The following is a 113,956-nucleotide window of genomic DNA, read 5'->3' as shown; positions in this document are numbered from 1 at the left end:
CGGCGGGCGAGGTCCACTCCACGTCCCGCGACAGCGTGCCCGCCCGCAGGTCCAGCACCCGCTCGTGCCGGCTCAGCTGCCCGTAGCGCAGGTCGAACGGCTCGTCCTCCACCAGCAGCCGGATCAGCTTGCCGTTGGTGACGTTGATGATCGTCTGCCCCGACTCCGGATACCCGTAGCCGCCCTCGGCGTACGGCAGCGGCCGCCGCTCGTAGAACGAGTTGAGGTACGTGCCGGGCATCGCGTGCGGCTCCCCCTCGTCCAGGTTGGCCCGCAGCCCGATGTGCCCGTTGGACAGCGCGAAGACCGACTCGACCTGCCCCATCCGGTCCAGGTCGAGCCGAGGCTCCCGTACCACCCACGGCTCCACGGCGAAGACGCGATCGCTCGACATCAGGGGAACCTCCAAGCTTCGGGGAGCGAGCTCAGATCATGGTGCAGCAGACGCCTCGCGTTCATCTCGTCGACCCCGCGAGTACGCCCTGCACGAATGCGCGCTGGAATGCGAAGAACACAGCGAGTGGCACGATCATGGAGAGGAACGCGCCGCTCGCGAGCACGTCGACGTTACTGCCGAACTGGCGCAGCTGGCTACGCAGGGCCACCGTGATGGGCGCCGAGCTCTCGTCGGCGAACACCAGCGCCACCAGCAGGTCGTTCCACACCCACAGGAACTGGAAGGTCGCGAGCGCGGCGACGGCCGGCCGGGAGATCGGCAGCACCAGCCGCCAGAAGATCCGCAACTCGCGGCCGCCGTCGAGCCGGGCGGCCTCGAGGAGGTCCCGCGGGATTCCCACGAACGAGTTGCGCAGCAGGAACACGGCGAACGGCAGCCCGAAGGCCACGTGGAAGGCCACCACGCCCGGGATCGAGCCGTACAGCCCGACGGCGCCGAGCAGCTTCGCCACGGGGACGAGCGCCACCTGGACGGGCACCACCAGGAGCGCGACGACGGCGAGCACCATGACGTCGCGGCCGGGGAACTCGATCCACGCGAGCGCGTACGCCGCGAACGCGCCGATCACCACCACGAGCACGGTGGACGGCACCGCGATCAGCACGGTGTTCCACAGGGAGCCGAGGACGGCGCGGTCGGCCATCAGGGCGGCGTAGTTGTCGAGCGTCAGCTGCGCGGGCGCGGTGACCACGGTCCACCAGCCGCTGCGCGCGTTGCCCGCCTCGGGCCGCAGCGACGCGACGAGCAGGCCCACCACCGGGAACATCCAGACGATCGCGACAACCACCAGGACGGCGCGGACGACCGGGCCACCCGCCCGGGCGGCCATGCGGCGGATCACCGGCGGTCCTCGCGGAAGCGCCGGACGTTGAACACCATCGCGGGCAGCACGAGCAGGAACAGCAGCACCGCGAGGGCGCTCCCCAGCCCCTGGTCGCCGCCGCCCGCCCCGAACGCGACCTGCCAGACCTGCAGGGCGAGCACGTTCGCCTCCTCCTGCACCGATCCCGGCGCGATGACGAAGACCAGGTCGAACACCTTGAGCACGTTGATCACCAGGGTGACGAACACGACCAGCAGCACCGGGGAGAGCAGCGGCACCGTGACCCGCCGGAAGACCTGCCACTCGGTGGCGCCGTCCACCCGCGCGGCCTCGAGCGCGTCACGCGGGATGCTGGCCAGGCCGGCCACGATCAGCGTCATCGCGAACCCTGTCATGATCCACAACCATGCGGAGATCACGACCGGGGTCACCAGGACGGGGCCCAGCCACGTCAGGCCGCGGAAGGGCTCCGCGAACGCCGCCGCGGGCAACCGGATGGCGTAGGGGCCGCCCGCGAGGTCGGGCACGGTGAACCGCCCGTCGTCGCCGGTGGTCACGGTGGCCACCACCCGGCCCGCCTCCAGCACCTCCACGGGGATGCCCGGCAGCCCGCGCTCCCCCGCGTCCAGCTCGCCGGTGCGGTCGGCGGTGCCGCCGACGTCGAGCCACACGAGACCACGCAGGCCAGCCCCCGGCTCGGGCAGCACCGCGGCGGCGGCCCGCCCGGGCAGCGCGGCGGGGTCGTAGCCGGTGATCGCCAGCCCGACGGCGTCCTGCGCCCCCACCGGATCGGCCGTGACGAGCGCCCCGTCCGGCGCCGCCACGAGCCCACCGCCCTCGCGCGGACGCGCACCGGCGTACGGCGCGGACGGGGCGAACACGTCGTGCACCGAGACCACCACCGCGTTGACGAGCCCGCGGTCCGGATCCTCCTCGTAGACCAGCCGGAAGATGATCCCCGAGGCCACCAGCGAGATCGCCAGCGGCATGAACATCACCACGCGGAACGCCGTGGCCCACCGGATCCGCTCGGTGAGCACGGCGAGCACCAGCCCGATCGTGGTCACCAGCGTGGGCGCGACGACGACCCAGATCACGCTGTTGCGCAACGCGACGAGCGTGCGGTCGTCGGTGAACGCGGTGGCGTAGTTCTCGAGACCGACGAACTCGGTGCCGCGCGCGTCGAACAGGCTGCGCACCACCGAGTACGTCGTGGGGTACACGAGGAACACCAGCACGAGCAGCAGCGCGGGCGTGAGGAAGAGCGCCGCGAGCCGGGGGCTGCCGCCCGACAGCGGGCCGGTTCCGCGGGCGGTCACGAGTCGCCGTCCGCGTACGCGGCGGTGGCCTCGGCCTCGAGTTCGGCGAGGATCCGGTCGATCTGCGCGGGGTCGGCGAGGTGGTCCTGCATCGCGCGCCAGAACCCGTCGCCGCGCGTGGCGCCGAGCGCGCTGGGCATGAGGTCGGACATGTCGAAGCGCAGGTTGTCCGCGCCCACCAGCTCCTCGGCGATCTGGCGCGTGCTGTCGTCGGGGTACTGCTCGAGCCGCACCTCGCGGTTCGGCGAGACGAACCCGCCCTGGGCGGCCCAGATCGACGCCGCCTCCGAGCTCGCGAGGAACTGCACGAGCGCCTGCGTGCCGGGCTCGTCGGTGAGCGCCACCAGGGTGTCGCCGCCGCTCACCACCGACGAGGCCGGCCCGATCCGGGGGAACGGGAACACGCGCGCGTCCACGCCGACGGTGGCCGAGGTGCTCTCCGCGATCACCCCCGCCACGAAGTCCGCCTCGAACACGATCGAGGCCCTCGGGTCCTCACCGAAGACGTCCACGACCGACTCGGCGAACTCCGTCTGCAACGCGCTGTCGATCCCGCCCGGCAGGTGCTCTGGCCTGAACACCCGGGCCAGGGTCTGCAGCGCCGTGCGCACCGACGGGTCGGTCCAGGGGATCTCGTGGCGGGCGAGTCGGTCGTACATCGGGCCGCCCGCGGTCTGCAGGTAGACGTTCTCGAACCAGTCGGTGAGGGTCCAGCCGTCGGCGCCGCCCACCGAGAGCGGCGTGCGCCCGGTGTCGGACAGCTTGCGCAGCGTCTCCTCGAACTCGTCCCAGGTGCGCGGCGGCACGAAGCCGGGGCCGAGCTGCCGCACGTCGTACCAGATCGTGGACTTGTTGGCCGCCTTGAACACGAACCCGTACAGGGTGCCGTCGACGGTGCCCAGCTCCTTCCAGACCGGCGCGAAGCCCGCGTCGATCGCGGCCTCGGTGGCCGGGTCCAGCGGCACCAGCGACCCGGCGCGGGCCAGCGTGCGCACCAGCGCGGGCTGCGCGACCCCCGCGACGTCCGGGGGCGAGCCGCCCGCCAGGCGGGTGGCCAGCACGGTGGGCACCTCGTCACCGCCGGAGACGTAGGTGACGGTGGCCCCGGTGCGCTCCTCGAAGACGTCGAGCACCCGCTCGAACGCCGCCTGCTCCTCGTCGGACCACACGGCGAGGACCTCGATCGTCTGCCCGGTGAGCGGCCCCGACCGGGCGGCCGCGAGGTCCGGGCCGCCGCACGCCGCGGCGACGAGCACCGCCGTCGCCACCGCACCGAGGAGCCGCGTCGCCCGCACGCGTCACCGCCGGATCGAGCGGCCGGTGTCGCGGTCGAAGAAGTGCAGGGCCTCGGTGTCGACGCGCACCGTCACCGGCTTGCCCTCGAAGATGCGGGACCGCGGGCTGAACCGGCCGATGAACAGGGTGTCGCCGGTGGCCGAGCGCACCTGCCCGGAGTCCCGGTCGAGCGTCTCGCGGTCCTCGGTGCGGACCGCCTCGGCGGCCACCGGGAAGTGCACCTGCACGTCCGCGCCCATCGCCTCCACCAGGTCGGCCACCGAGTCGATCGTGCTCCCCTCCGGCCCGTCGGCGATCGCGGCGTCCTCCATGCTCTCCGGGCGGATGCCGAGCACCAGGTCGTGGCCCCTGTAGTCGCGCAGCGCGGGCCTGCGGCGCAGCACGTACTCCGGCACGGCGAGCCGGTGCGAGCCGAACGACACCGCCGCCTCACCGGCGTCGTCGATGTCGAACCGGGCGGCCACCATGTTCATCGGGGGTGACCCGATGAACCCGGCCACGGACATGTCCACCGGCTCGTCGTAGAGCACCTGCGGCGACGCGATCTGCTGGAGCACCCCGGCGCGCAGCACCGCCACGCGGTCGCCGAGCGTCATCGCCTCGGTCTGGTCGTGCGTGACGTAGACCGTGGTGACGCCCAGGTCGCGCTGGATGCGGGCGATCTGCGCGCGCATCTGCCCCCGCAGCTTGGCGTCGAGGTTCGACAGCGGCTCGTCCATGAGGAACGCGCGCGGTTCGCGCACGATCGCCCGGCCCATCGCCACCCGCTGCCGCTGGCCACCGGACAGGTGGCGGGGTTTGCGGCGCAGGTGCTCGCCGAGCTCCAGCACGTCCGCGACCTCGCGCACCCGGCGGTCGACGACGTCACGCGGCGTGCCGCGCAGGGTGAGCCCGAACGCGATGTTGTCGAACACGCTGAGGTGCGGGTAGAGCGCGTAGGACTGGAAGACCATCGCGACGTCGCGGTCGCGGGCGGGCACGCCGTTGACCTCCTCCCCGCCGATGCGGATCGTGCCGTCGGTGATCTGCTCCAGCCCCGCGATCATCCGCAGCGCGGTGGTCTTCCCGCAGCCGGACGGGCCGACCACCACCAGGAACTCGCCCTTCTCCACGTCGATCGAGAGCTCGGTGACCGCGCGCGTGCCGTCGGGGTAGACCTTGCTGACGCGGTCCAACTCGATGCGCGCCACGATTCTCCTGTCGACCTCCGCCGCGTCCTGGCTCGCATCGTAAGCGGGTGATCGGTAGCAGGTGGTCTACGGTGCGTGCATGGCGCTGGTGTTGGTGGTCGAGGACGATCACAACGTCCGGGCGGCTATGACGGAGGCCCTGCGCGCCGCCGGCCACGTCGTGCAGCCGGTCGGCAGCGCGACCGACGCGCTCACGCCCGTGGCGGACAACGAGGTCGACCTCGTCGTGCTCGACCTGAAGCTGCCCGGGATCGACGGCTACACCGCGCTGCGGATGCTGCGCGGGATCAGCGACGTCCCGGTGATCATCGCGACGGCACACGACGACGAGGCCACGCTCGTGAAGCTGCTCGACGAGGGCGCCGACGACTTCCTCGGCAAACCGTTCTCCGGCGCGGTGCTCACCGCGCGGGTGGGCGCCGTGCTGCGCCGGGGCCGGAGCGCGGCGCCCCACGACGAGCCGCTGCGCATCTGCGACCTGGTGATCGACGAGGCCCGCCGCGAGATCACCCTCGACGGGGAGCCCCTCAAGCTCACCCGCCGCGAGTTCGACCTGCTCGCCTACCTCGCAGCCCGCTGCGGCAAGGTCGTGTCGCGCACGGAACTGGCCCGGGAGGTGTGGCACCAGCCCCGGCTCAACCTGGACCAGACCATCGACGTGCACATGACGTGGCTGCGCCGCAAGCTCGGGGAGACCGCGGCGAACCCGAGGTACCTGCACACGGTCCGCGGGGTGGGCATCAAACTGATCGACCCGTGCAGCGCCTCGTCCTCCGTCTGATCCTGGTGACGGCCGCGGCGGCCGTCACCGCAGTCGCCGCCACCGCGCTCGTCGTGCACGTGCTGGGCGCACACGAGCGCCTGCGCGCCGGCACGGAGGCCGACCTCGCGGCGGTCGTCAGCCTCGCCGAGACCACCTCGGACCGGGAGGACCTGCTGCGCGGGATCGCACGCACGCCCGCAGGCCGCGAGGGCAGGCTCGGCGTGCACGTCGACGGCGCGACGGTCGGCTCCACGCGGCTCACCGCGGACGCGGCGCCCGCGCCGGCCGACGTCCCGGTCGTGGGTGGCGTGGTGCTGGTCCGCGGCGCGGGCACCGCCACCGTCGAAGCCTTCGTGCCCACCGCGGCGGTCGGCCCGGCCGAGCTGGGGCTCCTCGCCCTGCTGCTCGGGGTCGGCGGCCTCACGGCGGTGGCGGGCACGGCCGTGGCGCTGCGTCGGATCCGCCCGGTGCGCGCCGACCTCGCCGAGCTCACGGCCGGCGCGGCCGCGCTCGGGCACGAGGACCCGCGGCCCGGGCGCCCGATGCACGTCCCCGAGACCGCCGCGCTCGCCGCCGCCCTCGCCGAGGCCGGCACGGCCGTCGCCGAGATGCGCCGCCGCGACCGCGAGCTGGCCGCCGACCTCTCCCACCGGCTGCGCACCCCGCTCACCGCGCTCAGCATCAATGCCGGTGCCCTGGACACCGACCCGACCGCGGCGGACCGGGTGCGCGAGACCGTCGCCGCCCTCGAGAAGGACGTGAACGCCCTCATCCACCCCGCACCCGCCGCGGACGCACCGGGCCGGTGCGACCTGGCGGACGTCGTGCGGCAGCGGATGGCCTTCTGGACCACCTCGGCCCACAAGACCGGCCGCGAGTGCCGGTTCACCGTGCAGGCGCCCGCCGTGGTGGCCCTCCCCGAGGAGGACGTCGCCCCCGCCGTCGACGACCTGCTCACCAACATCTTCCGGCACACCCCGGACGGCACCGCGTTCGCCGTCACGGTGGTGCGCTACGCCGGCTGGGTCACCCTCGTCGTGGACGACGCGGGCCCCGGTGTCGTCGATCCGGCCACCGCGCTGCAGCGCGGCGTGAGCGAGTTGGCGGACGGCACCGGCCTCGGCCTCGCCATCGCCCGCCGGACGGTGGAGGCCGCGGGCGGCACGATCCACCTCGAGCGCGCCGAGCTCGGCGGCTCCCGGATCCGGCTGCGGTTCCCCGAGGCGGCCTAGGAGGGATCGACCCCCACCATCTCCGCGCCCACACCCACCGGCGTGGCGTCGAACCGGTCGGCCAGGTGGGCGGCGATCGCGCGGAACGCATCGTGCGTGGCGGGCCGGATCCGGTTCATGTCGATCTGCGCCCCGGTGGCCAGGTGCGGGTCGAACGGCACCTCGACCACCGCGCGGCAGCGCGCCTCGAAATGGCGCCGCACCCGCTCGGTGTCGACGTGCTTGCTGGCGCGATCGCAGGTGAGCACGAGCACAGCGTCGGCCACACGCTCGGCGGGCCCCCGCTGGAGCAGCCAGTCGAGCGTCTTGCTCACCCGGCCCGCGCCGTCGGCCGTGGGCGACCCGACGATCACGAGGCTGTGCGCCAGCGCGAGCGTGCCCTCCACCGCCGCGTGGACGAGACCGCTGCCCGAGTCCGTGATCACCACGTTGTAGAAGCGGCGGAGCACCTCGCAGACGCTCTCGTACTCCTCGCGGGTGATCCCCTCCGTCATCGCGGGGTCCTGCTCCGAGGCGAGCACCTGCAGCCTGCCGGCCAGGCTCGTGAAGCGGGAGACGTCGGCGAGCGAGTTCAGCGACCCGATCTCGCCCAGCATGTCGCGCACCGTGCGGGACGTGTCGCCGGTGAGCCGGTCGGCGAGCGTGCCCGCGTTCTGGCCCGCGTCCAGCGCCACCACCCGGTCGCCCCGGTGCTCGGCGAGCACCAGACCCACGCACGCCGCCACGGTGGTCTTCCCGACCCCGCCGTTGATCGACGTGATGCCGATCTGGTGGGCGCTGCCCAACGGGCGGCGAATCCGCCGCACCTGGTCGCGCTGCGCGTGCTCCTCGGGCCCCACACCGGGGTTCAGCAGCCCCCGGCTCGCGCTGAACACCGCCCCGCGCCAGCCGCCCTGCGGCCGGTCGACCCGGCGGCGGACGATCGTCTCGTCGGTGAGGTCCCCGGCGTCGGCCCGCTCCACCCCGTCGACGAACGGCCCGAAATCGGCCTCCACGTCCTCCGAGCTCACCCGTGCACCCCCCGGCCCCGGCCGATCGCCGATGATCTCGGCTCGGGACGCAGGCTACCGCGCGGGGCCGGGCAGGCCGTCGCGGTCCGCCGCACCAGCACGACTCAGGCGGGCTGGACCTGGAACTCGGCGCCCGAACGGTCCGCGCGGCTCACCTCGATCCGGTACACCCCGACCGTGCCCTCCGTGCCCGGCGCCACCGTCACCGGGTCCCCGCCGTCGGCGGAGAAGGTCACCCCGGAGGAGTCCATCGACTCGATCGCGATCAGCGGGCCCCGCCCGCACGAGAACGAGGTGCGGCCGTTCGTCGTGATCGTCCGGCCACCCGCGCCGGAGCTGACGATCGACCCGTTCGACGAGACCCGCATCTGGCAGGTCCCCCCACCGGAACGGCCCTGCGAGCGCGAGGGCGACGGCGAGGCGGTGGCGCTCGGGCGTTCGTCGGATGCGGGGGACGCCTCACCCTGCACGCTCGAAGAGCACGCCCCCGTCACCAACGCGACCGAGGCCACGCCGACGAGCAGCCGCGCCGCTGCGGTCCTGGACTGCGTTCGCATGATCTTCACAGCGGGCATGGTGCCGTTGCCCGCACATCGCTGCCACGCGGGTCCGCCGCCGGGCGGCAGGCGGTTACTGGCGCCGGACGGGCGGCGACCCCCCGAAGTCGTCGGCGACGAGCGCCGCGAGTTCGAGGAAGGCGTCCGAGGTGGCCTGGCTGACCTTGTCGAGCTCGATCCGGCCCCCGGTGGCCAGGTGGGGGTCGCGGGGCACGACCACCACCGCCCGGCAGCGCTCCCGGAAGTGCGCCACCACCCGCTCGCCGTCGATCTCGGGGCTCGTCCGGTCGGCGGACAGCACCACGACCGCGCGCTCGACCAGCTCCTGCTGGCCGTGCGCCACCAACCAGTCGAGCGTCTTGCCCGCCCGGCTCGCGCCGTCGACCGTGTGCGAGCCGACCACCACGAGCCCGCTCGCGAGCGCGAGCGTGCCGTCCATCGCCGAGTGGACCATCCCGGTGCCGGAGTCGGTGACGACGATGTTGTAGAAGCGCGACAACACCGCGCAGACACGCTCGTAGTCGGCCCGGTCGAAGGTCTCGCTGCGGGCCGGATCCTGCTCGGAGGCGAGCACCTGCAGGCGGCCCGACAACGTGGTGAACCGGGCGATGTCGCTCAGCGCGCCGACCCCGCCGAGCGAGTCGAGCAGATCCCGCACCGTGGAATCGGTGCGGCCGGTGAGACGCTCGGCGAGCGTGCCCGCGTCGGGGTTGGCGTCGAGCGCCACGACCCGGTCGCCGCGGTGCTCGGCGAGCATCAGGCCCAGCATCGCCGTGACGGTGGTCTTGCCGACCCCGCCCTTCATCGACGCCACCGCGATCTGCCGCGGACCGGGCAGGGGGCGGCGCACGCGCAGCGCCAGCTCCTGCCTGCGCTGCTCGGCCGGCCCGATCCCCGGGTTGACCAGCCCGCCGCTCGCGACGTGCACGGCCCGGCGCCACCCGGCACCGGGCTTGTCCGACCGCCTGCGGACGATCGTGTACTCGGTGAGCTGCGAGGCGGTGACGGCGGGTACCTCGACGACGGGCCGGGGCGACGGCGTGACGGGCGCGGCCGGCGGCTCCGGCGTGGGGAGCTCGGCCGTGGGGGGCTCGGGCGCAGAGGGCTCGGGCGCAGAGGGCTCGGGCGCAGAGGGCTCGGGCGCAGAGGGCTCGGGCGCAGAGGGCTCGGGCGCAGAGGGCTCGGGCGCAGAGGGCTCCGGCGCGGGCGGCTCGGGCGCCGAGGACTCCGGCGTGGGCGGCTCCGCACGGGCCGATTCCGTGTCCGCCCGTGCAAAAGATCGCTTCGGCATTGGCGCTACCCGTTCCCCCCGGTCCGACCGCGAACGCGCCCCATCTTGCCTCCCCGCCTACTCCCCCCGGTCGGCGAGTCGATCTGCGAAGGCCTGGACGAGCTGGTTCTCGGCGTCGCGGAGGTAGACGTCCAGCGTCTCGGCCGCGCCCGGGCCGTCGCCACGCTGCAGCTGCTCCAGGATCTCGCGGTTGCGGGCGAGGTAGGGCTCGTGGAAGCGCCGCGGGTCGGCCATCACGTGGAAGACCAGGCGCAGCTCGGCCAGGATGCCGCTCATCAGCTCGTCGGCGCGCGGGCTGCCGGCCAGCGCCACGAGCGCCTGGTGGAAGTCCATGTTGGCGGTGCCCAGCGCTCTCCATTCGCGGGCGGCCAGCGCGGACTCCCCGGCGGCGATGGACTCGGCCACCGCCTCGAGCCCGGGATGCGGACCGGTGACGGTGCGGATCACGCCGCACTCGACGAAGCGGCGCACCTGGTAGAGATCGACCACGTCCTCGGCGGTGAGCGACCGCACGAACATCCCGCGGTTCAGCTCGTGGGTGAGCAGGCGCTCGTGCGACAGGAGGCGGAACGCCTCGCGCAGCGTGTTGCGGGAGACGCCGAGTGCGCTGCCGATGGCGTCCTCGGCGAGCCGGGTGCCGGGCGGGAAGTAGCCCTCGATGATCCGGGTGCGCAGGATGCCGGCGACTCGCTCAGCCGTGCTGGTCCGCGACAGCAGGGCCCGGTCGGCGGCCAGGGCATCAGTGCTCAACATGCCTCCTGCGATTCGAGCACAAGGGGTTGTGCGTCTTGAAGGATCGTACAACAATCGAACGAGCGAGGTTGCTCGCTGTGACTGATCGGAATCGTTCGGTCACCGCGGGTGACTTTGCCGGTACAAGGTCCACTCGACATCGTGCTGACACCCGAATGGCAGTACGCTGCTGCACGATCGGGTGAAGGTTCGCCGTGATGAGGGAACGCACGGCAGCGCTGAGCTGTCCTTGGGGGGACGACATGAGCGACGGGCCACAGGAGTGTGCCCTGCCCGGATGCGCCGAGCTCGTCGAGCAGCCGGACGACGGCGGTCCGCGGCGGTTGTACTGCTCACCCGCCCACCGGGCCGCGGCGCGCAAGATGCGCCATGCCGCCCGGATGGAGGCGGCCACGGAGCAGCCCGCCGAGCAGGGTTCCGAGGAGCAGACCACCCAGCTGGAGCAGCCGTCGGAGGAGCAGACCACCGAGCTGCCCGCGGCGCTCGGCACCCCGCGCCCACCGGAACCGGAGCCGGAACCGGTGCCCGAGCGCGAGTGGAGCCCCGCCGCGGCCTGGTCGGTCACCCCTCCCACCCTGCCGCCGGCGTCGTCGGTTCGCACCGTCCGCACCATCACCTCGAAGCGCGTCAAGAAGCAGAAGCCTGCGCTCACGGCGGCCGACCGCAAGAACGCCGCCACCCACATGCGACGGCGCGCCATCGCGAGCGTGGCCATCGCGAGCCTCGTGGCCGGTGGCGCCAGCTACTTCGTCACCGAGAACGTCGTTCCCTCCACCCCCACCACGCTACCGCCCCAGGCCGCCCCCCAGCCCTCCATGGACGCGGATGTGTGGGCCGAACAGGCGCAGGTCGTGCTCGCGTCGCTCGGCAGCCAGCTCGACGCCGTCGCGCAGGCTGAGGCCAGCTGGCTCTCCCTCCCCCCGCAGCGCCGCGCGCAGGAACCGGCGGCCGTGCAGGCCCTCAAGGAGCGCAAGGCGCTGCTCGAGCAGCAGCGCACCACGCTGACATCCCAGCTCGAGGCGCTCCGGAAGCTGCCGGAGCGCACCTCGGAGCTCACCTCCGCGCAGGCCCAGCTCGACGCCGTCGAGCGCACGCTCAAGGAGTCCACCACCACCGCCGCCTCCCCGGACTACCAGGAGGCGCTGCGGCAGCTGGAGTCCCAGCGCGACATGCACCGCCAGCAGCGCGACTACGCCGCGCAGGCCCTCACCGACCTGCGCAACGGCGTGGAGCAGGCGCTCGCCTCCCCGCTGCCGGCCCAGAAGGACGAGACCGCCCCCATCGTCGAGCGCGTCAAGGCGGTCGTCGAAGGCCGGCCCGACCCCGGCGAGAAGAACTCCGACAAGGAGCACACGAGCAACGACGACCAGGACCCGGTCGCCACTCAGCGACGTGAGGACGGCGACGAGGAGCGCGGCGACGTCGGCACCACCGCGCCGCCCGACCCCGAGCGCCCGAACACCCCGGACATCCTCGCCGACGGCGGCCGCGACGCGCAGGAATCCGCCGACGGTGCCCGCAGCGTCCGCGCCGACAACGCTGACGACAACGGCGCCGCCAACAACGGCGCCGACAGCGACGGTGGCGACCGCGGGCCCGTGCAGTCCATCGCAGGCGCGCTGGGGAGCGCGCTCGGCCAGAGCGACACCTCCAACCGCGACGAGCGCGCCAACCGCCGGGCGCTGCGCGCCGCGGACGGCTCCGACGAGAGCTCCGCAGGCGAGAGCGCCGGCACGGAGAACGGCGACGAGCGCAGCGAGGACCGCAGCGAGCGCTCCGAGCGCCGGGGCGGTGGGCTCGGCAACGTCCTGGGCGGCGTCACGGGCGGGCTGCTCGGCGGCGGCAAGGACCGTGGCGAGGACCGCAGCGAGGACCGCAAGGAGCGCCGGGACGACGACAAGGACGACCGGGACCGCGATCGGGACAAGGCGCGCGACGACGACCGCGACCACGACCGGGACGACGACAAGGACGACCGGGACGACCACAAGAGCTGGTGGTCCGATCGCGACGACCGCGACGACGACGAGGACCGCGACGAGCGCAGCAGCCGCCACGATCGCGACGACGACGATGATGACGACGAGGACGACGACGACCGCGGCGTGATCCGCGGCATCAGCGACGGACTGCTCGGCGACGACGACGACGACCGCAAGCGGCCCCACGGCAAGGCCGAACGCCAGCGCGACAAGGAGCGCAACGCCTCCGAGGAGCGCGGCGGCGAGCACGCCGACAAGGACGACGACGACAAGGACGAGCACGCCGACGAGGACCGCGACGAGAAGCGGCCCCAGGGCAAGGCCGAGCGCGAGCGCCACAAGGACCGCGGCGGCGACAAGGATTCCGGCAAGAAGGACGGCGGCAAGAAGGGGTCCGGCAAGAAGAAGGACTCCGACAACCACGACGACGACGACAAGGACGACGACGGCAAGAAGGGGTCCGGCAAGAAGAAGGACTCCGACAAGCACGACGACGACGACAAGGACGACGACGGCAAGAAGGGGTCCGGCAAGAAGAAGGACTCCGACAAGCACGACGACGACGACAAGGACGACGACGGCAAGAAGTCGTCCAGCAAGAAGAAGGACTCCGACAAGGACGACGGCGACGGGGGCGACTCCGACGGCGGCGACGACGATGGCGGCGACGACGACTGACCTTCCCGGCGACGCGCGAGCCCCGCTGCACCTGCAGCGGGGCTCGTGTCGTACCGGGGCGGTTCCGCCGCGTCAGCGGGGCGTGGGACGGCCGCCGAACCCGTCGGCGAGCAGCGCGGCGAGGGCGAGGAACGCGTCGTGGGTGGCCGGTCGCAGCCGCTCGAGCTCGATCCGGCCGCCGGAGGCGAGGTGCGGGTCGTGCGGCACCTCCACGACGCCGCGGCAGCGGGACTCGAAGTGCCCGCGCACGCGCTTGGGGTCCACCTCGGCGCTCGTGCGGTCGCACGACAGCACGACCACGGCGTTGGCGACCTGCGCCTCGTGGCCGTGCGCCACGAGCCAGTCGAGCGTCTTGCTCGCCCGGCTGGCCCCGTCCACGGTGGGGGCGCCGACCACCACGAGGCTGTCGGCGAGCGCCAGCGTGCCCTCCATCGCGGAGTGCACGAGCCCGGTGCCCGAGTCGGTGATCAGGACGTTGTAGAAGCGGGTGAGCACGGAGCAGACGCGCTCGTACCCCGCGCGGTCGAAGGCGTCGCTCATCGCGGGGTCCTGCTCCGACGCGAGCACCTGCAGCCGCCCGGCGAGGCTCGTGAAGCGGGCCACCTCGGAGAGCGAATGGGCGGCCCCCAGGTTCTCCAGCATGTGCCGCACGGTCACCGAGGTGTCGCCGGTGAGCCGGTCGGCGAGCGTGCCCGCGTCCGGGTTGGCGTCGAGGGCGATCACCCGGTCGCCGCGGTGCTCCGCGAGCACCAGCCCGAGGCAGGCCGACACCGTGGTCTTGCCGACCCCGCCCTTGATCGAGCTCACCGCGATCTGGTGCGTGCCCGGCACCGGGCGGCGGATCCGCCGCAACCGGTCGCGGCGCACCCGCTCGGCCGCGCCGAGGCCAGGGTTCAGCAGGCCACCGGTGGCGCGGTACAGCAGGCCGCGCCAGCCCCGTTCGGGGCGCTCACCGCGGAACCGGACGATCGAGTCCTCGGTGAGCTCGGCCGATCCGACCTCCAGGGACCCCCCGGCCTCGCTCACGTCGTGAAACGGTCGGCCATGAGCGCGGCCAGCTCGTAGGCCGCCTCCCGGGTGGCCGGGCGCAGGTGGGCGAGCTCGACGCGGCCGCCCGTGGCCAGGTGCGGATCGTGTGGGATCTCGACGACGGCCCGGCTGCGGGCGGCGAAGTGCTTGCGGATCCGCTCCTGGTCGACCTCGGCGCTCGTGCGGTCGCACGACAGCACGACCACCGCCTCCGTGGCGAGCGCGGAGTGGCCGTGGGCCAGCAGCCAGTCGAGCGTCTTGCTGGCCCGCCCGGCGCCGTCGACCGTGGGTGCGCCGACGACGATGAGGCTGTCGGCGAGCTTGAGGGTGCCCTCCATCGCCGAGTGCACGAGCCCGGTGCCCGAGTCGGTGATGATGATGTTGAAGAAGCGGTCCAGCAGCGCGCAGATCTGCTGGTACTCCTCACGGCTGAACGCCTCGCTCGACGCGGGGTCCTGCTCGGACGCGAGCACCTGCAACCGGCCGGCCAGGCTGGTGTAGCGGGAGACCTCGGTCCAGGAGTGGATCCGGTCGAGGTCGCGCAGCAGCTCCCGCACCGTGACCGAGGACTCCCCGGTGAGCCGGTCGGCGAGCGTGCCGGCGTCCGGGTTGGCGTCGAGCACGATCACGCGGTCGCCGCGGTTCTCGGCCATCACGAGCCCGAGCAGGGTGGACACCGTGGTCTTGCCGACGCCACCCTTGATCGAGCTGACGGCGATGCGATGCGACTGGATCAGCGGACGCCGGATGCGGTGCAGCACGTCGCGCCACCGCACCTCGGCCGCGCTCGGCCCCGGGTTGATCATGCCGCCGGTGGCTTTCAGCAACGCGCGGCGCCAACCCGTGGACGGCTCGTCGGGCCGCGCCCGCAGGATCGCGTCGGCGTCGAGCGCCGTTGCGCTGCTGCCGGACTCCTCCTGCGGAGGACCGAGCGGAGACGCGGACCCCATGGAACTCACTGCACCCCCTGGCTGATCGGGCCCCCACCCGGTGTACGGCACCGGTTCCAGCCGATGGCCGTACCTCTCCCACCAGATCGAGGGATCTGGTTCGACAGGACGACGCACCACGCGGTGGAGCCTAACGCGCCGCGTCCCCCACGTCCCCCGATGGTGATCGATCAGAGACGTGCGGACAACTCAGTCGATGAGATCCATGCCCGTTCCGGAGCGACCGTTCAGCCCAGCACCGGCTGCACCGTTCTGCGGAGCACCACGCCACAGGTTGCTGCGGCCCCGGCTGATCGTGCGCAGCGCCTTCCCGAGCGCCTCCTGGAACTCGGCGAGCTTGGCGTCGACGTAGCCGTCGCACTCCTGCCGCAGCCGCTCGGCCTCGGCGTCGGCGCTGTCCACGATGCGCGCCGCCTCGGCGTGCGCGGCACGCACGACCTCGGCCTGCGACACCAGACGCGCCTGCTCGGCCTGACCGTCGGCGATGTACCGGTCGTGCGCGGTGCGCCCGGCGTGGGCGATCCGGTCGGCCTCCGCCTGCGCCCGGTCGGTGAGCTCCGTGTACTGGCGGCGCCCCTCGGCCACGGTGCGCTCGGCCTCGTGCCGGGCGCGGGCCACGGTCTGCTCCGCCTCGGCCCGCGCCTCGGCGACCAGCCGCTCCGCCTCCGCACGGGCGTCGGCCAGCAGCTGCTCGGCCTCCTCCTGCGCGCCGCTGCGGGTCTGCTCGGCCTCCTGCGTGGCGTCGTCGACGATCTCGTCCCGCCGATCCAGCACGTCCTGGGCGTCGTCGAGCTCACCGGGGAGCGCTTCTCGCACGTCGTCGAGCAGGTCGAGCACGTCACCGCGCGGCACGACGCAGTTGGAGGTCATCGGGACACCCCGAGCCTCCTCGACCACCGTCACCAGCGCGTCGAGCGATTCGAAGACCCGGTACACGCCCGCATCTTCTCACCGGGGCTGGGCCGGACCGCGTATTCGGCGCGGCCCGCGCGTGTCAAGTTCCGATCGAGTGATGCCCTGGCCAGGAGGTTTGATCAGCGATTTGGCGCATTCCCGGGTCGATTTCGCCCGGGAACGCGCCAACTCCGTGATCATGGAGGCGGGTTCTCCGAAACGGCCACGGCGCGCACCCGTCTCGGGCGATCCTGCCGGTCATGACCATGCAGCCCGACCTCCTCGCCCTGATCACCCGTCAGGACGGGCTGATCACCACCGCCCAGGCCGTCCGGCACGGTCTCGACGAGAGCCTGCTGCGGCGCCGGGCCCGCGCCCAAGGCTGGGAACGCGTCGCCCCACGCGTCTACCTCGCTGCCGGCCACCGGCTCACCGCCAGAGCCCGGATCAGAGCCGCGGCGCTCTGGGGCGGCGAGCTCTCGACGATCTCGGGGCCGGCCGCGGCCTGGTGGCACGGGATGCCGGCGAGCGCACCGGACGAGATCGCGGTCACCGTGCCGCGCAGGCTCGGGCTGCGCGGCTTTCCCGGCGTGCGGGTCCGGCGTCGCGATCTCGCCGCCCCGGACCGGGTCGTCCTCGACGGCGTCTGGTGCACCGCGGTGCCGCTCACCGCCCTCGAGACCGCGGCCGCCCTGCCCGACGGGTCGGCGTTCCTCGACCGGGTCCTGCAGAAGCACATCCGGTTCGAGCAGCTCTACGAGGCGTACTGCCGGAACATGGGCGCCTACGGAGCCATCCGCATCGGCGCGCTCCTGACCGCGGCGGCCGACCGCGCCGATTCGGCAGCCGAACGGCGGCTGACCGCGATCCTCCGCCGCGCCGGGTTCCCGGGCTGGCGGCGCGGGGTGCCCTTCCAGGGCTGGGAGATCGACATCGCGTTCCCCGAGGCGATGGTGGCCATCGAGGTCGACGGGTGGGCCTACCACTCCGACGTCGAGCGATTCCGCACCGACCGGCGCAAGGGAAATGCGCTGGTTCGCGCCGGCTGGAGGCTCCTGCGATTCACCTGGCACGACCTCACGGATCGGCCGGACTACGTCGCCGCCGAGGTCCGGGCTGCGCTGGATGCGGCCCGGGCGAGCGCATGATCAGGAGTTTGGCGCGTTCCCGGGTCGATTTCGCCCGGGAACGCGCCAAACCTGTGATCTTCAGCCGCGCTCGGCGATCCGCTCCAGCAGCTGCCGGTGGACCGTCTCGGGCAGGAGGTGCCCGATGTCGCCGCCGTAGGTGGCGACCTCCTTCACCAGCGAGCTCGACACGAACCCGTACTCCGGGCTCGTCGACAGGAAGAGCGTGTCGACGCCGGAGAGCCGTTGGTTCATCTGGGCCATCTGCAGCTCGTAGTCGAAGTCGGTGACCACGCGCAGGCCCTTGACGATCGCCTTGATGTCGTGGGTGCGGCAGTAGTCGACCAGCAGGCCGTGGAACGAGTCCACGCGGACGTTCGGGTACTCCGCGGTGATCTCGGTGAGCATCGCCATGCGCTCGTCCACCGTGAACATGCCCTTCTTGGACTTGTTCACGAGCACGGCGACGACGACCTCGTCGAACAACGACGCCGTGCGGCTGATGACGTCGAGGTGCCCGTTGGTGGGCGGGTCGAAGGATCCGGGACAGACGGCGCGCCTCACGACCCGGGACGCTACCCGTCCACCGGGGCCACGGCCGTGTGCAGGGTCGTGTCGCCGTAGCGGCGCTGCTTGCCCGGGCGCAGCGCGGGCGGCCACGGGAACGGCCCGTCGCGGCCCGCCCGCTCCACCACCACGACGGCGCCCGCGGCGAGCCAGCCGTTCTCCGCGGCGGCCGCCAGCCACCCGGCCACCTCGACCGCGGGCACGTCGTAGGGCGGGTCGACGAGCACCACGTCGTACGCGCGCTCGGCGGGCGCCGCGAGCACCGCCGCGGCTCCCGCCACCCGCACCTGCGCGCCGGGCAGCCCGAGCCCGGCGGTGTTGCGGCGCAGCACGCCGGCCGCACGCCGGTCGGACTCGACGAACAGTGCGTGCGCCGCACCGCGCGAGAGCGCCTCCAGGCCCAGGGCGCCGGAGCCCGCGCACAGGTCGAGCACCGCGGCGCCGTCGAGCCCCGGGTCGGCGTCCAGTGCGGAGAACAGCGCCTCCCGCACCCGGTCGGACGTCGGCCGGGTGCCCTTCGGCGGCACCGCGATGCGCCGACCACCCGCGGTGCCGGCGATGATGCGTGTCATTCGAGGACGAGCAGCAGATCCCCGCCCTCGACCTGCTGCACCTTGCCGATCGCGAGGCGCCCGACCGTGCCGGCCTGGTGCGCCGTGATCGATGCCTCCATCTTCATCGCCTCGATCGTGGCCACGGTCTGGCCCGTCTCGACCTGGTCGCCCTCGGCCACCTGCAGCGTGACGACGCCGGCGAACGGCGCCGCCACGTGCTTCGGGTTCGAGCGGTCGGCCTTCTCCGCCGCCTTGACGTCGGTGGCGACGGACCGGTCGCGCACGGCCACCGGCCGCAGCTGGCCGTTGAGCGTGGTGACGACGTTGCGGAAGCCGCGCTCGTCGGGCTCGGAGATCGCCTCCAGCTCGATGATCAGCGTGACGCCCTGCTCCAGCCGCGCGGTGTGCTCGAACTCGGGCTCGAGCCCGTAGAGGAAGTCGCGCGTGGAGAGCACCGACGTGTCGCCGTAGGCCTCGCGGTGGGCGAGGAACTCCTCGGTGGGCCCAGGGAAGAGCAGGCGGTTGAGGGTGGCTCGGCGGTCGTCCTCCAGCGCGGCGCGGTCCTCGTCGGACAGCTGCGCGGCCTCGCGTTCCGCGGAACGCCCCTCCAGGGCCCGGGTGCGGAACGGCTCCGGCCAGCCGCCGGGCGGGTCGCCCAGCTCACCGCGCAGGAACCCGATCACCGAGTCCGGTACGTCGAACTGGCTGGGGTCGGCCTCGAAGTCCTTGGGCTCCACCCCGGCGCCGACGAGGTGCAGCGCGAGGTCGCCCACCACCTTCGACGACGGGGTGACCTTCACCAGCCGCCCGAGCATCCGGTCGGCGGCGGCGTAGCAGTCCTCGATCAGCTCGAACCGGTCGCCCAGCCCGAGCGCGATGGCCTGCTGGCGCAGGTTGGACAGCTGACCGCCCGGGATCTCGTGGTGGTAGACCCGCCCGGTGGGCGACGGGAGCGCCGCCTCGAACGGCGCGTACACCTTCCGCACGGCCTCCCAGTACGGCTCCAGGTCGCCCACCGCCTCCAGGGAGAGCCCGGTGGTGCGCTCGGTGTGCTCGGTGGCGGCCACCAGCGCCGAGAGCGACGGCTGGCTCGTGGTGCCCGCCAAAGAGGCGACGGCGGCGTCCACGGCGTCCACGCCCGCGTCGATCGCGGTGACCAGCGTGGCCAGCTGGCCGCCCGCGGTGTCGTGCGTGTGCAGGTGGACGGGCAGGTCGAACCGCTCGCGCAGCGCCGTGACCAGGGTGCGGGCCGCGGGCGGGCGCAGCAGGCCCGCCATGTCCTTGATGGCGAGCACGTGCGCGCCCGCCTCGACGATCTGCTCGGCCAGCCGCAGGTAGTAGTCCAGCGTGTAGAGCTTCTCGCCCGGGTCCGACAGGTCGGCCGTGTAGCAGAGCGCCACCTCCGCGAGGGCCGTGCCGGTGGCGCGCACGGCGTCGATGGCCGGGCGCATCTGCTCGACGTCGTTGAGGGCGTCGAAGATCCGGAAGATGTCCATCCCGGTGCGCGCCGCCTCCTCGACGAAGGCGTCGGTGACCTCCGTGGGGTACGGCGTGTAGCCCACGGTGTTGCGGCCGCGCAGCAACATCTGCGTACAGATGTTGGGTACCGCCTCGCGCAGCGCGGCCAGCCGCTCCCACGGGTCCTCGGCGAGGAACCGCAGCGCCACGTCGTAGGTGGCGCCACCCCAGCACTCGATCGAGAGCAACTGCGGCGCCATCCGGGACACGTGCGGCGCGACGGCCAGCAGGTCGCGCGTGCGCACCCGGGTGGCGAGCAGCGACTGGTGGGCGTCGCGGAAGGTCGTGTCGGTGACCGGCACGCCCTTCTGCTCGCGCAGCCACCGCGCGAAGCCCTCGGGACCGAGATCGCGCAGGAGCTGCCGCGTGCCGTCCGGGGCGGGCGCCTCGATGTCGCAGCGCGGCAGCTTCTCCGCGGGGTCGACGACCTGCGGGCGCGGCCCGTTCGGCTTGTTGACCGTGACGTCGGCCAGGTAGTTCAGCACGCGGGTGCCGCGGTCGGCGGGCTTGCGGGCGGAGAGCAGCTGCGGGCGTTCGTCGATGAAGCTCGTGGTGACCCGCCCCTCGGCGAAGTCCGGGTCGTCGAGCACGGCCGCGAGGAACGGCAGGTTCGTGGACACGCCGCGGATCCGGAACTCGGCGATCGCCCGCCGGGCCCGGCGCACAGCGTTCGGGAAGTCGTGCCCGTAGCAGGTGAGCTTCACCAGCATCGAGTCGAAGTGGGCGCTCACCTCGGCACCCGTGTGCGTGGTGCCGCCGTCCAGCCGCACCCCGGGCCCGCCGGGCGAACGGTAGGCGCTGATCGTGCCGGTGTCGGGCCGGAAGCCGTTCTGCGGGTCCTCGGTGGTGACGCGGCACTGCAGCGCGGCACCCGTGAGCGTCACCTCCTCCTGCGTGAGGCGCAGCTCGGGCAGCGTCATCCCGGCCGCGATGCGCAGCTGGGCGATCACCAGGTCGCGGTCGGTGACCTGCTCGGTGACGGTGTGTTCCACCTGGATGCGCGGGTTCATCTCGATGAACACGTGGTTGCCGCGCTCGTCGAGCAGGAACTCGACCGTGCCCGCGTTGACGTAGCCGATGTGCCGGGCGAACGCCACGGCGTCGTTGCAGATCCGCTCCCGCAGCTCCGGGTCGAGGTTCGGGGCCGGCGCGATCTCGATGACCTTCTGGTGGCGCCGCTGCACCGAGCAGTCGCGCTCGTAGAGGTGCACCACGTTGCCTTCGGCATCAGCGAGGATCTGCACTTCGATGTGCCGCGGGTTCACCACGGCCTGCTCCAGGAACACCGTGGCGTCGCCGAACGCCGACTCGGCCTCGCGCATGGCCGCCTCGACCGCCTCGCGCAGCCCCGACGGGTCCTCGACCCGGCGCATCCCGCGCCCGCCGCCGCCGGCCACCGCCTTGACGAAGATGGGGAAACCGACCTCGTCGGCGGCGGCCAGCAGCGTGTCCACGTCGTCCGACGGCGGCGTCGAGGCCAGCACCGCGACGCCCGCCTCCCGGGCGGCGGCCACCGCGCGCGCCTTGTTGCCCGTGAGGTGCAGCACCTCGGTGGGCGGCCCGACGAACGTGATGCCCGCGCGCTCGCACGCCTCGGCGAGGTCCGGGTTCTCCGACAGGAAGCCGTACCCGGGGTAGATCGCGTCGGCGCCCGCGCGCTGCGCGGCCTTGACGACCTCCTCGACCGACAGGTACGCCCGAACGGGGTGGCCGGGCTCGCCGATCTGGTACGACTCGTCGGCCTTGGCGCGGTGCAGCGAGTTGCGGTCCTCGTACGGGAACACCGCCACCGTCGACACGCCCAGTTCGTAGGCGGCGCGGAAGGCGCGGATGGCGATCTCGCCGCGGTTGGCGACCAGCACCTTGCGGAACATCCGGTTCGTCACCAGCAGACCGTACCTGTGGGCACTCGATCGGACCCGTGCGAAAAGCGCCACTCCTGCGGTACCAAGGAGGGGTAGCCGACCGACCCGAGGGGTGTCGCCATGCGTCCTGACCCGGCGGCCCTCCACGGCGCCGCGTTCGCCGACGGGCGGCGGCTGCGCGACCGCGCCCAGCGCCGCCGCGCACACCACGAGATGCGCATGGCCCGGCGCCGGGCACACCGTTTCCCGAAGGCGCTGGCGTTCGCGCTGCTGGTGGTCGCGGCCACGGTGGCGGGCGACACCGTGCTCAAGGTGGGCGCGGTCGTGCTCCTGGTCCTCGCCATCGTCCTCGTCACCACCCCGGCCCTGGTGGTCGGCGGCACCGCCATCGTGCTCACCCGCCACGTCCGGCGTCGCCGCGCGGCGGTGGCCCCGCGCACGGCCCCCGACCCGGCCCGTCCGGAGGTGGTGTGGGCAAAGGCACGCGAGCGGTTCACCGCCCTGCGGGCCGAGTACGGCGCGTTCGAGTGCGACCCCATGGCGGTCCTGCGCCTGCCCGCGCTCGCCGACGTCTCCGTGCCCAGCACCGCCCGCTTCGTCGACGCGTTCGCCGAGGCGCAGGCCCTCGAGACCGACGCGTTCCCGCCCGCCGAGCACGCCCGATCGTTCGTCGCGGCCGTCGACCGCGCGGAGCGGGCCTGGCGCGCCGCCACGGAGGCGGCCGAGCGGATCCGCCACTCCGGCCTGTCCCCCGCGGAGCGGGCCACGGTCGAGCGCGTGATCAAGCTGCTCACCACGGCCCGCGACTCCGACAGCGACCCCGAGCGCCTCGCCGCCTACGCGCGCGCCCGCAGCGAGCTCGCCAAGCTCGACAGCGCGGGCGTGGTGCACCTGCCCCGCACCGCCCGGGCCGCCCTCGACGAGGCCGCCCGCGGGGCGCTGCCCGCCTAGACAGCCCTCAACCGCACGGCCTTGGTTCTAGATCCCGACGGCACCGTCGATCTGCTCTCGGATGAGGTCCGCGTGGCCGTTGTGGCGCGCATACTCCTCGAGTAGGTGGGCGAGAACCCAGCGCAGGGACACCGGCCCCTCCCCTGGCTCGTTGCCAGTGATGTCGAGCGTTGGCGCCGCCTCGACGAGACGATCACTGAACTGGACTTCGCCGCGCCACGCGTCGAACGCTCGAACGATCGCGCCCTCGTCCGAGCCGGCGACATCGAACGTCTGGTCGTCCCCACCGCTGGCCGAGTACAGCGGCGGCGCCTCGTCTCCGGCCATCACGACACGGAACCAGAACCGCTCCGACTCCGTCGCGTGTCGCACGAGCCCGATCAAGGACAACGCAGATGTGCTCACCGGCCTGCATGTGAGCTGCTGCACATCGAGACCCGAGCACTTGAGCAGCAACGTCGCGCGGTGCCAGCGCAGGAACGACAGCGCCGTCGTGCGCTCGTCGGCCATCGGCGGCCGCCGGTCACGGGTGATGCTCGTGCTCACGACGAGGGGACCTGTTGCCATACCGGCAGCTTCCCCCGCATCTAGATCTTCACGTACACCCGGATCGTGGTGCCCTGCTCCGACCGGTGGATCCGCACCAGGTCGGTGAGGTGGTTCACCAGCAGGAGCCCGCGCCCGCGGGGCTGTTCGGGCGGGGCGGGCCGCCGACCCGACATGGGGTCGAACGTCCGCCCGCCGTCGACCACCTCGCCCACGAGGTGCCCCTGCTCCACCCACACCCGCACCGCGCACCGCGTGCCGGCGTGCTCGATGCTGTTGGTGATCAGCTCGTTGACCACGAGCTCGAAGTCGTCGGCCCGGTCCGGATCGAGACCCGCGTCCCTCGCGGTGGCCATGGCGAACGCCCTGGCCTGCGAGAGCGTGCCGGCGTGGACGAACACGGTGTCGGCCATCGGCGGCGCGGGCAGGGGCTCGTTGTAGTCGGCGAGCGCCTCGTCGGGCGCGTACCGCGTGCTGGCGCGGTACGCCGTGGACTCGATCAGCGTGGGGTGGGTGCGCTCGGCGTCCTCGAGGACATCGGGCGGCAGACCGGCGGCGTCGTAGGGGCAGAGGATCTCGACGTCGCGCCCCGCGAACGCTCGGTTGATCAGGGCCTCGTGCTGCACGCAGGCCGCGTACTCCGCCGCTGTGCGCCCCGGCCATATCGGTTCGCCGATGATCCGCACCCGCTCGGCGTGCCGGTGGCGGTCGGCGAACTCGAGGAGCACCCCGGGCAGGATCCGGCCCGGGTTGCGCCCCTCCCTGCACATGTCGACCAGCTGCACGCGATCGGCTGACCCGGCCAACGCATCGCGCAGCGCCTCGTGTCTTGCACCCGGCACGGCCACCGCGACGGGCTCGCCCGCGGCGAGCCCCGCCGCGATGAACGGCACCGTCCCCTCGATGTACTCGTCATCACCGCGGTAGAACAGCGCGGGGTGCCGGAACGGATCGTTCACGGCGGACTTCCTCTCCACGACACGATGCGGGTACCCCACCAGGGTGCGCCTGACCCATCAGACCTTGTCCAGGTAAGCCGCCCGTTCCTCGTCGCCCACCGTGTCGCCCACCAGGGCCGCGAGGCCGGGGTGGCGCCGCAGGCCCGGGTCGTCGGCGACGATGCGGGTGGCATACGCCTGCGCCTTGGCGATGATCTCCTCGTGGCGCAGCAGCGACAGCAGCCGCAGGCCCGAACGGCGGCCCGACTGCAGCGCGCCGAGCACGTCGCCCTCGCGGCGCAGCTCGAGGTCGAGGCGGGCGAGCTCGAACCCGTCGGTGGTGCCGGCCACGGCGTCGAGGCGCTCGCGGGCGGTGGTGCCGGCCGGCATCTCGGTGACGAGCAGGCAGACGCCCGGGGCCGAGCCACGGCCGACGCGCCCGCGCAGCTGGTGGAGCTGCGAGAGGCCGAACCGGTCGGCGTCGAGGATGACCATCGCCGTGGAGTTCGGCACGTCGACGCCGACCTCGATGACGGTGGTGGCCACGAGCACGTCGAGCTCGGCGCGTTCGAAGGCCCGCATGACGGCGTCCTTCTCATCGGGCGGGAGCTTGCCGTGCAGCACGCCGATCCGCAGCCCGTGCAGCGCGCCGTCGGTCAGCTTCGGCGCCACCTCCAGCACGGCCAGGGGCGGACGCTTCGCCTGCCCGTCGTCGGAGTCGGCGCCGATGTCGGGGTCGTCGGTGTCGACGAGGTCGGCGTCGGACTCGGTGCCCCCCACCCGCGGGCACACGACGTAGGCCTGGTGGCCCGCGGCGACCTCCTCGTGCACGCGCCGCCACACCCGGTCGAACCAGCTCGGCTTCTCCGCGAGCGGCACCACCGTGGTGGAGATCGGCGAGCGGCCCTTGGGCAGCTCCCGCAACGCCGAGACCTCCAGGTCGCCGTACACGGTCATCGCCACCGTGCGCGGGATCGGTGTGGCCGTCATGACCAGCATGTGCGGGGCGAGCTCCCCCCGGTTGCGCAGGGCGTCGCGCTGCTCCACCCCGAACCGGTGCTGCTCGTCGACGACCACCAGGCCGAGGTCGGCGAACCCCACGTGCTCCTGGATGAGCGCGTGGGTGCCCACGACGATGCCCGCCGCGCCGGACTGCGCGTCGAGCAGGGCCTGGCGGCGCGCCTTCGCGCCCAGCGAGCCGGTGAGCAGCGTGACGCGGGTGGCCTGCTCTGCCGCGTCGAGCTCGCCCGCCCGGCCCAGCGGGCCCAGCAGCGCGCGCAGCGAGCGGGCGTGCTGCGCGGCCAGCACCTCGGTGGGGGCGAGCATCGCCGCCTGCCGGCCACCGTCGACGACCTGCAGCATCGCGCGCAACGCCACCACGGTCTTGCCCGCGCCGACGTCGCCCTGCACGAGCCGGTTCATCGGGTGCTCGCGGGCCAGGTCGGCGGAGATCTCGGTGCCCACCGCGTGCTGGCCGGCGGTGAGGGCGAACGGCAGCTGCGCGTCGAAGGCGTCGAGCAGCCCGCCCGGGACCGGCGGGCACGCGGCGGCGGGCCGCTGGGCGGTGTTCTGGCGGCGCAGCGCGAGCGCGAGCTGCACACCCATCGCCTCGTCCCACACGAGCCGGTGGCGGGCGGCGTGGATGTCGGCCTCGGACTCCGGCACGTGGATGCGCCGCAGCGCCCGGCCCAGCTCCGTGAGCTTCTCCCGGCCCGTGACCAGCTCGGGCAGCGGGTCGGTGGGGTCGTCGAGCAGGTCGAGGACCTGCCGCACGCACCGCGCCACCTGCTGCGAGGTGATCTTGCCGGTGGCCGGGTAGACCGACAGGAACGGCCGGATCTCGTCGGCCTCGTCGAGCGGCTCGAACTGCGGGTGGGTGAGCTGCAGCTTGCCGTTGAAGACGCCCACCTTGCCGGAGAACACCGCGCGCACCCCGGGCTTGATGATGTGCTGCACCTTGTGGCCGTTGAAGAAGGTGCAGTCGATCGTGGCGCCCTTCTCGTCGCGGATGACGACGTTCAGCAGCTTGCCCCGCCGCGACCGCATGTCGCGCAGCACCGACTTCTCCACCTGCGCCACGAGCGTGGCCTGCTCGCCGATCTCCAGCCCGGCGATGTCGGTGAGCTTGCCGCGGTCGACGTAGCGGCGCGGGTAGTGCCGCACCAGCGCGCCGACGGTGTCGATGTCCAACGACTTGAGCGCCTCGGCCGTGCGCTTGCCGACGAGCGGCTCGAGCGCGCTCGACATGTCGATCCCGGTCATTCCACCCCCAGCACGAGCGGGTAGTCGCCTCGCCCGCCGCGGTGCACGACGACGTCGACCTCGGGGTGGGTGCGGCGCAGGTCGGCCGCGAGCCCCTCGGCCAGCGAGGGGTCGGCACCCTCGCCCAGCAACACGGTGACGATCTCACCACCCGCGGTGAGCATGCGGTGAGCCAACCACAGCGCCCCGACAGCCAGGTCGGGGGCGATCAACACGACCTCGCCGTCGGTGATCCCCAGCACCTCACCCGGCTCGCAGCGCCCCACCCACGTGAGGGCCTCGGACTCGGCCACGACCAGGCCACCCGTGCGGGTGCCCGCCGCGGCCTCGGCCATGGCGACGACGTCGTCGCCCGCCCGCCGCTCCGGGTCGTGCACGGCCAGCGCCGCCAGGCCCTGCAGCACCGACGCCGTGGGCAGCACCAGCACCTCCTGCCCGTCGCGGCGCGCCACCGCCGCTGCCCGCTCGGCCACCGGGGCGAGCTCCGCCTCGTCGGGCAGCAGCACCACGTGCCGGGCCCGCGTGCCGGCCAGCGCGGCCACGATCTCGCCCTCGTCGACGTCGCCGCGGGCGGCGCGCTCCAGCACCACGGCCCCCGCCGACCGGGCCAGCTCCGCCAGCTCGGGTCCGGCGACGACCATCAGCACCGCGCGCTCACGGGCGAAGCGCGCCTGCGGCGCGGCAGGCGCCTCCTGGTCGGCGAAACGGACCACGGTGATCCGGTGCGGCCGCCCGGCGACGATGCCCGCCTCGATCGCGGCCCCGATGTCGGTGCAGTGCACGTGCACGTTCCACAAGCCGTCGACGTCGCCCGCCACCGCGACGCAGTCGCCGATGGCCGCGAGCTGCCCCCGAAGCTCCTCGACGCGCGCGACGTCGGTGCCGTCCAGCAGGTACATGACCTCGTAGTCGTGCTCGTCGGACCCGGCTTCCCGCTCCACCACCAGCACCTCCCGACCACGGGCCGCAGGCACGGCCGACCGGGGCAGCTCGGTGCCGCCGCGCCCGGTGACCAGCGCCGCGAGCGCGTCCAGCACCAGGTAGAGGCCGAGCCCACCGGCGTCCACCACCCCCGCCCGCGCGAGCTCGGGCAGCTGCCCGGTGGTGGCCTGCACGGCCGAGCGGGCCGCGTCGGCCGCCGCGACCGCCACGTCGTCGAGCCGGTCCGAACCCACCTCGGCGGCCGCCTGCGCCGCCGCGGCAAGCACCGACAGCACGGTGCCCTCCTTGGGGCTGCTCACCGCGGCCCTGGCGAGCCGGTGGGCGCGCTGCAGCGCGTCGGCGAGCACCGCGCCCGCGGGCCGCGGCACCGGCGTGACCGCCTCCGCCACGCCGCGCAGCACCTGGGAGAGGATCACCCCCGAGTTGCCGCGGGCACCGACCAGCGCGCCACGGGCGAGCGCCGCCGCCACCGCGGCCACCCCGCGCCCGGCGCCGTTCTCCCGCACCACCCGTCGCACCGCGTCGGCCGCGGCGCGCATGGTGAGGAGCAGGTTCGTGCCCGTGTCGCCGTCCGGCACCGGGAAGACGTTGATGCGGTCGATCTCGGCGCAGTGCCGCTCGAGCGCCGAGGTGGCCGCCCGCGTCCAGCCCGTGAGCAGCGCGGTGTCGAGGGTCGGGGGCACCTCACACAGCCTAGGCCGTACTGGCCGGGGCCCGTGCACGATGCGCCGACGGCGCAGGTACCCTGGTTCTTCGCGACCGGGAGATCCCGGTTCTCCTGACCGTCTACTCGAGGAGTGTCCGACGTGGCTGCCGTCTGTGACGTCTGTGGAAAGGGTCCGGGCTTCGGCATGTCCGTCTCGCACTCGCACCGCCGCACCCACCGTCGCTGGAACCCGAACATCCAGACCGTGCGTGCGCGCGACAACGGCGGCAACCGCCGCCGCCTCAACGTCTGCACCTCCTGCCTCAAGGCCGGCAAGGTCGCGCGCGTCTGAGCGCTCCTCGCCTCGCTGAGCGAGCAGAGCTCTCTTTCGACGACCCCAGATCGGCGATCGCCTGTTGGCGATCGCCGATCTGGCGCGTTTTCCGACGTGTCGTGTCGGGTTTTGCGCCGGAGCAATGATCATGCCCTCATCGCGGGGCCTCCTGGTGGCGCCGCGCATCGTGCGGGCAGGCCAGAGGCCTGCCTGACCTGGCGCGCGGCGCCACCATGAGGTTGTCTCGGTTGGAGGGGCGGAGCCGGAGGTTTCACCGCGATCAAGGGCAGATGGTCGCTCCCAGAGATCATCTAGCGAGCATTCCCCTTGATCGACGACCCCCGGTCCACCTGCGGGCCCTTGATCACGAAGTTGGCGCATTCCCGGGTCGATTTCGCCCGGGAATGCGCCAAACCCGTGATCATGGCGGCGGAACCGGCCGGAGGTGGCGTCGCGCGCCACGTGGGCAGGCCCCGGCATGCCCACGTGGATGCCCCACACGATGCGCGGCGCCACCGGAAGCCCAGGCCTGCTGCGGTCCCACACCAGGATCACCACACGCGGAACGCCCAACTTTGCTGTTATTCCGTAAATCCGTAATACTGACGCCGTGACGACCACCGCCCCACCGACGCCGCCGCGGCGCCGAGCCCGCTCCGCCGCCGTGGTCGCCGTCTGCGCCGCGCTCGCCCTCGCGGCGGGGCTGGCCCTGCGCCCGGCGCCGAGCCGGCTGCCGGCGGCCCACGAGGGGGACGCCGAGCTGGCGGCCCTCGCGCGCGAGGTCGTCGGGGAGGACCGCCCGGCACTGGCGGTCGCCGCCGTCACCCCGCACGGCACGCGCACCGCGGTGATCGGCGCCGCCCACGACGCCCGGTTCGAGGTGGGATCGATCAGCAAGGGGCTGACCGGGCTGCTGTTCGCGGACATGATCGAGCGCGGTGAGGTGCGGCCCGGCACGCGCGTGGGCGAGCTCGTGACGGTCGGCGGGCCGGTCGCCGACGTCACCCTCGCCCAGCTCGCCACGCACCACTCGGGGCTGCCTCCCCAGCCGCCGACGCTGTCGCAGATGGCCCGCAACTGGTGGGGCTCGGTGGCGGCGGCCAACCCTTACGGCGCGACGGTCGCCGAGCGGGTCGCGTCCCTCGACGGCGCGGAGCTCGACGCGGCGCCCGCCACCTACTCGAACTCGGGGTTCGAGCTGCTGGGCGCCGCGCTGGCCGCCGCGGCCGGCAAGCCCTACCCGCAGCTGCTGGCCGAGCGCGTGCTCGCTCCGCTGGGCACGCGGGGCACGACCGTCCCCGTCTCCCCCGCCGAGCTCGGCCCGCGGGACCTGCGCGGCGAGACCTCCGGCGGGCGCCACGCGGCGCCGTGGGTCGGCGAGGCCATCGCGTCCGCGGGCGGGGTGCGCAGCGACATCACGGACATGGCGACCCTCGCCCGGGCACTGCTCGCCGGGGACGCGCCCGGCGCGGACGCGCTCGTGCCGAAGGCGCCGTTCCCGCCGGAGCCCGGCGAGCAGATCGGGTGGGCCTGGTTCACGACCCCGGCGCCGGGCAGCGGCCGGCCGGTCGTGTGGCACAACGGCGGCACCGGCGGCTTCACCGCCTTCATCGGGATCGACGGCGAGCGGCAGGTGGGCGTGGTCGTGCTGTCCGCCGTCGGCGAGGGCCCCAACCACGTCACCGAGGCGGGCTTCACCCTCCTCGAGCGGCTGGGAGGACGGTGAGCGCCGTGGCCGGAACCGTCGTGCTGCTGGTGGCGCTGGCGATGGTCGCGCACCACGTGCTGCGCACCTGGTCCCGCGGGCGGTTCGCCGCCCCGGGCCGGTACGAGCTCGTCGGGTCGACGGTCGACGCCGTCGTGGCGCTCGCGCTGGTGCGGGCGGTCGCCCCGCCGCCGGAGGCGCTGTCGTGGGTGTGGGTCGCCGCGGCCGTGGCGGTCGGCGCCGGCGCCGCCGGGGCGCTCCTGCGCTGGCCGGTGCTGGGCTGGTCGACCGGGCACCGCCCGTGGCTCGCCGCGGCCCACGCGGTGGCCGGTGCCGCCGTGCTGGTGGTGCTCGCGTAGCGCCGCGGTCAGGCGGCCGCCGGCTCCCAGATCCAGTTCCGGCGCTGGTAGAGCACCTCCAGCCCCGCGCGGCGCATGTTCGCCAGCGACGGGTTGTGCTTGCCCGGATCGGGCACGTAGGTCTCCGCCACCACCCAGCGGCACCCGGCCGCGCGTGCCACGGCGATCCGCGCCGCGAGCACCGCGGACTGGCCGCCCTTGTTGCGGTGCGCAGGCAGCACCGCCGCGCCGAACAGGTGGGCGGCCGTGCCGCGGACGAACACCGAGCCGCCCCCGACGACCTCGTCCTCGTGCCGGAGCGCGAACGACTGCCAACCGGGCCGGCCGACACCGGCCGCGGGCAGCTGCGCGAAGGCGCCGGGCGGCCTGCTGAAGGCCTCGCCGTACGCCGTCGCCCACTCCTCGGCGTCGGCCGGGGTGACCGGGTCGACCCGCATGCCGTCGGCCGGCGCCGGCGCCTCGTCGGGCCCGTCGTCGGGCTTCAGCTCGCGTGCCAGCTTGAACCACGCCCCACCGGGGACGAGCCCGGTGGCCGCGCGGATGTCCGCCCAGTCCGGCGGGAGCACCGACGGGGCGAGCTGCAGCGTGGCCTTGGGCGCCCCGTGCGCGCGGTAGAAGTCGCAGATCTCCGCGACGAGATCGCGCGTGATCGGCTCGTCGACGCCGAATCCGAGCGCGCGGATGAACATGTTCGGCGGCGCGGCGCTCATCGAGACGACGGTGCCGCCGCCGATGCGCGCCGAGGCGATGCCGAGCTCGGCCCGGATCGGCTCCGCCGCCGTGGCCACGTACTCCCAGTTCGCCTCGGCCTCGACCTGCTCGGCCACGGAGACCGGTATCTGCACGGTGGTCAGGGCAGCTTCCAGTCGACGGGGTCGCCGCCCAGCTCCTCCAGCATGGCGTTGGCCCGGCTGAACGGGCGCGAGCCGAAGAAGCCGCGGTCGGCCGACATGGGGCTCGGGTGGGCGGACTCGATGCACGGCACGTCGTCGCCGAGCAGCGGGGCGAGGTTGCGGGCGTCGCGGCCCCACAGGATCGCGACGAGCGGCTCGCCGTCGCGGGCGACGAGGGCGCGGATGGCCTGCTCGGTGACCTTCTCCCAGCCCTTGTCGCGGTGCGAGCCGGGGTTGCCGGGTTCGACGGTGAGCACCCTGTTGAGCAGCAGCACGCCCTGCTGGGCCCACGGCGTGAGGTCGCCGGTGGAGGGCGTGGGGTGGCCGAGGTCCTCGGAGTACTCGCGGAAGATGTTCGCCAGCGAGCGCGGCACCGGGCGGGTCTGCGGCGACACCGAGAACGACAGCCCGATCGCGTGCCCCGGGGTCGGGTAGGGGTCCTGCCCCACGATCAGCACGCGGACCTCGTCGAACGGCTGCTGGAACGCGCGCAGCACGTTGGCGCCCGCGGGCAGGTAGCGGCGGCCCGCGGCGAGCTCGGCGCGCAGGAACGCCCCCATGTCGGCGATCACCGGGGCGACCGGGGCGAGCGCGGCGGCCCACCCGGCCTCGACGACCTCCTCGAGCGGTCGGGCCGCCATCAGACGATCCTCCTCAGCTCCGCGCGGAACCGCTTGCCGCGCCGGATGTAGCTCTGCACGGCGTGGTCGAAGTAGCCCACCGGCACCTCGTGGCCCTCGCGGATCCGGGCGGGCACCCCGATGGCCATCCGCCGGTCGGGGATCTCCGTCTTCGGCGCCACGACGGCCCCTGCCGCGACCACCGCGCCCGCCCCGACGCGAGCGCCGTTCAGCACCACCGATCCCGACGAGATCAGTGCGTTGTCGCCGATCACCGCGCCCTCGATGTGGACGTTGTGCCCGACGGTGACCTCGGCGCCGATGATCGTGGGCTCGCGGAGCGTGCAGTGGATGATCGATCCGTCCTGCACGCTGGTGCGGGCACCGACCTCGATGCGGCCGTCGTCGCCGCGCAGCACCGCGGTGGGCCAGACGGAGGCCTCCGGGCCGATCGTGACGTTGCCGATCACGACCGCGTCGGGGTGGACGTAGGCGTCGGGATGGATCTCGGGTTCGACGTCGCCGAGCGCGTAGACGGGCACCCCGGGGAGCCTAGGCCGTGGTGAGGAAGGCCGGGTCGATGGGCTTCGTGATCCAGGCGGCCGCCGGCAAGGCGGAGGGTCGAGCCGTTGTATGGGCATACCCGGCCGGCCCGACAACGCAGCCGGCGGCTGTCTGGGCGCGAAGACCGCGATCAGGACTTCCTCACCGCGGCCTAACGATCCATTTCCTCGGGCATCCTCCCGGCAAGCTCGTCGACGACCAGGTGCTCCGGGTGCACGCTCCCGCCCCGGTAGGCGGTGCGCCCGAGCAGCTGCGAGATCACCGGCGCGGTGATCACCTGGAACAGCGCGACCAGCACGAGCGTGACGGCGCTCTCCATCTCCAGCCGCAGCGCGGTGCCGGCGAGGATCAGCAGCAGGCCCAGCGTCTGCGGCTTGGTGGCGGCCTGCAGGCGGCTGGGCAGGTCGGGCAGGCGCACCAGCCCGATCGCCCCGAGGACGCAGGACACGGCGCCGACGAGCATCAGCACCGCGGAGACGACGTCGAGGATCATCGGAGCCCCTTGCGGCGCGCGGTGAGCCGGATGGCCGTGGCCGACCCGACGAACCCGAGCAGGGCGACGGCGGCCAGGAGCGGGATGTTGGACCCGTCACGGTAGATCGCGACGTACACGGCGGCAGCCGCCACGATGATGATCACGAGCACGTCGAGGGCGGCGATCCGGTCGACGGTGTCCGGCCCGAGCAGCAGCCTGGCCACGGTGAACGCGCACGCGAGGCACAGCAGCGCCGTCACGACGGTGAAGACGAGGGTCACGACATCCTCCCCAGCAGGCGCACGGCCTCTTCGTGCTCGTCCGGGGACCCCAGCGCGGCCAGCACCCGCCGCTGCATGTCCACGACCCGCCGCCGCGCCCGCTCCACGCCGGCGGCATCGCGGGGGCCGAGGGAGTAGACGTACCAGACGTCGTGGTCGTAGTCGATCTGCAGCGCCATGCTGCCCGGCGAGAGCGTGAGCGCGGTGGCCATCACCGTGACCACGCGGTCCGAGGTGGAGATCAGCGGGACGGCCATGATCGCGCCGCGGGCGCGCGGCCCGTAGCGCAGCACCTGCCAGCTCACCTCGACGCCGGACGCCACGAGGTCCCACACCAGGTACAGGAACAGCCCGCACAGCGCCAGCGGGCGCACCCGCAGCGGATCGGTGGGCGCCGGCAGCCGGAACAGGACGATGACCAGCACCGCCACCAGCACGCCGCCCACGATCGAGGCGGGGCTGAAGGTGCCCCACAACAGCACCCACACGGCCGTGAGCCACAGCACGGTGGGCAACCGGGCGATCACGGTGCTCCCCCTCCCAGCACGGCCACGCGGTAGGGCTCGCGGTCGAGCAGGTCGACACCCGCCCGGGACGTCATCCCGGCCAGCGGGCCCGCGAAGACCGCGATCGCGAGGCTCGCCGCGATCAGCCCGGCCGTGGCCGCGTACATCGGCACGGGGGTGCGGGCCGTGCCCACGAGCACCTCGTCGGTGGGGTCGACGTCGGCCACGGGCGGCTGGGGCTCGCCCCAGAAGACACCCACCCAGACGCGCACCAGCGCGTACAGGGTGAGCAGGCTCGCGACCACCACGACGCCGGCCACCGCCTGCTCCGCGACGCCGCTGCCCGCGCCCGCCTGGAGCAGGGCGAGCTTGGCCACGAAGCCCGCCGTGGGTGGCACCCCGGCGAGCGTCAGCGCGGGGATGGCGAACAGCACCGCGAGTCCGGGTGCGGTGCGCAGCAACCCGCCCATGCGGTCGAGCGCCACGGTGCCGGTGCGCCGCGTGATGAGACCGCTCACCAGGAAGAGGGTGGCGAGCACGGTGATGTGGTGGGCGGCGTAGAGCGCCGCCCCGGAGACACCGGCGGCGTCGAACACCGCGAGCCCGTAGAGCAGGAACCCGATGTGGCTGACCAGCAGGAACGACAGCAACCGGTTCAGGTCGTTCTGGGCGAGCGCACCCAGCACGCCCACGAGCATCGTGACGACCGACAGCACCAGCATCAGCGTCCACGGCTCGTCGCGCGGGAACAGCAGCGTCTGCGTGCGCAGCAGCGCGTAGAAACTCACCTTCGTGAGCAGGCCCGCGAACAGCGCCGCCACCGGGCCGGGCGCATTGGGGTAGCTGTCGGGGAGCCAGGAGTGCATCGGCACGATCGCCGCCTTGATCCCGAAGACGACCAGCAGCATCATCCCCAGCACCGTCTGCAGCCCGCGCGGCAGCTCCCCCACCCGGCCTGCGAGATCGGCGAGGTTCACGGTGCCGGTGGCGGCGTAGACCAGCGCCACGGCCGTGAGGAACAGCAGCGACGACAGCAGGCTGACCGTCACGTACGTCATGCCCGCGCGGATCCGGTTGGCCCCGGTGCGCCGGGTGATCAGCACGTACGAGGCGGTGAGCATCAGCTCGAACGCCACGAAGAGCGTGAACAGGTCCCCGGTGAGGTAGGCGAGCGACACCCCGGCGCACAGCATGAGGTACATCGGGTGGAACGTGGTGCTGGCGGTGGCACGGCCGTAGTCGGCGATGCGCTGGTCGATGGCGTAGACGAGCACGGCGAGCGTGACGAGGGTGGACACCAGCAGCAGCAGCGCCGAGAGGCGGTCGGCCACCAGGGCGATCCCGACGGGCGCGGGCCAGCCGCCCATCTCGGCGACGAGGGGGCCCTGCTGGTCGGCGGCCACGAGGAGCACACCCGCGAGCACCGCCACGGCCACGAGCACGACGATCCCGACGATGCGCTGGAGCGCGGCGAACCGGCTGCCGACGATCGAGAGCGCGGCACCGAGCATCGGCAGCAGCACGGGCAGCGGCAGGAGGGCGTTCACCGCGGCGCCTCCCGCCACGCCTCGGCCTCGACCTCGTCGTCGGCGCGCTCGACATCCGCGAGGGGATCGCCCTCGTGCGGCGCGCCGTCCTCCAGCGGCGCCGACGGCGCCTTCTGCCGCGCGATGCGCCGGTCCTCGACGTCGTCCTGCACCTCGTCGTGCCCGACCAGCACGAAGGAGCGGTAGCCCAGCGCGAGCAGGAATGTGGTGAGCGCGAACGTGATCACGATCGCGGTGAGGGCGAGCGCCTGGGGCAGCGGGTCGGCGAACTGCTCGGGCGGCGCGACGCCGAGGATCGGTGGCCGGGCAGGCGGGCCACCGGCCAACTGCAGGAGCAGGTTCGTGCCGTGGCCGAGCACCACCACGCCGATCAGCACGCGCATGAGCGAGCGCGACAGCAGGAGCGTGAAGCCGGTGCCGTAGAGCACGCCCACGGTGGTGGCCATCACGAGGTTCACGGTGGTCACCGGCTCTGCTCCTCCGCCGCTTGCAGGTCGCGCTCGATGCCCGCGCCGAGCGAGCGCAGCAGGTCCAGCACCACCCCGATGATCAGCAGGTACACCCCGACGTCGAGGAACAGGCTGGTTTGGGTCTCGAGGTGCCCGATCAGCGGCACGTCGACCGCGAGCTTGGTGGTGGCGAGCACCGGCGCCCCGACGACCATGGGGGCGAGCGCCGTGAGCAGGGCGACGGCGAGCCCGAGCCCGATGAGCACCGGGGGTCGCATGCGCACGGCGTCGTCGCTGCCACCGGCGATGTAGCGCAGGACGAACGCGAGCCCGGCCACCAGGCCGGCCGCGAACCCGCCGCCGGGCCCGTAGTGCCCGACGAGCAGCAGGTAGAGCGAGAACACCAGCACGGTCTGGAACAGCGCGCGGGTGACCATCTCGAGCAGGAGGGTGCGCTGGCGCAGGCCGCGGCAGTCGCCGGAGAGCAGCCAGCGCTGCCGTGGCCGGTCCCACTCCTCGAAAGGCCGGTCGTCCGGAGTGGTCATCCGAGGACATCCTTCTCGTGCTCGGGGCTTCCCTGTCCGCTCTCCACGGGCTGGGCGGCGCCGCGTTGCCGGTCGTAGCGGGTGGCCAGCACGAGGCTCGCCACCCCGGCTGCAGCGACGAACAGCACGCCGATCTCGCCGACGGTGTCCAGCGCCCGGAAGTCGACGATGATCGCGCTCACGACGTTGGTGGCGCCCGCCTCGGGGGCGAGTCGGGCGAGCTCGGCGCTCGTGGAGGCCGGCTGGGTGCGCGCCGCGGACAGCATGAGCGCGAACACCGCCACCGCGAACCCCGCGACGCCCCCCAGCACCGCCTTGGGCACGCGCACCCGCCGCGCCGAGCGCGCTTCGGTGAAGTCTGCGGGCAGTCTGCGCAGCACGAACACGAACGCGACGAGGGAGAGCGTCTCCACGAGGAACTGGGCGAGCGCGAGGTCGGGTGCCCCGTCGACGATGAACAAGCCACCGACGCCGTACCCGATCACGCCGACGAGCAGGACCGCGGTGAACCGGCGCCGCGTCCTGGTGACGGCGATCGCCGCGAGCACCACCATGATCGCGAGCGGCACCTGCACGGCGTGGTCGTAGAGCGGCGCGGACGTCGGCCACGCACCGGCGAGCACCGTGGCGGCCCCCGGGAGCAGCACGAACATCACCATGATCGTGCCCAGGTAGGAAGGCGAGGAACCGACCTGCAGGCGACCGGTGACGACGACGCCCAGCCGGCCGATGCCCGCGATCGTCTTCTCGTACGCGCGCTGGGCGTCGAACGGGCTGCGGCCCGCCAGCGGGGCGAGACGCCCGCGCGCCGCGTGCAGGGCGAGACCACCTGCCAGGGCGATGGCCGAGAACAGCAGCGGGAGACCGAGGCCGTGCCACAGCGCCAGGTGGTAGGACTGCTCGCCGGGCAGGGCGTTCGCGTAGCTCGCCGCGTCGGCGTCGACGATCGGGGTGGCTATCCCGAGGACGGGACCGGCGATCGCGCACAGCCAGATCGGGAGCGTCAGCGCAGGCCCCGGGCGGTGCACGTCGGTGGCCTCCCGGCCGGGCTTGCCGGCGAACGCCCCCCAGAGGAACCGCGCGCTGTAGGCGACGGTGAGGACCGAGCCGACCAGCAGGCCGACCGCCACCACGTAGTTCTGGACGCTGCCGTGCAGGAACGCCTCGAACGCCGCCTCCTTGCCGACGAAGCCGATCAGCGGGGGCAGGCCCGCCATCGACGCCGCGGCGAGCGCGGCGGCCACGGCGAGGCCGGGCAGCGCGCGCCCGACGCCGGACAGCTTCCGCACGTCGCGGGTGCCGGTGGAGTGGTCGACGGTGCCGACGGTGAGGAACAGGGTGGCCTTGAACAGCCCGTGCGCGAGCAACATGGCGATGCCGGCCATGGCGGCCACCCGCCCGCCCGCGCCGAAGAGCACCATCAGGAAGCCGAGCTGGCTCACGGTGCCGAACGCGAGCAGCCGCTTCAGGTCTGTGGCCGAGAGGGCCCGCCAGCCGCCGACGAGCATGGTGCCCAGCCCGGCGACGAGCACCGGCACCGTCCAGACCGCGAGGTCGGCGAACGCGGGCGAGAGCCGGGCCACGAGGTAGACGCCCGCCTTGACCATCGAGGCCGCGTGCAGGTACGCGCTCACCGGCGTGGGCGCCACCATCGCGGCGGGCAGCCAGGGGTGGAACGGCAGCTGGGCCGACTTCGTGAACGCCCCGAGCAGGATCAGCAGCAGCGCGGCGGTGACGACGCTGCCCCGGGGCGGGTCGGCGAGGATCTCGGAGATCCGGTAGGTGCCCGCCGACTCCCCCAGCAGCACGAAGCCGAGCAGCATGGCCAGGCCGCCGAACACGGTGACGAACAGCGCCTGCACCGCGGCGCGGCGTTCCTCCCGCCGTTCACCGCCCTGCCCGACCAGCAGGAACGACGCGACCGACGTGAGCTCCCAGAACACGTAGAGCGTGAGGAGGTCGTCGGCCAGCACGAGGCCGAGCATCGCCCCGGCGAACGCGAGGAGCAGCGCGGCGGACCGGGTGGCATCGGGTGAACCGGGCCCGAAGTAGCCCACGCAGTAGGCGAGGATCACCGCGCCGATCCCGGACACCAGCACGATCATCGCGAGGGCGAGCGCGTCGAGCCGGAAGGACAGCTCGAGGCCGAGCGCGGGCGACCAGATCGTGGTCTCGTCGATGCCGCCGCCGAGCGCCGGGCCCGCGTTGGCGAGCGCCCACAGCAGGGTGGCGGCCGGCAGCACCGCGGCCACGCCGAAGGCCGCGCGTGTGCTGCGGGCCGACACCAGCGGCAACAGCCCTGCGACGACGAGGTGCGCGACGACGAGCGCGAGCACGCGGGGCCTCCTCCCGGTCAACCAACCCGAACCCACCGCGCCGACGACCGCGCCGGGCGCGGCGCGGAGGCGGAGGGGCGACACGCGACCTGGCGCACGTCCACCGGCCCCACGAACGGCCGGCACGCACCGCGCAAGCGGGCAATCCGGACGGGGCCAACGTTTCCCACCTTACCGATCAGGCCGGACGCGCCCCGCCCTCGCGTCCCGTGCGCAGCCTCACAGCGCGCAGCTGGAACGATCCAGAAGATCGATGCGCTGTGCCGGGTGGAAGCAACCGACGAAACCTCGGAGGAGGACCGCATGACGACAACACGCGTCACCCTCGCCGTCCGGCGGGCCCTGCGCCGCCTCGACGCCTGGACGCTCGAAGTGTTCAACCCGCGCTACCCGACCCCGCGCGCCTGACCCGCACCCGCCGGGCGCAGCGCTACCCGCGCTCGCCCGGCGTGACCAGCGGCCGCAACCTGACCCACAGCAGGAACAGTCCCGCGACCACGATCATCGCCAGGCCCGACCACAGGTTGATCTCGATGCCGCCCGCCTTCGCGAGCTCGGCCTCGTCCTCGAAGAACAGGCCCATCACCGTCAGGATGATCCCGTAGGCGCCGAACAACACGGCGATGACGGTGCGCAGGTCGAACAGCTGCGACGCCGCGCTCTCCGACAGGTGGTGCGCGTGCTCGTGCTCGCTCACGACGGCCTCCTTCCGGTCAGGCGAAGATCAGGTACAGGACGAGCGTGAGCGCGAGGACGAGCACGCCCATCACCACCGGCGACTGCCACCACGCGCCCTCTTCGTCGTGCATCGCGGTGGGCACCTCCTCGATCGCGGCGTAGCGGCGAGGCGCCGCTGCCGTGCCGGCCGCGACCTCGTCCGCGGCGGACGGCGCAACCTGCCCGACCTTCGCGCGACCCTCGCGCGGCGTCAGCGCCCACACCAGCCCGACGAGCTCCGAGTCGGGCTTCGACGTGGTGAACGTCGTGACGACCACCGCCACCGCGATCCCGACCACGAACGCGGCACTGGCCCCGATGAACGACCCCGCCTGCGACGACACCGCGATCACCTCGGTGCGCACCAGCGTGTCCACGATCACCGCGGCGATCGTGCCGCCGATCAGGCCCGTCCACCCCGCCGTGCCGGTCATCCGCTTCCAGAACAGGCCCAGGATGAAGATCGCGAACAGGGGCGCGTTGAAGAAGCTGAACAGCGCCTGGATGTAGTCCATCAGGTTCTCGAAGCTGCCCGCGATGAACGCGGTGCCGATCGCCAGCAGGCAGCCGACCACAGTGACCGTCCGCCCGACCCGCAGGTAGTACTCGTCGGGCTGCCCGGGCCGGATCCAGTCCTGCCACAGGTCGTAGGTGAACACCGTGTTCAGCGAGCTGACGTTTGCCGCCATCCCCGCCATGAACGACGCCAGCAGGCCGGCGAGCGCCACCCCGAGGATCCCGTTCGGCAGGACCTCGTTCATGAGCAGCGACAGCGCGTTGTTGTAGGTGACGTCGGTCGGCCCACCCTGCTTGAGGGTGGTCAGCTGCGGCACCAGCACCCCGGCGATCATCCCGGGAATCACGATGACCAGCGGGATCAGCGCCTTCGGGAACGCGCCGATGATCGGCGTGCGGCGGGCGGCCGACATGCTGCGCGCCGACAGCGCGCGCTGCACCTCGGCGAAGTTGGTGGTCCAGTACCCGAACGAGAGCACGAACCCGAGCCCGAACACGATCCCCAGCACCGACAGGAACGGGTTCATGATCTCGGTCAGCGAGGTGCCCGGCCACGACGACAGCTGCTCCGGCCCCGGCGGGAGCGCGCTGACCTGCGTGACCAGACCGTTCCACCCGCCGACCCGCGCCAACCCGGCCACCGTCAACGGGATCAGCAGGGCGAGGATCACGAAGAACTGCAGCACCTCGTTGTAGATCGCCGCGTTCAGCCCGCCGAGGAAGGTGTAGCTCAGCACCACCAGCGCGGCCACCGGGATCGCCAGCACGAGCGACCAGCCCAGCAGGGCCTCGAGGATCAGTCCCAGCGCGTACAGGTTGACGCCCGCGATCAGCACCGCCGCCAGCGCGAACGTGATCCCGTTGACCCGCTGCGTGGTGGCGTTGAACCGCATCAGCAGGAACTCCGGCACGCTGCGCGCCTTGCTGCCGTAGTAGAACGGCATCATCACGATGCCGAGGAACACCATCGCGGGGATCGCGCCGATCCAGTAGTAGTGCACCGTCGGCATGCCGTACTGGGCGCCGTTGGCCATCATGCCGATCAGCTCGATCGCACCCAGGTTGGCCGAGATGAACGCCAGTCCCGTCACCCACGCCGGCAACGACCGGCCGGACAGCAGGAAGTCCAGGCTCGACGCGATCGAGCGCCGGGCCAGCACCCCGATGCCCAGCACCAACACGAAGTAGAAGACCACGAACACGTAGTCGATCCATATGGTGTCGAGTCGCAGGTCCGTCTGCGCCAACACCCCTGACCCAGTCGCCACCACAGCCCCCTAACTTCCCCCGGCCGCCCCTGCGGATGATTCGCCGGTCCGCGTGATCCCGCTACCCGGAGCGCCGCCACGTCCGGGGTATCTGCGGGGCGCGGACGAACCCCTGCCGCCATCCGCGCGCCGGGCAGGCGGCGCCTCGGCTCAGCGGCTGCCGGACGCGGGCGCCGGAAGCCGGCCGGTGCGGAGGGCCTTGGCGAAGTAGCGGCTCGTGGGCGACTCGGCGTAGGCGCCGAACGCCGGCATCGGCACGTACCCGGCGCTGGTGTACAGCGCGATGGCCTCCGGTTGCATCGTGCCGGTCTCCAGCACGATGCGCCGCAGCCCGGCGGCGACCGCGCTGCGCTCCAGCTGGGCGAGCACCGCGCGGGCGTAGCCGCGCCCGCGGTGCGCCGCGTTCACGTACATCCGTTTGACCTCGGCGTCACCGTCGCGCAGCGGGGCTGCCTCCCCGGCGCGGCGTTCCCGCCAGCCACCGCACGCCACGGGCACACCCTCGGCGTACCCGACGACGAAGAACCCGCCGGGCGGGGCGAACTCGCGCGGGTCGACGGCGGTCTCGTCCTCGCCGCCGTAGCGCTCGCGGTAGACCTCCTGCAGTTCGGCGATCAGGCGCTGGGAATCGGGGTGGTCGAACGGGGTGGGTCGCAGCTCGAGCACGATCGAGAGCGTACGGATCAGGCGCGCCCGGTCCACGCCACGACGCCGAGGCTGAGCGACGCGAGCAGCGCCACCCCGACCAGCAGCACCGGGTAGCCCGCCGCACCGGCGAGCGCCGCCAGCAGCACCGGCAGGACGAACCCGACGTAGGTGAGCGCGTAGTAGACCGCGGTGAGCCCGGCCAGCTGGGCGGGCTCCGCCATGCGCTGCACCTCGAGGAGGCCTGCCACCAGCAGCAGCCCGTAGGCCGCGCCCAGCACGGCGGACGCGGGCACGCCGAGCAGCGGCGACCCGAGCGCGGCCGCGGCCGCGGCCACCAGCAGGCCCGCGACCAGGGCGGCGAGCCCCAGCCGGGAACCCGCGCCCGGGGACAGCCGCCGGGCCCACGATTGCACGCACATCCCGACGCCGAGCGTCACGGTGGTGAGCAGCGTGGCGTAGACCAGGCCGAACCCGGCCAGGCGCGATCCGAGCGCCGCGGGCTGCACGGCGAACGACAGGGCGGGCGCCCCGAACGCCCACGGCGCCATCGGCGCCACGACCCGCCGGAACCGCAGCGGGACGCGCACCCGCAGTCCGGTCCGGAACGCACCCGTCGGACGCGTCTCGGGCAGCCGCGCCACCATCGCCACCACGACGAGCGTCAGCGCGATGTGCACCAGGTACGGCAGCTCCATCGGCAACGGCGCCCACTGGGCGAGCACGCCCGCCACCAGCGGGCCCGCGCCGAAGCCCGCCGACAGTGCGAGCGCGGCCCTGCGGGCGCCCGAGCCCGCGTCCGCCTCCGGGTCCCACGGCGCCTGCGAGAGCTCCTTCACCCACGACGTGCCCACCGCCATCGCGATGCCGGTGACCACGCCGAACGCGAAGCGGCCCGTGTAGAGGGCGGCCTCCGACACCGCCGCCACGCCGCCGAGGGCGAGCACACCGCTGGCAGGTGCCGACACCACGAGCGCGGGCAGCAGCAGACGCCGCCGCCCCCACCGGTCCGATGCCGGGCCGCCCAGCAGCAGCCCCGGCACGAGCCCAGCGGCGTAGACGCCGAAGAACGCCGCGACCGCCACGGCCGAGTAGTGCGCCTGCTCCCGGTACATGACCATCAGCGAGCTGAACTGGTTGGCGCCGTACGCGATGGCGAACAGGGTGGCCGCCGCCCGCAGCCAGGCCCTCCCGGGTCGTGAGTGGATACGAGTGCCGGAGCACTCGTATCCACTCACAGGGACTTGGCCTTGCGGCGCCAGGTCGTCAGCACGCGCTCGGTGTAGCCGTTGGGCTCGGTGCGGCCGGTGAACACCAGCTCCAGGGCCGCCTGGAACGACGGGCTCGCGTCGAGGTCCTTCGCCATCGGCACGTAGCCCGGCTCCCGGGCGTTCTGCTCGTCGACGAGCGCGGCCATCCGCGCGAACGTCTCGCGCACGGTCGCCTCGTCCACCAGGCCGTGGTGCAGCCAGTTCGCGATCAGCTGGCTGGAGATCCGCAGGGTGGCGCGGTCCTCCATCAGCCCGACGCCCTCCAGGTCGGGCACCGTGGAGCAGCCGATGCCCAGGCCCACCCAGCGCACCACGTAACCGAGGATCGACTGGGCGTTGGTCTCGAGCTCGTGGCGCTTCTCGTCGTCGGTGAGCTCGCCCATGAGCAGCGGCACCTCCAGCAGCTTGCGCCGGTCGGTCTCGCGGCCGGCGAGCGCGCGCTGGCGCTCGGCCACGTCGATCCGCAGGTAGTGCAGCGCGTGCAGGGTGGCCGCGGTGGGCGAGGGCACCCACGCCGTGTTGGCGCCCGCCTCCGGGTGGGCGCCCTTGGTGGCGAGCAGCTCCGCCATCGCGGCCGGCTTGGCGAACATGCCCTTGCCGATCTGCGCCTGCCCGACGAACCCGGCGCGCAGCGCCACGTCCACGTTGCGGTCCTCGTAGCCAAGGAGCCACGCCGTGGACTTCATGTCGTTCTTGCGGACGACCGGCCCGGCGAGGAAGTCGGAGTGGATCTCGTCGCCGGTGCGGTCGAGGAAGCCGGTGTTCACGAAGATCACCCGGTCCTGCGCGGCCTCGATGCACGCGTCGAGGGTGAGCGAGGTGCGCTTCTCCTCGTCCATGATGCCGATCTTGAGCGTGCGCGGCTCCAGGCCGAGCGCCTCCTCGACGGCGGCGAACAGCTCGACGGTGAGCGCCACCTCGTCCGGCCCGTGCTGCTTGGGCTTGACGATGTAGACGCTGCCTGCCCGGGAGTTGGAGTGCTGCCCGAGGCCGCGCAGGTCGTGCAGGGCGGCCACGGCCGACACGAGCGCGTCGAGCACGCCCTCGCCCACCGGCTTGCCGTCGACGAGCACGGCGTCGGTGAACATGTGGTCGCCGCAGTTGCGCACGAGCAGCAGGGAGCGGCCCGGCAGGGTGAGCGGGGAGCCGTCCGGCGCGGTGTACTCGCGGTCGCCGTTCACGCGCCGCTCGACCGTCTCGCCGCCCTTCTCGAACCGGGACACGAGCTCCCCGGTCATCAGGCCGAGCCAGGTGCGGTAGGCCAGCGCCTTGTCCTCGCCGTCGACGGTGGCGACCGAGTCCTCGAGGTCGACGATCGTGGTGATCGCCGCCTCCACCACGACGTCGGCGACATCGGCGTGGTGCTGGCGGCCCACCCGGTGCTCGGGGTCGATCGTCAGCTCGACGTGCAGGTTGTGGTGGCGCAGCAGGACGCCCCCGTCCCGGTGCCCCGCGAACTGCGCCGGGTCGGCGAGGCCGCTCTCCCCCGTGCCGGTGGCCACGACGAGCCGCCCGTTCTCCACCCGGTACGCCGTGGCCTCGGCGTGGCTGCCCTGGGCGAGCGGGAAGAACTCGTCGAGGAGGCGGTCGGCCTCCGCGATCACCTGTGCGCCGCGCTCCTCGTCGTATCCGGGGGCGAGCTCGCGGTCGAGCGGGAGGGCGTCGGTGCCGTAGAGCGCGTCGTAGAGCGAGCCCCAGCGGGCGTTGGCGGCGTTGAGGGCGTAGCGGGGCACGGTGGCGGGCACCACGAGCTGCGGGCCCGCGATCCGGGCGATCTCCGGGTCGACGCGCTCCACCCGCACCTTCGGGGACGCGGGCGGCACCAGGTAGCCGATCTCGGTGAGGAATGCCTCGTAGGACGCCGGGTCGCCGGCGCCGTGCTCGGTGTGCCAGGCGTCGAGCTTCGCCTGCAGCTCGTCACGCCGCCGCAGGAGCTCGTGGATCCGCCCGTCGAAGCGGTCGTGCAGCGCCGCGAGCGTGGACCAGAACCACTCCGGCTCCAGGTCGAGGCCGCTCAGCAGTTCGTCTTCCACGAACGCACGCAGCGCGGGGTCGATCTGCAGTGGCGTACTCATGTCTCACCCTCCGGTCGGCAGCCAGCGCACGGCGGGTACCCGCCCGGTCGCTTTTTTACCAGACGGACTTGAACTTCCGCATTGCGGAAGTCAGACTTCAGCGCGTGACGACGGCTGTGGGCACGGGGTCGACCGACGCGGGACCCACGGCGCCGGTGAGCGCCAGCCCCACGACGACCGAGGCCACGATGACGAGGGCCAACTGCAGCTTCCGGCGGGGACCCACCGCTTCGACCTCCCGAACGTTGTCCGTTGGTGGGCGACCGGTCCGGGCACCGACGAGGACCGGGCGATCCGGCGATCGCGGACGTAGTCTCCATGCCAGGCTCGTACCCGCGACGGAGGGGGCCCCACGATGAGTCTCGACAGCGGGATGACGAGGGCGTTCGAGAGTGCGCTCGCCCCGGAGGACGTGATCAGCGACCCGGTCCGGTGCCGCGCGTACGAGTGCGACGGGCTCACCGGCTACCGGGTGGCGCCGCAGCTCGTGCTGCTGCCCCGCGACGCCGAGCAGGTGGCCGCCGCGGTGCGCGTCTGCCACGAGCACGGCGTCCCGTTCGTCGCCCGCGGGGCGGGCACGGGCCTGTCCGGCGGCGCGCTGCCGGTGGCCGACGGCGTGGTGATCAGCCTGGCCCGGCTCAAGCGGGTGCTCGAGGTCGACCCGGTCGACCGGCGCGCCGTCGTCGAGCCCGGCGTCACCAACCTGGAGATCACCGCGGCCGCGGCGCCGCACGGCCTCTACTACGCGCCCGACCCGTCCAGCCAGCAGGTCTGCACGATCGGCGGCAACGTGGCGGAGAACTCCGGCGGCGCCCACTGCCTCAAGTACGGCTTCACCACCAACCACGTGCTGTCCTGCGAGGTGGTGCTGCCCGACGGCTCGCTGGTCACGCTGGGTTCGGACACCGGCGAGCAGGCCGGCCCGGACCTGCGCGGCGTGTTCCTCGGCTCGGAGGGCACGCTCGGCATCACCACCAGGATCACGGTGCGGCTGCTGCGCACCCCCGAGACGGTGCGCACACTGCTCGCCGACTTCCCGTCGATCAGCGCGGCCGGCGACGTGGTGTCCGACATCGTCAAGGCGGGCATCGTCCCGGCCGCTGTCGAGATGATGGACACCCTCGCCATCGAGGCCGCGGAGGAGGCGGTGCACGCGGGCTACACGGTCGGTGTGCCGGCCGCGCTCGTGGTGGAGCTGGACGGGCCGGCCGAGGAGTGTGGCACGCAGTTCGAGCAGGTCAAGGAGATCTGCGACCGCCACGGCTGCACCCGGCTGCACATCGCGGGCTCGCCGGAGGAGCGGGCCGCGATCTGGCGCGGCCGCAAGGCGGCGTTCGCCGCGGTCGGGCGGATCTCCCCCGACTACTTCGTGCAGGACGGCGTGGTGCCCCGCACCCGGCTCGCCGAGGTGCTCGACCGCATCGCCGGCATGGGCGCCGACGCCGGACTGCGCGTGGCCAACGTCTTCCACGCGGGCGACGGCAACCTGCACCCCCTGGTGCTCTACAGCGCGGCGGCGGGCGAGACCGAGCGCGCCGAGAAGCTCTCGGGCGAGATCGCCGAGCTGTGCGTGGAGCTGGGCGGGTCACTGTCGGGCGAGCACGGGATCGGCGCCGACAAGGCCTGCTCCATGCCGAAGATGTTCGGCGAGGACGACCTCGCCGTGATGGCCCGGGCGCGGAAGGCGTTCGACCCCGACGGGCTGTGCAACCCGGGCAAGGTGCTGCCCACGCCGCGCCTGTGCGGCGAGCGCCCCGGCAAGTACCGGCCCCACCCCCTGGAAGAAGCGGGAGTGATCGAGCGCCTGTGACGACCACGACCACCCTCCGCCCCACCGACCTGCGGTCGCTGCGCGACGCCGTGCTCGACACGGCGGGCACGATCGCGATCGCGGGAGCGGGCACCGCAGCCGACTGGGCGGGCCCGCTCGCACCCGTCGACGCCGTGCTCGACACCACCGGCCTGCGCGGCGTGATCACCCACAACCCCGGGGACATGACCGTCTCCGTGCGCGCAGGCACCCCGCTGCGCGAGCTCCAGCGCGAGCTCGCCCCGCACGGCCAGCACGTCTCGTTCGACGCGGCGCGCGTCGCCGACGGCGCCACCGTCGGCGGCCTGATCGCCACGGCCGACGCCGGGCCCGCCGCCCTGGTGCACGGTTCGATGCGCGACCTCGTCATCGGCGTCACGATCGTGCTCGCCGACGGCACCGTGGCCCGCAGCGGCGGGCACGTCATCAAGAACGTCGCGGGCTACGACCTCGCCAAGCTCCTCCACGGCTCCTACGGCACCCTCGGGGTGCTGGCGGAGGTGGTGCTGCGCCTGCACCCGGTGCCCCGGCGCACGGCCACGATCGCGGTCGGCTGCTCGCTGGAGGAGGCCGCCGCACACGCCGCCACCGTGCTGGGCGGCCCCTACGAGCCCGCGGCACTGGAGTGGACGAGCGACGGCACGCTCCTGATCCGCGTGGAGGGCACCGAGGGCGCGATCGACGCCCGCAGGGCCCGCCTGCGGGCCGCGCTGGGCACCGGTGAGGTCCGCCCGCCCGGCGACGACGGCTGGGAGCGCCACGCCGAGCTCGTGCGCGGCACCTCCGACCTCGCCGTCCTGCGGATCGGCGTGCGGCCCTCGCGGCTGCCCGCCGTGCTCGCCGACCTGCCGGCCCGCAGCGTCACCGCCGGGCTCGGCACCGGCGTCGCCACCGTCGGGCTCCCGCCGGAGGCCGTCGCCGGTGCGCACGAGCGGGTGCACACCGCGGGCGGCACCTCGGTGCTGCGTTCCCGCCCCGCCGAGGCCGAGGTCCCGGCGTGGGGGCCGCCGCCGTCCGCCATCGCCGTGCTGCGCGCCGTCAAGGCCGAGCTCGACCCGCAGAACCGCTTCGGCCGCGGCCGTTTCGACCCCTGGATGTGAGATGACCACACCCGCCGGTAGCGCCCACACCAACCTCCCCCAGACCGGGCCGAGCGCCTTCGACGAGCGCAGGCCGCCGGAGCGCGACCTGCTCGACGACTGCGTGCACTGCGGCTTCTGCCTGCCCACCTGCCCCACCTACCAGCTGTGGGGCGAGGAGATGGACTCCCCGCGCGGCCGGATCTACCTGATGGACCTCGCCGAGAAGGGCGAGATCGACCTCGAGGGGCCCTTCACCGAGCACATCGACCGGTGCCTGGGCTGCATGGCCTGCGTGACCGCGTGCCCGTCGGGCGTGCAGTACGACCGCCTGCTGGAGTCGGTGCGCCCGCAGATCGAGCGCAACGTGCCCCGCGAGCGCTCCGACACCTGGTTCCGCAACGCGATCTTCGCGCTGTTCCCGTACAAGCGGCGGCTGCGGGCGGCGGCCGTGCCGGGTGCGCTCTACCAGCGGATCCGCAAGATCCCGGGAATCGCCGCGCTCGCGGCGAAGCTGCCCGGGCGAATCGGCGCGATGGAATCGCTGCTCCCGCCGGTGTCGCTGCGCGAGGCGTTCGCACAGCTCCCCGTGCACACCCCCGCCGTAGGCGAGCGCCGGGCGCGGGTGGCGCTGCTGAGCGGCTGCGTGCAGGACGTGTTCTTCCACCGCGTCAACGCCGCCACGGTCCGCGTGCTGGCCGCCGAGGGCTGCGACGTGCTCGTGCCGCGCGACCAGCAGTGCTGCGGCGCGCTCGAGCTGCACGCGGGCCGCGAGGACAGCGCCCTGGCCCGGGCGAAGCGCGAGATCGCGGTCTACGAGAAGCTCGACGTCGACCACGTCGTCACCAACGTGGCCGGCTGCGGCTCGTCGATGAAGGAGTACGGCCACCTGCTCGCCGACGACCCCGAGTGGGCCGAGCGGGCCAAGGCGTTCAGCTCCCGGGTGCGCGACGTGCACGAGGTGCTCGCCGACCTGGGTCCGCGCGCGCCGCGCCACCCGTTCCCCCGCAAGGTGGCCTACCACGACGCCTGCCACCTCGGGCACGCCCAGCAGGTGCGCACCCAGCCCCGCGACGTGCTCCGCTCGATCCCCGACCTGGAGCTGGTGGACCTGCCCGAGGCCGCGATCTGCTGCGGTTCCGCGGGCATCTACAACATGGTCATGCCGGAGGCGGCCTCCGAACTCGGGGCCCGCAAGGCCGCGAACGTGCGATCGGTCGAGCCGGACGTGGTGGTCACCGCCAACCCCGGCTGCCTCCTGCAGATCGGCAAGCACCTGGGCGGGGACCTGCCGCTCCTGCACCCGGTGCAGCTGCTGGACGCCTCGATCCGCGGGGTGCCGGTGCCGCGCAGCTGATCACCGGGCCGGAGATCGTTCCGGGAGCCGCGTCATCGCCCGGCTGAGGGCGCCCACGCACATCTCGCCGTGATCAACCCTTCCGTTCCAGACCGAGCGTGACGACGCCCGGGATCGCCGCGTACGCCTCGCGCAGGCGCGCGAGCAGGTCGTCGCGGCCGGCGGGCCCCGGGCGGAACACCCACTGCTCGAGCGCGCAGTGCTGCGCGGCCACCCCCAGGTCGACCGCCAGCCGGACCCGCAGGTCGTTCTCGGCGAAGCCGTAGCGCTCCCGGAGCAGGTCGATCGCGGTGCGGGTGGTGCGGTGGCAGAACTGCAGCCCGTGGGCGTTCATCGACGGCGTGACGGCGGCGAGGTGTCGGGTCAGCTCCAGCCGCTCGGTCCAACCGTCGTCGGGCATCGCGACGACGGCCGCGAGCATCGCGTCCGCCAGCAGCTCCAGCAGCGTGCCGTCGGTGCGCTCGTCCGCCTCGAGCACGACGAGGAAGGCCTCCCACATGTCGTGGATGGGCGCCATCGCGACGTCTTCCTTGCTGGTGAAGTAGCGGAAGAACGTGCGCTTGGAGACCTCGACCTCGGCGCACAGGTCGTCGAGGGTGGTGGCGTCGAAGCCCTGTTCGGTGAACCGGCGCAGCGCGGTGTCCACGAGCGCCTGGCGCGTGCGGAGCTTCTTGCGCTCCCGGAGCGACATCCCGACCGTGTCCATCGGCGTTGACTGTACCGGCGGCGCGAACGCCACTTGTGGCATTATGCCTCTCAGTAGCAGTTGCTCCTCAGTGAAAGTGAGATTTCGTGCGCGCCCTCCTCGTCGACCGCTCCGTGCCCGGCGCCTTGCGCCTCGGAGAGGTCCCGGACCCCGAGCCGGCACCGCACCAGGCGCTGGTGCGCGTCACGGCGACCTCCCTCAACTACGGCGAGGTCAGCGGCGGAACCGCATACGCGCCGGAGGGCTTCGTCCTCGGCTGGGACGCCGCGGGGGTCGTCGAGCGCGCGGCTGCGGACGGGACGGGCCCCGCCGCCGGCACCCCGGTCGTCACGCTCGGCCCGGCCGGGGCGTGGGCCGAGCTGCGCGCCGTCGACACCGCCGGCATCGGTGTGGTGCCGCAGGGCGCGGACCTCGGCGCGATCAGCACCGTGCCGGTGGCGGGCGCGAGCGCCCTGCGTGCCCTGCACCGCACCGGCCCGCTGCTGGGCAGGCGCGTGCTCGTCACCGGCGCCACCGGGGGCGTCGGGCGCTACGCCGTGCAGCTGGCGCACCAGGGCGGCGCGCACGTCATCGCCAGCACCGGCGACCCGCAGCGCCACGGCGAGAGCCTGCGCGCGCTGGGCGCCGACGAGGTGGTGGCCTCTCCCGACGACGTCACCGAGCGGGTGCACGGGGTCCTCGACATGGTGGGTGGTCCGCACCTGGTGGCCGCCTACGGCCGGCTCGCGCCTGGCGGCACCCTCGTGAGCGTCGGGAACACCACCGGTCAGGGCGAGCAGTTCCCGCCGGGCGGGTTCCTCGGCGCCGAGGGCCTGCACGACCGCACGATCGTCACCTTCTACCTGCTCGAGTGCCGGGACCTGGGTCCCGACCTCGCCTGGCTGGCCTCGGCCGTCTCGGCGGGGCGGCTGGACCCGCAGATCTCGTGGCGCGGCAGCTGGGAGGACGCCGCGGAGGCGGTCGGCGCGCTGCTGGGGCGGCGCCTGCACGGCAAGGCGGTGCTCGAGATCGGCCCGGCGGGCGGGGTGTGATCCTTAACGACCGGTGACGGACGGCCCGGAAGCGCCTTGTCCGCGGCCGGCGGCCCGTAGCGTCGCGACCATGCCCCTGCTCCAGCCCGGCGACGAGTTCCCCGCGCTCTCGGTGCCGCTCGCCGACGGCGACGCGCTCCAGCTCCCGGACGCGCTCGCAGGCCGCTACGGCGTCGTCCTGTTCTACCGGGGCTCGTGGTGCCCGTACTGCAACGCGCAGCTGCGGGCGTTCGAGCGGGCCCACGACGCCCTCGCCGAGGTCGGCGCCGCGGTGGTCGCCCTCTCCGTCGACGACGCCGAGACCACCCGCGCCCTCGTCGAGAAGCACCACCTGCGCTTCCCGGTGGGCCACAGCGCCGACGCCGCGAAGATCGCCGCGGCCACCGGGGCGTTCGTGAACGCCGACCGCGGCCACCTCGAGTCCACGGGGTTCGTGCTCGCCCCCTCCGGCGCGGTCGTCGTCAGTGTCTACTCCAGCGGTGCGATCGGGCGCCTCGTGCCCGAGGACGTCGTGGGCCTCATCCGCTACCTGCGCTCGCCCGCGGCGTGACGCCGGGGAAACCGCCAAGCACGGCGTCGACCACCTGGTCGGCGTAGGCCCGGTCGACGGGACGGCCGGTGAGCAGCCGGTAGTGCAGCGGGGCGAAGACGAGGTCCAGCAGGAGCTCGACGTCGGCGTCCGGGGGCAGCTCCGCGCAGGCCGTGGCGGCGGCCCGCACCGGGGCCCGGCGGGGTTCGAAGAAGTGGGCCTGCAGGGTTTCGGCGACCCCGGCGTCGGTCTGGGCGGCACCGAGCAGGCCGGCGAGGACCCGGCCCAGCTCGGTGCCCGCGTACAGGTCGACGAAGTGCCGCGCGTGCGCCTGCAGGAGCTCGTCGAGGCGGGTCCCCGCCGCCGGCGCGGGGCGGGCACGGGCGTGGTCCAGGAACGCCTCCAGCACCACCGCCGCCTTGCCGGCGGGCCACCAGCGGTACACGGTGCGCTTGCCGACGCCCGCACGGGCCGAGATCGCATCGACGCTCGCCGCCTGCCAGCCGCCCTCGACGGTCAGCGACCACGCCGCGTCGAGGACGGCGCGGTGGACGCCGGGGTTGCGGCGGGTGAGGTCAGGCACGGCGGGCCGCCCAGCTCGCCGCCACCGCGCGGTTGACCCTCGCGACCGGACCCACGAGCTCGTCGTACGGCTCGTCCCACGGGTCCTTGAGCCCCCACCCGCGCTGGGGGTTCTCCACGTAGCTGCACCAGTGCCAGCCCAGGCACCAGTCCCGGGCGGCCAGCGCCTCGGCGGTGCGCACGTACCCGGCGGCCCGTTCGGCCTGGTCGCGGGCGCTGCCGGTGCGGTGGGGGTTCATCCGGGTGGGGCACCAGTTGCCCGTGTCGGCCACGAGCACCGGCAGCCCGGTGCGCCGGTGCCACCCCTCGACGACGTCGAGCGCCGCGCCGAGCGCGTCCGGATCGGGCCCGGGGAAGGTCTGCACCGACAGCACGTCCACGTGCGGGGCCGCGGCGTCGAGGACCTCGGCGGGGGCGCCGGCGCGGGTGCCGAACCGGTCGCCGAGCAACAGGTGCCCGGGGTCGTGGCGGCGGATCGCGGCGGCGGCCGTCGCGTAGTAGGCCTCTGCGATCTCGGCCAGCGGGCCGTCCCACCCCGCGCCGGTCGGGTGGCCGGTCCACGCGGGGCCGTCCACGAGGTAGTAGCCCAGCAGCAGGGGGTCGTCGGGGCGGCAGAGCGTGCGGGCGAGGTGGTCGCAGTACTCGGCGAAGGCGGGCGAGCGGGGGTCGCGGTAGGCCGGGTGCCCGTTCCACGCCTCGATCTCGGCCACCCGCAGCTCGAGGACGTAGGGCAGGCCCGCGCCTGCCAGGTCGTCGCCGGGCAGGCCCTCGGAGTGGCCGAGGTCCACCGGCGTCCCGGTGACCCCGAGCCCGGAGCCGCTGACGTACTCGGAGGTGGCGCCGATGGTCGTGAAGCCCCACGCGCGCAGGTCGGCCGCGAGGCCGTCGCGCAGCCAGCGCTCCCGCGAGCCGCCGTAGCGCTCGCGCCAGATGGCCCGGTTGTGCGGGTAGCGCAGGTTGGTGTCGTCGGCGTGCACGACGCCGAGCGAGCAGAACGATTCACCCGTGGGCGAGACGAAGGACCAGCCGCGGCCGCGCGCGACCGAGAAGGAGGGCACTCCCAGATGATACGATCCGGTTCGTCTCCCCTATAGCTCAGCCCTTCACCGCGCCCTGGGTGAACCCGGCGATGAACCGGTCGAGGAACAGGTTGAACACCAACGCGATCGGCACGGCGACGAGCACGGCCGCCGCCGACAGCGACTGCCAGAAGAACACGTCGCCCCGCACGAGTTCGGTGGGCACCCCGGTGCTGATCACCTTCTCCGCGCTCGGGGAGATGAACGCGAGCGCGTAGATGAACTCGCTCGCGGTCAGGGTGAAGGCGAACACGACCACGGCGACGAGCCCGGGGAACAGCAGCGGCGCGACCACGCGCACCATCGCGCCGACGCGGCTGTAGCCGTCGACCATCGCCTGTTCCTCGATGTCCTTCGGGATGGTCTTGAGGAACCCGATGAGCAGCCACACCGACACCGGCACCGTGATCGTCGGGTAGATCACCACGAGCGACCAGGTGGAGTCCTGCAGCCCGAGCGCCACCACCAGCCGCGACAGCGACAGGAACAGCAGGGTGGGCGGCACGAGGTAGACGAAGAAGATCGCGATGCCCATCCGGCCCGCCCACGGCCGGTCGAGGCGGGCGAGGCTGTAGGCGGCGGGGAGCGCCAGCGCGATCGTGATCAGCACGACCAGCACGCCGACCCACAGCGTGTTCCACGCGAACGTGCCGAACCCGGTGCCGGTGAGCAGCAGGTCGAGGTGGTCGCGGGTGGGCAGCTCGTTGTAGGTGAACGGGTTGTTGCTGCGCCGGTAGAGGTCGCTGTCCTGCTTGAACGTGGTGATCGCTGCCCACACGAACGGGCCGGCCGCGGCGAGGGCGGACAGCACGGCGAGCACGTACAGCCCGATCCGGGACGCCCGGTGCCTGCGCGCGTAGCGCCTCCGGTCGGCTTCGGTGACGACGAGACCGTCCATGTCAGCTGATCTCCATCCCGCGCACCGCCCGCAGGATCGCGATCGCGGCCGCGAGCAGCAGGGGGAACAGGAACAGCGCGATCGCCGCGCCCTGCGCCACGTCGCTGCCCTCGATGCCCCGGAAGAACGCCCAGCTGGCGAGCACCTGGGTCTCGTTGGTGGGCCCGCCGCGGGTGAGGACGTACACCACGGTCATGTCCGTGAACGTGAAGATCGCGCCGAACAGCGCGGAGATCGCGATCACGGGGGCGGTGAGCGGGATCGTGACCTCGAACATCCGCCGCCAGTAGCCCGCGCCGTCCACCGCGGCCTGCTCCTGCACGTCCTTCGGGATCGACAGCAGCCCGGCCATCATGATCACCGCGGCCAGCGGGACCAGCCGCCAGACGTGCACGGCGATCACCGAGATCATGGCCAGGCCCGGCTGCCCGAGCCAGAACATGTTCGACTGGATCACCCCGACGTTGCGCAGCACCCAGTCGATCGGCGAGAACACCGAGTCGAGCAGCCACAGCCACGTGATCGTCGACAGCGCCACCGGCGTGGTCCAGGGCAGGAGGATGCAGAACCGGACGATCCAGCGGCCGCGGAAGTCGGCGATGAGTATGTTGGCCAGGATCTTGCCGAAGATCACGATGAACACCATCGACACGGCCGTGAAGACGAACGTGTTGCGCAACGCCCGCCAGAACACCGGGTCGGCGAAGATCCGCTCGAAGTTCTGCAGTCCGACGAAGTCGAAGCTCGCGTCCCCGCCGGTGACGTCCGAGAAGCTGAACGCCACCGCCAGCAGGAACGGCACGGCCACCAGCGCGAGGATGTAGACCACCGCCGGGGCGAGCAGCAGCCAGGACAGCACGCCGTCGCGGTCGGCGATGCCGCGCCGCCGCAGGACGACGTGCCGCGGTGCCCGGGTCCGTTCGTCGGCCTGCGCGGCCGGGGCCGGGGAGGTCATCACGCCCCCAGCCGCACCGGCTCGGTGCGCAGGCCGCTGCCGGCGTCGAAGAAGCGCAGCCTGCCGCCCGGCACCGCGAAGTCGTGCCGCTCCCCCACCTCGATCGGCGTCTCCACGGTGGCGGGCAGCCGGGCGATCACCCGGCACGGCCCGTCGCCGAGGTCGACGCTGCCGTAGACGTGCCGGTCGCCGGACAGGTACTCCATCCGCTGCACCTCGAGGGTGGCGGTGATCCGCTCGCCGGGCACGTTCTCGACGGGCAGCAGGTGTTCGGGCCGGAAGCCGACGAGCACGTCGCCGTGCGGCACGAGGTTCATCGGCGGCGAGCCGATGAACGTGGCGACGAACGTGTCGGCGGGGTCGTCGTAGATCTCGACGGGCGCCCCGATCTGGCGCACCCGGCCCTCGGACATCACCGCGATCCGGTCGCCGAGGCCCATCGCCTCGCTCTGGTCGTGCGTGACGTAGATCGTGGTGGTGCGGATGTCCTGCTGGAACCGCTTCAGCTCGTCGCGCGCGCTCGTGCGCAGCTTGGCATCCAGGTTGGACAGCGGCTCGTCGAGCAGGAACACGGTGGGGTCGCGCACCAGCGCCCTGGCCAGTGCCACCCGCTGGCGCTCGCCGCCAGACAGCTGGCGCGGCTTGCGTTCCAGCAGGTGCCCGATGCCCAGCATCTCGGCGGCCGTGCGGGCCTTCTCGTCCCGCTCGGCGGGCGCCATGCCCTCCGCACGCAGCGGGAACACGATGTTGGCCTGCACGGTCTTGTGCGGGTAGAGCGCGTAGCTCTGGAACACCATGGCGATGCGCCGGGCCCGCGGCGGCAACCCCGTGACCACCTGCCCGCCGATGAGCACGTCGCCGCTCGTGGGCTCCTCGAGCCCGGCGATCGTGCGCAGCAGCGTGGTCTTGCCGCAGCCCGACGGCCCCAGCAGGACCAGGTACTCCCCCTCCCCGGTGGCCAGGTCGACGCCGTCGATCGCGAACGCCTTGCCCGAGTCGAACGACTTGCGCAGCTTCCGGACCTCGACCGTGCTCAAGCTCAGCTCCCGCCCGTGCCGATCAGGCCACGCGCCCGCCAGTTGTCGAAGATGGGGATGATCTGGTCCTCGGCGTCGGCGACGGCCTGCTGGGGGCTCACCTCACCCCGCGCGGCCCGCGCGAACATGTTCGGGATGACGAACGTGGCGAAGACCTCGCCCTCCGCCGTGTTGGCCGTGCCCGGGTAGCCGATGTTGGTGCTCCAGTCGATGGCGTTCTCGAGGAGCGCGAGCTTCTCCGGTGGCTGCGCGCCGAACGGGTCGGCGTTCAGCCACTTCCCCATGTCGGGCACCAGGTCGGGGTAGGCCGGGAAGTCGTAGAGCTTGGAGTTCCAGGCCACCACGTCGAGGTTGCCCGCGTAGTGCAGCAGGAACTCCTTGGCCGCGGCCGGGTTGGCGGCGAAGTCCGGGACGATCCAGTTGTACATGACGTGGCTGGCGGCCCGGGCGTCCGCGGGCCCGCGCAGGGCGGGCGAGAAGAAGATGTCGGCGGCCACCTCGGGGTCGGTCTCCTGCGACGTGCGCCAGGCGGAGAGCGAGTTGAGGATGTACGACAGCTGGCCCGCGGCGAGGCCCTGGTTGTTCGACGCCGCGTTCCAGGAGAACACCTCCGGCGTCATCGCCTCGTTGTAGAGCCGCGCCATGAACTCGACCGCCGCCACCGCCTCCGGCGAGTTGATCACGACCTGCTCGGACTCGTCCTGGATCGACGCCCCGAACGACCAGAGCAGGGCGCGCCCGGCCATGTTCGAGTCGATCTCCTGCGACATGCCGATGCCCAGCTGCACGCCCTGGCCGTTCTTGATCTCGGCGCCACCGCGCAGCAGGTCGTCCCATGTGGTGGGCCCGTCGGGCAGACCCACCGGCGTCCACAGGCTCTTGCGGAAGTCACCGGGGTCGGGCACCCAGGCCGGGGCGAACGCGAAGTACTTCCCGGTGGTGGGGTTGAACGAGGACTTCTGGCACAGCTCCACCATCTGGCCGTGCCGGTTGTTCGCCTCGGTGACGACGTCGGTGAGGTCGAGCACGCTCGGCTCGTACTGCGGCACCGGCGAGATGTGCAGGATGAGGTCGTGGCCCTGCTTCGCCTGGATCTCGGCCTGCGTGCGGGCCGGGAGCTCGGCGTAGTTGATGTGGTCCACGGTGACCTGCACGCCCACCCGCTGACCCCATTCCTGCACCCAGGGGTCGAACCAGGTGTCGTGGGCCGGTACGAAGTGGCTCCACATCAGGATCGACAGGGATCCGGACAGGGGTGATGCCGGTTCCTGGAACGTGCCCGTGGGCGCCGGCTGCGTGGGTTCGGGCCCGCCGGCCCCGATCCCCTCGTCCTCCGCGCAGGCCACGAGTGTGCCGCCGAGGGCGGCCAGACCCGTGGCCTGGAGGAAGCGCCGACGGTCGAACTGCGTGCTGATGCGCATGGCGTTGGCTCCCGAGGCGTCGTCGACTCGATCGACCGAGCCTAGGACCGGCGGGCGCCGAAGGGGACCGAAAGGGACGAGATCGTTACCGCTGCGCGCTGTCCAGCACCTCCGGGTCCCAGGCTCCCGCCCCTCCGGACGCGCGCACGCTGCTCACCGCGGCGGCGCCCCCGTCGACGGAGAGCACCTCGCCGTTGACGTAGCCGGCCTGGTCGCTGAGCAGGTAGGCCACGGCACCCGCCACCTCCTCGGGGGTGCCCGTGCGCCGCTGGGGCACCGTGCGCCCGCGCCGCACCAGGTCGTCGGAGGCCAGCCCGGTGGGCACCAGGCCGGGCGCCACCGCGTTCACGCGCACGCCGATCGGCCCGCCGTACATCGCGCCGCCGCGCACCGCACCCAGCAGCCCGTGCTTGGAGATCTGGTAGGGCAGCAGGTCGTGGCTGCCGCGCAGGCTCGCGATGGAGGCGGTGAGCACCACCGCTCCGCCGGTCCGCTGTCGCCGGTAGCAGCGGAACGCCCCCCGCAGGCCGAGGAACGGCCCGCGGAGGTTCACCGCCAGCACCCGGTCGAAGTCGGCCACGTCGACGTCGGGCAGCGGGGTGGCGGGACCCGCGATCCCGGCGTTGAGGTGGTGCAGGTGCACGGCGCCGAAGGCCGCCACGGCCGCGTCGAGGTACCGGTCGACGTCCTCCTCGCGGGAGACGTCGGCCGGCACCGCGATCGCCCGGCCGGGCAGGCCCTCGGCCGTCCGCCGGGCCGCGGCCGCGTCGATGTCGACGGCTACGACGTCCGCGCCCGAGGCGGAGAGCAGGCGGGCGGTGGCCGCGCCGATCCCGCTCCCCGCCCCGGTCACGACCGCGACCCGGCCGGTGAAGTCGATCCTCACGCCGGGTCGAGCGCGATCGGCCGCGTGGCGGCGGGCGCCGGGCGCCGCTGCCACGCGGCGAAGATCACCGCGAGCACCGCTGCGCCGAAGATGCTGGCGCTGAGCAGGAACACCGCGGCCGTGAAGTCACCCGTGGCCTCACGGACGATGCCGGTGACCTGCGGCCCGATGTAACCCCCGATGTTGCCGAGCCCGTTGATCACCCCGATCCCGCCCGCTAGTGCGGCACCGGTGAGGAACGTCGTCGGGATCGCGAGCTGGATCGGGATGCACGTGTAGAGCCCGATCCCGGCGATGCAGAACCCGGCGATCGCGATCGGCGGCGTGCTCATCGAGAACCCGGCGATCAGGAAGCCGACGCCCGCGGTGGCGGCGGCGGCCGCGTAGTGGCGCACCCGCTCGCCGGTGCGATCCGAGTGCCGCGACCACCACAGCATCGGCCCGACGGCGAGCAGCGGCGGCAGCGCGGCCACCCAGCCGATCGCGATCGTGCCCAGCCCGAACTGCTGCAGCATCTGCGGCACGAAGAACTGGAACCCGAAGAGGCTGAAGGCGAACAGGATGTACATGACCACGAGGTAGGCGACGCGCGGGTTGAGCACCCCGCGCAGGAACGGGTGGGCGGCCCGCCCACCGAGCGCGGCGTCGTCCTGCGCCAGCCGGGTGGTCAGCCAGCGCTTCTCCTCGGCGTCGAGGAACGTCGCCTCCTCGGGACCGTTGCGGATGACGGCGTAGAACACGAAGCCGAGCACCACCGCGGGCACGCCCGTCACCAGGAACATCCACCGCCACCCGGGCAGCCCGAGCAGCCCGTCCATGGTGGTCATGATGATCGCCGAGAGCGGGGTGCCGAAGCCCGACAGCAGCACGGCGATGATCATCAGCGAGATCGCCCCGGCCCGCTTCGACGCGGGGATCCACAGCCCGATGAGCACGATCATGGCCGGCGCGAACCCGGCCTCGGCCGCGCCGAGCAGCAACCGCAGCAGGATCAGGCTGATCTCGCCCTGCGCGGCGGCCGTCAGCATCGTCACGAGCCCCCAGCTGATGATGATCCGGGTGACCCACACCCGGACCCCCACGCGGGACACGACGTAGTTGCTCGGCACCTCCAGCAGCGAGTACGTCCAGAAGAACACGCCGGCCACCAGCCCGAACACCGCCGGGCTGATGCCGAGGTCTTCGTTCATGGTCAGCGCGGCGACCGACACGTTCAGCCGGTCGAGGTAGAGCGCGAAGTAGCAGCAGCACAGCAGCGGCACGAACCGCCACTTGATCTTGCTCAGGGTCCTGGTCTCGATGTCGGTGGGCGACGTCATCGTCGGTTCACCTTCCTCAGCGTGCGGACAGCACCTGGGTGATGTGGTCGGTGGAGGTGGGAACGGAGATGCCGGTCACGAGCACGGCCGCGATCCCCGCGGGCAGGCGTGACATCGGCGGGAGGTCGTCGAGCCGCCGGGCGTGCAGCGCGAGCGATCCGCCCGCGGCCCCGGCGAGCTGGGCGAACGTGGCGAGCTGCTCGGTCTCGGACTCCGTGCGGAGCACCGGGGTGAGCAGCGCGAGCGTGAGGTCGGCGCCCGCCTCGCGGTAGCGCGCGAGCCTGCGCAGAGTGCCGGCGCGGTCGGACGCGATCCCGTCGGTCCGGGCCACGAACGCCGGCCCCGCCCGGCGGACCTCGGCGATGTCGGCGGCGAACGCCTCGGCGGGGCGCAGGCGCCCGTCCGGGAGCGAGTCGCCGACGATCACGCCTGCCGCACCGGCCGACGCCAGCGCGGCGCAGGTGCCGACCGGGTCGCCGAACCCGTCCTCGCCGTCGACGATCACGGGGACGGGCGCGGCCCGGCAGACGAGCTCGACGTGGCGCAGGTAGGTCCGCAGGCCGTCGCGGGGCACGCACGGCTCGTCGAAGAGCGCACGGCCGACGGCGCTCCCGGCGAGGAACACGGCTCCGGCACCGGCCTCGGCCGCCAGGCGGGCGCTCAGCGCGTCGTGGCAGCCCGGCACCATCGCGCGACCGCGCGCGAGCTCCGTGGACAGGCCGGTGCGGGGATCAGCGGGCGCGGTAGGACGCATAGCGCCGCCACGCGTCGGAGATCGCCTGCTTCAGCGATCCCGCGGCGTTGCTGAGGTAGTGCTCGTCGATCTCCGCGAGCACCCCCGAGATGTCGGCGGAGAAGTCGATCCCGAGCAGCAGGTCCGCCACCCAGGACCGCACCACCGCGCTCACGGCGGTGGAGTCGACGTCCACGACCGTGCCCGTCTCCCGGTCGACGCGCAGGCTCACCGCGAGCAGGTCTGCAGCACCGTGCGCCCCGGACGTGCGGGGCACCTTGGCGTATCCGACGACCACCAGGCTGGCGCGAGGGCCCATCCGGGCAGCATCGCACCACGGGCGGGTCTGCGGGATCTCCGGCGCGCTCACCACGGCCGTCACCCCACCTGCTTCTCGGCGATGCCCGGGTCGAACCCGGAGTCCTCGGGCAGGAACCGGTTCACCGGCGTGCCGCTGGGCGCGGGCACCTCCTGCTCGGCGTACAGGCCCACGGCGAAGGCGGCGATGCTCGGGTCGTGCTGCATCCCGGGCGCGTGCACCTCCACCAGCGTGCAGGACGACTCCGACCGGTTCCACGCCCAGTGGACGGCACCCGCGGGCACGCGCAGGAAGTCACCGGCCCGCAGGTGGAACGCCTGGTCCTCGATGAACACCCACAGCTCGCCCGCCTGCAGCCAGTTGAGCTGCTCGCAGTCGTGGGTGTGGGGCTTGGAGTGGTACCCGGCCGGCCGGGTGGCGATCATGAGCGACGCTTCGTTGCCGTGGACGGCGGAGGTGGTCAGCGTCATGTCGGCGACGCGGCCCTCCTGCTGGGGCACGTCGGCGGCGGACACGTGCAGAGGCATGGTGTGGCTCCCTCGGCAACACGTGGCGGCGCGGCATCGCGACACCGGCCAAGGGAGCGGCCCGACCCCTGATGACGGTGACGACGGCAGCGGCGCCGGTCACCCGACATCGTCGAGGTCCGCTGTTGGTCAGGTCACCGTACGACCGGTGGCACCGCTCGCACAAGAGACCGTCCGGCGGGCCCCCGCCGGGACTGCGACGGCCGCGCCCAGGAACAGCGCCGCCGCCAGCCACAGGACGCCGACCAGGGCCGCGTGGTCGACGACGAGGCCGCCGGCGAGCGCCCCGAGCCCGATCGCGAGGTTGAACACGGCCACCCACAGCGCCGTCGCCGCCTCGACGGCGCGCGGCGCCGCGGCGATCATCCATCCGGTCACCGCGCGAAGTGGTCCCACCCGCCCGGGCCGCCGTCGTAGACGCGGCCGTCCACCAGCACCTCCGGCTCGCCCTCGGCGACCGTGCCGATGGTGATCCAGCCCTCCGGCGGCTCGCCGGGGAAGGTGGCGGCGAGCGCGTGGTCCTCGCCGCCGGTGAGCAGCCAGTGCATCGGGTCGACACCGAGCGCGGCGCCGACGTCGACGAGCCGGGCCGGCACGGCCAGCGCGGCGGTGCGCACGTCGATCCGCACCCCGGATGCCCGCGCGACGTGGCCGAGGTCGGCGAGCAGCCCGTCCGAGACATCGATCATGGCGGTGGCGCCTGCCGCGGCGGCCTGCGGGCCGCTGGCGTACGGCGGCTCCGGCACCCGGTGCGCCGACACCACGGCCACCGGCGAGCGGAAGCCGCGCGCCAGCACCGCCCAGCCGGCGGCCGCCCAGCCGACGCGACCGGCGAGCGCCACCGTGTCGCCGGGGCGCGCACCGGCGCGGGTGACCGCCTCCCGCCCTTCGAGGTCGCCGAGGGCGGTGACCGCGACGACCAGCGTGGGCGAGGACGTCACGTCTCCCCCGATCACGCCCGCCCCCACCGACTGCGCCTCCGCCCACAGCCCGTCGGTGAGGCCGCTGAGCGTCTCGACCGGCATGTCGGGCGGGCAGGCGAGGCCGACGAGCAGCCCCGTGGGCACCGCCCCCATCGCGGCGACGTCGGCGAGGTTGGCGGCCGCCGCCTTGCGGCCGATCTGCTCCGGACCGGACCAGTCGAGCCGGAAGTGCACGCCCGCCACCAGGACGTCCGTGCACGCCACCACACGACCGTCGGGCGCGGCCACCACGGCCGCGTCGTCGCCCGGTCCCAGCAGCGTGCCCCGCGTAGGCGAGCGCCCTTGCGTCAGCCGTCCGATCAGCCCGAACTCGCCGATACCCGCGAGTGTGTTCTCCGCCTCGGCTTCGCCCGTCGGGAACGGTTGCGATGTGGGCACGGGCGTCACCTCCGGTACGTTCGGCATCCGACTCTCCTACGTCCGATGATCGAAGTGGAAGGGGCTCGCCGTGGTGCAGGCGTACATCCTGGTACAGACGGAGGTCGGCAAGGCGGCCGCCGTGGCCGCGGAGATCTCCAAGATCGCGGGCGTGGTGTCCGCGGAGGACGTCACCGGACCCTACGACGTCATCGTGCGCGCCGAGGCGGAGGACGTCGATCTGCTCGGCCAGCTCGTCGTCGCACAGGTGCAGGGCGTCAGCGGGATCACGCGCACGCTGACCTGCCCGGTGGTGCACCTCTCCTGACCCGTGGGCAGCCGGCTCTCCCCTCCCGTCGCGATCGCCATCGCGCTCCCCCTGCTGCTGGCCGTCGCGGTGGCCGCGATCGCGATCACCGCACGGGTGCGCGGCGTCGGGGAACCGGCCCCGCCCGAGACCGGCCCGCTCGCCGTGGCGCCGATCGACTCGCCCGCTGCCACCGGCCCCGAGTGCGCGGCCCTGCTGGCCGCCCTCCCCGCCGAGCTGGACGGCCCCGACGGCCCGATGCCGCCCCGCCCGATCGACCGGGCCGAGAGCCTGCCCGGCGTGCGGGCCTGGGCCGCGGCGCCCCGCCCCGTCGTGCTGCGCTGCGGCCTGCCCCGCCCGGCTGAACTGAACCCGGCGTCGGCACTCCTCGAGGTGAACGGGGTGCGGTGGCTCCAGCTCGACGACGGGCTGCCCGAGCCGGTCCAGGTGAGCTACATCGCCGTGGACCGGCCCGTCTACCTGGCCCTGACCGTGCCCGTCGACGCCGGGAGCGCCCCACTCCAGCAGCTGTCCGACGTGGTCCGCGAGACCCTGCCCGCCACCGCCGTGGCGGTGCGCTGACGCGCGACGACATACGATTCCGGGCATGGTGACGATGTCCCGGGCGACCGAGGACTACCTCAAGGCGATCTACCACCTCGCCCACCGGGGCGAGCCGGTCACCACCGGTGGGCTCGCCCACGAGCTCGGCGTGTCCGCCCCCTCGGTCTCGGCCATGGTGAAGCGGCTGGAGGACGGGAGCCTGCTCACCCGGCCGGACAGCCGCACCCTGCAGCTCACCGCATCGGGCGAGCGGGCGGCGCTGCGCGTGGTGCGCCGCCACCGCCTTCTGGAGACCTTCCTCGCCCGCGTGCTCGACGTGCCGTGGGACGAGGTGCACGCCGAGGCCGAGCTGCTGGAGCACGCGCTGTCGGAACGGCTCGAGGACCGCATCGACGCCGCGCTCGGTCACCCCACCCACGACCCGCACGGCGACCCGATCCCGCCGCGCGACGGGCCGCACGAGGAGGGCTGGGGCGAGGCGCTCGACGCCGCGCCCGCCGGGTGCCGGTTCCGGGTCGACCGGGTGTCCGACCGCGACAGCGCCGCCCTGCGCTACCTCGGCGAGCTGGGCATCTACCCCGGCGTGGTCCTCACCGTGGAGGAGCAGGCCCCGTTCGGCGGGCCGCGCTGGGTGCGCGTCGGCGACGAGCGCCACCCGCTGGGCGCCACGCTGACCAGGCTGGTGCACGGCCACGCCGTGCCCCGCGCCTGATCAACTTCTGGTGGTCATCGCGTGAGCGGCACCGCGACGGGGTCACCGTGCTGCGGTTCGGCCGCAGCGGGACCGGGTTCCGGCAGTTCGGGGACGTCCTTCCCGGCGAGCACGGCGCGGGCCCGGCACTCCGACATGAACTTGTCGATGCCGAAGATCAGCATGATTCCGGCGGCGGGCACGGTGCCGATCGTCGACAGCGTGGCGGTGAGGGCGATGAACCCGCCGCCCGCGACACCCGCCGCTCCCTTCGAGGTCAGCAGCATCACGGCGAGGAGCCCGAGCTGCTGGGAGACGGTCAGCGGGGTGTTGGTGGCCTGGGCGATGTAGAGCGTCGCCAGGGAGAGGTGGATGGCGGCGCCGTCGAGGTTGAAGCTGTACCCGGTCGGGACGACCAGGCCGACCGTGGTGCGTCCGCGCCCATGAACGTGAGCTTGCGCATCAGGCCGGGCAGCGCGGGCTCGGCGGTGGACGTGCCCAGCACCAGGATGAACTCGTCCTTCAGGTAGCGGAAGAGCTGGAAGATGTTCAGCCGGACGTAGGCGGCGATGAACCCGCCGAGCACCACGACGACGAACAGGATCGAGGTCACGTAGAACAGCGCGATGAGCCCCCCGAGGCTGGTCAGCGTGGAGAGGCCGAACTTGCCGATCGCACAGGCCATCGCGCCGAACGCACCGAGCGGGGCCGCCTTCATGACGAAGCCGAGGACCTCGAAGACGAGCTCCGTGAGCCGCCGGACGACCACGACGACCGGTTCGCCCACCGGGCCGACGGCATTGATCGCGATCCCGAAAGAGCACCGCGAGTAAGATGATCTGCAGGATGTCGCCCTCGACGAAGGCGCCGAAGAAGCTCTCGGGGAACTCCCACCACTCGCGGGTCTCGCCGGACTGGAGGTACTGCTGGGCGGTGTCGGTGGTCCGGATCGTCGCGGGATCGGCGTTCACGCCGCTCGCCCGCCGGACGGGCGCCCGTGCCGTGCGCCTCGACCCGCCGGCCCATCTGCACATCTCGCTGCTCAGCCGCTCCGCTCCCCTGACGCCCGCCGCCCGCGCCTTCCTCGCCACCGCCCGCACCTACACACCCGTCGACCTCGACGGATAGGCCCTTCCTGTGGGCTGGATCGCCAGCCCGTCTTGGACACGGGACGGCAGCGGACGCTTCACTGCGGGGAGCAGCACCGACGAAGGAGACCCGATGCCCGCACCGACCGCACCGCGAACGTTCCGGATCGCCGCCATCCCGGCCGACGGCGTCGGTGTCGAGGTCGTCGCCGCCGGGCGCGCCGTGCTCGACGCCCTCTCCGCCGCATCCGGCGGTGCGTTCGCCTTCGAGTGGACCGAGTTCCCGTGGGGCTGCGGCTTCTTCGAGAAGACCGGCCGCATGATGGACGAGGACGGCCTCGAGGTGCTCCGGGACTTCGACGCCATCTACTTCGGCGCGGTCGGCTGGCCCACCGTGCCCGACCACGTCAGCCTGTGGGGGCTGCGCCTGGCGATCTGCCAGGGCTACGACCAGTGGGCCAACGTCCGCCCGGTGCGCTTCCACCCGGGTGTGGTGTCCCCGCTGCGCAAGGCCGACCACACCGAGCTGGACTGGGTGGTGGTGCGGGAGAACAGCGAGGGCGAGTACGCGGGCTTCGGCGGGCGCAACCTCGCAGGCCGCGGGCCCGGCAACGAGGTCGGCCTGCAGACCGCCCTGTTCACCGAGAAGGGCTGCGAGCGGATCATGCGGTTCGCCTTCGACCTCGCCCGCGGCCGCGCACGCAAGAAGGTCTCCTCGGTGACCAAGAGCAACGCCCAGCAGCACGGCATGGTGCTGTGGGACGAGGTCTTCGCCCGGGTGGCGCGGGACTACCCCGACGTCGAGACCGAGAGCGTGCTCGTCGACGCCATGTCGGCCAAGTTCGTGCTGCGGCCCGAGGAGCTGTCGGTGGTGGTCGCGTCCAACCTCCACGCCGACATCCTCTCCGACCTCGGCTCCGCCCTCGCCGGCAGCCTCGGCCTCGCCGCCAGCGCGAACCTCAACCCCGAGCGCCGCTTCCCCTCGATGTTCGAGCCCGTGCACGGCTCCGCCCCCGACATCGCGGGCCAGGGCATCGCCAATCCTGTCGGGGCCATCGGCAGCGCCGCGCTGATGCTCGACCACCTCGGCCTGCCCGACGAGGCCGAGCGCCTGCGCGAGGCGATCGACGCCACCACCGGGGCGGGCGTGCTCACCCGCGACGTGGGCGGTACCGCCACCACCGACGACGTCGTCGCGGCCGTGATCGAGCACCTGGACCTCCAGCGCGTCACGCATTCCCTTCGCGGGGTGTCAGTGGGGTGAAACCCATCGCGAAGGAGAGATCATGGACGCCCGGATCGACTTCCACACCAACCCCGTCGCCGCGAAGTTCCTCCGCTTCATCAACTCGGCGGGCAAGGTCGTCACCGACTCCACGCTGCCGCGCACCGTGCAGGAACTGGTGAAGATCCGCGCCAGCCAGATCAACGGCTGCGCGGTCTGCCTGGACATGCACACCAAGGACGCCGCGCACGCCGGGGAGACCGCGGTGCGGCTCAACCTGGTCGCCGCCTGGCGGGAGGCCGCCGTCTTCACCGAGGCCGAGCGGGCCGCGCTCGCCCTCACCGAGGAGGGCACGCGCGTGGCCGACGGTGCGGGCGGCGTCGGCGACGACACGTGGGCGCTGGCGCGCAAGCACTTCGACGACGACCAGCTCGCCGCGCTCGTCTCCCTCGTCGCGCTCATCAACGCCTACAACCGCATGAACGCGATCACGCGGACGCCCGGGGGTTCCTACGAGCCCGGCCAGTGGGGCTGAGCAGGTTCAGCGGAGCCCGGTTCCGCGGGCCAGCGCGGTCTCCACCAGGGTCGTCAGCAGCGTCTCGAAGTCGATACCCGTGACCGCCCAGGCCCGGGGGAACATCGAGATCGGCGTGAAGCCGGGCATCGTGTTGACCTCGTTGAGCGTCAGCTCGCCGTCCGGGCCGACGAAGAAGTCGACGCGGGCGAGCCCCTGCCCGTCGACGGCGTGGAAGGCGGCCACCGCCATCGCGCGCAGGCGCTCGGCCACCGCGTCGTCGAGCTTGGCGGGGATGTCGAACTCGCAGACGTCGTCGAGGTACTTGGCCTCGAAGTCGTAGAACTCGGGCTTGTGGCCGTCGGGGGCGGTGCCGACGATCCGGATCTCGGCCGGGACGCTGGCCCGCACGGTGCCGTCCGGGAACTCCAGCACGGCGCACTCGACCTCGCGCCCGACGATCGCGGCCTCCACCAGCACCTTCGGGTCGTGCTCGCGGGCGGTGGCGATGGCGGCGTCGAGGTCCGCCCAGTCGGTGACCCGCGTGATGCCCACCGACGAACCCGCCCGGGCCGGCTTCACGAACACCGGCAGCCCGAGCCGCTCGCGCTCGGCCTCGGTGAGGGTGGCGGTGCCGCGGCGCAGCACGACCAGGTCCCCGACCGGGATGCCCTCGGCGGCGAACAGCTTCTTCGCGTACTCCTTGTCCATGGACGCCGCGCTCGACAGCACGCCCGCCCCGACGTAGGGCACACCCGCCATCTCCAGGAGCCCCTGGATCGTGCCGTCCTCGCCGAACGGGCCGTGCAGCACCGGGAAGACGACGTCGACGCCGGAGAACACCTCGCCCGCCCGGTCGGTGTCGAGGACCACGAGGCCGCCGCGCGTCGGGTCGCCGGGAAGGGCGAGCGCCGTGCCGCCCGCGTCGACCGATGGCAGCGCGCGGTCCGAGATCACCAGCTCCCGCGGGTCCGAGGTGCCCAGCACCCAGGCCCCGTCGCGGGTGATGCCGACCGGGACGACCTCGAACCGGTCCCGATCCAGCTGGGACAGGACCGACCCGGCGGAGACGCAGGAGATCGCGTGCTCGCTGCTGCGCCCCCCGAACACCACGGCGACCCGCACCTTGTCCCGGCTCATGAGGGCGAGGGTAGGCCGACCGGGGCAGTCGGATCGATCGGGGCACTGCTCGGCGCGTCGCCGGGCGGCTGGCTACGCTCGCGTGAACTCCAGGCCGCCTGGGCGACGGCCTGACCGTCACGAACCGAAGCGCTCCTCCAGCGACCGGATCTCGGGCAGCCCGATGAGGTCGGTGAACTCGTCGAACGAGGGCACGCCGGGCAGCGCGGCGGCGGGCGTGCCGTCGGCCCCCAGCGTCGCGAGGAGGGAGCGGATGCCCGCGGTGGCGGCGAGCAGGGTGCCGATCGGGAACAGCACGAGCGAGAACCCCAGCTCGGCGATGCGGTCCAGCGGCAGCGGCGGCGTGCGCCCGCCCTCGGCCCAGTTGAACACCAGCGGCGCGACACCGGCGAGCTCCCGCGCCACGCGGGCGATGTCGTCCTCGCTGGTGGGCGCCTCGACGAAGAGCAGGTCGGCGCCGGCGTCGGCGTAGGCCCGCGCACGGTCGAGGGCGGCGTCGAGCCCTTCGACGGCGGCTGCGTCGGTGCGGGCGATCACCAGGAAGTCGGGGTCCTGGCGGGCGGCCACGGCGGCGCGGATCTTGCCGGTCATCTCGTCGGCACCGATCACGGCCTTGCCGCTCATGTGCCCGCACTTCTTCGGCATCACCTGGTCCTCCAGGTGCACGCCCGCGACGCCCGCCTGCTCGTAGGACTGCACGGTGCGCAGCACGTTGATCGCGTTGCCGTACCCGGTGTCGGCGTCGGCGATCACCGGCACGTCGACGGCGGCGACGATGCGCCGCGCGTTGTCGACCATCTCCGCGCCGCCGAGCAGCCCGACGTCCGGCCTGCCGAGCAACGAGGCGGTGGTGCCGAACCCCGTCATGTAGACCACGCCGAAACCGGCCTGCTCCACCAGCCGCGCCGAGAGCGCGTCGTACGCACCCGGCGCCACCACCGGCGCAGGGCCGGCCAGCAGCTCCCGCAACCGCGCGCGCGTCCCCGGACCGGACCGCAGCAGATCGCCCACGTGACCCTCCCTTTGCATGCATTCACGGCGAAGTTACGCCCAAACCATTGCTCGGTGGAACCTCTGGCCATAGATTGCACACAATCTTGGAGCGGAGGTGATGTGTGACACGCACCGTGACGTCCACCGAGCGGGCGTTGAGCGCCCTGCGCGAGCTGATCCTGCACGGGCAGTTCGCGGCGGGCGCGCGGCTCGGGGAGGTCGAGCTCGCCGAGCGGCTCGGGGTGAGCCGCACCCCGGTGCGCGAGGCGCTCACCCGGCTCGCCGCCGAGGGTCTGGTCGAGCTCGTTCCCAACCGCGGCGCGCGCGTGGCGAGCTGGAGCGTCGCCGAGCTCGAGGGCGTCTTCGACCTCCGCTCGACGTTGGAGCCACGGCTCACCGGCCTCGCCGTCCCCCGGGCACGGCCCGCCGACGTGGCCGCGCTCGACGACCTCGCCGCGCAGATGCTCGAGGTGGGCCGCCCCGGCCCGGCGCAGGACCTCGACGCACTCGTGCCGCTCAACCGCCGTTTCCACGGTCTGCTGGTCGAGATCGCCGACCAGCCCGCACTCGCCGCAGCACTGGCCGGGGTCGTCCACGCCCCCATCCAGCTGCGCAACTTCCACGCCTACGACGAGGCGTCGCTGCACCGCAGCCTCGCCCACCACGTCGAGATCGTCGCCGCGATCCGGGCAGGCGACCCGACGTGGGCGCAGGCCGTCATGACCGCGCACATCCACAACGCCCGCGCCGTGATGCTGCGGGCAGCCCGGGAGCAGGAGGCTTCATGAGTTACCGGCTCGGTGTCGACGTCGGCGGCACCTTCACCGACGTCCTGCTCGTCGAGGAGGCGACGGGCACGACGTGGCGCGCGAAGACCTCCTCCACCCCGGCCGACCAGTCCGTCGGGGTGCTCACCGGCATCGGCAAGGTGTGCGCCCAGGCCGGCATCGCCCTGTCGGACGTCGCGCAGGTGCTGCACGGCACCACCGTGGCCACCAACGCCATCCTCGAGGGCAAGGGCGCCACCGTCGGGCTGGTCACCACGAAGGGCTTCCGGCAGGTCCTGCAGATCGCCCGCTCGTTCGTGCCCGGCGGCCTGGCCGGCTGGATCATCTGGCCGAAGCCGGAGCCGCTCGCGGCGCTGGAGAACACCGTGGAGGTCGACGAGCGCATCGCCTCCGACGGCAGCGTCGTGCGGAAGCTCGACGACGCCGACGTCCGCGCGCAGCTCGAGCGGCTGACCGGGATCGACGCGCTCGCCGTCTCGCTGATCAACTCCTTCGCCGATCCGGCGCACGAGCGGCGGATCGCCGAGATCGCCGCGGAGGTGCTGCCCGGGGTGCCGGTGTCGCTGTCCTCCGACGTGCTGCCCGAGCTGCGGGAGTACGAGCGCACGGTCACGACGGTCGCGAACGGCTACGTGCAGCCGCAGGTGAAGCGCTACACCGAGACCCTCGCCGGGAAGCTCGCCGAGGGCGGCGTGCGCGGCGAGCTCGCGATCCTGCGCAGCGACGGCGGGCTCTCCTCGGCGGAGGCCGCGATCGGCGCTCCCGTCACGATGCTGCTGTCGGGCCCGGCGGGCGGGGTCACCGGTGCGGTGTGGACCGCCGAGCAGTGCGGTGTCACCGACCTCATCACGTTCGACATGGGCGGCACCTCCACCGACGTCGCGCTCGTGCAGGGCCTCACCCCGCGGATCGGCCGCGAGACGCAGGTCGGCGACCTCACGGTGCGCGCCTCCAGCGTGGACGTGCGCACGGTCGGCGCGGGCGGTGGCTCGATCGCCCACGTCCCCGAGCTGACGAAGGCGCTGCGGGTCGGCCCGCAGTCGGCGGGCGCCGACCCGGGCCCCGCGGCGTACGGCAAGGGCGGCATCGCCCCGACCGTCACGGACGCGAACGTCGTGCTCGGCTACCTCCCGCCGACGCTGGCAGGCGGCGAGATCACCCTCGACGTCGGCGCCGCGCGGGCGGCGGTCGGCGCGGTCGCCGAGGCGATGGGCCTGCCCACCCCGGAGGCGGCTGCGGCGGGCATCGTCGACATCGTCAACGAGAACATGCTCGGTGGGCTGCGGCTGGTGTCGGTGCAGCAGGGCTTCGACCCGCGCGACTTCGCGCTCGTCGCGTTCGGCGGGGCCGGGCCGCTGCACGCCAACGCGCTCGGCAAGCTCACCGGGGCGTGGCCGGTGATCGTGCCGCCGTCACCCGGGGTGCTCTGCGCGCTCGGCGACGCCACGACCTCCGCGCGCAGCGAGTCGGCCCGCACGGTGCTGCGCCGCTTCGCCGACCTCACCCCGCAGGACCTCGTGGCGATCCTGCGCGAGCTCGGCGCCGAGGCGGGCGAGCGGCTCGCCGCCCAGGGTGTGCCGGAGGCCGAGCAGACCACGGCCTACCAGGTGGACGTGCGCTACCACGGCCAGGGCTTCGAGATCCCGGTCGAGGTCACCGACCTCGACCGGGATGCGCTCGGCGCGCTCGCCGCCGCGTTCGACGCCGAGCACGAGCGGCTGTTCTCGTTCCTGCTCACCACCGACCACGAGCTGGTCAACGCCCGCGCCACGGTGACCGGGCCGCGCCCGCAGGTGGCGGCCACCCGGCTGCCCGACGGCGACGGCGACCCCGCAGGGGCGCTGGTCGACACGCACCCGATCCACGTGTCGGGGGCCTGGGTCGACGCCCGGATCTACGACCGCACCAAGCTGCGGGCGGGCGACGTCGTCGCCGGGCCCGCGATCGTCACCGAGATGGACTCGACCACCCTCGTGCTGCCCGGCCACGCGGCCACCGTGCACCCCTCGGGCAGCCTGCTGATCCGTCCGGAGGAGGCCCGCTGATGGCCCGCATCATCGAGACCGCGACCGGTGCCGTCGAGAAGACGGAGGTCGACCCGGTCACCCTCGACCTCATCGAGAACGGCCTGCGCAACGCCCGCTACGAGATGGACGAGGTGCTGTTCCGCACCGCCCTGTCCCCCGGCATCCGCGAGCAGCACGACGAGTTCCCGCTGATCGGCGACCCGAGCGGGAAGATGGTGGTCGGGCAGTTCGGGTTGTCGGTGCCCGACTTCCTCGACGGGTTCGACGGCACGGTCGAAGAGGGCGACGTGCTCCTCACGTCGGACCCGTATGCGTGCGGGGCCGCGATCAGCCACGCCAACGACTGGCTGATCGTGATGCCGATCTTCCACGAGGGCCGGGTGGTGGGCTGGGCGTCGATGTTCGGGCACATGTCCGACGTCGGCGGCAAGACGCCGTGCTCGATGCCCACCGACGCGCGCACGATCTACGAGGAGGGCGTGGTGATCCCGCCCTTCAAGCTCTACTCGCGGGGCGAGCTCAACGAGGACGCCCTCAAGATCATCCTGAACCAGGTGCGGATGCCGGACTGGAACCGGGCCGACCTCAACGGCCTGGTCGCCGCCTGCCGCACCGCGGGACGGCGCGTCGTGGAGATGTGCGAGCGCTTCGGCACCGCCACGTACCTGTCGGCGCTCGACGCCCTGCTGCAGCGCAACCACGACGCGATGAAGGTGCTGCTGCACGCGGTGTTCGAGGAGGGCCGCACGCTCAGCTTCACCGACTACATCTGCGACGACGGCGTCGGCAACGGGCCCTACGAGCTGAAGATGTCGCTCACCCGCACCGGCGACAAGGTGCACATCGACTTCACCGGGTCGAGCCCGCAGGCCGCGGGCCCGATCAACTACTACATCAACGAGAACCTCACCCGGATGTTCTTCGGGATCTACATGATCACGGTGGCCGACCCGCAGATCCTGTGGAACGACGGCTTCTACCCGCTGATCGACGTCACGATCCCGGACGGCTCGTACTGGAAGCCCAAGCACCCGGCCTCGCTCAACGGGCGCAACCACGGCGTCGGGCGCGTGTTCGACCTGTTCGGCGGCCTGCTCGGCCAGACGAACCCGGCCCTGCTCAACGCGGCGGGCTTCTCGTCGTCGCCGCACTTCATGTACTCCGGGCACTACTCGTCGGGCGAGCGCAAGGGCGAGTGGTTCCAGCTGTACTCGATCGGCTTCGGCGGCATCCCCGGCCGCCCCCTCGGCGACGGGCCGGACGGCCACTCGCTGTGGCCGAGCTTCGTCAACATCCCGTGCGAGTACCTGGAGTCCTACTACCCGCTGCGCATCGAGAAGTGGGAGACCGTCGCCGACACCGGCGGGCCCGGGCTGCACCGCGGCGGCAACGGCGTGGACGTCGCGTACGTGTTCGAGGAGCCGGGAACGATCGCGATCCACGACGACCGCTGGCTCACCTACCCGTGGGGCGTGAACGGCGGGCACCCGGGTGCGCGCGGCACCAAGTGGATCGAGCGCGCCGACGGCACCCGCGAGGTGCTGCCGTCCAAGTGCCACGACGTGCCCGTGGCGCCGGGCGACGTGCTGCACTTCGTCACCTGGGGTGGCGGCGGGTGGGGCGACCCGCTCGAACGCGACCCCGCGCTCGTCGAGCTGGAGGTGCGCCGCGGCCTCGTCACCGCCGAGGGCGCCCGCCGCTACGGGGTGGTCGTCGGCGACCCGGCGGCCACCGAGGCCCTGCGCGCGGAGATGCGCGCCGCCCGGCCCGCGGAGCTGCCGGTGTTCGACATGGGCCCGCCGATTGAGGAGATCCTCGCCCGCTGCGAGGAGGAGACCGGCCTGCCCGCGCCCAAGCGCCCGGTCTGGACGGACGCGTGACCGGGCCACACGGCAGCGCGTTCTCCGGGCGCGTCGGGTGGGGCGAGCGACCCGCGCTCGTCGTGGTCGACCTGGTGCGGGCCTACACCGAGCCGGACGGCCCGTTCGCACTGCCCGAACCCGGCCCCGCCGTCGCCGCCACCGCACAGCTGGCGGAGGCGGCGAGGTCGGGCGGGCACCCCGTCGTCTGGACGGTCGTGCGCTACGCCCCGGACCTCGCCGACGCCGGGCTGTTCGCCCGCAAGGTGCCCGCCCTCACCGCGTTCGCCGAGGACGCCGAAGGCGGCTGGGGCGAGCTCGCCCTCAAGCCGGGCCCTGGCGAGCTGGTGCTGGTCAAGCAGTACGCGTCCGCGTTCGCAGGCACCTCGCTCGCCGCCACGCTGCACGCCCGCGGCGTCGACACCGTGGTCGTGACGGGGGTGTCGACGTCCGGCTGCGTGCGCGCGACGGCCACGGACGCGCTGACCCACGGCTTCCGCCCGCAGGTCGTGCACCAGGCCTGCGCCGACCGCACCCGGGAGCTGCACGAGCAGAACCTGCGCGACCTCGACGCCAAGTACGCCGACGTCGTCGACCTCACCGAGGCGGTGGAGCACCTCGGCGGATAGGCCGGGTTCCGCGGAACCCGCGCGGAAGCCACCCGTGTTGGCGGCCGACGGCCGGGTTGCGCTCCAGGCCGCTCGGCCCTGATCGCCGCGGGAGCCTCCGGCCTCGAGCCGCCGCTTCCCGGGGAGACACCCTCCTGGGGGGCGTCGCGCGCCCGGTCGGACAGGCCCTGGCCCGGCCGCGGTGATCCTGGGGCGGAGGCAGTTGGCTCGATCAGTGTGACGCGCAGGTCGGGCCGGGCCTCCGGTGGCGCCGCGCATCGTGCGGGGCCGCCTCTCCCGGGCGAATCGCGGGCAGGCCAGGGCCTGCCCGGGTGGGCGCGCGGCGCCACCTCCGGCCGGTTCCGCGCCCATGATCACGGGTTTGGCGCATTCCCGGGCGAAATCAACCCGGGAACGCGCCAACTCCGTGATCATGGGGACCGGTTCAGGCGGTGGGCGCCGAGGGCGTCAGCCCCGGCTGGTCTCCCACGCCTGCTCCTCGCCCTGGAACCAGCCGTCGTAGAGCACCTGGTAGGTGCCCGTCAGGCCGGGGTCCTCGAAACAGATGCGGCCGCCGCCCTTGCCGCCGGCGGCGAGCTCCGCACCGTTGAAGGTGCTGCTGGTGCTGCATCTGCTGGGTCTCCTCGATCCGCCGCTGTGGCGGCGACGGGCCAAGATCCGTCGCGCAGGGTGATCGCCACGGAAAAGGGTGGGATTCCCGCCGGGGTTCCGGCGGTGCTCGGCTCGGCCCGGCCTGCTCCTCCCGGAGCAATCCGTCCGTCCGCTCGCCCGTCTTCGAAACCTCCTCCTGGTCGCCGTCGAGCGGGTCGACCGGAGGGCCTGGCTCTGCGCTGCTTGCGGCCCGCGTGGGTGCCGCCTGCTAGTTCGCCGGGGATCTCGGTGTTGTCAGTGGCGTGGGTCTCAGCCCGTCGGGGAGATCGTCTTCGCGCTCAGTTCGCGCGGGCGAGCGCGCAGACGACGTCGGGGTGGTCGGTGGTGATGCCGTCCACCGCGAGCTCGACGGCCGTGGCGAGGACCTCCCCGTCGGGCACCGGCCAGCCGGTGACCTCGAAGCCGCGCTCGTGCAGGCCGGCGACGCCGTCCGCGGTGAGGCCCGCGATCCCGCACAGAGCGGTGCGGGCCTGCGCGGCCGTCGTCCTGGTGACGATCTCGGCGAACGGCGGCGTGCGGCCGAGGATGAGGCCGGTCTCGACGTCCGGCAGCTCGCCGCGCACGGCGAGCAGCACGTCGGCGTGGGACGAGGTGACGAGCGTGCGCGCGGCGAGGTCGGGGTCGGCGCGCAGCGACTCGGCGAGCAGCGGCACGGCCTCGGGCGCCTTGATCTCCGCCTGGAACCGGACGTCGACCGCGCCCACCGCCTCGGCCCAGGTCGGAACCTGCTCGCCGAGGCCGGCGTCGAGGGCGCGCAGCTCGTCGAAGGTCAGCTCGGCGACGGCGCCCGTGCCGTCGGTGGTGCGGTCGACCGTGGCGTCGTGCACCACGACCATGCGGCCGTCGGCGGTGACGCGCAGGTCGAGCTCGATCTCGTCGCAGCCCTCGGCGACGGCCCTGCGGAACGAGCGCAGCGTGTTCTCGGGCTCGCTGCCCATGGCGCCGCGGTGGCCGGTGATGATCACGGTCGAACCTTCTCCTCGTACTGGCGGCGTACCTCGTCGGCGATCGACTCGAGGCGGCGCGCCACCGACCCGAACACGTCGCGGGGGTCCGCGTTGTCGGCGTAGATCTGCTGCAGGCCCGTGTAGATCGCGACGTTGGCGTTGCGCCCGTAGAGGCGGATCGCGTCCTGCTGGCGGGCGCGCGGGAGCTGCCGGATCGCGACGCCGTAGTTGGGCTCGCGCGCGATGAGGTCGACCAGCGCCGGGTGCTGCTGCGCGGCCGTGATCACCGGGAGGTAGCCGGTCTCGATCGTCCAGCGGGCCGCGATCTCGGGGCGGGAGAGGTGGGCGAGGAACACGGCCGCGGCCTGCTTGCGCTCGGCCGTGGCGTTGCGCATCATCCCGATCCCGCCACCACCGGTGGCCACGCCCGCGGCCACCTCCGCGGGCACGAACCCGGCCCCCACCGAGAACGACGCCTTCTCCATCGCGTTGCGCAGCCCACCGGTGCTGTCCTGCGCCATCGCGGTGAGGCCGGCGGCGAAGTCGGTCATGGCGCTGCTGGCCATGTAGCCGTAGCCGTCCTCGTGGACCAGCCGCCGCTGCCACTCCCCCGCGGCGACCGCGCCCTCGGCGTCGATCGTGATGTCGAGGCCGTCGGAGTAGGACCCGCCGAACTGCCACACGTTGCCCTGGAACTGCCAGTCGCCGTCGACCTTGACGAACGCGAGGCTGCGCAGCGACCGGCCGGCCGACTGCACCGAGGCCAGCGCCGGTGCCCACTCCCGCAGCTCGCTCCAGGTCTCCGGGGCGCGGTCGGGCAGCCCGGCCTGCGCGAACGCATCGCGGTTGAAGTAGAGCATCGGGGTGCTGCGCGCGAAGGGCAGCCACCAGCTACGCCCCTGCAGCACACCCTCGTCGAACAGCTTCGGCTCGTACGCGCCCGCCTCGAAGCCGGTGCCGGGCCGGAAGTACGGGTCGAACGGTTCGAGCGCCTCGTTGAGGTAGAACCGCTCCCACGTGACGTCGGAGAAGATCGCGATGTCCGGCACCTGCCCGGCCACCAGGGACGCGGCCACCTTTCGCGCGGTGTCGTCGTAGCTGCCCTGGTACTGCGCCTCGACGTAGACGTCGTCCTGCGACTCGTTGAACTCCGTGACGATCTCGCCGAGGACGTTGCCGTTGCGCCCGCTGTAGGAGTGCCAGAACACCACCCGCACGCGCCCGGCGTACTGCGGGGGCACGCTGCCCGGGGGCTGCCCGTACTCCGCGTCCGGGGAGCGGAACCCGCAGCCGGACAGCGTGGCCGCGGCGCCGGTGCCGAGCACGCCGAGGAGGAACGCGCGCCTGGTGCTCACCCCTTCACCGCCCCGGCCGTGATGCCGCCGACGATCCAGCGCTGCGCCACGAAGAAGATCACCAACATCGGCGCCAGCACGATCAGCGTTCCCGCCATGATCGTCCCCCAGTTCGAGAGGCCCTCCTCGTCCTTGAGGAACAGCAGGCCGATCGGCAGCGTGCGCATCTCCGCCGTGTTAGTGACGATCAGCGGCCACACGAAGTTGTTCCACTCCTCCACCGCGGTGATCACGAGGACCGTCGCGAGCATCGGCCGCGACATCGGCAGCACGACCTGCCAGAGCGTCCGCCAGTGCCCGGCGCCGTCGACCGACGCCGCGTCGGTGACCTCGCGGGGCAGCGTGAGGAGGTGCTGGCGCATCAGGAAGGTGGCGAACGCCGAGCCGATGCCCGGGATGATCAGTCCCGCGTAGGTGTTGATCCAGCCCAGGGTCGCCACGGTGAGGTAGTTCGGCAACAGCGTGACGTGGCCGGGCACCATCATCGCCCCGAGGATCCCGAGGAACAGCACGTTCTTGAACGGGAACCGCAGGTACACGAAGGCGTACGCGGTGAGCACGGCGTTGGTGACCTTCAGCGCCGTGCCGGCCACCGTCGCGATCGTCGAGTTGAGGAAGAACCGGTCGAAGGGCGCGGCCTCCCAGGCCAGACCGAAGTTCTCCCAGGTGAACTCGGTCGGCCACCAGACCGGCGGGAACTGGTAGATCTCGTCGGGCGCCTTGAACGAGGTGGCCACGAGCCAGTACAGGGGCCCGAGGAACACCGCCGCGACGCCCACGAGCAGCACGTACTGCACGGCGCGCATCGGAACTGACGTCGTCATCAGACGTGCACCCGCCTCTCCATGACCCGGGCCTGCACCGCCGTGACGATCAGCAGCAGGACGAACATGATGATCGACAACGTGGCGGCCCGGCCTGCGTCGAACGCCTGGAAGCCCTCGGTGTAGATCGCCCAGCTCAGCGTGGTGGTCGCGGTGCCCGGACCGCCCTCGGTCATCACCGCGATCACGTCGAACGCCTGGAACGTGCCGATCACGGTGGTGATCAGCAGGAAGAACGTGATCGGCCGCAGCTGCGGCAGCCGCACCCGCGAGAACCGCGCCCAGGCGCCCGCGCCGTCGATGAGGGCTGCCTCGTCGAGCTCCCGCGGCAGGCTCTTCATGGCCGTCAGGTAGATCAGCGCTGCGAAGCCGACGTTCTTCCACAGGTAGACGGCCACCAGGGCGAACAGTGCGCCGTCGGAGGAGTTCACGAGGTCGGGCGCTGTGATCCCCAGCGGGTCGAGCAGCGTGCGCACCAGGCCGTAGCCGGGGTCGAAGACGAACAGCCACAGCGTGGCCACCGCGGCACCGGAGAGCACGTGCGGCGCGAAGGACAGCGTGCGCACCAGGTGGCTCCCGCGCAGCGGCTGGTCCAGCAGCACCGCGAGCGCGAGCCCGAGCACGAGGCTCCCGGCCACGACGAGCCCGGTGAACGCCACCGTCACCCAGAGGACCTGGTGGAAGGCGGGGTCGGTGAGCGTGCGGGCGTAGTTGGCGAGCCCGACGAACTCCGGCCGCACCGCGATCATGTTCCACTCGGTGAGGCTGAGGTAGGCGTTGTAGAGGATCGGCCAGTAGGCGAAGACGGCGATCACGAGCAGGTTCGGCGCCACCATGAGCGCGAACAACCCGTACTCCCGCATCGGGCGGGGACGCCGCACCGGGGCCGGCGGGTCGAGCGCGTCCGGGCGGGGCGGGGCCGACCTCGTCGTCGTGGTGGGCGTCACGGCCGGGGAAGTTATCACCCGATCGTGATTTCGCACAGTGCAGGCATGTGAAGTTCGCCCGTAGTTCACACCTCGTCCCGGCCACCCCACGCGACGCGTCCGCTACGCAGAGGGTTGATCTAGCGCCCCAACAGCCCATGCGCCATCCTCACGGGTGGCGCAATGGCTACTGCGCTCACGGCGTGTGACGGAGGAGCCACATGAGCGCCAGGGATGCGGCGCCCGCGTGCCGTCAGGCCCGTCAGGGCTGGTCGCGCAACCGCGTGCCCTGCAGGAGCGTGGACACCCGCTGGCGGCTGACCCGGAACAGCTCACCGATCTTCGTGATGCTGACGTCCTCGTGCTGCAACGCGAGTGCCTCCTCGCGCCGGAACCGGCTGCCCAGCTCGCCCAGGTCGTCCAGGACCTGCGTGATCGTCTCGATGACGAGCGGGGGCCGCTCCGTCGAGACGATCTCGTACCACGACGCTCCCCGCCGCCGCCGCTCGATCAGCTCGTCGGCGCGCGCCGCGGCCGCCCCCAGCCGCTCGATCGTGTGTTCCAGCCCGACCTTGAGCTCGACGAGCGCCTGGACCGCCCGGTCGTCGTCACTCTCCCCCGATCCCATCCCCACCGACCTTTCTCCCCGACTTCCCTCGATCATGCCCGCGAATCCGGAATCCGTCCGGTGACCGGTCCCCACCTGCGCGAAACGGCGCCGGACGACGTCCCCACGATCCCGATCCCGCACCGTGGCCCCGCGATGCTCGCCGACCTGCAGACCCAGCCCATCCCGGTCGTCGCGTGCTCCGGGAGGAAGGGCCGGGCGGGCGAGGGCCTTGCTCTGTCCATCAGCTCAGCGCTCGGCGCGCTCGCCGGGTTCGCCGGCTGGCTCCTCGCCGCCCGCCTGCTCCCCCAGGCCGACGTCGGGCGGGCCGCAGCCGTCGTCTCCGCCTTCATCCTGACCGCCGGGGTCACCCAGCTCAACCTCGGTCTCGGGCTGCTGCGCTGGCTCCCGGTGGCGGGCCGCCACGCCTCCACGCTGGTCCGGCGGAGTCTCATGCTGATCATGCCGCTGTCGGCGGTGGCCGGTCTGGGCTACGTGGTGTTCGTCCCCGAGCTCGCCCGCACCACCGCGGGCCCGTCCGCACCGCTCGCGCTCGGCACGTGCCTTTTCGTGCTCGCATGCGCCGGGTGGGGCGCCTTCGTCGTGCACGACTACGTCCTGGTCGGGATCGGGCGGCCCTGGTGGGCGGTCTGGCGCAACGGCCTGTTCGCCGTGGTCCGGATCGCGTTGCTGGTGGCCCTCGGGCCCGCGCTCGGCGCCCAGGGGATCGTCCTGTCGTGGGTCGCCCCGATCGTCGTCTGGATCGCGGTCGGCTCGGTCGTCCTGCTCGTCGCGGTGCGCCGGTACGCGCGGCGCCACCCCGCCGCCGGGGTGGCGCCGACCCGCTCCGAGGTGCTCGGCTTCCTCTGCCCCACAGCCGCGGCCCAGATCGGCTACACGCTCCTGCTCAACCAGGTGCCCCTGATCGTCATCCTGCGCGTCGGCCCCGAGGCCGGTGCGGCGTTCTTCATCGCCTGGCAGGCCGCGGTGGTGCTGGAGACGGCGGCCAACTACTACATGCACTCCCTGTCGGTGAGCTGGGCCCGGGCACCCGAGCGGGCCGCCGAGCTCACGGCCGCGTGCCGCCGGCGCCTCCTCGGCACCTTCCTCCCGCTGCTCGCACTGGGGGCCGTCCTGGCCGGGCCCGGCCTGTCCTTCTTCGGCACGGGCTACACCGCCGCTGCCGACGCGCTGCGACTGCTCCTGATCGGGCTCGCGTTGCGGCTGGTGGTGGTGCACGAGCTCGGCGTCCGCATGGCCGCGGGCCGCGCCATGGCCTACGCCCGCCTGCACCTCACCGGCACCCTGCTCGTCCTCGGTGTGGTCGCCCTCGTACCCCTCCCCGCCGATCCGGTGCCGGACGGACTCGGCGCGGCCCTCCTGCCCGTCGCACTCGGCCACGTCGCCGTGCAGGCCGCCTGCGCCGTGCACGTCGCGGTGGTGCAGGTGCGGCGCCGATCGGCTCAGACGGGCACGACCTCCACCGCCGCCCCATGATCACGCAGGGCGGCGACCTGCTCGGCGGGCGCCTGGTCGTCCACCAGGACGAGGTCGAAGTCGGTGAGCGGCGCGAGCCGGTGCAACGCGGTGCGGCGCAGCTTGGCGTTGTCGATCAGGAGCACGCGGGTGCGGGCCGAGCGCAGCATCGCGCGCTTGACCAGCACGATCTCCTGCTCCTGGTGGTAGGCGTGCGTCGAGGACACCGCAGAGACGCTGCAGAGGAGCAGGTCCGTCTGCAGCGCCTCGACCGCCTCCGCGCAGGGCACGCCGCCGAACGAGTCGTGGGTGGGCGAGTAGATGCCGCCGAGCACGATCAACCGGACGTCCGGCATCGCGGTGAGCTGCGAGACGGCGGGCAGGAAGTTCGTGGCCACCGTGAGCGGCGTGACGTCCTCCAGGAGGGGCACCACGGCGAGCGCGCTGGTGGAGTCGTCCAGCATCACCGACATCCCCGGCTCCACCATGGCCCGCGCGCGCCGGGCGAGCGCCTGCTTCTGCGGCTGGGCCGTGGTGAGCCGGTAGGCGACGTTGCTCTCGAACACGCTGGTCGGCTGGGCGGTGACGCCGCCGCGGTACTTGCGGACGACACCCTGGCGCTCCAGGGCGTCGAGGTCGCGGTGCACGGTCATGAGGCTGACGCCGAACGCCTCGACCAGCTCGTGGGCGGTGGCACTGCCGTGCTGGACGACGTACTCCGCGATCTCGGCCTGCCGGCGCGCGGGGCGGCGGGCCGGCGCCTCCGCCCCGCCGTCGGAGCTGCTCGCAGTCATGAGGAGATTGTCCGGCCACCGGATCCGGCGCCGCTCACCAGGCGCGCAGGAGCGCCTCGGCCCCGTCCGCGAACTCCCGCACGACGTCGGCCGCGGGCCGCACCGCGCTGACGTGCTCCACCCCGCTGCCCGCGTAGAGCGCCATCGCGTGGACGTGCCCGCGCACCTGCTTGTGCGGGGGCATCCCGGAGCGCGGCGGCAGCGGTTCCTCGCCGTCGCCCGCGATGACGGTGCCGACCACGTCGCCGCCGAAGCTGTCGACCGCCGCGACGGCCGAGCGCAGCACCCGCACCCGCGGCAGCGTGGCGCACATCGGGCAGTTCGCGAATCCGTCGGAGATCTCGGTGCTCTCCGGCCCCGCAGCGAGCACGGCGAGCACGTACTCCGGATGTGCACCCGACTCCGCGGCCGCGACGAACCGGGTACCGATCCGGGCCCCGGACGCGCCCGCGGCGAGCACGGCGGCCAGCGCGCGGGGCTCGGCGATCGCGCCCGCGGCGAGCACCGGCACGTCCACCGCGCGCAGCACCGAGGTGAGCAGCGGCAGCAGCGGGGTGTCGCCGCGCACGTGCCCGCCGGCCTCCCGCCCCTGCACCGTGACGAGGTCGGCCCCGGCCTCGACCGCGAGCACGGCGTCGGGCAGCGACCCGACCTGCCAGTTCACCAGCGCACCGCCCTCGTGCGCGGCGTCCACGAGCTTCGGGTGCGGGGCGCTCCAGAAGAAGTCGATCACGCGCACCCGCGCCGCCGCGACGGCGACGGCCGCGGGGTCGACCTGCTCGGTGATGAAGTTGACGCCGAGCACGCCCGCTTCGGGATCCACCCACCGGTCCAGCTGGGCGGCCAGGTCGTCGGCGTCGACGCCGATCGGCGCGCTGACCGTGCCGACGCCACCCGCCCGCGCCACCGCGAGCGCGAGGCGCGGCGGCGCGATCATCCCCATCGGAGCCTGCTGAATGGGGACGTCGCAGCCCACGAGCTCGGTGAACCGCGTGCTGAGCATCGGGCACCTCCTCGGTCCGGGACCACCAGGATGGCCCGCGCCGCGCCCGGCCATCCACCACGTCAGCCGAACGGTCGGATGCTGTCGGGGCGGCGGTGCACACTGGGCCCATGACCGCTCCGGATCTCGGCCCCGTCCGCGGCATCGTCGCCCGCGACCACGGCCTCGCGAGCGTCGGCGTCGTGCGCGCCGCCGGCACCCCGCACACCTCGCTGGTCAACGCGGGCGTGCTCGACCACCCGCTCACCGGCCGCCCGGTCGTCGGGTACGTCACCTACGGGCAGGTCAAGCTGCGCAACCTGCGCGTGCGCCCCGCCACCTCGCTCCTGTGGCGGGCCGGGTGGGAGTGGGTCGGCGTCGACGGCACGAGCGAGCTGATCGGGCCCGACGACCCGGTCGACGGCATCGACGCCGAGCGCCTGCGCCTCCTGCTGCGGGAGGTCTTCACCGCCGCGGGCGGCACCCACGACGACTGGCCCACCTACGACCGCGTCATGCGCGAGGAGCGCCGCACCGCGGTGCTGGTGACGCCGGAGCGGGTGTACGGCACCCACTCCTGAGCCCTACCACTCGCGCCCGTCCCCCGGCCCGGTGAGCGCCCGGATCCGCTCCGCCTGCTCGAGCTGCAGGGCGCGGCCGCGCTCCAGGAAGTCGGCGATCAACGCCAGCTCGGCCGCGTTCCACCGGTGCAACGCCGCGATCCCGGCCTCGCCCACCGGCCCTTAGATCCGCTCGGCCCGCGCGGAGGCGGTGAGCGTGACGACGGCCCGCCTGCGGTCGTCGGGATCCGGTTCGCGGGTGAGGTGGCCGCATCCCGACGAGTTCGCCGGGATCGCCGACCGCGTCGCGGTGTTCGAGCTGCAGGGCGTCGTGAACGCATGATCGCCCCGAGATCCTCACGATCGCCCTCACCAGGACGCACAGCCACATCTCAGAACGATCGATCACTCCGAGATCGGGGTTTCCGCCCTCGGGAGGGCGACGCAGCGGATCTCGGAACGGCTATGCGGCCGTCACCTTCTTCCCACGGGCGACGTCGACGGCCTCGTCGAACTCGCGGTCCATCTCCGCATTCGGCTCGTACGTCATCCGGCTGACGATGACGGCGACCACGAGATTCGCCAGGAAGCCGGGCACGATCTCGTACAGGTCCACCCCGGCGATGGCTTCTCCATAGGCGTCCCACACGAAGACGACGACGGCGCCTGCGACCATTCCGGCGAGTGCACCCCAGTTCGTGAGCCCACGCCAGAACAGGCACAGCAGGATGGCCGGCCCGAAGGAGGCACCGAAGCCCGCCCAGGCGAATGCGACCAGATTCAGGATCGTGTCGCTCGGGTCGATGGCCAGCACCCCGGCGATCAACGCGACCACCAGCACGCAGATCCGGCCGAGCAGCAGCAGGGTGCGCTGCGAGGTGTCGCGGCCGAACACCTTGTACAGGTCCTCGACGAACGCCGAGGAGCTGACGATCAGCTGGCTCGACATGGTGCTCATGATCGCCGCCAGCACGGCGGCGAACACGAAGCCGACGACCAGCGGGTGCAGCAGGATCTGCGACATCGCCAGCACCACCAGCTCGGGGTCGTCCAGCACGTTCTGCGTGCGGTGGAAGAACGCGATACCGATCAGGCCGCAGGCGACCGCCCCGAGCAGCGACGCGACCATCCAGCTGATCCCGATCCGCCGGGCCGGGCCCGCCGACGCCGCCTCCCGCATGGCCATGAACCGCACGATGATGTGCGGCTGGCCGAAGTAGCCCAGTCCCCACGCCGCGGCGGAGATGATCCCGATGACCGTCACCGCGGAGAGGTCCGCGCCGCCCACCAGGGACAGCCGGGTCGGGTCGACCTCGCGGATCCCCGCGGCCGTCTCGCCGAACCCGCCGACGGCGACGATCGCGACGACGGGCACGAGCAGCAGGGCGAGCATCATCATCACCCCCTGCACCACGTCGGTGAGCGATGCGCCGAGGAAACCGCCGAAGAGGGTGTAGCCCAGCGTCACGAGCGCGACGAGCACCAGGCCCACCAGGTAGGAGCCGTCGAAGGCGAGCTCGAAGAACTGGCCGCCCGCGACGAGCATCGACGAGACGTAGAAGGTGAAGAACACGAGGAGGATGGCCCCCGACGCCACCCGCAGCGCCCGTGAGGTGTCGTGCAGGCGGTTCTCGAGGAAGCTCGGGATCGTGATCGAGTTCTGTGCCACCTCGGTGTACGAGCGCAGCCGCGGCGCCACGAACAGCCAGTTCAGGTAGGCGCCGACGGTGAGGCCGATGGCGATCCACGCCTCGACCAGCCCTGCCGCGTAGATCGCCCCGGGCAGACCCATCATCAGCCACCCCGACATGTCCGAGGCGCCCGCGCTCAGCGCGGCCGTCCACGGCGGGAGCTGCCGCCCGCCGAGCATGTACCCCTCGTGGTCGGCTGTCTGCCGGTAGGCGTAATAGCCGATTCCAATCATGGCTGCGAAGTAGACGACCAGTGCGGTGACCTCGTAGGCCTGATCGGACATTCGTGTTCCTCCCCCGTCGAGGTCTACATTCTCGGCAAGCTGGTCCGGATTCGTAAGGGGTGCGACCCCGCGGTTTTCAGCCGCGGGTCACGAGTGAGCGCACGAAGAACGCCAGGTTGGCGGGGCGCTCGGCGAGTCGGCGCATGAAGTAGCCGAACCACTCGGTGCCGTAGGGCAGGTAGACGCGCACCCGCAGGCCGCGCGCGGCGAGGTCGGTCTGCGCGTGCGGGCGCACGCCGTAGAGCATCTGCAGCTCGTAGTCGTCGGCGGACCGCCCGGCGCGCGCGGCGAGGTGGCGGGCGATCGCGATCAGGCGCGGGTCGTGCGTCGCCACCATCGGCAGCCCCTGCCCGGCCATGAGGATCTTGAGGCAGCGGACGTAGGACCGGTCGACCTCGGCGGAGCTGCGGTAGGCCACCGACTCCGGCTCGTCGTAGGCGCCCTTGCACAGCCGCACGCGGGAGCCGGGGCCCGCGAGGTCGCGGCAGTCGCCCTCGGTGCGCCGCAGGTGGGACTGCAGCACCGCGCCCACCCACGGGAAGTCCACCCGCAGGTCCCGCACGGTTTCCAGGGTGGCGTCGGTGGTGGTGTGGTCCTCCATGTCGACGGTGACGGTGGTGCCCACCGCGGCCGCCGCCTCGCACACCTGGCGCGCCGACTCCAGCGCGATCTTCTCCCCGTCCCGGGCGAGCCGCTGCCCGAACGCCGACAGCTTCACCGACACCTCGGCCCGCTCCGCGAGCCCCTCGCGACCGAGCCGCTCCAGGAGCGTCAGGTAGGCGGCGACGTTCGCCTCGGCCTGCGCGCGCTCGGTGGTGTCCTCGCCGAGGTGGTCGATCGTGACGAGCCGGTCGGCCGTGAGCGCGCGCGCCGCCTCCATCGCCGCGTCCACCGTGGTGCCGGCGACGAAGCGGTCGACCAGGGCGTCGAACGGCCCGGCCTCGACGGCGGCGCGCACGGCGTCCGATCGGGCCGCTGCCAGCAGGGTGCTGCGGAGCATGCGGAGGACCGTAGATCGTGGCCGCACGCCACCGGCTCGTCCTGGCGGACAACGTTCCCGCCGCGCCTTCGTCACACCGGCTAATGTGCGTCCACCCCGCTCGTCCGGCGCGACGCGGGCCGCGAGGAGGCCGGCATGGACACCACACTCCGCCGGTTGCTGGCCGCGATCGGCGAGCCGCTGGTGGAGCTGGCGGCCGCACCGTCCGGCCTCGACGTGCCGCTCACCGGCCTCGCGATCCTCGACCCCGACGACGAGCCCGACCGCTACCCCGGCCAGCTGGTGCTGGTGATCGGGGTGCGGGGGCGGGCCGCCACGCCCGCGCTGCGGGCCGCGGCCCGGCGGGGTGCGGCTGCGGTGGCCGTGAAGGCCGGCGGCCCGGTGGAGGTGTTGCGCGCGGCTGCCGCCGACGCGGGCGCCGCGCTGCTGCTCGTGCGCCCCGACGTGCGCTGGGAGCGGGTCGAGTCGCTCGCGCGCGACGTGCTGCACGAGGGCGGGGCGGCGGGTGACGACGGCTCGGGCGACCTGTACTCGCTCGCGCAGACGGTCGCGCTGCTCACGCACGGCGTCGTCAGCATCGAGGACACCGCGAGCCGGGTGCTCGCCTACTCCCGCTCCGACGCCGACGCGGCGCAGGTCGACGAGCTGCGCAGGCTCTCGATCCTCGGCCGCCAGGGCCCTGCCGAGTACCTGCGCCTCCTGCGCGAGTGGGGCGTGTTCGACCGGCTGCGCGACAGCGAGGACGTCGTGCACGTCGACGAGCACGCCGAGCTGGGCATCCGGCGCAGGCTCGCGATCGGCATCCACGCCGGGCCCCGGCAGCTCGGCACGATCTGGGTGCAGGAGGGTGCGGAGCCGTTCGCGGAGCGCGCGGCGGACGTGCTGGTCGGTGCGGCGCGCGTGGCGGCCGGGCACCTCGTGCGGCGCCGCAGCCAGCAGTCGCCCGGCGGGCGGTGGGAACGGGACCTGGTGGCCGGCCTGCTCGACGGCCGCGCGAGCCCGGACCTCGTGGCGGGCACGTTCGGGCTGAACGAGGACGCGGGCGCGCTGGTCGTCGCGTTCGCCGTGCGCGAGGGGGACGCCGCGGCGCACGAACTGGTCGTCGCCGAGCTCGTCGAGGTGGTGTCCGTGCACGCGGCGGCCCACCGGCGCACGGCGCTGTGCGCCGCGGTCGGGGCCCGCGTGTACGCGGTGCTGCCGGACGTGCACGCGACGGATGCGGTGCGCACGCTGAGCACGGAGGTGGTGGGCGCGGCGGGGCGCCGCAGCGGCATCCGGGTGCAGGCCGGCATCGGTTCGCCCGCGGAGCGGCTGTCCGGCGTACCGGATTCCCGCCGGGAGGCCGACCGCGTGCTCGACGCGATGGCCGAAGGTCAGGACGTGGCGGTCTTCGGCGAGATCCGGGCCGAGGTGCTGCTCACCCAGACGCTCGGGTTGCTCGCGGCCAACCCCGACCTCCGCGATCCGGGCGTGGCCCGACTCGTCGAGTACGACCGGGAACACCGCACCGACCTGGTGGCCTCGGTGGTGGCGTGGCTCGACGCGATGGGCGACGTCCGCGCGGCCGCAGATCGACTCACCGTGCACCCCAACACCCTGCGCTACCGAGTGCGACGAGCGACGGCCATCGCCGGCCTACGACTGGACGAACCGCGCACCCGTCTGGTGCACCACCTGCAGCTTCTGGCTGTGAGCCGCAACGGATAGACCGTTCGGAACGACTCCTCTCCGTGCGCGGCCGAGTACGGCCTGATTCGTTGACAGGAGATGACATGAAGAACTCGTTCCGCGACATCAAGGCGCAGATGGTGCAGATGGGCGACACCATCACGAACAACCAGCCGCTGGTCCTCGATGTCTGCAGCGTGCGGAAAGAGCTGAGGAAGGCCGTCGCCGACCGGCTGGTCGGGGACGAGACCGCGGCAGCCATGGAAAGGGCCCTCGTCGAGGCGGAACGAGAGCTCGCCGCACCCGCTCCGCGCCGGAAGCGGCTGCGCGAGATCGTCAAGGGGATGGCCGCACTCGCGGGCGGGATCAGCGCGTCCGCCGGGCTCGTCGAGTCGGTCGACGCCTTGACCCGCACCATCACAGGTGCGCGATGAGCGGGCAACGGTTCCGGGACGTCCACGCCGAGGTCGTCCAGTTCGCCGACACGATCCACAACCGGGAGCCGGCGCGCACCGTGGACGACCTCATGCACGCGGGCCACGTCCTGCTCGCGAGCCGGTCCTACGCCGAGGCTGCGCGCTGCTTCACGGAGGCGATCACCGAGGAGCCGGCGCGCGCGGAGGCCCACTTCGCCCTGGCACTCGCGCTGCTGCAGGGGCAGCGTCCGCACCGGCACGGCGAAGCGACACTGCGCCGGGTGGAGGGTCACCTGCACGCGGCATCGGGTCTCGTCGAGTCGCGGGTCCTCGAGCTGCTCGTGGCCGAGGACAGCCGGCTGGCATGGCGGCACGCGCCGCCGCAGATCCCGTCGCACGTCACCGCGCTTGCGCGTGAGCTCCCCGTCGACCGTGCGGTACTCATCCTCACCCACGTTCCGGCACCGGAGGCACGGACATGGCGCGCGATCGAACAGGCGCAGGAACGATAACAACGGAGGTCGCGATCGGCGGCCTTGCGATCGACGCCCGGCGGGACGCGGCGCGGAGATACTTCACGATGACTCCGCCCCGGTCCGACAAGCGCAACGGCATCCTCGTGGCGGGCCTGGGGATCGTCGGCGTCGGCAACGCCGGGGCCCTGGTCGGCCTGACGGACCAGTGGGCTGCCGGGGTCGTGATCGGTGGGGTCGCGCTCGGCTTCGTGGGGCAGGGCCTGCGGCTGCTGTCCGTCTACCGCCGTCGTGTCGAGGCGGCCGAGCCCAAGCCCACCGACGCGCATATGGACGCGCTCCTCGGCGACGACATCCGCGACACCGCCGACCGCGCGCTGCTGGCACTCGGGATCACGCTGGACGAGCTGGCGCTGCGCAGCCGGGACGTCGACCCCCTCACGAAGGGCGGGCACCGGCGGCTCGCCGACCAGGGTCGCGGGCCGATCCCGGTCTTCGGCCCCACCCCGTTCACCCTCGGCCGGATCGGCCACGACGGCAAGTGGCGGTTCGCCCGGTACCGGATCATGGTCATTTGCCCGACCGGGCACAACCTCGGCATCTACACCTGCGACCTGGACTCGACGACGGGCCATCGGCTCCACGAGCGGACCGACGAGTACCACTACGACGACGTCGTGGCCGTCCGGACGACGACCACCACGACACCCGATATCGCGATCCGGGTGCTCGACGCGACGGCGCAGAACCGGGTCGCACTCGGCAGTCCGCTGCACCGGCAGTTCCAGATCATCGTCTCGAGCGGCGATCGCGGTTCGATCATCGTCGGGATCGAGGACGAGCACGAGTCGGGACAGACGGTGCCGCTCCAGGAGTCCGGGATCGAGGCCGTGATCGAGGCGGTCCGGCGGATCCTGCGGGTCAAGAAGGGCGGCATCGCCCCGTCCCTGTAGCCGGGGCTCGCCCTTGACAGCACTCCACCACGGCGCAACACTGAACTATATGGTTCAGTGTTCGGACGGGCTCGACGACTCCTTCCGCGCGCTGGCCGACCCGACCCGCCGCGGGATCCTCGAGCGCCTCGGCGCCCGTGAGGCGTCCGTCAGTGAGCTCGCCGAGCAGTTCGACATGACGCTCACGGGGATGAAGAAGCACATCGCCGTGCTCGAAGAGGCGGGCCTGGTCACCACGGAGAAGGTCGGACGGGTCCGGATCTGCCGGATCGGCCCGCGCCGGCTGGAGGACGAGACCGCGTGGATCGCGCGGTACCAGGAGATGCTCGAGGCCCGGCTCGACCGGTTGGGGACCTTCCTCGAGCGCACGAAGGGAGACCCGGAGCGATGAGCGAAGCGACGATCACCACCCCGGCCGAGCGGGAGATCCGCATCGAGCGCGTCTTCGACGCACCGATCGCGCGGGTGTGGCGCGCCTTCACCGACCCGGAGCTGATCGCCCAGTGGTGGGGACGGGGCAACACGCTCGAGATCGTGCGCATGGAGGTCGAGCGGGGCGGCCACTGGCGGTTCGTCGAGCACGGACCCGACGGCGACCACGGGTTCGAGGGCCGCTACCGCGAGGTCACGCCGATGGAGCGGGTGGTGCAGACGTTCGAGTGGGACGGCATGCCCGGCCACGTCGCGGTCGAGACCGCCGAGTTCACCGACCTCGGTGACGGTGCCACGTTGCTCACCACCACGTCGCTCTTCCACACCGCCGAGGAGCGCGACGGCATGCTGCACTCGGGTATGGGGGTCGGCCTGCGCGAGAGCTACGCCGCCCTCGACAAGCTGCTCGCCGGCCTGTCCTGAACGAACGCGCGGGCTCGTCCGCCCAGACAACGGCACTGCAGGATCGTTGTACGTCCGGACGAGCCCGCGACGGACCGGGCTTCCTAGGGTTCAAGGCACCCGAGACCCCTGGGAGCCCCTGCCATGGACGCGATCACCTCCACTCCGGTCCCACGGAACGAGCCGGTGCGCGACTACGCGCCGGACTCACCGGAACGCACGAGCCTGCAGGCCGCGCTGGCAGAGATCGGCGGCACGCGCCACGAGCTCACCAGCACCATCGACGGCCGCAGGCAGATGGCGAGCGGCACGCCCTTCGACGTGGTTGCGCCGCACGACCACGCCCACGTGCTGGGCACCTCCGCGCACGCCGGGCACGGCGAGGCGAAGGCGGCCGTCGAGGCGGCGCTGCGGGCCGCGCCCGAGTGGCGCGCTCTGCCGTTCGAGGCGCGGGCGTCGGTGCTGCTGCGCGCCGCCGACCTGCTGTCCGGGCCGTGGCGCGACCGCCTCAACGCCGCCACCATGCTCGGCCAGGGCAAGACCTGCTACCAGGCCGAGATCGACTCGGCCTGCGAGCTGGCCGACTTCTGGCGCTTCAACGTGGCCTACGCCCGCCAGATCCACCAGAACCAGCCGAACAGCGGCCCGGGCGCGTGGAACCGGATGGACTACCGGCCGCTCGAGGGCTTCGTCTACGCGATCACGCCCTTCAACTTCACCGCGATCGCCGGGAACCTGCCCACCGCGCCCGCGCTGATGGGCAACACGGTGATCTGGAAGCCGTCCCCCACGCAGACGCTCGCCGCCTGGTACACGATGCGGCTGCTGGAGGAGGCGGGTCTCCCGCCCGGCGTGATCAACATGCTCACGGGTGCGGGGCCCGAGATCTCCGAGGTGCTGCTCGCCGACCGCGCGCTCGCCGGGATCCACTTCACCGGCTCCTCGGCCACGTTCCAGCACCTGTGGCAGCAGGTCGGCGCGAACATCACCCACTACGCCACCTACCCGCGGCTCGTCGGCGAGACCGGCGGCAAGGACTTCGTCGTGGCCCACCCGTCCGCGGACGTCGACGTGCTGCGCACCGCGCTCGTGCGCGGCGCGTTCGAGTACCAGGGCCAGAAGTGCTCGGCGGCGTCGCGGGCGTTCGTGCCGCGCTCGGTCTGGACGCGGATGCGCGACGACCTCGTGGCGGAGGTCGAGGCGCTGCCCATGGGCGACGTCGAGGACTTCGGCAACTTCCTCGGCGCGGTCATCGACCGCAGGGCCTACGACAAGGTCACCACCGCGATCGAACGCGCCCACTCCGACCCGGGCCTCGAGGTGATCGCGGGCGGCACCGCCGACGACACCACCGGCTACTTCGTGCGGCCCACCGTCGTGGTGGGCGGCGACCCGGGCCACGAGGTGTTCTCCACCGAGTACTTCGGGCCCCTGCTCGCCGTCCACGTGTACGAGGACGGGGAGTTCGAGCAGGTGCTGGAGCACGTCGACCGGGGCGCTCCGTACGGGCTCACCGGCGCGGTGATCGCGCAGGACCGCGCGGCCGTCGAGAAGGCGTCGGAGGCGCTGCGCTTCGCCGCGGGCAACTTCTACGTCAACGACAAGCCGACGGGCGCCGTCGTCGGCCAGCAGCCCTTCGGCGGCGGGCGCGCGTCGGGCACCAACGACAAGGCGGGCTCGATCTACAACCTGCTGCGGTGGGTCAGCCCCCGCACGATCAAGGAGACGTTCGTGCCGCCGCGGGTGAGCCGCTACCCGCACCAGGGCTGACGGGCTACCGGGTGTTGGCCGCGATCCGCTCCAGGATCCAGCCGATGCCCGGGTTCTCCGGCGTCCCGTCCGCGGTGCCGGGCCCCACCTGGAACGTGTTGTTCCACTGGCCGGGCGTTCCCGGGGTGCCGAGGTGGTCGGCCGTGCCCACCCGCGACGCGCCCTGGAACCAGCCCGCCACGTGGACCATGAGGTGGAGCTGCCGCCGCGGGTCCTGGCCCACGTGGTCGATCAACCGCCGGTACGAGTCCTTGCCCGCGATCGCGCCGTCGGTCGCGCTCGTGTAGTCCTCGTCGCGCCAGGCGCCGAACACGCGGCGCCACTCCGGGAAGTCGACGTGGAAGCCGTCGGGGGCCGGTAGCGACCTCGTCTCGTCGTCCAGGAAGCCCTGGCCGCTGCCGCCGAACGACTCGACGTTGACGATCGGCTTGGCGGTGTGGTCCCGGAGGGTGTCGAAGGCGTCGATCGCCTCGTCGCCGGTGGCGCCGGCGTCGTGCATGAGCACGTCGACGTCGTCCATGTCCGCGATGTCCGCGCTCTCGTCGGTCTCCACCGTGCCGGTGCCGACGAGGCGCCCCGGCGCGGCCTCCTTCACCGCGCGCAGGTAGGCCGCGAGGCTCTCCTCGGACTCGATCGAGTTCGAGTCGTCCGGCTCGTTGTAGACGTCGAAGATGACGTTCGCCTGGTCCGCGAGCGCGCCGGCGGCCGTGCGCGCCGCGGCGGTGAGCATCTCCCGGGAGTCGTGCTCGGCGGCCGACCGGTAGAAGAGCCCGACGATCACCACCATGCCGCGCTCGTCGGCCGCCGCGACGATGCGCCTCGTCCGCTCGAGGACCTCCGCGCCGCTCGTCGAGCCGTTCGCGGTGTGGTCGTCGTCGTCCCCGAACCCGACGATCGAGGTGATCTCCCGCGGTTGCGGGTCGAACTCCCCGGCGTCGGTGAACACGCGCGTGTAGCCACCGCTCGACCCCTGCAGCCACAGGATGAAGCTGTTCACGCCGTGGTCGCGCCACGTGTCGAGCTGGGAGATCAGCTCGTCGGTCCAGTCGTCGCGCATCGCGGCGCTGGCCACCCGGAACCCGAACAGCGTGGACGGCGTGCCGTTCACCAGGATCTGCCCGTCCTGCGCGGACACGGTGGTGCGCGAGCTGCTCGGCACGGGCTCGGGCACCGGCTCCGCCCGGCCCGGCTCGGGCCGCTCCACCGCCGCGCACGCGGCCACCAGCAGCACCAGCACACCGCACAGGGCGGCACGGGAGATCACGCACGGACGGTAGCCGCGCCCCGCCGCCGGACGAACGGCACATCCGTACCGCTCTATCGGACGAGGGTGCCGCTCGTACGCGTGAGGACCTCCGTCACCAGCGGGAGCGCGCGTTCCAGGTCTGTGCCCGACGTGCCCGCGTAGCCCAGCACGATCCCCGCCCGGGCCGGGGCTCCGGCGTGGTGGCGGGCCAGGCCGTCGAGCCGCACACCCCGCTCCGCCGCCGCGGCCACGGCGTGCCGCTCGGCGGCCGCATCCGGCAACGGGATCACGACGTGCGCGCCCGCGGCGTCGCCCTCCACCACCAGCCCGGCCGACCGCATCGCGGCGGCCACCGCGTGGCGGCGCGCGGCCAGCTCACGCCGCAGCCGCCGCAGGTGCCGGGCCAGGTCACCGTGGGCGCCGAACGCGGCGAAGACGCGCTGCCCTGCGCGCGCGGGCCGTACCCCGCCACGCGCGCGGACGGCCAGCACGGCCTCCCGGACCGCGGGCGGCCCGACCAGCCACCCGACCCCGAGGGTCGGTGTGAGCACCTTGCTCGCCGTGCCCAGGTGCACCACGACGTCCGGCCCGAGCGCCGCGAGCAGCGGCAGGGGCGCGACGTCGTAGCGCAGCTCCCCGTCGTAGTCGTCCTCCAGCACCAGGAACCCCTCGGCGCGCGCCCGCTCCACCAGCGCGACGCGGCGGGCCGCCGACAGCCGCGACCCGGTGGGGTACTGGTGCGCGGGCGTGCAGTAGACGGCCGCGAGGCCCGCCGGGAGCGCGTCCACCACGAGACCCGCGGCGTCGACGGGCACGGCCACGACGTCGAGCCCCGCGTCGCGCAACGCCGCGGCGGCCCGCTGGTACCCCGGCTCCTCCACCGCGACCCGGGCCCCCGGGGGCAGAGTGCGGGCCACCTCACCGATCGCCGCGGTGCTGCCGCCGGTGGCGAGCACGTCCGACGGCGCGGCGGGCAGGCCGCGGTGGCGCAGCAGGTGCTCGACCACCACCCGCCGGAACGCCGCGAGCCCCACCTCGTCCGGCACGACGTCGGGCGCCGGGTCGGCCGCGGCGCGCCACGCGCGGCGCCATGCGGCCCGGTCCAGCGCGGCGACGCAGGGGGTGCCGGGGGTCAGGTCCACGAGGGGCCGCTCGGGTCGCGGGTCGGGCGCCGCCGCGGGCCGCACCCGGGCCGGCGGGGCGGCCGGTGCGCCCACGACGTACGTGCCCGAGCCGCGCCGCCCCTGCGCCCAGCCCTCGGCGAGCAGCTGGTCGTACGCCGCGGCCGTGACCGTGCGGCTCACGCCGAGCGTCGCCGCGAGCGCGCGGGTGGACGGCAGGCGGTCGCCCGCACGGAGCGTGCCGTCGGCGGTGGCGGCGCGCAGCGCGTCGGCGAGCTGGACGGCGAGCGGGCGCCCGGCCGAGCGGTCCAGCGACAGCGGCGGCAGATCCACGAGTGGCATTCCGAAGTCGAGCAGTAGTGGCCCTGCCAGGATGCCACCTCCGTGGTGACCATGGGGAGCGTGAGCCTCTCGACGACCACGCGCACCGCCCTGACCCGCCACCGCGAACGCGCCTGCACCGACCGCGCCGACCTGCACGCGGTGCTCGACGCCGGGCTGGTCGGCCACGTCGGCCTCGTCCGCGACGGCGCGCCGGTCGTGCTGCCCACCGGCTACGGGCGCATCGGCGACACCGTCTACGTGCACGGTTCCACCGGAGCGGGCTGGCTCCGGATCCCCGACGGCACCCCCGTCTGCCTGACCGTCACCCACGTCGACGGGATCGTCTACGCGCGCTCGGTATTCAACCACTCGATGAACTACCGCAGCGCGGTGGTGCACGGCGCCGCCCGGCTCGTCACCGACCCCGAGGAGAAGCTGGCCGCGCTGCACGCCATCGTGGAACAGCTCTCGCCCGGCTCGTGGGAGCACGCCCGCGAGCCGGCCCGCCGCGAGCTCGCCGCCACCGCCGTGTTCGGGCTCGACCTCGCCGAGGCCAGCGTCAAGGTGCGCAGCGGCCCGCCGGCCGACGACGAGCCCGATGTCGTCGCGGGCGGCCGCTGGGCGGGCGTGCTGCCGGTGCACACGGTCTTCGGCACCCCCGAGACCTGCCCGACCCTGCCCGCCGGCACCCCGGTGCCCGGCCACGTGGCCGACCGCCGCCCGGCGTGAATCGGTTTGCTCCCGGCGCGACCGCCGGGAGATCGTGTGCCGCGTGTCCAGGATCGAGGTGCACCGCGACGGTGACGGGGAGCTGCTCGGGTTCGTCGAGCCGGCCGCCGACGGCGGCTGGCGTGCGCTGGTGGTGTTCGGGGCCGAGCTCACCACCGCACCCGATCGCGACACCGCGATCGCCGAGGTGCGGTCGGGCGCCCTGCCCGCGCTCGCCGAGCGCTGGTGGTACCGCGACGGCGAGGAGTGGGTGCCCGCCGCGATCCAGGAGGCCGGGCCGGGCCGGGTCACCGCGGTGGTCGGCGACGGGAGCCTCTTCGCGGGCGTGATCGGCAACCCCGACGCGGCCGCTCCGGTCACGCTGACCGGCGCGGATGCGGCCGCGCTGCGCAGGCGGCCCGCCTGACGGAGACCACCGGACCGGGTGACGTAACCTCGGCCCGCGTGGACGCCGCCTACCCGGACGCCGAGCGCCTCGCTCTGGTGGAGGACCTGCACGGCCATCGCGTGGCCGATCCCTACCGCTGGCTGGAGGACCCGGACGACCCGCGTACGCGCGCGTGGTCGGCGGCCCAGGACGCGCTGACCCAGGAGCAGCTCGGGGTGCCCGGGCGGGACGGGCTCGCCACCCGGCTCACCGAGCTCCTGTCGGCCGGCTCGGTGTCGGCGCCGCTGTGGCGGGCCGGGCGCCGGTTCGCCACCCGCCGCGAGCCGGGGCAGGAGCACGCGGTGCTGCACGTCCGCGAACCGGACGGCAGCGAGCGCGTGCTGCTCGACCCGGTCGCGATCGACCCCAGCGGGCGCACCACCCTCGACGGCTGGGTGCCCGACCTGGAGGGCAAGCGGCTGGCCTACCAGCTCTCCACCGGCGGCGACGAGCACTCGGTGCTGCACGTGCTCGACGTCGCGTCCGGGGAGGACGTCGAGGAGCCGATCGACCGCTGCCGCTACTCCGACGTGGCGTGGCTGCCCGGCGGCGAGGAGTTCGTGTTCGTGCGGATGGTGGCCGAGCACGAGGTGCCCCCCGGGGAGCAGGCGTTCCACCGCCGCGTCTGGCGGCACCGCGTGGGCACGCCCACCGCGGACGACGAGCTCGTGGACGGTCCCGGCCTCTACGACGAGCACACCTACTACGGCGTGCACGTCGCCCGCGACGGCGGCTGGCTGGTGGTCACCGGCAACATCGGCACCGCCCGCCGCGACAGCGTGTGGATCGCGCAGCTGCGCGAGGGCGAGGAGGTCCCGCCGCTCACGCCGCTGCTCACCCAGGCCGACGACGTCCAGTGCCACGCCTGGGTCGACCGCGACGGCCTGCTGTACCTGCACACCACCGACGGGGCACCGCGCTGGCGGCTGGCCGTCACCGACCCGCACACGCCGGGCCGGGAGCACTGGCGGGAGCTGGTGCCCGAGGATCCCGGATCGGTGCTGCAGGCCGTGCGCAGGCTGGAGCGCCCCGACGGGCCGCCGCTGCTCGCCCTCGCCCGGGCCCGGCACGCCGTGGCCGAGGTCGCGCTGCACGACGCGAAGGACGGAAGTCCGCAGGGCACCGTCCCGCTGCCCGGCACCGGCTCGCTCACCGGGTTCTCGGTGGCCGACCGGGACACCCCGGCCGAGGCGGGCAGGCTGTGGCTCGGCTGGACCGACCTGGTGACGCCCCCGGAAGTGCACCGCTTCGACCTCGCCACCGGGGAGACGGTGCGGGAGGAGACGGCCCCGGGCGCGGTCGACGTGCCCGCCGTGCACACCGAGCACCGCGAGTTCACCTCGGCGGACGGCACGACGGTGCGCATGTTCGTCATCTCCCCGCCCGGCGCCACCGGTGCGCGGCCCACCCTCGTCACCGGCTACGGCGGGTTCGGGATCAGCCGCGAGCCCGCGTTCACCGCGTCGGCGCTCGCCTGGGTGGAGAAGGGCGGCCGGTTCGCGCTGGTGTCGCTGCGCGGCGGCGGCGAGGAGGGCGAGGAGTGGCACCTCGCCGGCAACCGCGCCAACAAGCAGAACGTCTTCGACGACCTGCACGCCGCGGCCACCGCGCTGATCGACGCGGGCGACACCACCGCCGACCGGCTCGCGATCATGGGCGGCTCCAACGGCGGGCTGCTCGTCGGCGCCGCGCTCACCCAGCGCCCCGACCTGTACCGGGCCGTCGTCTGCTCGGCACCGCTGCTGGACATGGTGCGCTACGAGGAGTTCTCCCTCGGCCGCACCTGGAACGACGAGTACGGCACCGCCGCCGATCCCGAGGAGCTCGGCTGGCTCGTGAACTATTCGCCCTACCACCACGTCCACGAAGGTGTGGCGTACCCCGCTGTGCTCTTCACCGTGTTCGACTCCGACACGCGGGTCGACCCGCTGCACGCCCGCAAGATGTGCGCGGCGCTGCAGCACGCCACCACCGGCGACCCGCGCACCCGTCCGATCCTCATCCGCCGCGAGACCGACGTGGGCCACGGCGCCCGCGCGGTCTCCCGCACCGTCGCGCTGGCGGTCGACCAGCTGTCCTTCCTCGCCGCCCACACCGGTCTGGAGCTGTCGTGACCACCGCTTCCGTTCCCGTCGCTGCTGTCCCCGACCAGCCCGCCTGCGCCGCCGACGCGGGCAGCTGGTGCGCCGAGTTCTACAAGCTGACCAACAGCGATTTCCTGGCCCGCTCCGCCGACACGATCGTCTCGACCACGTTCAACGTGTCGCTGATCGTGGTCCTCTGCGTCCTGGCCCGGTACCTGATCCACCGCGCCATCAACCGCGTCGTCGACGGCGCCACCAACTCCAAGATCTCCCGCATCGTCGGCCGCACCCCCCGCCTGCGCGGCAACGCCACCGCCAACGGCACCGCCACCCCGCGCCGCGCGCAGCGGGCCCGCACGATCGGCTCGGTCCTGCGCTCCATCGCCTCGACCGTGATCCTCGTGGTCGGCGCGATCATGGTGCTCGCCGAGTTCGGCGTCGCGCTGGCGCCGATCCTGGCCTCTGCCGGGATCGTGGGCGTCGCGGTCGGGTTCGGCGCCCAGAACCTCGTGCGCGACTTCCTCTCGGGCATGTTCATGCTGCTCGAGGACCAGTACGGCGTCGGCGACATCATCGACGCCGGTGAGGCCAGCGGCGTCGTCGAGGCCGTCGGGCTGCGCATCACGACCCTGCGCGACCACCAGGGCACCGTCTGGTACGTCCGCAACGGCGAGATCCTGCGCGTCGGCAACAAGAGCCAGGGCTACGCCGTCGCCGTGGTCGACCTGCCGCTCTCCCACTCCGCCGACATCCCCTCCGCGAGCGCCGTCGCCGCCCGCGCCGCCACCGAGCGCGTGGCCGAGAAGGACGTCGCCGACTCGGTGCTGGAGCCGCCCGAGCTGCTCGGCGTCGAGCACGTCGGCCCGGAGGGGGTCACGCTGCGGCTCACCGTCAAGGTCAAGCCCGGCAGGCAGTTCGCCGTGCAGCGCGCGCTCAACGCCGCCATCGCCGACGCGTTCGAGGACGCCGCGGTGCCCCGGCCGACCGTGTTCCCGGCCGCGGACGCACGCCCGTCGATGCCGTAGCCCGGACGGGGAGGGATGATGGAGCCGTGACCGATCCTCAGAACTTCTACGCCGAGGTCGGCGGAGCCCCGGTCTTCGAGAAGCTCGTCCGGCGGTTCTACGAAGAGGTGGCCGCAGACGAGGTGTTGCGACCCCTCTACCCCGAGGAGGACCTCGGCCCCGCCGAGGAGCGGCTGCGGCTGTTCCTCGAGCAGTACTGGGGCGGCCCGCGCACCTACTCCGAGCGGCGCGGGCACCCCCGCCTGCGCATGCGCCACGCGCCCTTCACGATCGGGCCGATCGAGCGCGACGCCTGGCTGCGGTGCATGCGGGTGGCCGTCGACGACGCCGGCTTGTCCCCCGCCCATCGTGACCAGCTGTGGCAATACCTCACCTACGCGGCCGCCAGCATGGTCAACAGCCACTTCTGAGTTTCACCCGAGAGTTCGAAGTACTACCCGGTGTGACGGACAGCCCTCGCTCCGTTCCCGATCGCTTGGCAAGATCTGGCGCGTGCAGCGCCAACCCGCCTCGCCGGCTCCGGTGGCAGACCCCCAGTGGTGGCGCGACGCCGTCGTGTACCAGATCTACGTCCGGTCGTTCGCGGACGCGGACGGCGACGGCGTCGGCGACCTCGAGGGGATCCGGGCCCGGCTCGGGTACCTCGAGCTGCTCGGCGTCGACACGCTGTGGCTCACCCCCTTCTACACCTCCCCGATGGCCGACCACGGCTACGACGTGGCCGACCCGCGCGACGTCGACCCCGTCTTCGGCGACCTCGCCGCGTTCGACCGGCTCGTCGCCGACGCCCACGAGCACGGCCTGCGCGTCACGATCGACCTGGTGCCCAACCACACCTCCCGCGAGCACGAGTGGTTCCGCGCCGCGCTGGACGCCGCACCGGGCAGCCCGGAGCGGGCCCGCTACCACTTCCGGCGCGGACGCGGCCCCGACGGCGACGAGCCGCCGAACAACTGGCAGAGCGTCTTCGGCGGGCCGGCGTGGACGCGGGTGCAGGACCCCGACGGCAGCCCGGGCGAGTGGTACCTGCACCTGTTCGCCCCCGAGCAGCCCGACCTGAACTGGACGAACGCCGAGGTCTGGGCCGACCTCGAGAAGACGCTGCGGTTCTGGCTCGACCGCGACGTCGACGGATTCCGCATCGACGTCGCCCACGGCATGAGCAAGCCGCCCGACCTCCCGGACACGCGCGAGGAGCGCGAGCCCGCAGGCGACGACGAGCGGTGGGCCCCCGCGAGCGGCGAACCCGACCCGCGGTTCGACCACGACGACGTCCACGGCGTGCACCGCATGATCCGCGCCGTGCTCGACCACTACCCCGGCCGCCTCGTCATGGGCGAGGTGTGGGTGGGCGACAGCTCCCGGTTCTCCCGCTACGTGCGCGCCGACGAGCTGCACCTGGGGTTCAACTTCCGGCTCGTCCGCGCCCCCTTCGACGCCGCGGCCGTCCGGTCCGCGATCGAGCAGTCGCTCGGCGCCGTGGCCGACGCGGGCTCCTCGCCGGGCTGGACCCTCTCCAACCACGACATCTCCCGGCCCGTCACACGCTACGGCGGCGGCGAGGCCGGCCTCGCCCGCGCCAGGGCGATGACCCTCGTCGAGCTGGCGCTCCCGGGGATGGTCTTCCTCTACAACGGCGAGGAGCTCGGCCTCCCCGACGCCGACCTGCCCGACGACGTGCTGCAGGACCCGATCTGGGAGCTCTCCGGCCACACCCGCCGGGGCCGCGACCGCTCCCGCGTGCCCATCCCGTGGGAGGGCAGCGCCCCCGGATACGGGTTCACCGCGAGCGACCCGTGGCTGCCCATGCCGCCCGAGTACGGGAAGCTGGTGGCCGCCGAGCAACTGGAGGACACCGGCTCCACGCTGTCGCTGGTGCGGCGGGCCATCGAGCTGCGCAAGACCCACCCGGGTTTCCAGGGCCAGGAGCTGGAGTGGTTCGGCGCGCCGACCGGGTGCCTCGCGTTCCGCCGGGCCGGCACCACCCTGGTGTGCGCGCTGAACACGTCGGCGGAGATCGTGCCGCTCCCGCCCGGCGAGGTGATCCTCGCCAGCGGCCCCCTCACCGACGGCATGCTCCCGCCGGACACCGCGGCCTGGCTCGCCTGAGGGCCCGCGGAACGCGCACCTCGCCCCGCAGAACGGAACAATCACCCCGCCAGACGCGAGACTCGCCCCACCAGAAGCGGGACTCGCGCACCCCGGCGAGTCTCGCGCCCGGGCGGCCGAGTCCCGCAAAAGGGACGGGCGAGTCTCGCGTTTCGCGGGGAGAGGTGTGCGCGGGGTCAGCCCACGAGCAGGGGCAAGGCGGTGACCCGCCGGCGCACGACCGCGCCGTAGCGGGCGTCCAGCCGCATCCAGCTCCCCGTGGCCGACACCCTCACCACGCCCGCGTCCGGCCCGGCGTCGCCGAGGAAGCCCATCCCGGACAGCGCGAACAGGCAGCGCAGCGGCACCTTGACCGCGGGCCGGGCCCCGGCCGACACCGTGAGCACGGTCTGGTCCAGCAGCGAGGCTGGCGGACCCATCGGCCCCGCGTTCTCCCGCGCGACGGCGAGCCCGCGCTCGGTGAGGCGCTCCAGCTCGGCGGCCGGCACGTCGTCCACCGGCTGCCAGCCCTCCGCCGGGGGCAGCTCGCCCTGCCAGAGCCCGCCCGCGCCCGGGTCCACCGAGTCGGCCCGCTCCACCGTGAGCGCCGTGAGCAGGCCCGTGGCCGGCACCGTGACGTCGCCGGGCTCCACCTCGCCGTGCACCGTGCGGGTGGCGAGCACGTCGAACGGGGTGGCCGCCCACGCCGTGACCGTGCCCTCCCCCGCCCGCAACCGGACCAGCGCGGCCTGGTCGAGCCGCACCACCCGCGCGACGAACGCGCCGAGGTCGCCGCGCTCGTCCGGGTCGGGCACCGTCAGCCGGGTCATGCCACCCACCGTCCCAGGAACTGGCGCTCCTCGGGCGTGAGCCGGCGCGGCCGTTGCGCGTCGAGGTCGAACGCGGCGAGCCGCGTCTCGGCCGTGACGGCCACGGCGTCGCCCTCCTCCGGGCCCTCGTGCATGGCGTAGCGGATGCGGAACGCGGCCGCCCGCACGTCCTCCACGGTCATCGCCACCCGCAACCGCCGCGCCCGGTAGGACAACTGGCGTTTGTAGTCCACCGACAGCCCCGTGACGAGCAGGCCTTCGGCGAACCCGGACACGCCCTCCGCACCCGCGGCGTCGAAGACGAGCTGGATGCGGGCCTCTTCCAGGAGCGTCACGGTGACAGCGTGGTTGACGTGCTGGAAGACGTCCTGGTCGGTCCAGCGGACGCCGACGTCAGCGATGAAGGGAGCCACACCGTCCACCCTCTCAAGTGCCGCTCCCGAGCCCGCTGAGGGTCCCCTCAGCGGGCCAGACCGCGCAGCTGGCGCGAGACCACCGACAGGGTGGCCAGATCCAGCTGCCCCGCCTTGCCGACCTCCTGCAACGCCGCCCGGGCGCGCACGAGCCGCGACGCGTTGGCCTTCTCCCACAGCGCGATGGACCTCTCCACCGAGGTGCCGGGCCCGGCCTCCCGCAACGCGTCGAGGGTGATCGCCCGCAGCGACGCGTACAGGTCGTCGCGCAGCGCCAGCCGGGCGAGGGCGTGCCAGCGGTCGCCGCGCTCCAACGCGGTGACCGACGTGAGCGCCGAATCAACCCCCAGGTGCTCGGACAGCCCGTAGTACAGGGCCGCGACCTCCTGCGGCTCCCGCGCCTCCCGGTCGCGCTCGGACAGCTCCGTGAGCTCGACGACGTCGAGCAGCCCGTAGCTGTAGACCAGCACGGCGTTGCGCATCGCGGCATCGGCGTCGAGCCCGGCCGCCCGCAGCTCCGCGGCCCGCATCTCGACGCCCGCCTGCTCGCGTCCGCGCAGGAACGTCGGCAGGTCTGCGCGCAGCTCCCGGACGGTGGCGGCGAACCGGCTCACCTCGGCGCCCACGGCCAGCGGCTGGGGGCGGTTGGTGAGGAACCAGCGCGAGGCCCGGTCGAGCAGCCGCCGCGACTCCAGCACCAGCTCGTCCGACAGCGACGTGGGGATCTCCGGCGACCGCAGCTCGCGCCACAGCTCGGGCAGGTCGTACACCGCGGTGGTGACGGCGTAGGACCGCATCGCGTCGGTCGGCCCCGCCGACAGCTCCTCGCCGAGCCGGAACGCGTACGTCATCCCGGCGCCGTCGACCATCTCGTTGACCAGGAGCGTGGTGACGATCTCGCGGCGCAGCGGGTGCTCCCGCACGGCCGCGGCGAACCGCTCGCGCACGGCCTGCGGGAAGTACTCCGGCAGGCGCGCGGCGAACGCCGCGGCGTCGGGCAGGTCGGTGTTCAGCACCTGCGCCGTGAGGTCGAGCTTGGTGTGGGCTAGCAGCGTGGCCAGCTCCGGGCTGGTGAGCCCGGCGCCCGCCTTCTCCAGCGCGGCGAAGCCGGCCTCGTCGGGGAGCACCTCGATGGTGCGGTCGAGCCCGCGGCGCGCCTCGAGGTCGGCGGTGAGCCGCGCGTGCACGCTGACCATGGCGGGGGCGTGGGCGCGACCGATGCCCAGCACCTCGTTCTGGTCGCGGTTGTCGGCCAGCACGAGCTCGGCGACCTCGTCGGTCATCTCCAGCAGGACCGCGTTGCGGGCCTCCTGCTCGAGCTCACCCTTCGCCACGAGCCGGTCGAGCAGGATCTTGATGTTGACCTCGTGGTCGGAGCAGTCGACGCCCGCGGAGTTGTCGATCGCGTCCGTGTTGATCTTGCCGCCGCGGCGGGCGAACTCGATGCGCCCGCGCTGCGTCAGGCCGAGGTTGCCGCCCTCCCCCACGACCTTCACCCGCAGCTCCGAGGCGTCGGCGCGCACGGCGTCGTTGGCCTTGTCACCCGCGTCGGCGTGCGTCTCGTCCGACGCCTTGACGTACGTGCCGATGCCGCCGTTCCACAGCAGGTCGGCGGGCGCGCGCAGGATCGCCGCGATCAGCTCGGGCGGGCTCAGCCGGTCGACGCCGTCGGCGATGCCCAGCGCGGCGCGGATCTCCGGCCCGATCGGCACCGACTTCGCGGTGCGCGGCCAGACCCCGCCGCCCTTGCTGATCACCGACCGGTCGTAGTCGTCCCACGACGAGCGCGGCAGCGCGAACATCCGCTCGCGCTCGGCGTAGCTGGCCGCGGGGTCCGGGTTCGGGTCGACGAACACGTGCCGGTGGTCGAACGCCGCGAGCAGCCGGATGTGCCGCGACAGCAGCATCCCGTTGCCGAACACGTCACCGGACATGTCGCCGACCCCGACCACGGTGAACTCCTGGGTCTGGGTGTCGATCCCCAGCTCCCGGAAGTGCCGCTTCACGCTCTCCCACGCGCCGCGGGCGGTGATGCCCATGGCCTTGTGGTCGTAGCCGACCGAACCACCGGAGGCGAACGCGTCACCCAGCCAGAACCCGTACGAGGCCGCCACGTCGTTGGCCACGTCGGAGAACCTGGCCGTGCCCTTGTCGGCGGCGACCACGAGGTAGGAGTCGTCGCCGTCGTGGCGCACCACGTCCGGCGGCGGCACCGTCTCGGCGCCCACGAGGTTGTCGGTGACGTCGAGCAGCCCCGAGATGAACGTCCGGTAGCAGGTCTCGACCTCCTCCGGCCCCGCGTCGGAGCGCCGCACGATGAAGCCGCCCTTCGCGCCGACCGGCACGATCACGGCGTTCTTCACCGCCTGCGCCTTCACCAGGCCCAGGATCTCCGTGCGGTAGTCCTGCGGACGGTCGGAGTAGCGCAGACCCCCACGCGCCACCGGCCCGAACCGCAGGTGCACGCCCTCCACCCGCGGCGAGTACACGAAGATCTCGAACTTCGGGCGGGGCGCCGGCATCCCCGGCACCTCGGCCGGGTCCAGCTTGAACGAGAAGAACGGCCGGTTGCGGAACCAGTTGGTGCGCAGCGTCGCCGTGATCATGGCGAGGTAGGTGCGCAGGATCCGGTCGGCGTCCAGCCCTGTGACCGCGTCGATCAGGCCCCTGGCCTCGGCCAGCGCGGCGAGCTCCTCCCGCTCCCGCTCGGCGAGGCCGGGCTCGAACCGGGCGCGGAACAACGCCATCAGCGCGCGGGCCACCGCCGGGTACGCCAGCAGCGTGTTCGCCATGTACTGGGGTCCGTACGGGCTCCCGAGCTGACGCGCGTAGCGCGCGTACGCCCGCAGCACGGCCGCCTCCCGCCACGGCAGGCCGGCCCGCAGCACCAGCGCGGAGAACCGGTCGGACTCGGCGTCCCCGGCCCACGCGGCCCGGAACGCCGTGCAGAACGCCGTGACGACCGCGGGATCGTCGAACGCCGCCCGGGTGGCGTCGTCGACGTGCAGCCCGAAGTCGTAGAGCCAGCACCGCAGCCCGTCGGCCCGCACGAACTCCGACGGGCGTTCGTCGAGCACGTCCACCCCGAGCTGCTGCAGCAGCGGCAACACCGCGGTGAGCGACGCGGGCGCCCCGGCGAGGTACAGCGTGAACCGCGGCTCGCCGCCCTCGACGTCGGCGATGTACATGCGGGTGTCGAAGTCGCCCGGCCCGGACAGGGCGGCGATGCGGCGCAGGTCCTCGACGGCGTGCTGCGGGGCGACGGCCGCCTTGTACGGCTCCGGCACCCCCGGCAGCAGCGCGGTCATCCCCGCCGTGTCGGGCTGCGAGAGCAGGCGGTCGTCCCACGTGCGCACGGCCTCGGTGAGCTCGTCCTGCAGCGCCGACACGTCGACGTCGCCGAAGCCCGCCGCGTCCTGGTCGGTCAGGACCGTGAAGTGCACCATCGCGAGGCTCGACTCCGACAGCCGCACCGTGAACTCGACCTGCCGGCCGCCGAGGCGACGCTGCAGCACGTCGGCCATCCGGCGGCGCGCGTCGGTGGTGTAGCGGTCGCGCGGCACGTAGACGAGGCACGAGATGAACCGGCGGTACGGGTCGGGGCGCAGGAACAGGCGCACCGAGCGGCGCCCGGCCACCGCGAGCACGCCGACCGCGGTGTCGTGGAGGTGCTGCTCGCCCACCGCGAACAGCTCCTCCCGCGGCAGGCCGGAGATCACCTCCAGCATCCGCTGCCCGGAGTAGGACTCCAGGGGGAACCCGGCGCGGCGGATCGCGTCGCGCACGCGCCGCTCGACCAGCGGGATGTCCAGCACGCTCTCGTACAGCGCCGGCACGGTGAGCAGCCCGAGGAACCGGTGCTCGCCGACGAGCCCGCCGTCGGCGTCGAACGTGCGGACCGCGAGGTAGAAGGGGTGCACCGGCCGCAGCGGGCTCGGCGCGCTGGCCCGCGTCATCACGAGCAGCTCGTCCTGCGCCTCGGCCTTCTCCACCTCGGGCGCGAACTTCTCGGCGATCGTCGAACCCTTGCGGAGCATCCCGAGGCCCGACTCCGACTCGGCGTGCAGGTCGTCGCCGCTCACCCGGTACTGCTGGTAGCCGAGGAACGTGAAGTGGCCGTCGACGAGCCAGCGCAGCAGCTCACCGACGTCGGACGGGTCGGCGCCCGCGCGCACCGCGGGCCCCGCCGACAGCTCGTCGGCCACGGCCCGCGCCCGCTCCGCCATCGGCTCGGCGTCCTCGACGATCTCGCGGACGTCGCACAGGACGCGCGCCAGAACCTGCTCGAGCTCGTCCCGGTCGACGTCGGTGGGCACCAGGTCGAGGTGGATCCACGACTCGACGAGCGCGTCGGCGGGCGGCGCCGCCGGGTCGGCGGTGGTGAGTACCTCCGTGAGCTCGCCCGCCTCGGTACGCCGCACGACGACGATCGGGTGGATCACCCGCTCGACCTCGGCACCGGCCCGCCCCACGGCGGCCAGGAGCGACTCCACGAGGAACGGCATGTCGTCGGTGACGATCTCGACGACCGTGCCCGCGTCCGCCCCCTCGTGCGGGTCGCGCAGGCGGATCAGCGGCGCCCCGGCGGCCCGCACCCGCGCGAGTTCCATGTGGTCGCGGGCCGCTCCGAGCAGGAGCGGGCGATGGTCACCTCGCTGGAGGTCGGGGGCGTGGCGCGTGTACAGCGCCCCCAGCTCGGCAAAGGCAGGGTCGATCGGCTCGGGATCGGTCGCGGGCGACTGCGCCTGCTCCCGGGTCCGGCTCGTCACATTCAGCTCCGGGTCTCGCCGACGGCGTGCTCGCTCCGCCGCCGTGGTGCGCCCGCGGGGCAGCGGGCTCGCTCGCCACCCTAGCCCCGATCCACACCCATGATTTCCGCTCGCCACCGTCGGCGGGCGGGGCGGCAACCCGTAAGCTGCACACCCCCGCATCCGGCCGGTTGCGCCGGGTGCCGCGCCCGGATGCGGCCCCTCAGATGCCCCGGTAGGCGGCCAGCGCGCCCGCGAGCAGATCGGCGAGGCCGAGGCCTTCGGTGGACTCCGCGCGCTCGGGCTCGCGGTCTCGCGACGCGCCGGCCCCGGCGGCCGCAGCGGCGTTCTCGTCGGGCTTCGCCCGGCGCCCGGCGCCGGCCGGCGCCTGCACAGCGCCGTGCGGCACACCGTTGCCCGTGGGCCCCGCGCCCGCCGGCCCGTTGGATCCCGCCCCGTTCCCGGACGAGCCGTTGCCCGCGGCTCGGTTGCTCGCGGCTGCCTTGCTCACGGACCCGTTGCCCGCCGAGCCGTTGCCCGCCGAACCGTTGCTCGCAGTGCTGTTACCGGCAGCCCCGTTGCTCGCGGACTCGGCGCTGCGGCGCCGGGCGGCACGGCCTGAACCGGTCGGCTTCGCCGGCTCCTGGCCTGCGGCCGGCTGGTCGTCGGCCTTGTACCGGTGGCTCCGCTCGCCCTTCTCGTCGCGCGTGCGCTCCGACCGCGTCCGACCGCCACCGTGGCGCCCGGCTCCGGCCGTGGCATCGGACGGCGCGTCGGCAGCATCGGAGGCCTCGATGGGCTCGTCGTGGCCGGAGAACGGCCAGCGCGGCAGCGCCCCGTCGTGCACCAGCGCAGCAGCCTGTTCCGGGCGGGCTCGCGAACCGCGGTCGGGCCGGACGGCCCGGGCGGCGGCCCGGTACTTCTGGCCGCGCTCCTCGGACGCACCGGCACTCGCGTCGGCCCACCGGCTGCTCCCGGTGCCGGCCTCGCGGGCCGTGGTGAGGGGCTGCAGGATCTGCGCTCCCACCGGTCCGTCCGCGTCGTGCACGGCCACGCGCAGCTGCGCACCCGGCAACTCCTCCGCGGTGGCGAAGCCGTCCAGGAGAGTGGGCAACGTGCGATGCATCCAGTCGGTGGCGTCGGCACGACTCCAGCCCGCACGTGTGACGACGAGCGCGTCGGCGTCGCCGAACCGCGAACGGCCGCCCTCCGGGAGGCGGTCGGCGATCAGATCGGCGACCGAGCGCACCACCGCCGCCGCGCGCGGGCCTGCGAAGCGCCGGCCGTCGCGGGCGATGTCGACCACCACGGCGCAGCCGTCGTGGTCCGCAGGCTCCTCGAGGTCGAGCTCCCCGATGCCGGCTTCCTCCGCAGGGGTCTCCGCCGTGAAGGGTGTCTCGATGTCCGGCGGTCCGCCGACGCTGAGGCCGCTGAGGGCGCGGTCGAGCTCAGCGAGCGCCGACTGCAGCCAGTCGTCGGAATCGCCGGGCTCGGCGGCTGCACCGGTGGCCGCGGCGGCAGGTGCGGGGGTGGCCGGCACGGGCTCCTCGGAGACCTCCGCGGCCGGCGACCAGAGCTCGGCCTCCAGCGAGGCGGTCTCCGCCGGTGCGGTGTCCGGGCGCCGTCGCGTGCCGCCCGTGCCGCGCGAGCGGCGGCCACCCTCGCCCGGGTGCTCCTCGGTGTCTCGTGGGCTGCCGTGACGCGCGCGGGACCCCTGGGGCCTGCCATTCGTGGCCAGGGCGTCGTCGTCGCGGTGGCGGGAGCGCCGGCGGGACCGGCCCTCCTGCTCCCCGGCACCGCCCGCATCCTCCGGGCGCTCGCCGGGTGTCTCGGGCGCGGCCTCGGCGCGCTCCTCCCGGGCACGGCGCGAACGCCGCCGGTCGGAGTCGGAGTACCGGCCACGGCGCCTGGTCGGGGGGCGTTCCTCGGCCTCGTCGGCCGGGTCGAGGGTGGGCACCCAGCTCGACGAGCTCGCCGGCTCCTCGGCAGGCTGCTCCCGGGCTCCGACGGACTTGCCGTTGCGCGGTGCCGCGCCGTTCGCCACCGGCTCCGGCGGGTCGTTGCGGAAGCTGCGCAGGAGCAGGTCCCCGATCGGGGAGTCGCCCGCATCACCGCCCCACGGCACCGCACCCCACGCGGGCGCCTGCTCCTCGGCGGGGGTGGGCTCGGGTGCGCCGGTGAACGCGGGCTCCCCGACGGGCCGCTCGAACCGCGGCTTCTCCCGCTCCTGCTCCTCCCGGCGGCTGGACCGGAGCTTGCGATCGCTCCGGGTGATCGCCGGCAGGACCGTGGTGGCGTCGGAGCTGCCGGCGATGTGGTCGGCTGTGTCGCGAGCCGGGGCCTCCGCCCGTGCGCGGCGCCGCTTCGGCCGCTCGGGGTCGGCCGGGAGCTCGGCGATGGCGGCGAGGAACCGCCGTGCGCGGGCCCGGTCGGTGCGCTCGGCCTCGACCGCGAGCTGCAGCGCCGCCAGCGCGATGTCGACCTGCCCCGCCTGCTCGTGCAGCGCACCGAGCGCCGTGCGGCAGACCGCCTCGAGGTCGGGCACCCCGCTGCCCGCCGCATCGTCGGCCGCCTGCGCGATCAGCTCCGCCGTGTCGGTGCGCGGGTCCTGTGCGGCGAGCGCACGGGTGACGGTGAGCCGCAGGAGGGCCAGCTGCCGGGTGGGACGGGCCTTCTCCGACAACCGGGGCAGCAGCGCATTGCAGCCCTCGGCGGCCTCCGTCAGCCGACCGGCGTCGAGCAGCGCCGAGATCCACTCCGCGGCGAGCGCCGCCGCCAGGTGGCTCGACCGGGTGCCCGCGCCGCTGCGGCCGCGCTCCAGCCGCGCGAGCCCGTCGGCCGCGTGGTCGACCGCCGCGGCGGGACGTTGCGCCCGCCGCTCCACGACCGCCCGGACCAGTGCCACCGATGCCCCGCCGAGCTGCGCGGCGGCCCCGCCGACCGTGGTCCACGCCGCTTCGGCCGCGTCGAGCGCGGCCGCCACCTCGTCGGGGGCGTCCTCGACCGCGCACCTGGCGTGGGCGCAGAGGAGGTCGGCCGTGAGCTCCGGGTCGTCGTCGGCGCGCACACCCGCGAGGAGCCTGCGGGCCGCGTCGACCTCCCCGGCGCCTGCGGCGACCATCGCCAGCTCGATCCGGAGCCGCCGCGCGGCGGGGCCGGTGAGGGCTGCATCACCCCAGCGCGGCAGGGCGGCCAGCACCCCGCACGCGGTGTCGCGCCCGTCGCCGGTGGCGACCCGTGCGTGGAGGGCCCAACCCGCCGCGGCCAGCCAACGATCCTGCTGGTCTGCTGCGGAGGCCTCCTCGAGCACGTGGTCGGCCAGCTCGGCCGTGAGGTCGGGACGGGCCCACCGGAGTGCCGCAGCCGCATCGAGGAGTTCTGCGTCCACCCGTGGTACCGATCCGACCACTCGGCCTTCGGCACGCGTCGACCCCACGTGACCTCCTGAAGTGCCGGGATCCACCTCCCGGGCCGGCAGAGATCACCAGCCGGGGGATGCATAGCTCTCAGTCGCGCGTCAGCTTACGGTGCGTCACTCGGTGCGGGCGCGCGGCCTCCGCTCCCAGGCGTTCGATCTTGTTGCGCTCGTACGCCTCGAAGTTGCCCTCGAACCAGAACCACGAGGCCGGGTTCTCGTCGGTGCCCTCCCACGCCAGGATGTGGGTGACGACGCGGTCGAGGAACCAGCGGTCGTGGGAGATCACCACGGCGCACCCGGGGAACTGCTCCAGCGCGTTCTCCAGCGACCCCAGCGTCTCCACGTCGAGGTCGTTGGTGGGCTCGTCGAGCAGGATCAGGTTGCCGCCCTGCTTGAGCGTGAGCGCCAGGTTCAGCCGGTTGCGCTCGCCGCCCGACAGCACGCCCGCCGGCTTCTGCTGGTCGGGCCCCTTGAACCCGAACGCCGCCACGTACGCCCGCGAGGGCATCTCGACGTTGCCGACCTTGATGTGGTCGAGACCGTCGGAGACGACCTCCCACACCGTCTTCTTCGGGTCGATCCCCGAGCGGTTCTGGTCGACGTAGGAGAGCAGGACGGTGTCGCCCACCCGCACGGTGCCGGAGTCGGGCTTCTCCAACCCCACGATCGTCTTGAACAGCGTGGTCTTGCCCACGCCGTTGGGGCCGATCACACCGACGATGCCGTTGCGCGGCAGCGAGAACGACAGGTCCTTGATCAGGACGCGCCCGTCGAAGCCCTTGTCGAGGTGCTCGACCTCGACCACGACGTTGCCCAGCCGCGGCCCCGGCGGGATCTGGATCTCCTCGAAGTCGAGCTTGCGGTACTGCGCGGCCTCGGCGGCCATCTCCTCGTAGCGCTGCAGGCGGGCACGGCTCTTCGCCTGCCGCGCCTTGGCGCCGGATCGGACCCACGCGAGCTCCGACACCAGCCGCTTCTGGAGCTTGGCGTCCTTGCGGCCCTGCACGGCCAGGCGCTCGGCCTTCTTCTCCAGGTAGGTGGAGTAGTTGCCCTCGTAGCCGATGGCCCGGCCGCGGTCGAGCTCCATGATCCACTGGGCGACGTTGTCGAGGAAGTACCGGTCGTGGGTGACCGCCAGGATCGCGCCCGGGTACGACGCCAGGTGCTGCTCGAGCCACAGCACGCTCTCTGCGTCGAGGTGGTTGGTGGGCTCGTCGAGCAGCAGCAGGTCGGGCTTGCTCAGCAGCAGCTTGCACAGCGCCACACGCCGGCGCTCACCCCCGGACAGCTGGGTGACCGGCATGTCGGGAGGCGGACAGCGCAGGGCGTCCATCGCCTGCTCGAGCTGGGAGTCGAGCTCCCACGCGTCGTTGTGGTCGAGGATCTCCTGGAGCCGGCCCATCTCCTCCATCAGCTCGTCGGAGTAGTCGGTGGCCATCTGCTCGGCGATCGCGTTGTAGCGGTCGAGCTGCTCCTTGATCTCGCCGAGGCCCTCCTCGACGTTGCCGAGGACGGTCTTCTCCTCGTTGAGAGGCGGCTCCTGCTGGAGGATGCCGACCGTGGCCCCGGGGGCCAGGATCGCGTCGCCGTTGTTCGGCTGCTCCAGGCCGGCCATGATCCTCAGCACCGTGGACTTCCCGGCGCCGTTCGGTCCGACGACGCCGATCTTCGCTCCGGGCAGGAAGTTCAGCGTGACGTTGTCGAGGATGACCTTGTCGCCATGGGCCTTCCGGACCTTTTGCATGCTGTAGATGAACTCCGCCACGTGTCGATGGTAGTTGCGGCGGGTCACGCCCCGACGGCCCCCTCACCGGCGAGCACGCCGAGGCGGCGTTCCGGACCCGCGGGACCGTCGTCGCGCTCCGCCGGAGAGGCAGCCATGGTGGCCGTCGCAGAGGCCGTCAGAGCCGACGGCGGAGCGTCGGCCGCAGCGGCACGCGTGCGCGTGACCGCCGCCGTGCACCACCGCAGATCCGGGCCGATCGCGGCCGCGCTGACCTCCAGCCGGGGCTCCACCCGACCGTCGCGCTCGAAACTCGCGTTGACGAGCTTCCCGTGCACGACGACCGGATCACCCACGCGCAACGACACCAGCACGCTCTCGGCGAGCTGGCGCCAGCAGGTGACCGTGAGGTAGACGGGCTGGGCGTCGTTCCAGGCGTCGGCGGTGCGGTCGAACCAGCGCTCGGTGGTGGCCACCCGGAACTTCGCCCCGGTGCCCTTCGTGGAATTGAGCCGCTCCGGCTGGGTGGCGATCCGCCCGGGAACCGTCACGTAGATCGCGCTCATCGCTCGCTCCTCGCTCGTGGTGGGCCGGCCTGCGCGGCCGTCCACCACGAGCGTGCGCGGTGGGGGGCGCCGGGACGAGCGTGCAGCCGAACCTGTGGACGGACGGCAGGCGAGGTGGGCAACTCCCGCCTTTGCCTCCAGGACTGTCAGCGGCAGATGCGAGGATGGGCAAAAACAAAAGTGGGCCCCCGCCATCAGGCGGGGGCCCACTGAACACGTTGAATGTCGGCGGCGACCTACTCTCCCACACCCTGGCGAGTGCAGTACCATCGGCGCTGGAGGGCTTAGCTTCCGGGTTCGGGATGGGACCGGGCGTTCCCCCTC

111 protein-coding genes and 1 rRNA gene (1 of these 112 cut by a window edge) are annotated in these 113,956 nt (G+C 73.3%); 39 read left to right on the top strand and 73 right to left on the bottom strand.

Going from position 1 to position 113,956, the window contains the following annotated elements:
* The 5 genes from ACFPL3_RS35270 to ACFPL3_RS35250 form a co-directional block, all read right to left on the bottom strand.
* A protein-coding gene (locus ACFPL3_RS35270; protein WP_343940817.1) for a glycoside hydrolase family 65 protein crosses the window boundary here: on the bottom strand, positions 1-394 show its beginning. Its footprint begins 2,033 nt before the window's first position; 394 of the gene's 2,427 nt are visible here — the first part of the coding sequence; its start codon is at positions 392-394; its stop codon lies off the left edge, out of view.
* Between the two features lie 61 nt (positions 395-455).
* Positions 456-1,298 carry a carbohydrate ABC transporter permease gene (locus ACFPL3_RS35265; protein ID WP_343940816.1) on the bottom strand — a complete coding sequence of 281 codons (843 nt, stop codon included), beginning with the start codon at positions 1,296-1,298 and terminating at the stop codon, positions 456-458.
* Entirely contained in the window at positions 1,295-2,599 is a 1,305-nt protein-coding gene (locus ACFPL3_RS35260) for a carbohydrate ABC transporter permease (RefSeq protein WP_343940815.1), read from the bottom strand. The genes ACFPL3_RS35265 and ACFPL3_RS35260 overlap by 4 nt, the downstream gene beginning before the upstream one ends.
* Positions 2,596-3,894 carry an ABC transporter substrate-binding protein gene (locus tag ACFPL3_RS35255; protein ID WP_343940814.1) on the bottom strand — a complete coding sequence of 433 codons (1,299 nt, stop codon included), beginning with the start codon at positions 3,892-3,894 and terminating at the stop codon, positions 2,596-2,598. The genes ACFPL3_RS35260 and ACFPL3_RS35255 overlap by 4 nt, the downstream gene beginning before the upstream one ends.
* Positions 3,895-3,897: 3 nt before the next feature.
* Positions 3,898-5,085 (bottom strand): ABC transporter ATP-binding protein, encoded by a 1,188-nt coding sequence (locus ACFPL3_RS35250; protein ID WP_343940813.1) that lies wholly within the window; start codon positions 5,083-5,085, stop codon positions 3,898-3,900.
* Positions 5,086-5,164: 79 nt separating this feature from the next.
* Here ACFPL3_RS35250 and ACFPL3_RS35245 point away from each other — a divergent pair, with 79 nt between their 5' ends.
* Positions 5,165-5,866 carry a response regulator transcription factor gene (locus ACFPL3_RS35245; protein WP_343940812.1) on the top strand — a complete coding sequence of 234 codons (702 nt, stop codon included), beginning with the start codon at positions 5,165-5,167 and terminating at the stop codon, positions 5,864-5,866.
* Positions 5,842-7,080, top strand: a complete 1,239-nt coding sequence (locus ACFPL3_RS35240) for a sensor histidine kinase (protein WP_379590316.1) — start codon at positions 5,842-5,844, stop codon at positions 7,078-7,080. The genes ACFPL3_RS35245 and ACFPL3_RS35240 overlap by 25 nt, the downstream gene beginning before the upstream one ends.
* Here the strand turns inward: ACFPL3_RS35240 and ACFPL3_RS35235 are convergent.
* The 4 genes from ACFPL3_RS35235 to ACFPL3_RS35220 all read right to left on the bottom strand — a co-directional run bounded on the left by ACFPL3_RS35235 (position 7,077) and on the right by ACFPL3_RS35220 (position 10,691).
* Positions 7,077-8,090, bottom strand: a complete 1,014-nt coding sequence (locus tag ACFPL3_RS35235; protein ID WP_343938853.1) for a MinD/ParA family ATP-binding protein — start codon at positions 8,088-8,090, stop codon at positions 7,077-7,079. The two genes, ACFPL3_RS35240 and ACFPL3_RS35235, sit on opposite strands and share 4 nt — an antisense overlap.
* A 104-nt stretch (positions 8,091-8,194) precedes the next feature.
* Positions 8,195-8,458, bottom strand: coding sequence for a hypothetical protein (locus ACFPL3_RS35230; protein ID WP_343938855.1), 264 nt, complete (start codon positions 8,456-8,458; stop codon positions 8,195-8,197).
* A gap of 262 nt (positions 8,459-8,720) precedes the next feature.
* The gene (locus ACFPL3_RS35225) at positions 8,721-9,938 is read right to left on the bottom strand and encodes a MinD/ParA family ATP-binding protein (RefSeq protein ID WP_379590314.1); all 1,218 of its coding nucleotides are present in this window, start codon (positions 9,936-9,938) and stop codon (positions 8,721-8,723) included.
* Between the two features lie 57 nt (positions 9,939-9,995).
* Positions 9,996-10,691 (bottom strand): GntR family transcriptional regulator, encoded by a 696-nt coding sequence (locus ACFPL3_RS35220; RefSeq protein WP_343938859.1) that lies wholly within the window; start codon positions 10,689-10,691, stop codon positions 9,996-9,998.
* A gap of 242 nt (positions 10,692-10,933) precedes the next feature.
* Between ACFPL3_RS35220 and ACFPL3_RS35215 the strand changes: the two genes are divergently transcribed.
* Entirely contained in the window at positions 10,934-13,351 is a 2,418-nt protein-coding gene (locus ACFPL3_RS35215) for a hypothetical protein (RefSeq protein WP_343938861.1), read from the top strand.
* A 72-nt stretch (positions 13,352-13,423) separates the two neighbouring features.
* On the opposite strand, the gene ACFPL3_RS35210 is transcribed toward ACFPL3_RS35215, so the two are convergent.
* From ACFPL3_RS35210 to ACFPL3_RS35200, 3 genes are all read right to left on the bottom strand, one after another.
* Complete coding sequence (locus ACFPL3_RS35210) at positions 13,424-14,377, bottom strand: MinD/ParA family ATP-binding protein (protein WP_343938863.1); 954 nt, start codon at positions 14,375-14,377, stop codon at positions 13,424-13,426.
* Positions 14,374-15,330, bottom strand: a complete 957-nt coding sequence (locus ACFPL3_RS35205; protein ID WP_343938865.1) for a MinD/ParA family ATP-binding protein — start codon at positions 15,328-15,330, stop codon at positions 14,374-14,376. Before ACFPL3_RS35205 ends, ACFPL3_RS35210 begins: the two co-directional genes overlap by 4 nt.
* A 189-nt stretch (positions 15,331-15,519) precedes the next feature.
* Complete coding sequence (locus ACFPL3_RS35200; RefSeq protein ID WP_343938867.1) at positions 15,520-16,266, bottom strand: DivIVA domain-containing protein; 747 nt, start codon at positions 16,264-16,266, stop codon at positions 15,520-15,522.
* Between the two features lie 218 nt (positions 16,267-16,484).
* Between ACFPL3_RS35200 and ACFPL3_RS35195 the strand changes: the two genes are divergently transcribed.
* Positions 16,485-17,372: a DUF559 domain-containing protein gene (locus tag ACFPL3_RS35195; RefSeq protein ID WP_343938869.1), complete on the top strand. Its 888-nt coding sequence runs from the start codon at positions 16,485-16,487 to the stop codon at positions 17,370-17,372.
* Between the two features lie 60 nt (positions 17,373-17,432).
* Here the strand turns inward: ACFPL3_RS35195 and coaD are convergent, their stop codons facing one another.
* From coaD to ACFPL3_RS35180, 3 genes are read right to left on the bottom strand one after another with little or no spacing between them, the layout of a single operon-like run.
* Complete coding sequence (gene coaD / locus ACFPL3_RS35190; RefSeq protein ID WP_343938871.1) at positions 17,433-17,915, bottom strand: pantetheine-phosphate adenylyltransferase; 483 nt, start codon at positions 17,913-17,915, stop codon at positions 17,433-17,435.
* Positions 17,916-17,926: 11 nt separating this feature from the next.
* A complete protein-coding gene (rsmD, locus tag ACFPL3_RS35185; protein ID WP_343938873.1) occupies positions 17,927-18,490 on the bottom strand; it encodes a 16S rRNA (guanine(966)-N(2))-methyltransferase RsmD in 564 nt (187 codons plus the stop codon).
* Positions 18,487-21,864 (bottom strand): pyruvate carboxylase, encoded by a 3,378-nt coding sequence (locus ACFPL3_RS35180; RefSeq protein ID WP_343938886.1) that lies wholly within the window; start codon positions 21,862-21,864, stop codon positions 18,487-18,489. Before ACFPL3_RS35180 ends, rsmD begins: the two co-directional genes overlap by 4 nt.
* A gap of 111 nt (positions 21,865-21,975) precedes the next feature.
* On the opposite strand from ACFPL3_RS35180, the gene ACFPL3_RS35175 reads away from it, so the two are divergent.
* A complete protein-coding gene (locus ACFPL3_RS35175; protein WP_343938875.1) occupies positions 21,976-22,806 on the top strand; it encodes a hypothetical protein in 831 nt (276 codons plus the stop codon).
* A gap of 27 nt (positions 22,807-22,833) precedes the next feature.
* On the opposite strand, the gene ACFPL3_RS35170 is transcribed toward ACFPL3_RS35175, so the two are convergent.
* The 4 genes from ACFPL3_RS35170 to ACFPL3_RS35155 are packed head-to-tail and all read right to left on the bottom strand — an operon-like array spanning position 22,834 to position 28,177.
* On the bottom strand, positions 22,834-23,352 hold the full coding sequence (locus tag ACFPL3_RS35170; protein WP_343938877.1) for a DinB family protein: 519 nt from the start codon (positions 23,350-23,352) through the stop codon (positions 22,834-22,836).
* A 41-nt stretch (positions 23,353-23,393) separates the two neighbouring features.
* Positions 23,394-24,311, bottom strand: a complete 918-nt coding sequence (locus tag ACFPL3_RS35165) for a sensor histidine kinase (RefSeq protein WP_343938879.1) — start codon at positions 24,309-24,311, stop codon at positions 23,394-23,396.
* 57 nt (positions 24,312-24,368) lie between these two features.
* Complete coding sequence (gene recG / locus ACFPL3_RS35160; protein ID WP_343938881.1) at positions 24,369-26,552, bottom strand: ATP-dependent DNA helicase RecG; 2,184 nt, start codon at positions 26,550-26,552, stop codon at positions 24,369-24,371.
* Positions 26,549-28,177, bottom strand: a complete 1,629-nt coding sequence (locus tag ACFPL3_RS35155) for a DAK2 domain-containing protein (protein ID WP_343938883.1) — start codon at positions 28,175-28,177, stop codon at positions 26,549-26,551. The genes recG and ACFPL3_RS35155 overlap by 4 nt, the downstream gene beginning before the upstream one ends.
* 123 nt (positions 28,178-28,300) lie before the next feature.
* On the opposite strand from ACFPL3_RS35155, the gene rpmB reads away from it, so the two are divergent.
* The 3 genes from rpmB (at position 28,301) to ACFPL3_RS35140 (ending at position 30,538) form a co-directional block, all read left to right on the top strand.
* Positions 28,301-28,492 carry a 50S ribosomal protein L28 gene (rpmB, locus tag ACFPL3_RS35150; protein ID WP_343938885.1) on the top strand — a complete coding sequence of 64 codons (192 nt, stop codon included), beginning with the start codon at positions 28,301-28,303 and terminating at the stop codon, positions 28,490-28,492.
* Positions 28,493-29,084: 592 nt separating this feature from the next.
* Positions 29,085-30,200, top strand: coding sequence for a serine hydrolase domain-containing protein (locus ACFPL3_RS35145; RefSeq protein WP_379590303.1), 1,116 nt, complete (start codon positions 29,085-29,087; stop codon positions 30,198-30,200).
* A 5-nt stretch (positions 30,201-30,205) separates the two neighbouring features.
* A complete protein-coding gene (locus ACFPL3_RS35140; protein WP_379590301.1) occupies positions 30,206-30,538 on the top strand; it encodes a hypothetical protein in 333 nt (110 codons plus the stop codon).
* An 8-nt stretch (positions 30,539-30,546) separates the two neighbouring features.
* Here the strand turns inward: ACFPL3_RS35140 and ACFPL3_RS35135 are convergent, their stop codons facing one another.
* The 16 genes from ACFPL3_RS35135 to ACFPL3_RS35060 all read right to left on the bottom strand — a co-directional run bounded on the left by ACFPL3_RS35135 (position 30,547) and on the right by ACFPL3_RS35060 (position 45,472).
* Positions 30,547-31,383 carry a GNAT family N-acetyltransferase gene (locus ACFPL3_RS35135; RefSeq protein WP_343940189.1) on the bottom strand — a complete coding sequence of 279 codons (837 nt, stop codon included), beginning with the start codon at positions 31,381-31,383 and terminating at the stop codon, positions 30,547-30,549.
* Positions 31,384-31,388: 5 nt separating this feature from the next.
* Positions 31,389-32,072 carry a uracil-DNA glycosylase gene (locus ACFPL3_RS35130; RefSeq protein ID WP_343940191.1) on the bottom strand — a complete coding sequence of 228 codons (684 nt, stop codon included), beginning with the start codon at positions 32,070-32,072 and terminating at the stop codon, positions 31,389-31,391.
* Positions 32,072-32,593 carry a gamma carbonic anhydrase family protein gene (locus ACFPL3_RS35125; protein WP_343940193.1) on the bottom strand — a complete coding sequence of 174 codons (522 nt, stop codon included), beginning with the start codon at positions 32,591-32,593 and terminating at the stop codon, positions 32,072-32,074. Before ACFPL3_RS35125 ends, ACFPL3_RS35130 begins: the two co-directional genes overlap by 1 nt.
* A gap of 173 nt (positions 32,594-32,766) precedes the next feature.
* Positions 32,767-33,108 (bottom strand): monovalent cation/H(+) antiporter subunit G, encoded by a 342-nt coding sequence (gene mnhG, locus ACFPL3_RS35120; protein ID WP_343940195.1) that lies wholly within the window; start codon positions 33,106-33,108, stop codon positions 32,767-32,769.
* Complete coding sequence (locus ACFPL3_RS35115; protein WP_343940197.1) at positions 33,105-33,371, bottom strand: monovalent cation/H+ antiporter complex subunit F; 267 nt, start codon at positions 33,369-33,371, stop codon at positions 33,105-33,107. The genes mnhG and ACFPL3_RS35115 overlap by 4 nt, the downstream gene beginning before the upstream one ends.
* The gene (locus tag ACFPL3_RS35110) at positions 33,368-33,898 is read right to left on the bottom strand and encodes a Na+/H+ antiporter subunit E (protein WP_343940199.1); all 531 of its coding nucleotides are present in this window, start codon (positions 33,896-33,898) and stop codon (positions 33,368-33,370) included. The genes ACFPL3_RS35115 and ACFPL3_RS35110 overlap by 4 nt, the downstream gene beginning before the upstream one ends.
* The gene (locus tag ACFPL3_RS35105) at positions 33,895-35,424 is read right to left on the bottom strand and encodes a Na+/H+ antiporter subunit D (RefSeq protein WP_343940201.1); all 1,530 of its coding nucleotides are present in this window, start codon (positions 35,422-35,424) and stop codon (positions 33,895-33,897) included. The genes ACFPL3_RS35110 and ACFPL3_RS35105 overlap by 4 nt, the downstream gene beginning before the upstream one ends.
* Positions 35,421-35,870, bottom strand: a complete 450-nt coding sequence (locus tag ACFPL3_RS35100; protein ID WP_343940321.1) for a sodium:proton antiporter — start codon at positions 35,868-35,870, stop codon at positions 35,421-35,423. Before ACFPL3_RS35100 ends, ACFPL3_RS35105 begins: the two co-directional genes overlap by 4 nt.
* Before the next feature lie 17 nt (positions 35,871-35,887).
* Complete coding sequence (locus tag ACFPL3_RS35095; protein ID WP_343940203.1) at positions 35,888-36,418, bottom strand: MnhB domain-containing protein; 531 nt, start codon at positions 36,416-36,418, stop codon at positions 35,888-35,890.
* Positions 36,415-38,754 carry a hydrogen gas-evolving membrane-bound hydrogenase subunit E gene (gene mbhE / locus ACFPL3_RS35090; RefSeq protein WP_343940205.1) on the bottom strand — a complete coding sequence of 780 codons (2,340 nt, stop codon included), beginning with the start codon at positions 38,752-38,754 and terminating at the stop codon, positions 36,415-36,417. The genes ACFPL3_RS35095 and mbhE overlap by 4 nt, the downstream gene beginning before the upstream one ends.
* Before the next feature lie 430 nt (positions 38,755-39,184).
* A complete protein-coding gene (locus ACFPL3_RS35085; protein ID WP_343940207.1) occupies positions 39,185-39,451 on the bottom strand; it encodes a hypothetical protein in 267 nt (88 codons plus the stop codon).
* 16 nt (positions 39,452-39,467) lie between these two features.
* Positions 39,468-41,237 (bottom strand): sodium:solute symporter family protein, encoded by a 1,770-nt coding sequence (locus tag ACFPL3_RS35080; RefSeq protein ID WP_343940209.1) that lies wholly within the window; start codon positions 41,235-41,237, stop codon positions 39,468-39,470.
* A 168-nt stretch (positions 41,238-41,405) separates the two neighbouring features.
* Positions 41,406-41,921: a GNAT family N-acetyltransferase gene (locus ACFPL3_RS35075; RefSeq protein ID WP_343940211.1), complete on the bottom strand. Its 516-nt coding sequence runs from the start codon at positions 41,919-41,921 to the stop codon at positions 41,406-41,408.
* A 17-nt stretch (positions 41,922-41,938) separates the two neighbouring features.
* Entirely contained in the window at positions 41,939-43,138 is a 1,200-nt protein-coding gene (locus tag ACFPL3_RS35070; protein ID WP_343940214.1) for an MFS transporter, read from the bottom strand.
* Positions 43,135-45,246 carry a malate synthase G gene (locus tag ACFPL3_RS35065; protein ID WP_343940216.1) on the bottom strand — a complete coding sequence of 704 codons (2,112 nt, stop codon included), beginning with the start codon at positions 45,244-45,246 and terminating at the stop codon, positions 43,135-43,137. The genes ACFPL3_RS35070 and ACFPL3_RS35065 overlap by 4 nt, the downstream gene beginning before the upstream one ends.
* A gap of 97 nt (positions 45,247-45,343) precedes the next feature.
* On the bottom strand, positions 45,344-45,472 hold the full coding sequence (locus tag ACFPL3_RS35060; protein WP_343940218.1) for a hypothetical protein: 129 nt from the start codon (positions 45,470-45,472) through the stop codon (positions 45,344-45,346).
* A 129-nt stretch (positions 45,473-45,601) separates the two neighbouring features.
* Between ACFPL3_RS35060 and ACFPL3_RS35055 the strand changes: the two genes are divergently transcribed.
* The 3 genes from ACFPL3_RS35055 to ACFPL3_RS35045 are packed head-to-tail and all read left to right on the top strand — an operon-like array spanning position 45,602 to position 49,492.
* Positions 45,602-47,056, top strand: a complete 1,455-nt coding sequence (locus ACFPL3_RS35055) for an FAD-linked oxidase C-terminal domain-containing protein (protein WP_343940220.1) — start codon at positions 45,602-45,604, stop codon at positions 47,054-47,056.
* On the top strand, positions 47,053-48,156 hold the full coding sequence (locus ACFPL3_RS35050; protein ID WP_343940222.1) for an FAD-binding oxidoreductase: 1,104 nt from the start codon (positions 47,053-47,055) through the stop codon (positions 48,154-48,156). Before ACFPL3_RS35055 ends, ACFPL3_RS35050 begins: the two co-directional genes overlap by 4 nt.
* A gap of 1 nt (position 48,157) precedes the next feature.
* The gene (locus ACFPL3_RS35045; RefSeq protein ID WP_343940224.1) at positions 48,158-49,492 is read left to right on the top strand and encodes a (Fe-S)-binding protein; all 1,335 of its coding nucleotides are present in this window, start codon (positions 48,158-48,160) and stop codon (positions 49,490-49,492) included.
* A gap of 73 nt (positions 49,493-49,565) precedes the next feature.
* Here ACFPL3_RS35045 and ACFPL3_RS35040 read toward each other — a convergent pair whose 3' ends face one another.
* Positions 49,566-50,198 (bottom strand): TetR/AcrR family transcriptional regulator, encoded by a 633-nt coding sequence (locus tag ACFPL3_RS35040; RefSeq protein ID WP_343940226.1) that lies wholly within the window; start codon positions 50,196-50,198, stop codon positions 49,566-49,568.
* A gap of 86 nt (positions 50,199-50,284) precedes the next feature.
* Between ACFPL3_RS35040 and ACFPL3_RS35035 the strand changes: the two genes are divergently transcribed.
* Together ACFPL3_RS35035 and ACFPL3_RS35030 are read left to right on the top strand one after the other, a co-directional pair.
* Positions 50,285-51,229, top strand: coding sequence for a zinc-binding dehydrogenase (locus ACFPL3_RS35035; protein ID WP_343940228.1), 945 nt, complete (start codon positions 50,285-50,287; stop codon positions 51,227-51,229).
* Between the two features lie 70 nt (positions 51,230-51,299).
* Positions 51,300-51,779, top strand: coding sequence for a peroxiredoxin family protein (locus ACFPL3_RS35030; RefSeq protein ID WP_343940230.1), 480 nt, complete (start codon positions 51,300-51,302; stop codon positions 51,777-51,779).
* Here ACFPL3_RS35030 and ACFPL3_RS35025 read toward each other — a convergent pair.
* The 13 genes from ACFPL3_RS35025 to ACFPL3_RS34965 form a co-directional block, all read right to left on the bottom strand.
* The gene (locus tag ACFPL3_RS35025; RefSeq protein ID WP_343940232.1) at positions 51,748-52,341 is read right to left on the bottom strand and encodes a TetR/AcrR family transcriptional regulator; all 594 of its coding nucleotides are present in this window, start codon (positions 52,339-52,341) and stop codon (positions 51,748-51,750) included. The genes ACFPL3_RS35030 and ACFPL3_RS35025 overlap by 32 nt on opposite strands.
* Complete coding sequence (locus ACFPL3_RS35020) at positions 52,334-53,398, bottom strand: agarase (protein ID WP_343940234.1); 1,065 nt, start codon at positions 53,396-53,398, stop codon at positions 52,334-52,336. Before ACFPL3_RS35020 ends, ACFPL3_RS35025 begins: the two co-directional genes overlap by 8 nt.
* Positions 53,399-53,435: 37 nt before the next feature.
* Positions 53,436-54,317, bottom strand: coding sequence for a carbohydrate ABC transporter permease (locus ACFPL3_RS35015; RefSeq protein ID WP_343940236.1), 882 nt, complete (start codon positions 54,315-54,317; stop codon positions 53,436-53,438).
* A 1-nt stretch (position 54,318) separates the two neighbouring features.
* A complete protein-coding gene (locus ACFPL3_RS35010) occupies positions 54,319-55,272 on the bottom strand; it encodes a carbohydrate ABC transporter permease (protein WP_343940237.1) in 954 nt (317 codons plus the stop codon).
* Complete coding sequence (locus tag ACFPL3_RS35005) at positions 55,272-56,309, bottom strand: ABC transporter ATP-binding protein (protein ID WP_343940239.1); 1,038 nt, start codon at positions 56,307-56,309, stop codon at positions 55,272-55,274. Before ACFPL3_RS35005 ends, ACFPL3_RS35010 begins: the two co-directional genes overlap by 1 nt.
* Before the next feature lie 2 nt (positions 56,310-56,311).
* Positions 56,312-57,730 (bottom strand): ABC transporter substrate-binding protein, encoded by a 1,419-nt coding sequence (locus tag ACFPL3_RS35000; RefSeq protein ID WP_343940241.1) that lies wholly within the window; start codon positions 57,728-57,730, stop codon positions 56,312-56,314.
* An 85-nt stretch (positions 57,731-57,815) separates the two neighbouring features.
* On the bottom strand, positions 57,816-58,616 hold the full coding sequence (locus ACFPL3_RS34995) for an SDR family NAD(P)-dependent oxidoreductase (protein ID WP_343940243.1): 801 nt from the start codon (positions 58,614-58,616) through the stop codon (positions 57,816-57,818).
* Positions 58,613-59,935 carry an MFS transporter gene (locus tag ACFPL3_RS34990; protein ID WP_379590289.1) on the bottom strand — a complete coding sequence of 441 codons (1,323 nt, stop codon included), beginning with the start codon at positions 59,933-59,935 and terminating at the stop codon, positions 58,613-58,615. The genes ACFPL3_RS34995 and ACFPL3_RS34990 overlap by 4 nt, the downstream gene beginning before the upstream one ends.
* A 16-nt stretch (positions 59,936-59,951) precedes the next feature.
* Entirely contained in the window at positions 59,952-60,689 is a 738-nt protein-coding gene (locus ACFPL3_RS34985; protein ID WP_343940247.1) for an isocitrate lyase/phosphoenolpyruvate mutase family protein, read from the bottom strand.
* The gene (locus ACFPL3_RS34980; protein ID WP_343940249.1) at positions 60,667-61,050 is read right to left on the bottom strand and encodes a DUF3870 domain-containing protein; all 384 of its coding nucleotides are present in this window, start codon (positions 61,048-61,050) and stop codon (positions 60,667-60,669) included. Before ACFPL3_RS34980 ends, ACFPL3_RS34985 begins: the two co-directional genes overlap by 23 nt.
* Positions 61,047-61,514, bottom strand: coding sequence for a cupin domain-containing protein (locus ACFPL3_RS34975; RefSeq protein WP_343940251.1), 468 nt, complete (start codon positions 61,512-61,514; stop codon positions 61,047-61,049). The genes ACFPL3_RS34980 and ACFPL3_RS34975 overlap by 4 nt, the downstream gene beginning before the upstream one ends.
* Before the next feature lie 129 nt (positions 61,515-61,643).
* Entirely contained in the window at positions 61,644-61,880 is a 237-nt protein-coding gene (locus tag ACFPL3_RS34970) for a hypothetical protein (protein WP_343940253.1), read from the bottom strand.
* 8 nt (positions 61,881-61,888) lie between these two features.
* Positions 61,889-62,875 carry a thiamine-phosphate kinase gene (locus ACFPL3_RS34965; protein WP_343940255.1) on the bottom strand — a complete coding sequence of 329 codons (987 nt, stop codon included), beginning with the start codon at positions 62,873-62,875 and terminating at the stop codon, positions 61,889-61,891.
* A 70-nt stretch (positions 62,876-62,945) separates the two neighbouring features.
* Between ACFPL3_RS34965 and ACFPL3_RS34960 the strand changes: the two genes are divergently transcribed.
* Genes ACFPL3_RS34960 through ACFPL3_RS34950 form a run of 3 tightly spaced genes read left to right on the top strand, consistent with a single transcriptional unit; the run spans position 62,946 to position 64,437 of the window.
* Positions 62,946-63,182, top strand: coding sequence for an Lrp/AsnC ligand binding domain-containing protein (locus ACFPL3_RS34960; RefSeq protein ID WP_343940257.1), 237 nt, complete (start codon positions 62,946-62,948; stop codon positions 63,180-63,182).
* Between the two features lie 3 nt (positions 63,183-63,185).
* Positions 63,186-63,743, top strand: a complete 558-nt coding sequence (locus ACFPL3_RS34955; RefSeq protein ID WP_343940259.1) for a DUF3515 domain-containing protein — start codon at positions 63,186-63,188, stop codon at positions 63,741-63,743.
* A 25-nt stretch (positions 63,744-63,768) separates the two neighbouring features.
* Positions 63,769-64,437: a metal-dependent transcriptional regulator gene (locus tag ACFPL3_RS34950; protein ID WP_343940261.1), complete on the top strand. Its 669-nt coding sequence runs from the start codon at positions 63,769-63,771 to the stop codon at positions 64,435-64,437.
* A gap of 14 nt (positions 64,438-64,451) precedes the next feature.
* On the opposite strand, the gene ACFPL3_RS34945 is transcribed toward ACFPL3_RS34950, so the two are convergent.
* The gene (locus ACFPL3_RS34945; protein WP_379590328.1) at positions 64,452-64,790 is read right to left on the bottom strand and encodes a cation:dicarboxylate symporter family transporter; all 339 of its coding nucleotides are present in this window, start codon (positions 64,788-64,790) and stop codon (positions 64,452-64,454) included.
* On the bottom strand, positions 64,736-65,221 hold the full coding sequence (locus ACFPL3_RS34940) for a cation:dicarboxylate symporter family transporter (RefSeq protein WP_379590326.1): 486 nt from the start codon (positions 65,219-65,221) through the stop codon (positions 64,736-64,738). Before ACFPL3_RS34940 ends, ACFPL3_RS34945 begins: the two co-directional genes overlap by 55 nt.
* A gap of 41 nt (positions 65,222-65,262) precedes the next feature.
* Between ACFPL3_RS34940 and ACFPL3_RS34935 the strand changes: the two genes are divergently transcribed.
* The 3 genes from ACFPL3_RS34935 to ACFPL3_RS34925 all read left to right on the top strand — a co-directional run bounded on the left by ACFPL3_RS34935 (position 65,263) and on the right by ACFPL3_RS34925 (position 67,264).
* Entirely contained in the window at positions 65,263-65,544 is a 282-nt protein-coding gene (locus ACFPL3_RS34935) for a hypothetical protein (protein ID WP_343940327.1), read from the top strand.
* Between the two features lie 93 nt (positions 65,545-65,637).
* Positions 65,638-66,768, top strand: a complete 1,131-nt coding sequence (locus ACFPL3_RS34930; protein WP_343940263.1) for a tartrate dehydrogenase — start codon at positions 65,638-65,640, stop codon at positions 66,766-66,768.
* Between the two features lie 22 nt (positions 66,769-66,790).
* Positions 66,791-67,264: a carboxymuconolactone decarboxylase family protein gene (locus tag ACFPL3_RS34925; protein ID WP_343940265.1), complete on the top strand. Its 474-nt coding sequence runs from the start codon at positions 66,791-66,793 to the stop codon at positions 67,262-67,264.
* A gap of 6 nt (positions 67,265-67,270) precedes the next feature.
* Here ACFPL3_RS34925 and ACFPL3_RS34920 read toward each other — a convergent pair whose 3' ends face one another.
* Both ACFPL3_RS34920 and ACFPL3_RS34915 read right to left on the bottom strand, forming a co-directional pair.
* On the bottom strand, positions 67,271-68,383 hold the full coding sequence (locus ACFPL3_RS34920; RefSeq protein ID WP_343940267.1) for a D-alanine--D-alanine ligase family protein: 1,113 nt from the start codon (positions 68,381-68,383) through the stop codon (positions 67,271-67,273).
* Positions 68,384-68,500: 117 nt separating this feature from the next.
* Positions 68,501-69,394, bottom strand: a complete 894-nt coding sequence (locus ACFPL3_RS34915; RefSeq protein ID WP_343940269.1) for an isocitrate lyase/PEP mutase family protein — start codon at positions 69,392-69,394, stop codon at positions 68,501-68,503.
* A 104-nt stretch (positions 69,395-69,498) separates the two neighbouring features.
* Here ACFPL3_RS34915 and ACFPL3_RS34910 point away from each other — a divergent pair, with 104 nt between their 5' ends.
* The 4 genes from ACFPL3_RS34910 to ACFPL3_RS34895 are packed head-to-tail and all read left to right on the top strand — an operon-like array spanning position 69,499 to position 74,679.
* Entirely contained in the window at positions 69,499-70,164 is a 666-nt protein-coding gene (locus tag ACFPL3_RS34910) for a GntR family transcriptional regulator (protein ID WP_343940271.1), read from the top strand.
* Positions 70,161-72,209 carry a hydantoinase/oxoprolinase family protein gene (locus tag ACFPL3_RS34905; protein WP_343940273.1) on the top strand — a complete coding sequence of 683 codons (2,049 nt, stop codon included), beginning with the start codon at positions 70,161-70,163 and terminating at the stop codon, positions 72,207-72,209. Before ACFPL3_RS34910 ends, ACFPL3_RS34905 begins: the two co-directional genes overlap by 4 nt.
* Positions 72,209-74,071, top strand: coding sequence for a hydantoinase B/oxoprolinase family protein (locus tag ACFPL3_RS34900; RefSeq protein ID WP_343940275.1), 1,863 nt, complete (start codon positions 72,209-72,211; stop codon positions 74,069-74,071). Before ACFPL3_RS34905 ends, ACFPL3_RS34900 begins: the two co-directional genes overlap by 1 nt.
* Positions 74,068-74,679, top strand: a complete 612-nt coding sequence (locus ACFPL3_RS34895) for an isochorismatase family protein (protein WP_343940277.1) — start codon at positions 74,068-74,070, stop codon at positions 74,677-74,679. The genes ACFPL3_RS34900 and ACFPL3_RS34895 overlap by 4 nt, the downstream gene beginning before the upstream one ends.
* 447 nt (positions 74,680-75,126) lie before the next feature.
* Here the strand turns inward: ACFPL3_RS34895 and ACFPL3_RS34890 are convergent, their stop codons facing one another.
* The 6 genes from ACFPL3_RS34890 to ACFPL3_RS34865 all read right to left on the bottom strand — a co-directional run bounded on the left by ACFPL3_RS34890 (position 75,127) and on the right by ACFPL3_RS34865 (position 80,010).
* On the bottom strand, positions 75,127-75,333 hold the full coding sequence (locus tag ACFPL3_RS34890; RefSeq protein WP_343940279.1) for a hypothetical protein: 207 nt from the start codon (positions 75,331-75,333) through the stop codon (positions 75,127-75,129).
* A gap of 275 nt (positions 75,334-75,608) precedes the next feature.
* Entirely contained in the window at positions 75,609-76,295 is a 687-nt protein-coding gene (locus ACFPL3_RS34885) for a glycerophosphodiester phosphodiesterase (protein WP_343940281.1), read from the bottom strand.
* Positions 76,292-77,632 carry an ABC transporter substrate-binding protein gene (locus tag ACFPL3_RS34880; protein WP_343940283.1) on the bottom strand — a complete coding sequence of 447 codons (1,341 nt, stop codon included), beginning with the start codon at positions 77,630-77,632 and terminating at the stop codon, positions 76,292-76,294. Before ACFPL3_RS34880 ends, ACFPL3_RS34885 begins: the two co-directional genes overlap by 4 nt.
* Positions 77,629-78,456, bottom strand: a complete 828-nt coding sequence (locus ACFPL3_RS34875; RefSeq protein ID WP_343940285.1) for a carbohydrate ABC transporter permease — start codon at positions 78,454-78,456, stop codon at positions 77,629-77,631. The genes ACFPL3_RS34880 and ACFPL3_RS34875 overlap by 4 nt, the downstream gene beginning before the upstream one ends.
* The gene (locus ACFPL3_RS34870; protein WP_343940287.1) at positions 78,456-79,403 is read right to left on the bottom strand and encodes a carbohydrate ABC transporter permease; all 948 of its coding nucleotides are present in this window, start codon (positions 79,401-79,403) and stop codon (positions 78,456-78,458) included. The genes ACFPL3_RS34875 and ACFPL3_RS34870 overlap by 1 nt, the downstream gene beginning before the upstream one ends.
* 241 nt (positions 79,404-79,644) lie before the next feature.
* The gene (locus ACFPL3_RS34865) at positions 79,645-80,010 is read right to left on the bottom strand and encodes a hypothetical protein (protein ID WP_343940289.1); all 366 of its coding nucleotides are present in this window, start codon (positions 80,008-80,010) and stop codon (positions 79,645-79,647) included.
* Positions 80,011-80,070: 60 nt separating this feature from the next.
* Between ACFPL3_RS34865 and ACFPL3_RS34860 the strand changes: the two genes are divergently transcribed.
* Positions 80,071-81,486: a hypothetical protein gene (locus ACFPL3_RS34860; protein ID WP_343940291.1), complete on the top strand. Its 1,416-nt coding sequence runs from the start codon at positions 80,071-80,073 to the stop codon at positions 81,484-81,486.
* Here ACFPL3_RS34860 and ACFPL3_RS34855 read toward each other — a convergent pair.
* Positions 81,453-82,259, bottom strand: coding sequence for a DeoR/GlpR family DNA-binding transcription regulator (locus ACFPL3_RS34855; protein WP_343940293.1), 807 nt, complete (start codon positions 82,257-82,259; stop codon positions 81,453-81,455). The two genes, ACFPL3_RS34860 and ACFPL3_RS34855, sit on opposite strands and share 34 nt — an antisense overlap.
* Positions 82,260-82,293: 34 nt before the next feature.
* Positions 82,294-83,262 (bottom strand): NAD(P)H-dependent flavin oxidoreductase, encoded by a 969-nt coding sequence (locus ACFPL3_RS34850; RefSeq protein ID WP_343940295.1) that lies wholly within the window; start codon positions 83,260-83,262, stop codon positions 82,294-82,296.
* A 110-nt stretch (positions 83,263-83,372) separates the two neighbouring features.
* Here ACFPL3_RS34850 and ACFPL3_RS34845 point away from each other — a divergent pair, with 110 nt between their 5' ends.
* Positions 83,373-83,822: a pyridoxamine 5'-phosphate oxidase family protein gene (locus ACFPL3_RS34845; RefSeq protein ID WP_343940297.1), complete on the top strand. Its 450-nt coding sequence runs from the start codon at positions 83,373-83,375 to the stop codon at positions 83,820-83,822.
* A 3-nt stretch (positions 83,823-83,825) separates the two neighbouring features.
* Here the strand turns inward: ACFPL3_RS34845 and ACFPL3_RS34840 are convergent, their stop codons facing one another.
* A complete protein-coding gene (locus ACFPL3_RS34840) occupies positions 83,826-83,978 on the bottom strand; it encodes a hypothetical protein (RefSeq protein ID WP_343940299.1) in 153 nt (50 codons plus the stop codon).
* Between the two features lie 40 nt (positions 83,979-84,018).
* Between ACFPL3_RS34840 and ACFPL3_RS34835 the strand changes: the two genes are divergently transcribed.
* Positions 84,019-84,144 (top strand): hypothetical protein, encoded by a 126-nt coding sequence (locus ACFPL3_RS34835; RefSeq protein ID WP_343940301.1) that lies wholly within the window; start codon positions 84,019-84,021, stop codon positions 84,142-84,144.
* Between the two features lie 120 nt (positions 84,145-84,264).
* On the opposite strand, the gene putP is transcribed toward ACFPL3_RS34835, so the two are convergent.
* Both putP and ACFPL3_RS34825 read right to left on the bottom strand, forming a co-directional pair.
* The gene (putP, locus tag ACFPL3_RS34830; protein ID WP_343940303.1) at positions 84,265-85,776 is read right to left on the bottom strand and encodes a sodium/proline symporter PutP; all 1,512 of its coding nucleotides are present in this window, start codon (positions 85,774-85,776) and stop codon (positions 84,265-84,267) included.
* Positions 85,777-85,852: 76 nt separating this feature from the next.
* On the bottom strand, positions 85,853-86,776 hold the full coding sequence (locus ACFPL3_RS34825; RefSeq protein WP_343940305.1) for a proline dehydrogenase family protein: 924 nt from the start codon (positions 86,774-86,776) through the stop codon (positions 85,853-85,855).
* Between the two features lie 135 nt (positions 86,777-86,911).
* Between ACFPL3_RS34825 and ACFPL3_RS34820 the strand changes: the two genes are divergently transcribed.
* The 7 genes from ACFPL3_RS34820 (at position 86,912) to pruA (ending at position 92,890) form a co-directional block, all read left to right on the top strand.
* Positions 86,912-88,483 (top strand): PucR family transcriptional regulator, encoded by a 1,572-nt coding sequence (locus ACFPL3_RS34820; RefSeq protein ID WP_343940307.1) that lies wholly within the window; start codon positions 86,912-86,914, stop codon positions 88,481-88,483.
* A 65-nt stretch (positions 88,484-88,548) separates the two neighbouring features.
* The gene (locus ACFPL3_RS34815; protein WP_343940308.1) at positions 88,549-88,878 is read left to right on the top strand and encodes a hypothetical protein; all 330 of its coding nucleotides are present in this window, start codon (positions 88,549-88,551) and stop codon (positions 88,876-88,878) included.
* Entirely contained in the window at positions 88,875-89,372 is a 498-nt protein-coding gene (locus tag ACFPL3_RS34810; protein ID WP_343940310.1) for a hypothetical protein, read from the top strand. The genes ACFPL3_RS34815 and ACFPL3_RS34810 overlap by 4 nt, the downstream gene beginning before the upstream one ends.
* 68 nt (positions 89,373-89,440) lie before the next feature.
* Positions 89,441-90,286, top strand: a complete 846-nt coding sequence (locus ACFPL3_RS34805) for a hypothetical protein (RefSeq protein ID WP_379590274.1) — start codon at positions 89,441-89,443, stop codon at positions 90,284-90,286.
* Between the two features lie 49 nt (positions 90,287-90,335).
* Positions 90,336-90,677, top strand: coding sequence for an ArsR/SmtB family transcription factor (locus ACFPL3_RS34800; protein WP_343940314.1), 342 nt, complete (start codon positions 90,336-90,338; stop codon positions 90,675-90,677).
* Positions 90,674-91,141: an SRPBCC family protein gene (locus ACFPL3_RS34795; RefSeq protein WP_343940315.1), complete on the top strand. Its 468-nt coding sequence runs from the start codon at positions 90,674-90,676 to the stop codon at positions 91,139-91,141. The genes ACFPL3_RS34800 and ACFPL3_RS34795 overlap by 4 nt, the downstream gene beginning before the upstream one ends.
* Positions 91,142-91,264: 123 nt before the next feature.
* On the top strand, positions 91,265-92,890 hold the full coding sequence (gene pruA, locus ACFPL3_RS34790; protein WP_343940317.1) for an L-glutamate gamma-semialdehyde dehydrogenase: 1,626 nt from the start codon (positions 91,265-91,267) through the stop codon (positions 92,888-92,890).
* A gap of 4 nt (positions 92,891-92,894) precedes the next feature.
* Here pruA and ACFPL3_RS34785 read toward each other — a convergent pair whose 3' ends face one another.
* Together ACFPL3_RS34785 and pdxR are read right to left on the bottom strand one after the other, a co-directional pair.
* Positions 92,895-94,154, bottom strand: a complete 1,260-nt coding sequence (locus ACFPL3_RS34785) for a cellulase family glycosylhydrolase (protein ID WP_343940319.1) — start codon at positions 94,152-94,154, stop codon at positions 92,895-92,897.
* Positions 94,155-94,207: 53 nt separating this feature from the next.
* Positions 94,208-95,599: a MocR-like pyridoxine biosynthesis transcription factor PdxR gene (pdxR, locus tag ACFPL3_RS34780; protein WP_379590271.1), complete on the bottom strand. Its 1,392-nt coding sequence runs from the start codon at positions 95,597-95,599 to the stop codon at positions 94,208-94,210.
* A 51-nt stretch (positions 95,600-95,650) separates the two neighbouring features.
* Between pdxR and ACFPL3_RS34775 the strand changes: the two genes are divergently transcribed.
* The 6 genes from ACFPL3_RS34775 (at position 95,651) to ACFPL3_RS34750 (ending at position 101,955) form a co-directional block, all read left to right on the top strand.
* A complete protein-coding gene (locus ACFPL3_RS34775) occupies positions 95,651-96,310 on the top strand; it encodes a pyridoxamine 5'-phosphate oxidase family protein (protein WP_343939319.1) in 660 nt (219 codons plus the stop codon).
* Positions 96,311-96,353: 43 nt separating this feature from the next.
* On the top strand, positions 96,354-96,716 hold the full coding sequence (locus tag ACFPL3_RS34770) for a hypothetical protein (RefSeq protein WP_343939304.1): 363 nt from the start codon (positions 96,354-96,356) through the stop codon (positions 96,714-96,716).
* 38 nt (positions 96,717-96,754) lie between these two features.
* Positions 96,755-98,851, top strand: coding sequence for a prolyl oligopeptidase family serine peptidase (locus ACFPL3_RS34765; RefSeq protein WP_343939306.1), 2,097 nt, complete (start codon positions 96,755-96,757; stop codon positions 98,849-98,851).
* A complete protein-coding gene (locus ACFPL3_RS34760; protein WP_343939308.1) occupies positions 98,848-99,846 on the top strand; it encodes a mechanosensitive ion channel family protein in 999 nt (332 codons plus the stop codon). Before ACFPL3_RS34765 ends, ACFPL3_RS34760 begins: the two co-directional genes overlap by 4 nt.
* 26 nt (positions 99,847-99,872) lie before the next feature.
* A complete protein-coding gene (locus ACFPL3_RS34755) occupies positions 99,873-100,256 on the top strand; it encodes a globin (protein WP_343939310.1) in 384 nt (127 codons plus the stop codon).
* A gap of 82 nt (positions 100,257-100,338) precedes the next feature.
* Positions 100,339-101,955, top strand: a complete 1,617-nt coding sequence (locus tag ACFPL3_RS34750) for a glycoside hydrolase family 13 protein (RefSeq protein WP_343939311.1) — start codon at positions 100,339-100,341, stop codon at positions 101,953-101,955.
* A 176-nt stretch (positions 101,956-102,131) separates the two neighbouring features.
* Here ACFPL3_RS34750 and ACFPL3_RS34745 read toward each other — a convergent pair whose 3' ends face one another.
* The 7 genes from ACFPL3_RS34745 to rrf all read right to left on the bottom strand — a co-directional run.
* A complete protein-coding gene (locus ACFPL3_RS34745) occupies positions 102,132-102,764 on the bottom strand; it encodes a DUF8185 domain-containing protein (RefSeq protein ID WP_343939313.1) in 633 nt (210 codons plus the stop codon).
* Positions 102,761-103,177: an acyl-CoA thioesterase gene (locus ACFPL3_RS34740; RefSeq protein WP_343939315.1), complete on the bottom strand. Its 417-nt coding sequence runs from the start codon at positions 103,175-103,177 to the stop codon at positions 102,761-102,763. Before ACFPL3_RS34740 ends, ACFPL3_RS34745 begins: the two co-directional genes overlap by 4 nt.
* Before the next feature lie 47 nt (positions 103,178-103,224).
* A complete protein-coding gene (locus tag ACFPL3_RS34735; protein WP_343939317.1) occupies positions 103,225-107,946 on the bottom strand; it encodes an NAD-glutamate dehydrogenase in 4,722 nt (1,573 codons plus the stop codon).
* A gap of 202 nt (positions 107,947-108,148) precedes the next feature.
* Positions 108,149-111,313 (bottom strand): hypothetical protein, encoded by a 3,165-nt coding sequence (locus tag ACFPL3_RS34730; RefSeq protein WP_379590266.1) that lies wholly within the window; start codon positions 111,311-111,313, stop codon positions 108,149-108,151.
* Between the two features lie 118 nt (positions 111,314-111,431).
* Positions 111,432-113,108: an energy-dependent translational throttle protein EttA gene (gene ettA, locus ACFPL3_RS34725; protein ID WP_343941958.1), complete on the bottom strand. Its 1,677-nt coding sequence runs from the start codon at positions 113,106-113,108 to the stop codon at positions 111,432-111,434.
* A gap of 23 nt (positions 113,109-113,131) precedes the next feature.
* Positions 113,132-113,632: a single-stranded DNA-binding protein gene (locus ACFPL3_RS34720; RefSeq protein WP_343941959.1), complete on the bottom strand. Its 501-nt coding sequence runs from the start codon at positions 113,630-113,632 to the stop codon at positions 113,132-113,134.
* Positions 113,633-113,855: 223 nt separating this feature from the next.
* Positions 113,856-113,956: ribosomal RNA gene (gene rrf, locus ACFPL3_RS34715) — 5S ribosomal RNA — on the bottom strand; the annotation flags it as partial.

Origin of the sequence: Pseudonocardia zijingensis (genome assembly GCF_042657305.1) — a bacterium.
Classification (GTDB): domain Bacteria; phylum Actinomycetota; class Actinomycetes; order Mycobacteriales; family Pseudonocardiaceae; genus Pseudonocardia; species Pseudonocardia zijingensis.
Note: the sequence above shows the minus strand (reverse complement) of the source record. Positions and strands in the feature narration are given on the sequence as shown.

Bases quoted from the DNA above. Each gene is read 5' to 3' on its own strand.
- ACFPL3_RS34810 (WP_343940310.1), top strand. From the start codon at position 88,875: ATGAGCGGGCAACGGTTCCGGGACGTCCACGCCGAGGTCGTCCAGTTC.
- ACFPL3_RS35100 (WP_343940321.1), bottom strand. From the start codon at position 35,870: ATGGCCACCACCGTGGGCGTGCTCTACGGCACCGGCTTCACGCTCCTG.
- ACFPL3_RS35205 (WP_343938865.1), bottom strand. From the start codon at position 15,330: ATGGGGTCCGCGTCTCCGCTCGGTCCTCCGCAGGAGGAGTCCGGCAGC.
- ACFPL3_RS35000 (WP_343940241.1), bottom strand. From the start codon at position 57,730: ATGCGCATCAGCACGCAGTTCGACCGTCGGCGCTTCCTCCAGGCCACG.
- ACFPL3_RS35225 (WP_379590314.1), bottom strand. From the start codon at position 9,938: ATGCCGAAGCGATCTTTTGCACGGGCGGACACGGAATCGGCCCGTGCG.
- ACFPL3_RS34925 (WP_343940265.1), top strand. From the start codon at position 66,791: ATGGACGCCCGGATCGACTTCCACACCAACCCCGTCGCCGCGAAGTTC.
- ACFPL3_RS35245 (WP_343940812.1), top strand. From the start codon at position 5,165: ATGGCGCTGGTGTTGGTGGTCGAGGACGATCACAACGTCCGGGCGGCT.
- ACFPL3_RS34875 (WP_343940285.1), bottom strand. From the start codon at position 78,456: ATGACGACGTCAGTTCCGATGCGCGCCGTGCAGTACGTGCTGCTCGTG.
- ACFPL3_RS34900 (WP_343940275.1), top strand. From the start codon at position 72,209: ATGGCCCGCATCATCGAGACCGCGACCGGTGCCGTCGAGAAGACGGAG.
- ACFPL3_RS35215 (WP_343938861.1), top strand. From the start codon at position 10,934: ATGAGCGACGGGCCACAGGAGTGTGCCCTGCCCGGATGCGCCGAGCTC.
- ACFPL3_RS35180 (WP_343938886.1), bottom strand. From the start codon at position 21,864: ATGTTCCGCAAGGTGCTGGTCGCCAACCGCGGCGAGATCGCCATCCGC.
- ACFPL3_RS34950 (WP_343940261.1), top strand. From the start codon at position 63,769: ATGGTGACGATGTCCCGGGCGACCGAGGACTACCTCAAGGCGATCTAC.
- ACFPL3_RS34970 (WP_343940253.1), bottom strand. From the start codon at position 61,880: ATGATCGCCGCGGCGCCGCGCGCCGTCGAGGCGGCGACGGCGCTGTGG.
- ACFPL3_RS34775 (WP_343939319.1), top strand. From the start codon at position 95,651: ATGGGGAGCGTGAGCCTCTCGACGACCACGCGCACCGCCCTGACCCGC.
- ACFPL3_RS35045 (WP_343940224.1), top strand. From the start codon at position 48,158: ATGACCACACCCGCCGGTAGCGCCCACACCAACCTCCCCCAGACCGGG.
- ACFPL3_RS34815 (WP_343940308.1), top strand. From the start codon at position 88,549: ATGAAGAACTCGTTCCGCGACATCAAGGCGCAGATGGTGCAGATGGGC.
- ACFPL3_RS35065 (WP_343940216.1), bottom strand. From the start codon at position 45,246: ATGAGTACGCCACTGCAGATCGACCCCGCGCTGCGTGCGTTCGTGGAA.
- ACFPL3_RS34855 (WP_343940293.1), bottom strand. From the start codon at position 82,259: ATGACTGCGAGCAGCTCCGACGGCGGGGCGGAGGCGCCGGCCCGCCGC.
- ACFPL3_RS34795 (WP_343940315.1), top strand. From the start codon at position 90,674: ATGAGCGAAGCGACGATCACCACCCCGGCCGAGCGGGAGATCCGCATC.
- mnhG (WP_343940195.1), bottom strand. From the start codon at position 33,108: ATGATCCTCGACGTCGTCTCCGCGGTGCTGATGCTCGTCGGCGCCGTG.
- ACFPL3_RS34850 (WP_343940295.1), bottom strand. From the start codon at position 83,262: ATGCTCAGCACGCGGTTCACCGAGCTCGTGGGCTGCGACGTCCCCATT.
- ACFPL3_RS35130 (WP_343940191.1), bottom strand. From the start codon at position 32,072: ATGGCGGCCCGACCGCTCGAGGAGGTCGTCGAGGCCGGGTGGGCCGCC.
- ACFPL3_RS34845 (WP_343940297.1), top strand. From the start codon at position 83,373: ATGACCGCTCCGGATCTCGGCCCCGTCCGCGGCATCGTCGCCCGCGAC.
- rsmD (WP_343938873.1), bottom strand. From the start codon at position 18,490: ATGACACGCATCATCGCCGGCACCGCGGGTGGTCGGCGCATCGCGGTG.
- ACFPL3_RS35220 (WP_343938859.1), bottom strand. From the start codon at position 10,691: ATGTTGAGCACTGATGCCCTGGCCGCCGACCGGGCCCTGCTGTCGCGG.
- ACFPL3_RS34920 (WP_343940267.1), bottom strand. From the start codon at position 68,383: ATGAGCCGGGACAAGGTGCGGGTCGCCGTGGTGTTCGGGGGGCGCAGC.
- ACFPL3_RS34820 (WP_343940307.1), top strand. From the start codon at position 86,912: ATGGACACCACACTCCGCCGGTTGCTGGCCGCGATCGGCGAGCCGCTG.
- ACFPL3_RS35095 (WP_343940203.1), bottom strand. From the start codon at position 36,418: ATGACCACTCCGGACGACCGGCCTTTCGAGGAGTGGGACCGGCCACGG.
- ACFPL3_RS34805 (WP_379590274.1), top strand. From the start codon at position 89,441: ATGACTCCGCCCCGGTCCGACAAGCGCAACGGCATCCTCGTGGCGGGC.
- ACFPL3_RS35175 (WP_343938875.1), top strand. From the start codon at position 21,976: ATGCGTCCTGACCCGGCGGCCCTCCACGGCGCCGCGTTCGCCGACGGG.
- ACFPL3_RS34865 (WP_343940289.1), bottom strand. From the start codon at position 80,010: ATGGGATCGGGGGAGAGTGACGACGACCGGGCGGTCCAGGCGCTCGTC.
- ACFPL3_RS35030 (WP_343940230.1), top strand. From the start codon at position 51,300: ATGCCCCTGCTCCAGCCCGGCGACGAGTTCCCCGCGCTCTCGGTGCCG.
- ACFPL3_RS35015 (WP_343940236.1), bottom strand. From the start codon at position 54,317: ATGGACGGTCTCGTCGTCACCGAAGCCGACCGGAGGCGCTACGCGCGC.
- ACFPL3_RS34935 (WP_343940327.1), top strand. From the start codon at position 65,263: ATGTCGCCCTCGACGAAGGCGCCGAAGAAGCTCTCGGGGAACTCCCAC.
- ACFPL3_RS34905 (WP_343940273.1), top strand. From the start codon at position 70,161: ATGAGTTACCGGCTCGGTGTCGACGTCGGCGGCACCTTCACCGACGTC.
- ACFPL3_RS35230 (WP_343938855.1), bottom strand. From the start codon at position 8,458: ATGCGGGTCTCGTCGAACGGGTCGATCGTCAGCTCCGGCGCGGGTGGC.
- ACFPL3_RS34745 (WP_343939313.1), bottom strand. From the start codon at position 102,764: ATGACCCGGCTGACGGTGCCCGACCCGGACGAGCGCGGCGACCTCGGC.
- ACFPL3_RS34990 (WP_379590289.1), bottom strand. From the start codon at position 59,935: ATGACGTCGCCCACCGACATCGAGACCAGGACCCTGAGCAAGATCAAG.
- ACFPL3_RS34930 (WP_343940263.1), top strand. From the start codon at position 65,638: ATGCCCGCACCGACCGCACCGCGAACGTTCCGGATCGCCGCCATCCCG.
- putP (WP_343940303.1), bottom strand. From the start codon at position 85,776: ATGTCCGATCAGGCCTACGAGGTCACCGCACTGGTCGTCTACTTCGCA.
- ACFPL3_RS34800 (WP_343940314.1), top strand. From the start codon at position 90,336: ATGGTTCAGTGTTCGGACGGGCTCGACGACTCCTTCCGCGCGCTGGCC.
- ACFPL3_RS35195 (WP_343938869.1), top strand. From the start codon at position 16,485: ATGACCATGCAGCCCGACCTCCTCGCCCTGATCACCCGTCAGGACGGG.
- ACFPL3_RS35055 (WP_343940220.1), top strand. From the start codon at position 45,602: ATGAGTCTCGACAGCGGGATGACGAGGGCGTTCGAGAGTGCGCTCGCC.
- recG (WP_343938881.1), bottom strand. From the start codon at position 26,552: ATGACCGGGATCGACATGTCGAGCGCGCTCGAGCCGCTCGTCGGCAAG.
- ACFPL3_RS35010 (WP_343940237.1), bottom strand. From the start codon at position 55,272: ATGACCTCCCCGGCCCCGGCCGCGCAGGCCGACGAACGGACCCGGGCA.
- pdxR (WP_379590271.1), bottom strand. From the start codon at position 95,599: ATGCCACTCGTGGATCTGCCGCCGCTGTCGCTGGACCGCTCGGCCGGG.
- ACFPL3_RS35040 (WP_343940226.1), bottom strand. From the start codon at position 50,198: ATGGACACGGTCGGGATGTCGCTCCGGGAGCGCAAGAAGCTCCGCACG.
- pruA (WP_343940317.1), top strand. From the start codon at position 91,265: ATGGACGCGATCACCTCCACTCCGGTCCCACGGAACGAGCCGGTGCGC.
- ACFPL3_RS34720 (WP_343941959.1), bottom strand. From the start codon at position 113,632: ATGAGCGCGATCTACGTGACGGTTCCCGGGCGGATCGCCACCCAGCCG.
- ACFPL3_RS34985 (WP_343940247.1), bottom strand. From the start codon at position 60,689: ATGCGTCCTACCGCGCCCGCTGATCCCCGCACCGGCCTGTCCACGGAG.
- ACFPL3_RS34825 (WP_343940305.1), bottom strand. From the start codon at position 86,776: ATGCTCCGCAGCACCCTGCTGGCAGCGGCCCGATCGGACGCCGTGCGC.
- ACFPL3_RS34975 (WP_343940251.1), bottom strand. From the start codon at position 61,514: ATGCCTCTGCACGTGTCCGCCGCCGACGTGCCCCAGCAGGAGGGCCGC.